General features: G+C 52.9%; 86 protein-coding genes (2 of these 86 only partly in view). 37 read left to right on the forward strand and 49 right to left on the reverse strand.

The genetic code is table 11. From position 1 onward, the window contains the following. Together SH302x_RS24515 and SH302x_RS24520 are read right to left on the reverse strand one after the other, a co-directional pair. Nucleotides 1-44, reverse strand: partial view of a cysteine desulfurase family protein gene (locus tag SH302x_RS24515; protein ID WP_479365549.1) — the beginning only. 1132 nt of this gene lie to the left of the window's left edge; the window shows 44 of its 1176 coding nt (coding positions 1-44); the start codon lies at nucleotides 42-44; the stop codon falls past the left edge of the window. Between the two features lie 73 nt (nucleotides 45-117). After that, nucleotides 118-387, reverse strand: a complete 270-nt coding sequence (locus SH302x_RS24520; protein WP_479365550.1) for a hypothetical protein — start codon at nucleotides 385-387, stop codon at nucleotides 118-120. A gap of 150 nt (nucleotides 388-537) precedes the next feature. Here SH302x_RS24520 and SH302x_RS24525 point away from each other — a divergent pair, with 150 nt between their 5' ends. Beyond that, entirely contained in the window at nucleotides 538-1554 is a 1017-nt protein-coding gene (locus SH302x_RS24525) for an endonuclease/exonuclease/phosphatase family protein (RefSeq protein ID WP_479365551.1), read from the forward strand. Between the two features lie 34 nt (nucleotides 1555-1588). Here the strand turns inward: SH302x_RS24525 and SH302x_RS24530 are convergent, their stop codons facing one another. From SH302x_RS24530 to SH302x_RS24540, 3 genes are all read right to left on the reverse strand, one after another. Beyond that, nucleotides 1589-3475 carry a glycoside hydrolase family 183 protein gene (locus tag SH302x_RS24530; protein WP_479365552.1) on the reverse strand — a complete coding sequence of 629 codons (1887 nt, stop codon included), beginning with the start codon at nucleotides 3473-3475 and terminating at the stop codon, nucleotides 1589-1591. 62 nt (nucleotides 3476-3537) lie between these two features. Beyond that, nucleotides 3538-4194, reverse strand: coding sequence for a class II aldolase/adducin family protein (locus SH302x_RS24535; RefSeq protein WP_479365553.1), 657 nt, complete (start codon nucleotides 4192-4194; stop codon nucleotides 3538-3540). 69 nt (nucleotides 4195-4263) lie between these two features. Then, the gene (locus tag SH302x_RS24540) at nucleotides 4264-4800 is read right to left on the reverse strand and encodes a DinB family protein (RefSeq protein ID WP_479365555.1); all 537 of its coding nucleotides are present in this window, start codon (nucleotides 4798-4800) and stop codon (nucleotides 4264-4266) included. A gap of 586 nt (nucleotides 4801-5386) precedes the next feature. Between SH302x_RS24540 and SH302x_RS24545 the strand changes: the two genes are divergently transcribed. Then, nucleotides 5387-6127 carry a response regulator transcription factor gene (locus SH302x_RS24545; protein WP_479365556.1) on the forward strand — a complete coding sequence of 247 codons (741 nt, stop codon included), beginning with the start codon at nucleotides 5387-5389 and terminating at the stop codon, nucleotides 6125-6127. Here SH302x_RS24545 and ribH read toward each other — a convergent pair. Together ribH and rho are read right to left on the reverse strand one after the other, a co-directional pair. Then, the gene (ribH, locus tag SH302x_RS24550) at nucleotides 6104-6598 is read right to left on the reverse strand and encodes a 6,7-dimethyl-8-ribityllumazine synthase (RefSeq protein ID WP_479365557.1); all 495 of its coding nucleotides are present in this window, start codon (nucleotides 6596-6598) and stop codon (nucleotides 6104-6106) included. The genes SH302x_RS24545 and ribH overlap by 24 nt on opposite strands. Before the next feature lie 3 nt (nucleotides 6599-6601). Continuing rightward, nucleotides 6602-8017, reverse strand: a complete 1416-nt coding sequence (rho, locus tag SH302x_RS24555) for a transcription termination factor Rho (RefSeq protein WP_479369313.1) — start codon at nucleotides 8015-8017, stop codon at nucleotides 6602-6604. A gap of 415 nt (nucleotides 8018-8432) precedes the next feature. On the opposite strand from rho, the gene SH302x_RS24560 reads away from it, so the two are divergent. The 3 genes from SH302x_RS24560 (at nucleotide 8433) to SH302x_RS24570 (ending at nucleotide 11392) form a co-directional block, all read left to right on the forward strand. Continuing rightward, entirely contained in the window at nucleotides 8433-9686 is a 1254-nt protein-coding gene (locus SH302x_RS24560; RefSeq protein WP_479365559.1) for a protoporphyrinogen/coproporphyrinogen oxidase, read from the forward strand. A 111-nt stretch (nucleotides 9687-9797) separates the two neighbouring features. Next, nucleotides 9798-10835, forward strand: coding sequence for a flotillin-like protein FloA (floA, locus tag SH302x_RS24565; protein ID WP_479365560.1), 1038 nt, complete (start codon nucleotides 9798-9800; stop codon nucleotides 10833-10835). Between the two features lie 62 nt (nucleotides 10836-10897). After that, nucleotides 10898-11392, forward strand: coding sequence for a hypothetical protein (locus SH302x_RS24570; protein WP_479365562.1), 495 nt, complete (start codon nucleotides 10898-10900; stop codon nucleotides 11390-11392). Between the two features lie 20 nt (nucleotides 11393-11412). Here SH302x_RS24570 and SH302x_RS24575 read toward each other — a convergent pair whose 3' ends face one another. From SH302x_RS24575 to SH302x_RS24590, 4 genes are all read right to left on the reverse strand, one after another. Beyond that, nucleotides 11413-11685, reverse strand: a complete 273-nt coding sequence (locus SH302x_RS24575) for a DUF1569 domain-containing protein (protein WP_479365563.1) — start codon at nucleotides 11683-11685, stop codon at nucleotides 11413-11415. Nucleotides 11686-11750: 65 nt separating this feature from the next. Next, nucleotides 11751-12590, reverse strand: coding sequence for a hypothetical protein (locus SH302x_RS24580; protein WP_479365564.1), 840 nt, complete (start codon nucleotides 12588-12590; stop codon nucleotides 11751-11753). Between the two features lie 334 nt (nucleotides 12591-12924). Then, on the reverse strand, nucleotides 12925-13863 hold the full coding sequence (locus SH302x_RS24585) for a ThuA domain-containing protein (RefSeq protein WP_479365565.1): 939 nt from the start codon (nucleotides 13861-13863) through the stop codon (nucleotides 12925-12927). A 112-nt stretch (nucleotides 13864-13975) separates the two neighbouring features. Beyond that, entirely contained in the window at nucleotides 13976-14791 is an 816-nt protein-coding gene (locus SH302x_RS24590) for an MBL fold metallo-hydrolase (RefSeq protein ID WP_479365567.1), read from the reverse strand. A gap of 255 nt (nucleotides 14792-15046) precedes the next feature. Between SH302x_RS24590 and SH302x_RS24595 the strand changes: the two genes are divergently transcribed. The 9 genes from SH302x_RS24595 (at nucleotide 15047) to SH302x_RS24635 (ending at nucleotide 30369) form a co-directional block, all read left to right on the forward strand. Continuing rightward, nucleotides 15047-16069 (forward strand): AAA family ATPase, encoded by a 1023-nt coding sequence (locus SH302x_RS24595; protein WP_479365568.1) that lies wholly within the window; start codon nucleotides 15047-15049, stop codon nucleotides 16067-16069. Next, nucleotides 16066-16977: a DUF58 domain-containing protein gene (locus SH302x_RS24600; RefSeq protein WP_479365570.1), complete on the forward strand. Its 912-nt coding sequence runs from the start codon at nucleotides 16066-16068 to the stop codon at nucleotides 16975-16977. Before SH302x_RS24595 ends, SH302x_RS24600 begins: the two co-directional genes overlap by 4 nt. Then, the gene (locus SH302x_RS24605; protein WP_479365572.1) at nucleotides 16974-18998 is read left to right on the forward strand and encodes a BatA domain-containing protein; all 2025 of its coding nucleotides are present in this window, start codon (nucleotides 16974-16976) and stop codon (nucleotides 18996-18998) included. The genes SH302x_RS24600 and SH302x_RS24605 overlap by 4 nt, the downstream gene beginning before the upstream one ends. After that, nucleotides 18995-21190, forward strand: coding sequence for a hypothetical protein (locus SH302x_RS24610; protein ID WP_479365573.1), 2196 nt, complete (start codon nucleotides 18995-18997; stop codon nucleotides 21188-21190). Before SH302x_RS24605 ends, SH302x_RS24610 begins: the two co-directional genes overlap by 4 nt. Before the next feature lie 76 nt (nucleotides 21191-21266). Continuing rightward, nucleotides 21267-24533, forward strand: a complete 3267-nt coding sequence (locus SH302x_RS24615; RefSeq protein WP_479365575.1) for a hypothetical protein — start codon at nucleotides 21267-21269, stop codon at nucleotides 24531-24533. A gap of 245 nt (nucleotides 24534-24778) precedes the next feature. Further along, on the forward strand, nucleotides 24779-25624 hold the full coding sequence (locus tag SH302x_RS24620; RefSeq protein WP_479365576.1) for a hypothetical protein: 846 nt from the start codon (nucleotides 24779-24781) through the stop codon (nucleotides 25622-25624). Next, nucleotides 25621-26430 (forward strand): hypothetical protein, encoded by an 810-nt coding sequence (locus tag SH302x_RS24625; RefSeq protein WP_479365577.1) that lies wholly within the window; start codon nucleotides 25621-25623, stop codon nucleotides 26428-26430. Before SH302x_RS24620 ends, SH302x_RS24625 begins: the two co-directional genes overlap by 4 nt. Next, on the forward strand, nucleotides 26424-27509 hold the full coding sequence (locus SH302x_RS24630) for a DUF6288 domain-containing protein (RefSeq protein ID WP_479365579.1): 1086 nt from the start codon (nucleotides 26424-26426) through the stop codon (nucleotides 27507-27509). Before SH302x_RS24625 ends, SH302x_RS24630 begins: the two co-directional genes overlap by 7 nt. Nucleotides 27510-27591: 82 nt before the next feature. Next, nucleotides 27592-30369, forward strand: a complete 2778-nt coding sequence (locus SH302x_RS24635) for a TlpA family protein disulfide reductase (RefSeq protein WP_479365580.1) — start codon at nucleotides 27592-27594, stop codon at nucleotides 30367-30369. Between the two features lie 664 nt (nucleotides 30370-31033). Here the strand turns inward: SH302x_RS24635 and mutL are convergent. From mutL to SH302x_RS24665, 6 genes are all read right to left on the reverse strand, one after another. Next, nucleotides 31034-33019: a DNA mismatch repair endonuclease MutL gene (gene mutL / locus SH302x_RS24640; protein ID WP_479365581.1), complete on the reverse strand. Its 1986-nt coding sequence runs from the start codon at nucleotides 33017-33019 to the stop codon at nucleotides 31034-31036. A 76-nt stretch (nucleotides 33020-33095) separates the two neighbouring features. After that, nucleotides 33096-33968: a phosphoribosylaminoimidazolesuccinocarboxamide synthase gene (locus tag SH302x_RS24645; protein ID WP_479365583.1), complete on the reverse strand. Its 873-nt coding sequence runs from the start codon at nucleotides 33966-33968 to the stop codon at nucleotides 33096-33098. Between the two features lie 10 nt (nucleotides 33969-33978). Beyond that, on the reverse strand, nucleotides 33979-34812 hold the full coding sequence (locus SH302x_RS24650; RefSeq protein ID WP_479365584.1) for an SDR family oxidoreductase: 834 nt from the start codon (nucleotides 34810-34812) through the stop codon (nucleotides 33979-33981). A 138-nt stretch (nucleotides 34813-34950) separates the two neighbouring features. Further along, on the reverse strand, nucleotides 34951-35511 hold the full coding sequence (frr, locus tag SH302x_RS24655) for a ribosome recycling factor (protein WP_479365586.1): 561 nt from the start codon (nucleotides 35509-35511) through the stop codon (nucleotides 34951-34953). A 101-nt stretch (nucleotides 35512-35612) separates the two neighbouring features. Beyond that, nucleotides 35613-36380 carry a UMP kinase gene (gene pyrH / locus SH302x_RS24660; RefSeq protein ID WP_479365588.1) on the reverse strand — a complete coding sequence of 256 codons (768 nt, stop codon included), beginning with the start codon at nucleotides 36378-36380 and terminating at the stop codon, nucleotides 35613-35615. A 60-nt stretch (nucleotides 36381-36440) separates the two neighbouring features. Beyond that, nucleotides 36441-36800, reverse strand: coding sequence for a 2Fe-2S iron-sulfur cluster-binding protein (locus SH302x_RS24665; protein ID WP_479365589.1), 360 nt, complete (start codon nucleotides 36798-36800; stop codon nucleotides 36441-36443). A gap of 128 nt (nucleotides 36801-36928) precedes the next feature. Between SH302x_RS24665 and SH302x_RS24670 the strand changes: the two genes are divergently transcribed. Then, nucleotides 36929-37345 (forward strand): DUF5362 family protein, encoded by a 417-nt coding sequence (locus SH302x_RS24670; protein ID WP_479365591.1) that lies wholly within the window; start codon nucleotides 36929-36931, stop codon nucleotides 37343-37345. 792 nt (nucleotides 37346-38137) lie between these two features. Here SH302x_RS24670 and SH302x_RS24675 read toward each other — a convergent pair. From SH302x_RS24675 to SH302x_RS24695, 5 genes are all read right to left on the reverse strand, one after another. Continuing rightward, complete coding sequence (locus SH302x_RS24675) at nucleotides 38138-38488, reverse strand: hypothetical protein (protein ID WP_479365592.1); 351 nt, start codon at nucleotides 38486-38488, stop codon at nucleotides 38138-38140. Further along, nucleotides 38488-38790: a hypothetical protein gene (locus SH302x_RS24680; protein WP_479365593.1), complete on the reverse strand. Its 303-nt coding sequence runs from the start codon at nucleotides 38788-38790 to the stop codon at nucleotides 38488-38490. The genes SH302x_RS24675 and SH302x_RS24680 overlap by 1 nt, the downstream gene beginning before the upstream one ends. 881 nt (nucleotides 38791-39671) lie before the next feature. Further along, on the reverse strand, nucleotides 39672-41201 hold the full coding sequence (locus SH302x_RS24685) for a DUF1598 domain-containing protein (RefSeq protein WP_479365595.1): 1530 nt from the start codon (nucleotides 41199-41201) through the stop codon (nucleotides 39672-39674). Further along, nucleotides 41159-42547 (reverse strand): endonuclease/exonuclease/phosphatase family protein, encoded by a 1389-nt coding sequence (locus SH302x_RS24690; RefSeq protein WP_479365597.1) that lies wholly within the window; start codon nucleotides 42545-42547, stop codon nucleotides 41159-41161. The genes SH302x_RS24685 and SH302x_RS24690 overlap by 43 nt, the downstream gene beginning before the upstream one ends. A gap of 76 nt (nucleotides 42548-42623) precedes the next feature. After that, nucleotides 42624-46028, reverse strand: a complete 3405-nt coding sequence (locus SH302x_RS24695) for a PVC-type heme-binding CxxCH protein (RefSeq protein WP_479365599.1) — start codon at nucleotides 46026-46028, stop codon at nucleotides 42624-42626. 337 nt (nucleotides 46029-46365) lie between these two features. On the opposite strand from SH302x_RS24695, the gene SH302x_RS24700 reads away from it, so the two are divergent. Continuing rightward, on the forward strand, nucleotides 46366-48462 hold the full coding sequence (locus tag SH302x_RS24700) for a YgiQ family radical SAM protein (RefSeq protein WP_479365600.1): 2097 nt from the start codon (nucleotides 46366-46368) through the stop codon (nucleotides 48460-48462). Nucleotides 48463-48538: 76 nt separating this feature from the next. Here SH302x_RS24700 and SH302x_RS24705 read toward each other — a convergent pair whose 3' ends face one another. Then, nucleotides 48539-49315 carry a sugar phosphate isomerase/epimerase family protein gene (locus tag SH302x_RS24705; protein ID WP_479365602.1) on the reverse strand — a complete coding sequence of 259 codons (777 nt, stop codon included), beginning with the start codon at nucleotides 49313-49315 and terminating at the stop codon, nucleotides 48539-48541. Between the two features lie 53 nt (nucleotides 49316-49368). Here SH302x_RS24705 and SH302x_RS24710 point away from each other — a divergent pair, with 53 nt between their 5' ends. Beyond that, nucleotides 49369-52242: a hypothetical protein gene (locus tag SH302x_RS24710; protein ID WP_479365604.1), complete on the forward strand. Its 2874-nt coding sequence runs from the start codon at nucleotides 49369-49371 to the stop codon at nucleotides 52240-52242. Nucleotides 52243-52295: 53 nt separating this feature from the next. On the opposite strand, the gene hisS is transcribed toward SH302x_RS24710, so the two are convergent. From hisS to SH302x_RS24725, 3 genes are all read right to left on the reverse strand, one after another. Then, a complete protein-coding gene (hisS, locus tag SH302x_RS24715; protein ID WP_479369314.1) occupies nucleotides 52296-53645 on the reverse strand; it encodes a histidine--tRNA ligase in 1350 nt (449 codons plus the stop codon). 192 nt (nucleotides 53646-53837) lie between these two features. Next, nucleotides 53838-56009: an alpha-amylase/4-alpha-glucanotransferase domain-containing protein gene (locus tag SH302x_RS24720; protein ID WP_479365605.1), complete on the reverse strand. Its 2172-nt coding sequence runs from the start codon at nucleotides 56007-56009 to the stop codon at nucleotides 53838-53840. 462 nt (nucleotides 56010-56471) lie between these two features. Next, a complete protein-coding gene (locus SH302x_RS24725) occupies nucleotides 56472-56966 on the reverse strand; it encodes a TspO/MBR family protein (protein ID WP_479365606.1) in 495 nt (164 codons plus the stop codon). Nucleotides 56967-57041: 75 nt separating this feature from the next. On the opposite strand from SH302x_RS24725, the gene SH302x_RS24730 reads away from it, so the two are divergent. Continuing rightward, a complete protein-coding gene (locus SH302x_RS24730; RefSeq protein ID WP_479365607.1) occupies nucleotides 57042-57899 on the forward strand; it encodes a class I SAM-dependent methyltransferase in 858 nt (285 codons plus the stop codon). On the opposite strand, the gene eboE is transcribed toward SH302x_RS24730, so the two are convergent. Continuing rightward, the gene (eboE, locus tag SH302x_RS24735) at nucleotides 57876-59123 is read right to left on the reverse strand and encodes a metabolite traffic protein EboE (RefSeq protein ID WP_479365608.1); all 1248 of its coding nucleotides are present in this window, start codon (nucleotides 59121-59123) and stop codon (nucleotides 57876-57878) included. The two genes, SH302x_RS24730 and eboE, sit on opposite strands and share 24 nt — an antisense overlap. A 261-nt stretch (nucleotides 59124-59384) precedes the next feature. On the opposite strand from eboE, the gene dnaB reads away from it, so the two are divergent. Beyond that, nucleotides 59385-60866 (forward strand): replicative DNA helicase, encoded by a 1482-nt coding sequence (dnaB, locus tag SH302x_RS24740; protein WP_479365610.1) that lies wholly within the window; start codon nucleotides 59385-59387, stop codon nucleotides 60864-60866. Nucleotides 60867-61010: 144 nt separating this feature from the next. Next, nucleotides 61011-62363, forward strand: a complete 1353-nt coding sequence (locus SH302x_RS24745) for a glycosyltransferase family 4 protein (protein ID WP_479365611.1) — start codon at nucleotides 61011-61013, stop codon at nucleotides 62361-62363. A gap of 98 nt (nucleotides 62364-62461) precedes the next feature. On the opposite strand, the gene SH302x_RS24750 is transcribed toward SH302x_RS24745, so the two are convergent. Then, nucleotides 62462-64546, reverse strand: a complete 2085-nt coding sequence (locus tag SH302x_RS24750) for an SHD1 domain-containing protein (RefSeq protein WP_479365613.1) — start codon at nucleotides 64544-64546, stop codon at nucleotides 62462-62464. Between the two features lie 246 nt (nucleotides 64547-64792). Here SH302x_RS24750 and SH302x_RS24755 point away from each other — a divergent pair, with 246 nt between their 5' ends. Beyond that, nucleotides 64793-65401: a peroxiredoxin family protein gene (locus SH302x_RS24755; RefSeq protein WP_479365614.1), complete on the forward strand. Its 609-nt coding sequence runs from the start codon at nucleotides 64793-64795 to the stop codon at nucleotides 65399-65401. A 93-nt stretch (nucleotides 65402-65494) separates the two neighbouring features. Here SH302x_RS24755 and SH302x_RS24760 read toward each other — a convergent pair whose 3' ends face one another. Then, a complete protein-coding gene (locus SH302x_RS24760) occupies nucleotides 65495-67336 on the reverse strand; it encodes a hypothetical protein (protein ID WP_479365615.1) in 1842 nt (613 codons plus the stop codon). 274 nt (nucleotides 67337-67610) lie between these two features. Between SH302x_RS24760 and SH302x_RS24765 the strand changes: the two genes are divergently transcribed. Next, nucleotides 67611-68435: a YdjY domain-containing protein gene (locus SH302x_RS24765; RefSeq protein WP_479365616.1), complete on the forward strand. Its 825-nt coding sequence runs from the start codon at nucleotides 67611-67613 to the stop codon at nucleotides 68433-68435. Nucleotides 68436-68455: 20 nt separating this feature from the next. Here SH302x_RS24765 and SH302x_RS24770 read toward each other — a convergent pair whose 3' ends face one another. The 5 genes from SH302x_RS24770 to SH302x_RS24790 all read right to left on the reverse strand — a co-directional run bounded on the left by SH302x_RS24770 (nucleotide 68456) and on the right by SH302x_RS24790 (nucleotide 75439). Continuing rightward, on the reverse strand, nucleotides 68456-69121 hold the full coding sequence (locus tag SH302x_RS24770; RefSeq protein WP_479365618.1) for a UbiX family flavin prenyltransferase: 666 nt from the start codon (nucleotides 69119-69121) through the stop codon (nucleotides 68456-68458). Further along, the gene (gene ubiE, locus SH302x_RS24775) at nucleotides 69118-69828 is read right to left on the reverse strand and encodes a bifunctional demethylmenaquinone methyltransferase/2-methoxy-6-polyprenyl-1,4-benzoquinol methylase UbiE (RefSeq protein WP_479365619.1); all 711 of its coding nucleotides are present in this window, start codon (nucleotides 69826-69828) and stop codon (nucleotides 69118-69120) included. Before ubiE ends, SH302x_RS24770 begins: the two co-directional genes overlap by 4 nt. Before the next feature lie 90 nt (nucleotides 69829-69918). Further along, nucleotides 69919-72312 carry a hypothetical protein gene (locus SH302x_RS24780; RefSeq protein WP_479365620.1) on the reverse strand — a complete coding sequence of 798 codons (2394 nt, stop codon included), beginning with the start codon at nucleotides 72310-72312 and terminating at the stop codon, nucleotides 69919-69921. A gap of 140 nt (nucleotides 72313-72452) precedes the next feature. After that, nucleotides 72453-73658: a glycosyltransferase family 4 protein gene (locus SH302x_RS24785; RefSeq protein ID WP_479365621.1), complete on the reverse strand. Its 1206-nt coding sequence runs from the start codon at nucleotides 73656-73658 to the stop codon at nucleotides 72453-72455. 278 nt (nucleotides 73659-73936) lie between these two features. Then, nucleotides 73937-75439 carry a sigma-54-dependent transcriptional regulator gene (locus SH302x_RS24790; RefSeq protein WP_479365622.1) on the reverse strand — a complete coding sequence of 501 codons (1503 nt, stop codon included), beginning with the start codon at nucleotides 75437-75439 and terminating at the stop codon, nucleotides 73937-73939. Between the two features lie 501 nt (nucleotides 75440-75940). Here SH302x_RS24790 and SH302x_RS24795 point away from each other — a divergent pair. Continuing rightward, nucleotides 75941-76750: a class I SAM-dependent methyltransferase gene (locus SH302x_RS24795; RefSeq protein WP_479365623.1), complete on the forward strand. Its 810-nt coding sequence runs from the start codon at nucleotides 75941-75943 to the stop codon at nucleotides 76748-76750. 298 nt (nucleotides 76751-77048) lie between these two features. Here the strand turns inward: SH302x_RS24795 and SH302x_RS24800 are convergent, their stop codons facing one another. After that, nucleotides 77049-77795: a glycosyltransferase family 2 protein gene (locus SH302x_RS24800; protein ID WP_479365625.1), complete on the reverse strand. Its 747-nt coding sequence runs from the start codon at nucleotides 77793-77795 to the stop codon at nucleotides 77049-77051. A gap of 362 nt (nucleotides 77796-78157) precedes the next feature. Between SH302x_RS24800 and SH302x_RS24805 the strand changes: the two genes are divergently transcribed. The 4 genes from SH302x_RS24805 (at nucleotide 78158) to SH302x_RS24820 (ending at nucleotide 81611) form a co-directional block, all read left to right on the forward strand. Further along, nucleotides 78158-78970, forward strand: coding sequence for an ABC transporter ATP-binding protein (locus tag SH302x_RS24805; RefSeq protein ID WP_479365626.1), 813 nt, complete (start codon nucleotides 78158-78160; stop codon nucleotides 78968-78970). Further along, nucleotides 78967-79767 carry an ABC transporter permease gene (locus tag SH302x_RS24810; protein ID WP_479365627.1) on the forward strand — a complete coding sequence of 267 codons (801 nt, stop codon included), beginning with the start codon at nucleotides 78967-78969 and terminating at the stop codon, nucleotides 79765-79767. The genes SH302x_RS24805 and SH302x_RS24810 overlap by 4 nt, the downstream gene beginning before the upstream one ends. 144 nt (nucleotides 79768-79911) lie before the next feature. Further along, complete coding sequence (locus SH302x_RS24815; RefSeq protein WP_479365628.1) at nucleotides 79912-81195, forward strand: beta-ketoacyl-[acyl-carrier-protein] synthase family protein; 1284 nt, start codon at nucleotides 79912-79914, stop codon at nucleotides 81193-81195. Beyond that, on the forward strand, nucleotides 81192-81611 hold the full coding sequence (locus tag SH302x_RS24820; RefSeq protein WP_479365629.1) for an anti-sigma factor family protein: 420 nt from the start codon (nucleotides 81192-81194) through the stop codon (nucleotides 81609-81611). Before SH302x_RS24815 ends, SH302x_RS24820 begins: the two co-directional genes overlap by 4 nt. An 81-nt stretch (nucleotides 81612-81692) precedes the next feature. Here the strand turns inward: SH302x_RS24820 and SH302x_RS24825 are convergent, their stop codons facing one another. After that, a complete protein-coding gene (locus SH302x_RS24825) occupies nucleotides 81693-84995 on the reverse strand; it encodes a secretin GspD/PilQ domain-containing protein (protein WP_479369315.1) in 3303 nt (1100 codons plus the stop codon). A gap of 354 nt (nucleotides 84996-85349) precedes the next feature. Between SH302x_RS24825 and SH302x_RS24830 the strand changes: the two genes are divergently transcribed. The 4 genes from SH302x_RS24830 to acpS all read left to right on the forward strand — a co-directional run bounded on the left by SH302x_RS24830 (nucleotide 85350) and on the right by acpS (nucleotide 88358). Continuing rightward, nucleotides 85350-86357, forward strand: coding sequence for a bile acid:sodium symporter family protein (locus SH302x_RS24830; RefSeq protein WP_479365630.1), 1008 nt, complete (start codon nucleotides 85350-85352; stop codon nucleotides 86355-86357). Between the two features lie 117 nt (nucleotides 86358-86474). Then, entirely contained in the window at nucleotides 86475-86906 is a 432-nt protein-coding gene (nusB, locus tag SH302x_RS24835; protein WP_479365632.1) for a transcription antitermination factor NusB, read from the forward strand. Nucleotides 86907-86975: 69 nt separating this feature from the next. Continuing rightward, nucleotides 86976-87944, forward strand: coding sequence for a tryptophan--tRNA ligase (trpS, locus tag SH302x_RS24840; protein WP_479365634.1), 969 nt, complete (start codon nucleotides 86976-86978; stop codon nucleotides 87942-87944). 6 nt (nucleotides 87945-87950) lie between these two features. Next, nucleotides 87951-88358, forward strand: coding sequence for a holo-ACP synthase (acpS, locus tag SH302x_RS24845; RefSeq protein ID WP_479365636.1), 408 nt, complete (start codon nucleotides 87951-87953; stop codon nucleotides 88356-88358). A 136-nt stretch (nucleotides 88359-88494) separates the two neighbouring features. Here the strand turns inward: acpS and SH302x_RS24850 are convergent, their stop codons facing one another. From SH302x_RS24850 to msrB, 3 genes are all read right to left on the reverse strand, one after another. After that, a complete protein-coding gene (locus SH302x_RS24850) occupies nucleotides 88495-88953 on the reverse strand; it encodes a hypothetical protein (protein ID WP_479365637.1) in 459 nt (152 codons plus the stop codon). Nucleotides 88954-89126: 173 nt separating this feature from the next. After that, a complete protein-coding gene (locus SH302x_RS24855; protein WP_479365639.1) occupies nucleotides 89127-89906 on the reverse strand; it encodes a hypothetical protein in 780 nt (259 codons plus the stop codon). A 208-nt stretch (nucleotides 89907-90114) separates the two neighbouring features. Continuing rightward, on the reverse strand, nucleotides 90115-90783 hold the full coding sequence (msrB, locus tag SH302x_RS24860; protein WP_479365640.1) for a peptide-methionine (R)-S-oxide reductase MsrB: 669 nt from the start codon (nucleotides 90781-90783) through the stop codon (nucleotides 90115-90117). A 27-nt stretch (nucleotides 90784-90810) separates the two neighbouring features. Here msrB and SH302x_RS24865 point away from each other — a divergent pair, with 27 nt between their 5' ends. Next, entirely contained in the window at nucleotides 90811-91932 is a 1122-nt protein-coding gene (locus SH302x_RS24865; protein WP_479365641.1) for an ABC transporter ATP-binding protein, read from the forward strand. Here SH302x_RS24865 and SH302x_RS24870 read toward each other — a convergent pair. After that, nucleotides 91918-93171, reverse strand: coding sequence for an amidohydrolase family protein (locus SH302x_RS24870; RefSeq protein ID WP_479365643.1), 1254 nt, complete (start codon nucleotides 93169-93171; stop codon nucleotides 91918-91920). The two genes, SH302x_RS24865 and SH302x_RS24870, sit on opposite strands and share 15 nt — an antisense overlap. Here SH302x_RS24870 and SH302x_RS24875 point away from each other — a divergent pair. The 3 genes from SH302x_RS24875 (at nucleotide 93155) to SH302x_RS24885 (ending at nucleotide 96787) form a co-directional block, all read left to right on the forward strand. Further along, nucleotides 93155-93826, forward strand: coding sequence for a DNA-3-methyladenine glycosylase (locus SH302x_RS24875; RefSeq protein WP_479365644.1), 672 nt, complete (start codon nucleotides 93155-93157; stop codon nucleotides 93824-93826). The two genes, SH302x_RS24870 and SH302x_RS24875, sit on opposite strands and share 17 nt — an antisense overlap. A 139-nt stretch (nucleotides 93827-93965) precedes the next feature. Continuing rightward, entirely contained in the window at nucleotides 93966-95498 is a 1533-nt protein-coding gene (locus SH302x_RS24880; RefSeq protein WP_479365645.1) for a sialate O-acetylesterase, read from the forward strand. A gap of 173 nt (nucleotides 95499-95671) precedes the next feature. Further along, complete coding sequence (locus tag SH302x_RS24885) at nucleotides 95672-96787, forward strand: NAD(P)-binding domain-containing protein (RefSeq protein WP_479365646.1); 1116 nt, start codon at nucleotides 95672-95674, stop codon at nucleotides 96785-96787. Between the two features lie 65 nt (nucleotides 96788-96852). Here the strand turns inward: SH302x_RS24885 and SH302x_RS24890 are convergent, their stop codons facing one another. From SH302x_RS24890 to SH302x_RS24920, 7 genes are all read right to left on the reverse strand, one after another. Next, on the reverse strand, nucleotides 96853-98859 hold the full coding sequence (locus SH302x_RS24890) for a hypothetical protein (protein ID WP_479365647.1): 2007 nt from the start codon (nucleotides 98857-98859) through the stop codon (nucleotides 96853-96855). 102 nt (nucleotides 98860-98961) lie between these two features. Continuing rightward, nucleotides 98962-100746: a hypothetical protein gene (locus SH302x_RS24895; RefSeq protein ID WP_479365649.1), complete on the reverse strand. Its 1785-nt coding sequence runs from the start codon at nucleotides 100744-100746 to the stop codon at nucleotides 98962-98964. A 77-nt stretch (nucleotides 100747-100823) separates the two neighbouring features. Continuing rightward, complete coding sequence (pilM, locus tag SH302x_RS24900) at nucleotides 100824-103013, reverse strand: type IV pilus assembly protein PilM (RefSeq protein WP_479365650.1); 2190 nt, start codon at nucleotides 103011-103013, stop codon at nucleotides 100824-100826. A gap of 413 nt (nucleotides 103014-103426) precedes the next feature. After that, entirely contained in the window at nucleotides 103427-104311 is an 885-nt protein-coding gene (locus SH302x_RS24905) for a GIY-YIG nuclease family protein (RefSeq protein WP_479365651.1), read from the reverse strand. A gap of 15 nt (nucleotides 104312-104326) precedes the next feature. Continuing rightward, entirely contained in the window at nucleotides 104327-105505 is a 1179-nt protein-coding gene (locus SH302x_RS24910; RefSeq protein ID WP_479365652.1) for a class I SAM-dependent rRNA methyltransferase, read from the reverse strand. A 265-nt stretch (nucleotides 105506-105770) separates the two neighbouring features. Next, complete coding sequence (locus SH302x_RS24915) at nucleotides 105771-106934, reverse strand: DUF1559 family PulG-like putative transporter (protein WP_479365654.1); 1164 nt, start codon at nucleotides 106932-106934, stop codon at nucleotides 105771-105773. A gap of 67 nt (nucleotides 106935-107001) precedes the next feature. Beyond that, nucleotides 107002-108564, reverse strand: coding sequence for a hypothetical protein (locus tag SH302x_RS24920; protein WP_479365655.1), 1563 nt, complete (start codon nucleotides 108562-108564; stop codon nucleotides 107002-107004). Nucleotides 108565-108928: 364 nt separating this feature from the next. Between SH302x_RS24920 and SH302x_RS24925 the strand changes: the two genes are divergently transcribed. Continuing rightward, on the forward strand, nucleotides 108929-110620 hold the full coding sequence (locus tag SH302x_RS24925) for an efflux RND transporter periplasmic adaptor subunit (RefSeq protein WP_479365656.1): 1692 nt from the start codon (nucleotides 108929-108931) through the stop codon (nucleotides 110618-110620). Nucleotides 110621-110726: 106 nt separating this feature from the next. On the opposite strand, the gene SH302x_RS24930 is transcribed toward SH302x_RS24925, so the two are convergent. Together SH302x_RS24930 and asd are read right to left on the reverse strand one after the other, a co-directional pair. Further along, nucleotides 110727-113486 carry a C45 family autoproteolytic acyltransferase/hydrolase gene (locus SH302x_RS24930; RefSeq protein WP_479365657.1) on the reverse strand — a complete coding sequence of 920 codons (2760 nt, stop codon included), beginning with the start codon at nucleotides 113484-113486 and terminating at the stop codon, nucleotides 110727-110729. Nucleotides 113487-113497: 11 nt separating this feature from the next. Beyond that, complete coding sequence (gene asd, locus SH302x_RS24935) at nucleotides 113498-114616, reverse strand: aspartate-semialdehyde dehydrogenase (protein WP_479365659.1); 1119 nt, start codon at nucleotides 114614-114616, stop codon at nucleotides 113498-113500. 112 nt (nucleotides 114617-114728) lie between these two features. Here asd and SH302x_RS24940 point away from each other — a divergent pair, with 112 nt between their 5' ends. Then, nucleotides 114729-115343: the beginning of a leucine-rich repeat domain-containing protein gene (locus SH302x_RS24940; RefSeq protein WP_479365661.1), read on the forward strand. It continues 1623 nt past the right edge of the window; only the first 615 of its 2238 coding nucleotides appear in the window; it begins with the start codon at nucleotides 114729-114731; its stop codon lies off the right edge, out of view.

Consider the following 115343-nt stretch of genomic DNA (forward strand, 5'->3'; position numbering starts at 1 on the left):
AAGGTAGTAGCGTTGTTGTCCAAATAGATGGGTGCGTGATTCATGAAAACGGTCTTGAGAAACGTTATCTACAGTTTGGTTTGCCGTTTGCTTTAATGAACTGTTGGCATTTTTTGATCACAGTTTCAGGTAGGCTGCTACAACGCAGGCAAAATAGGAGGTTTGCGTCGTGAAAACAAACACACGGATGGTCAATTCTTCAAAATCAATTGTAAAAGATTCAAGCCGAAGGCGGTCCAGGACTCGCAAGACAAAAACGTACTGGGCTGAGATCGGATTCATCTTGCTGGCAATCTTATTTCTAAAACCGCATCTTGCCCAGAATGTTATCGCGTCAATTTTGACGCCTTCTTCCCAAACGGCAGTTCCGTAAGATAGCTCAATCACGATGATTTTTCACCGTGAAATCAAGGTTTTGCGATACTATGTTGTCAAGCGTGGAACTATGTTGAAAGTAGCTGTGCTGTGAGCGATGTTGCGTAAATCAATGTGCATTTCGCAGTCGGCTTGATTTTTCGGTCCTGCAGGTGCAACGAAGTGGAATCCAATCGATCAGAGTTCTTGCGCCGCTTGGCGAGCTTCAACGAGCGATTGTTGTTGCACTCTTTTATGGTCGCTGCCTTACCGGCCTGGATCGTTTTGTGTGCTTGGTACTTGGCAATGCAATCCGCTCTCGCGGATATCCTGTCGCATACCATACTGCACGTTTTTGTCGCCACCGTCGGTGTCATTCTCGCGGCACTGATCGCCTACCTCTTCCGTCGCAAAGAGCACACGAGATACGCTTGGCAGAGGCGTCTCATTTTGTTGTGTATTCCCGCCTGCGCGATGCTCCTGATAATTAAGCCCTGGGAATTGATTGCCTGGCTCGCACCCGAAACTTCCGACCAAGCCACCAAAATACTGGTTTGGAATGCGTACTTAATGAATGATGATTATCCAGGCGTTGAGCAACTCATTCGCAAACACGATCCAGATGTTGTTGCGATCATCGAATGCAACGATGAACTCGGAAGATGGCTTACTCCGTTGCGCGGCGAATATGCAACGGAATTGTGGGGCGCACAGTGGCGATCGCAAAGCATGGTGATACTCACCAAATTCCCTGATGCTCAACTGCGGTTTGAAAACGTCCACGGCATGAATACCGCTTCGATCCGCTTTACACCCAAGGGTTCTTCGCAACCACACCAATTGTATGTCGTTCACACCTTTTCACCCGATCTCTCCAGCAATCGAGTGCGCACGCGCAACCAGCAACTTTTACAGATCGCTTCATTGGCCCGTCAGCACCGCGACGAACCAGTGTTGGTGATGGGAGATTTTAATACCAGCCCGTGGTCGCGAGTCTTCCGACGGATGTTATCGGTAGGCGAACTTGAGGACACGCGAGCATACCGTGGTTACTTTTCCACTTGGCCATCCTTCTTCTACAATCTCGGCATTCCAATCGATCATGCACTGGCCAACCAGCATGTGCGTGTGCTGCGTCGCTGCGTATTGGAAGAATCGGTCGGTTCAGATCATCGACCAGTCCTACTGCAAATCCAATAGTTTTTGACCGCTCAGCAAGGCTCAGAGTTTGTACTCAGTTTCGCCACACTCGACAAACCGCCTTCGCGCTGCGGGCATAGCCCGTTTGAGACCAATCTTGACGAGTCGTATAAAACCGTTCGCCTGATGGTCGATGGATGTACTCGTAAAGTGGCGTTGAAGTGAGTGGAACAGTTTGGGCATCTTCAGGTAACGCGTAAAAGAGACACACGCCCGAAGAGGCAGTATCACCTACATCTAGGACACCATCCTTCCAAAATACTGCAACGCAGTCCTCCTTCGGACGTGCCAAAGCAAAGAACACCGCGGGCTGTCCATCGGGCAGGGGTGCGAACGGAGGACCAGATACAAAGTTCGACGTTTCGTAGAAAGGCACGGGCAAATTCAGCTCGGAACGCGACAAATCGAGACGATACATGATCTGATTGTAGTCGTACCTCGGCGTCGCCCGGAGATTCCCCGAAAATGTGTGGGTGTATGTTCCCTCAAAATAAATAGTGCGTCCACCATCCTCGTCAAAGAACGGATGTTGCTTCGGGTTGTAAAAAGTGTACTGGTTATGAGTCACAATCTTGCGAGCATAACGCCAAGGCCCTGCAGGTGCATCCGCTTCCGCAAACCAGACTTCTCCCAGCATTGAAGTCTCTCCATTTAGTTCAACGGCTATTAGGATCCATCGTTTGCGATATTCGTTCCAGTACACTGAGCCGCTGTGTGCATGAATTAACCTTCCGGAATCAACGTCCTGCAAAACGAATAATTCCTCTTCTGGCGTCATAGCTCCCGCCTGAATCAACAATTTTTGATCGGCCTGCGAAAGAGTTGGCGTGTTCGCTTTCCATGCGTACCGGAGTTTTCCTTCTTCATCCCGATCAAGCTGTTGATCTACTGCGCGAGTGCCCTCCTTTAAACAGGTAAATCCTTCATAACGGCTAGGATCCACAAAAGCCTCGGCATTTGCCTCAACTCTGGTAAGTGGCAGGGGGTTGGCAAAGTAAACATAAGTAAGGTCTTCCTCGCGTTGCAAGAATGTATGCGTCTGCGGGTCAAGAAAGACTGGCGGTCTTTCATCAAACGCAACAATTTGGTCAAACTGCCGGGATTCATCGTTCCAGACAACGAAGCCCCATCGGTAAGCCTCCATCTGGTTGCGTATTTTCACATACCCCGCATAAATGCCTTCTCGATTCTCATGATCCGATAGCACGGTAACTGCACTAATCCATGTCGGCCCTTCGCCTGGCATTTCTGCCATCGCACGAACGCTCTTACGATCGTCGACAAAGTAGTCCAGTTGCACGCCTACACTGGGAGCAAGTCCACCGTCGCTAGGTAGCAAAGACGTCGCTCCAGTGATATGCATATTGCCACTTAAAGGATAGTGCGGGCGAGATGTATCCCCCCAAAACCAATGAATCTTGCCTTGGTAAACTGCCGTCATTACGCTGTCGCAACCAAGCACCTGGGCATCTAAGAGCGGAGCTGCGATGGGAACTTCGCGACCCAGCAGAACCGTATCCAAATAAGTACCGCTGCCCGTGACGCGATACAGACGCTCGGCAATGTTCAGCGACTGCAGCTTGAGAACCCCTTTGCCTCCAGGCTCGATTTGAAACGCCTTTCCTTGCAGTCCGAAACCATCTTTCGGAAACTGATAGCCATGACTGCGTACTGAAAAGTAAACTAGCTGGCCCATTAAATCGGGAGCTGCGATAGCCGCGACGCCATGACTATCAGTGACAAAGGTTATATGGTTAATCGTTTCCAATTCAACCAAAGGTATTCCCCGACCAGTTGTTGCATCGATTACTTCAATGGCAAACAAAGATTGCTCCTGCCCAAGAACTGGAGAGCAGACTTTAATCGCCAGAGAAAGAGCAACATAAACGCTTGCGGTAACCGCGAGTAATATTTTTGTCATGGCGAGACTAAAACTGGGGAAAAAGAAGGTGCATGCCTAAGTATACACTTTCAGTTACCCGATTATTTCAGAAACCCCCAAGCTTTACGGGCCGCGAGAATCTCTGCTTGCTTGTCTGCTGGCAGTGGTCGCAACTCGCCAATGGATTTCGCGAGTAACAGCGTTCGACAATAAGCATCCAGCACCTCGGTCCACCAATACGCGTGTTCCAACTCCAGCGCGTAACTAACCGTACCATGGTTTGCCAAGATCAATGCATTTGCGGCGTGCACATATGGCGCGACTGACTCAGCAAAAGCCTGCGTTCCCGGCGTCTCATAGGGAGTGATTACCACCTCGCCAAGAAACATTTCGACCTCAGGCGATATCCAACGCGGCAACGCTTGATGAGTAAATGCAAATGCGGTCGCATGCGGCGGGTGACAGTGGACTACGCTGCGCACTTCCGGACGGTGTCGGTAGATCGATAGATGCAGCAACGCTTCACTGCTGCGTCGCTTTGAACCATGCACGTGATGACCGTCGAGGTCGATGGTGACGATATCTTCTGGACACAACAAACCTTTGGAGTGCATGGTTGGGGTACACAACACGTGCTGGTCGCTAATACGCACGGAAATATTACCGTCGTTGCCCGCCGCGAACCCCTTGGCATATAGCCGCGCGCCGACATCACACATCTGTTGTTTGATTGATTCAACTTGAAGAGTTAGATCCATAAAAGCTCGCCGTTCGCATCGTGGTGGTGTCGTCGATGAAGTAAGTTTCAATCAACGTTTGAGCTGGACCTAGCGGACCGGCTCCAAACCCAAAGCGCGTCGCAGAGCTCCAATCTGCCCAGCATGAATCATTTCATGCATAGGGCAGAAAAGAATCGCACCTAACTTGCGAGCGTATCCAGCGTATGGCATTTCGCTGGGTTCCCATAATGTGCCTGCGTCCAAGTTGGGCACGACCTGCATCGACTCTTGGTAGACGCGGCTCATCGCGTCCAGCAGAGCTTCGCGGCTATAGGACTGCAGAGACACTTCCGCTGGATTGGTCCCTTTGGAAAACCTTTTACGGAAAGGGCCCGGCATAAGCTGTGTGTCAATTTCCGCTCGACCACGCTGCCGAAATAGCAGCAGCCCATACTGGGCAACGGTCAAATGGCCAACTTGCCAAGCGATGTTGGAAACGCAACCAACCGGAATGGTGAACCAGTATTCGGCCGGCGTACTCTCTAACAGCCCCAAAACATACTCTCGAGCAAACTTCACCTGCTCAAGGCAACTGTCCCGCGCTGCCAAGATTTGCTCAGGCGTTAATTCCAATGGACTAGTCAAGTTAAAATCACCTACGTAACAGAAGGAAGCGGCGTTAAACCATCGAAGTTGGGCCTTGCTTGCAGGCCCCGTTACGAATTGTAGGCAAATTCCGCTTTTGCGTCCTTAGGGCTACGGAACGAAACAATCGAGCCATGTATTTGCCGCAAAAAGTAAAAAGTGCAGTTCGTAAAACCGAAAAAAAGCAACACGCACCACCCTTAGCTGCTATGCTAACGCACACCTTATTGCCCTTGGGGCGTCAACAATGTGGCATCAAAGCACTTTCCAAGTTGTCCAAATTAGTTCTCACTACTTTGTAATCATGGACTGGATTTTGATGCTTACAGATTAGTAAATCCCAATAGTAACAAGGTTGGTTGAAGGTTGGAATCAAACGGCGGTTCATTCCAGCAGGTAACCAAGTTTAGGATCGTGCGGTAAAAACGACAGGTCAGGCTGAATCAAGAAGGCATCGGCTAGAACGCTCTGCCAGAATAGTCTTGGCCTCGAATTATCGCTCGGAGTTTAGTCCATCCAATCGCGTGGGCAACGGCTGTGCCAACACAGAACATGCCCCAGACTGATCCACGAACGAAAAGACGCCATGAATTCAGTGACGCCACTCGACAAATCGATTCTTTATTTGGTTAGCGAGAATCCGCAGGCAATCGAACTGATCCGTAGAATCGCAGCCTCGATCAACGCTGATCCACAAGTTGTTCCAGATGTGGATGCTTTGCGAAGACGGATGCGTGACAGCCAACCGGCTTGCATCGTCAGCCCTTATCGCGAAGACGACTTGGAGGCCCAAAAACTAGTCGACAGCCTGTTCGCTCAGCGCATGGAAGTCCCCGTGATTGTTTTGACCCGTGGGCTGAGTGTTGAGTCGGCCGTCAGCATCATGGAGCAGGGGGCCTTTAAAGTGGTAACCAAAGACTTCGAGCCCTATGTGCTTCGCAAGTGGATCCAGCAAGCGATCAGCTACGACCGCATTCGACTTTCCATGCAGCAGGTCTACCAGCAAACCAATGCTGCGCTGGAGCGTCTGAGTGGTCGACAACTTGAAGTACTCAAAGAAATCATCGACGGCAAACCAACCAAAACCATTGCGATGGATTTCAAGTTGTCGCAGCGGATGATCGAGAAAGAACGATCGACCATCCTGGATGCCTTTGGCGTGCACTCCACGGCCGAGGTAACGCTGAAAATTGGCGAATACCGCGTCTTGAAGGAGATGCTAAAGCGATTCGATCCACCTCATGCCCAACCGCCTCGAATGCACCATCACTTGGAACTTAAACCAAAACCGCTCGATCTATTCCTAGAACGATTTGGCGAGCTTTAGCATGGCAAGGATGGCATCTGCGGTCTCTTCACCCTTGTTTCCAACAGCACCACCCGCGCGAGCTTGAGCTTGCTCCAACGTGTTGACCGTCAACAGGCCAAATCCAACGGGCTTGTTAAACCGCAGGCTCAACTCCATCAATGCGGTTGAAACTGTGCGATTGATATGTTCGTCGTGTGAAGTTTCGCCTTTGATCACGCAACCAAATGCCAACACGGCTTGCAGGGAAGTCTGCTTAAGAACCAACTGAACTGCCAGTGGCAATTCCCAAGCGCCTGGCACATGCATGACGTGGATTTGCGATTTGGCAATCCCAGCTTTCGTCAATGTTGCGATTGCGCCATCGACCAGCTTGTGCGTAATGGTCGAATTGTAGTCGGAGACAACGATGCCAATTGAACTATCGGCCAGCGATGCATGCTGACCAGCGAAATCGCGACTGTCAGTCGATTTTGAATGGTTCTTGCCCACGAGTTATTCCAAATCCTTTAAGTTTATGAGGAACTCGGCGTTGTTCGCTGTCTTGCGTAGACGATTGGTCAGGGAAAGCATCGCTTCATCGTCCGACACTTGATTCAACGAACGTCGAAGGATCGACAGTCGCCGCATTTCTTCCTCGCTGAACAACATTTCTTCGCGACGTGTGCCACTGGCAGAGATGTTTATCGACGGCCAAATTCGCTGATCAACTAAACGCCGATCAAGGACAATTTCCATATTGCCCGTCCCTTTGAACTCCTCGAAAATCACTTCGTCCATCCGGCTGCCGGTATCGACCAAGGCGGTTGCCAAAATGGTCAACGAGCCGCCTTCTTCCACCTTGCGTGCATAACCAAAGAATGCTTTCGGGCGCTGCAGTGCGTTAGCGTCGACACCACCGCTTAATAACTTGCCACTGGAAGGACACTCACTGTTGAACGCTCGAGCCAAACGCGTGATCGAATCCAGAAAGACAACGACATCGACGCCATGCTCGACTAGCCGTTTGGCTTTCTCCATCACCATCGTTGCAACTTGAACGTGCCGAGCCGCCGGTTCATCGAACGTACTGGAGATGACTTCGCAATTGGGACCGCGAACTTCGCGTTGCATATCGGTGACTTCTTCGGGACGTTCATCGATCAACAGCATCATGACGTAAGCTTCCGGGTAGTTCTTCAATACTGCCCGCGCCATCTTCTGCATCAAGATCGTCTTGCCGGCTCGCGGCGGCGACACTATCAACCCACGCTGCCCAAAGCCAATCGGACAGATCAAGTCCACCACCCGCGTTTCCACGATCTGCGGTTCGGTTTCTAAACTAATACGACGGTTGGGATGCAGTGGCGTTAGCGATTCAAACGGCTTGCGATTCCGATGGACATTGGGGTCCTCGTGATTGATCGCTTCCACACGCAACAGTGCAAAATATCGCTCGTTTTCTTTGGGTGGTCGAATCTGCCCCGAAACAGTGATCCCTGTCTCCAAGTTGAAGCGACGAATCTGAGACGGCGAGACATAGATATCATCGGGACACGAGAGATACTGTGTCAGCGGACTACGCAGAAATCCGAATCCGTCCGGCAAAATCTCCAGCGTGCCTTCGCCAAACATTAAACCATCTCGGCGAACCTGCTCGCGCATGATGGCAAAGACCAACTGCTGCTTGCTGGCTTCCCCGTTCAACGGCACTTCCAACTCGCCTGCGATGCCCCGCAAATCGTCGATTGGCAACCGCTGCAGATCCAACAATTTGTGCTTGCGATCGCTCTGGCCACCGATCGCTGCGGAAGCTTCCGCATCATCGATCCGTTGCGTTCGCTCACGCTCCGGCGACTTGTCGCGAGCAATTTGCTCAGCCAGCGAGGCCGGGTTGCGGTCACTGTCTAGCTCGCGAATGCGGCGCTGCATCGCCGCTGTCTCTTTGGGCGTGAGGCCCGCCGGATGACGCTTGTCGATTGCGGATGATACTTTTGGGCGCTGTGCACCGTCTTGCCCGGTAGTCACACCAGGACCAGGTTCAGAATTGTTCGAATTCATAGTGGAAGAGTTGCATCGAGGAGGCGATTTTGGGGGGATGAGGGAGAACTATATTCGCCAGCAAGACGGCAGAGTGTGCCTTTTCGTCGGCTTATTGCTATCTTGGTTGTGGGCCAACCAAACAATCAGTTCAATCGTCATTGATTAAGCTGGTCATCGGTTGAGAGGAGGCGGGGTATCAATGTAAGAGCCAATTTAATTTCGGCAAGATCCATCCTGGAGCGTCCTACAGCAACTATCATAGACCGAGCGGGTAGCCCCGAGCAATTCGAATCAAGTTTTCTTCATGAATTATCCAGAAAATCTTACTTTATACGACTGTATTGTGGTCGGCGGCGGGCTCGCTGGATTGACCGCCGCTCGCCACTTACATCAAGCTAGAAAACGCGTTTTGCTTCTGGAATGCCAGCCACAAGTGGGCGGTCGCGTACAAACCGATATGGTTGACGGTTTCTTGCTGGACCACGGCTTTCAGGTCTATCTAACCGCCTACCCGACCGCTAGCAGCCAACTGGATTTGACCAGCCTGCGATTGGGCCTGTTTGATAGCGGTGCCTTAGTGCGCATCAACGGCTCTTTCCACCGACTAAGCGACCCCTGGCGAAACCCGAAGGCCGCACTCGCGACTGCGTTTTCACCGGTTGGAACGCTCAGCGATAAATTGCGAGTCGGCCGCCTACGCCAAAGCGTCCTAGCCTTACCGCCAGAACTGCTCTTGCAACAATTCACAGACCAGTCTGCTTCGGATTATCTCCGACAATCTGGATTCTCCCCACAAATGATCGAACGGTTCTTCCGTCCATTCTTCGGTGGAATTTTTTTGGACCGCGAGCTTCGCATTTCCGCCGCGATGCTACGCTACTTGTTTCGCATGTTTTCGCTAGGCTTTGCCGCGCTGCCCGAGCAGGGCATGAACGCGATTCCGCAACAAATTGCCGCGGGTATTCCTGCCGACCGAATACGCACAGGAACCACCGTGACAGCCGTCACCTCGCGCTCGGTGAGCTTGGCCGATGGCAATGTACTGCAAGCTCGCAACGTTATCTTGGCGGTTGAAGCTCCCGCCGCAGCACGACTGCTGGCCATTGAAAAGCCGAACACCTTTCGTTCCACGGTTTGCCTGTATTTTGCTTGTACCGCCGCGCCCACGGGCCAGCCAATCTTGATGCTCAATGGCGACCAGCCTCACTTGCCAATCAATTCCGTAGCGGTGCTTTCGCATGCCCAGCCCGCTTACGCCCCCGCTGGACAACATCTCGTCAGCGTCAGTTGTATTGACCACTGCGACCAAGACTTGGATCAGTTGCTGCCCATAGTCCTTGACCAGTTAAACTCTTGGTACGGCCAGCAGGTCAGGCGATGGCGATTCCTTCGAGCCTACTACGTTCCAACCGGCTTGCCCGCTCAGACGCCCAACTCTGGCCCTAAAACCGACGTCTGGCAAGGAGTGGTACTGGCGGGCGATTACTGGAAAACGGGCAGCATCGAAGGTGCCATCGAAAGTGGCCTGGCCGCTGCGGGCACGGTTCTGCAGCGATAGTTGGTCCCAACTTGGCGTTTTGTGGTTATAATTCGACACATCGATTTGGAAGTGATCTGCGTGGACGATGTTTGTGCGTCATTGCTTTTCCCCCTGTGAGTAAGATTGAATATGAAAGCTGTAACGCTAGTAATTATCGCAGCCGCTGTGCTGATTCTGGGTACCGTGGTCGTGGTGCTGGGTCTGCTGTGGCAAATGTTCTCGCTATGGATCCGCGCCAAACTCACTCGAGCAAATGTCTCGCTGTGGGATTTGATTGGCATGAAGTTTCGCCGCGTCGACGCCGACACCATTGTCCGCAGCAAGATCACCGCTATCCAAGCCGGGCTGGATGATCCTGAAATGAGTACCCGCGCTTTGGAAGCTCACTATCTGGCTCGCGGTAATGTGCCTCAAGTCATTCGCGCCCTGATTGCCGCCCGCAAGAGCAAAAAGATCGATCTCTCATTCATCGAAGCCGCTGCCATCGACCTTGCTGGTCGCGACGTCTTGGAAGCTGTTAAAACAAGCGTCTATCCCAAGGTCATCGACTGCCCCCCCAAAGGCTCGAACCCACAAACACTGGACGCCATCGCCAAAGACGGCATTCAGTTGAAAGTGAAAGCTCGAGTGACCGTCCGCGCGAACTTGCATCGCTTGATTGGCGGTGCCACAGAAGAAACCATTGTGGCTCGTGTCGGCCAAGGTATCGTGTCGGCCATCGGCTCGGCCGCTCATAGCGAAGTGCTCGAAAATCCAGACATGATCTCCAAGACAGTACTCGCCTCGCGACTGGATGATCAAACCGCTTTCGAAATCGTCTCGATCGATATTGCCGACATCGACGTTGGCGATAACGTCGGTGCTCGAATTCAAGCGGATCGCGCGGAAGCCGATACACGCGTCGCAAGAGCAAACGCTGAACGCAGACGCGCCGAAGCGGTGGCTGCAGAACAAGAAATGATCGCTCGGATCGAACAAAGCCGAGCTGCTGTGGTGGAAGCAGAAGCCGATATCCCACGCGCCTTTGCCGATGCCTTACACAAAAAGAACCTTCGCATCGATGAGTACTACAAATTGAAAAACATCCTCGCCGATACCGAAATGCGTCAATCGATTGCGGGCACCAACCCCAACGTCCGATCCAGTGCCACTAGACCCGTTGCGTGATCGTTACACAACACGCGACTACCCAAGTAGCTTGAATCCGTCAGCAAACGAGTGGTAAAACCATGGCCGAAAATTTAGAAGACTTCCTCCGACGCGCTGCTGAACGCAGGCAACAGCGAAACAAGCAAAAGGAAGCTCCGCAACCTATGCGCCCGGTGGAACCGCCCCCCCCTCTACAGCGTCAACGCGAAAACATCGCTCCACCAGCCCGCCCCGTTGCCAAGCAGTCACCTCCCGCCAACCCTCAGTCACGCTTAAAGTCATCCATCAAACCGCGCCCGTCGCTGGCACAGAACCCAGCCGCAGCCGATGACCAAATGCAGTCGCACTTGCAAGATACGTTTGGCCACAACGTTGGACGACTCGATAGCCAACGCGCTCGCAAACCCGGCCCTGTTACGCGTTCCCCGAAACCAAACTTGGAACCGCCTCAAATCGTTTCCGGCGATGAATCAGACCAAAAACCGTTGGCCGAACAAGTCCTCGAGGCTTTTCGAGACCCCAACGCCACCAAACTCGCTTTTATCGCTTCTGAAATCTTTAAACGCCGCTTCTAAGCTAACCGCCATCGGACCTTTTAATCGGATTCAATGAATCCCAGGTGATGCTGGGAGTGTCGCAAATGGAAACCAATCCATTCCGACCGATTAAGAGGTCCCAAGACTGGATGCGGCGGGAATGGCCCCTCGTGCTTTGCAAAGCGATCGATCGCGAGGAGCAGTCGCTGATACTGCTCAGCACAATCGACCCCATCAGGCGGCGCCAGCTTGGATGCGATAGCAAGTGGGATCGGCAACCAAGGCGGGAATTTGAAGCGTGTTACAAACATGCGGAACGGCCGAATCTGCATCGATTCAACCCTGCAATCTCGCACGCCGCAACGGAAGCTTCTTGAGCCAGCGTGGCAGCAAATGCTTATCGTGTAAAAGCAAGTCCGCTCTTGCCGGTCGATTCGCCCGCTTTGAATTTTGTTACAGCGAGAATCGCTAAGGTGAAGCGTGCCAGCGAAGGCACTCCTTCTGGTGTCACCCACGCGTATCGTCCATTATAGTGACCGACATACGCGGCACACTTGGGAACCTCTTTGCGGCTGCCGATAAGAAACCAGCCGGGCTCCGGAACGTCGCTTAACAACAACTCTATCGGAATGCCATCAGACTGACCACCTTGTTTGGACGGCCCTTTCGAGTCCGATTCGCCGTTAGACTCTGATTCTCGATAAGAGGATATTCGTGCCTTCACGAACTGCTCCGATAGTCCGTCACTTGCGACGGACGGTGAATCGGAATCCGAATCGCTTCCAGACTTTTCGACCGATTCTGGATTGCGACGAATGTATTCAACCACCAGACTATTGGGCAATGGCGGCAGTCCCATCGCCACGCGATACATGTCTTGCAAGGTCTTTAGATCGGCAGGATCCGAGATAGCATCGGTTCCCCATTGTTCGGTAATCTGACGAGATGCCGCCGGACCAAACTGCTCAACGCCAACATCAGCCCCACGCAAGATCGTCAAGCCACCCGCACCGCCCCATCCGACTTCGTCGTTGATCTGGACCACACCGTCTTTCAATCGCACGTGACAAGGTAGGGCATCTGGATAACACGAGAACATCGCAATGTTCATCAGCACCGTGCGATATTCGATCTCCATAACTGACGCGGCCGTCAATGAAGTGCTACGTGCTAACTGACGGTGCGTGCAGCCAACGGCCAGCAGGCTGGCGACGATCAAGCTAACCGAGAATTTCATCACGGACAACGGGTGTTCCTCGCTGCGCACATAGCACCCAAACAAAAGTTCCTACTGCAATTAACTTCGCATTTCCAACCCGCTGACTTTAACGATTATTCCAACTAGCAAGAACATTCCGCGAACGATATCCATCAGGCTCACGAAACTCGGCTTACCACATACTATTGCAATCGCAGCGACACTACCTAAGTCATCTGGTTTTTCCGATAGCGAGAAAGACCTATACGGACAGCTTGCCTCCGCTCGGCTTCAAACTCCGCTACCAATAGCAGCAGACGGCCCATCGCCGAGCTGTCGCAAATCCACCACCTCTCGATGCAAGCTGCGTTGGTCACGCTTTTTTGGGTAGTGTGGACGCTTCTGGTGCGACTTCCTTCAAATTCGCGGGGACTTCGGCCGAGACCGCGCCTGAGGCCCAAGCCAAACCGCCAATCAACAACGATTCAAAGATTGGATTGGTCCACACATCTTCACGGTGCCCCATCGATGTATAAAACACACGGCCTTTCTCATGACGTCTCGCCCAAGTCGCTGGGTATGGCGGGCGTTCATAATCAAAGTCACTCATGCCCATCGTTTCTTGCAACAAGATCACGTGCATATCCGTCGCAAAATTGCGCAACGAATACCATTCCTCATTCAGCGTAAAGGATGTGCCGACGCCATCAGCACCAGGAAAGTTTGGACTAGTCAGCTTCATTAGCGAAGGTTGCTGACGACCGTGCCCCGAAAACTCACCACCGATCATCTGAATGTATGGGTCAGGTTCCGCTTGATTTTCCCAAGGATTGCCGGGGGTATGGAACGTATCCGAAGCACAATGACTGCCCACAAACCCCTTGCCATCCGCAATCGCTTTCAGCAAATTCGCTTTCCCTTGCTTGCTCATCGCAGGCTCACGCTCCAAATTATTGACACGCGTGCTAGTCAAATCTCCGGTGGTATAAAAAAAGTAGCAATCAAAGTTCTGATAGTCGTTGTCAAAGACCGTGCCGTCTTTGGTGATCATCACTTCAAATCCATACTTCTTGGCAAAATTGGACACCAAACGCTCGGCAAAGGCCGGAGCATCATTCTGCCTGCGCACCACATCATGCTCGAAGCCTGCACTCTTGGTGAAGAACAGTATCTTCTTACCATTAAGCGTTTCTAAAGTGATATCGCTGGCAGCTTGCTGCGCTAGCGACAATCGGGACAGAGCCAGCAGCGTGGCTAACGAGACAGAACCGCTGGCCAACAACGTACGACGGTCAAGATGCGAGCGCGACATAATAATGATCTCTTGCGGGGGAGTTAAGGTGAGGCATAAACATTGAAGCTTATTCTAATCCACCGCGCAACAACCTGCGAGCCAATGTGTGGAAAGACCACACCAAGTTTCGCTACAGACGAAAGGAAACACGTAAGCCATCGTAGGCCATGCGAATATGGGGCGGCAACATATCATTGGTCAAATCGTAATCCAATTCATGCGACGTATGAGTTAAATAAGTCATACGTGGCTGCAAACGATCGACCAACTCGGCCGCTTGGCTAATGCACAGATGCGTGGGGTGGGGTCGTTGCCGAAGCGCACCCAAAATCAGCACGTCCAAATCTTGCAAGTACGACAAACTGCTTTCGTAAACTTCCGTCAAATCGGTGCAATACGCCAGAGATCCAACGCGAAACCCAAGTACATCGAATCGGGGACCGTGGCGCAATTGAATCGGTTGAATCCGTTGCCCCAACGCCTCAAAGGCTTGAGGTCCAATCCGCGTGAACTCCAATCGGGGAGTGCTGCCGGGGTGGGTTTCCGCAATGGTGGTAAAAGCGTAATCAAAGACTTTGCGAATTCGATCTTCGACTTTTTGCTCACAATACAATGGAACAGGATGGCCTAATTGAAAAGGGAACAGTCGCAGGTCATCCAAGCCATGCAAGTGGTCCGCATGTTCGTGGGTATAGAGGACAGCGTCAACGCGGTCGAGACCTTGCGCTAGAAGCTGCAGTCGTAGTTCGGGGGAAGTATCCACCAATAGGTTACCACCGGGCAACCGAAAAAGTACAGAAGACCTAGTGCGTTGGTTCCTGACTTTCCCACCGCAGCAGACCTCGCATTTGCATCCCAAAACGGGTACGCCAACACTGGTTCCCGTCCCCAGAAAAACAAGTTCTCCTGAATTGGTGTTGGAAGCAATTTCCCTCAAGCTGTCCAAAAACGCTGCCTCATAAAGGTCCAAGCAAAGAAGTAGACTTCAGATGTGACCACAATAAGCGTCCGTGTGAAGTTGAACAAGCCCAAGCCAACGATCCACCGGCGAGCTGGGTGGGATTGCTAATGCCCCCGGATTGCCCGGGAGATATTTCCGTTTCTCGCTTTAGGTGGTTACTCGCAATGGGTTCGCCAACACGCTCGCGGAAAATGTGAATATAATGCGATGGACTTTTCTAAAACCCTCGCAGAGTAACCTATGAGCCAACTGAACCCCTCCGAAGTACAGCAACTCAGTGGCGATGATGTCCAAGCTATCGATCGACTGCGCCAAGCGTATCGGCAATTGGTCAGCGAAGTCGGTAAGGTCATCGTTGGCCAAAAAGATACCATCGAGCAACTGGCTATCTGCCTGTTCGCTAGACGGCACGCTTTGCTGATGGGAGTCCCCGGACTTGCAAAGACACTGCTGGTCAGCAAATTAGCGGAAACTCTGTCTCTAAAATTCAGCCGCATCCAATTCACTCCCGACTTGATGCCCATGGATATTACGGGCACCGATATCCTGCAAGAAACCGACGCGGGGCGGCGCGAGTTTCAGTTCGTCCATGGCCCAGTGTTTGCCAATATCGTTTTGGCCGATGAGATCAACCGCGCTCCACCTAAAACGCAAGCGGCTATGTTGGAAGCGATGCAAGAGCAACGCGTGACTGTTCTCGGGAAATCTTTTGAGCTCCAATCTCCCTTCATGGTGCTGGCAACTCAAAACCCAGTCGAACAAGAAGGGACTTATCCGCTCCCCGAAGCTCAACTTGATCGCTTCATGTCCTTGATCGAATTAGACTACCCAAGCGAAGAAGAAGAAATCCAGATCGCTCGCACGACTACTGGCGACGATATGGCGACTCTTCAAGCTCTGATGACTGCCGATCAAATCATCGAACATCAACGTTTGGTGCGACGCGTCCCAGTGCCCGATCATATCTATACTTATGCAGCCAGATTGGTTCGCAAGACTCGACCAACGGGAGCGACGTCGCCCGCGTGGCTCAAACCGTTGGTGGCGTGGGGCGGTGGACCACGCGCGGTCCAAAACCTCATCTTAGGCGCTAAAGCCCGCGCGGCACTCTATGGCAGCTATATGGTCCGACTAGAAGATGTCAAAGCGGTCGCCGCTCCGGTGCTGACGCATCGCCTGATCACCACATTCGCGGCGCAAGCTGAACGCGTCTCGGCCAAAGATATTGTGAAACGACTCATCGACGAAACGTTGGATGCATGAGTACGGAACGTAAACAACGCAGTTTTGTCGATCCAGCAGTTCTCGCCCAACTAGGTGCGTTGCCGTTGTTGTCGCGCAAAGCGATGTTGGGGAGCGTGTCCGGGCGACATGCTAGTCCACATCGCGGAGCCAGCGTGGAGTTTGCGGAGTATCGCAAGTACGTTCCGGGCGATGACCTGAGGCGAATGGATTGGCGAGCTTATGCCAGATCCGATCGGTTTTATATCAAAGAATTCGAAGCGGACACCAACCTGCGAGCGGTCTTTGTGATCGATTCCAGCGGATCGATGGACTTCGGCTCCACGGGCACGACCAAGCTGGAATATGCGAAACGCATCACCGCCGCGCTCAGCTATTTGGCGATCCAACAAGGCGATGCGGCTGGGATCGCAGCGGTCGCGAAAGGCATTGTTCAAAACATTCCACCACGTCGAAATCCAGCTCATCTCACCACCATCTATAACGCGTTGGAAGAAGTCAAGCCACAGGGCGAAACGGGACTGATCGAGGTCTTGCACGAACTGGCGGAGACAGTTCGCCAACGAGCGCTAATCATCGTACTGTCGGACCTGTTTGTCGAAACGGATTTGCTGCGAAGTTGTTTTGAGCATCTACGATTTCGTAAGCATGACGTATCGGTATTTCATCTGCTTGATCCCGAGGAGCTTCGCTTTGCGATCGCTCGTCCAACTCGCTTTGTCGATATGGAAGGCGGTACGTCCATCTTTGCTGATCCAGCAGAGATTACGGATCGATACCATCAAGCCTTAGACAACTATCTCGAATCCCTGCGACGCGTCGTACTGGAGACTGCAGTGGACTATCGACGCGTTTCGATCGATACACCGTATGTTCAAGAGTTGACGCAGTTCTTAGTCGACCGAGCTTATGTGAGGAGCACGCGGTGAGCTTCCTGCAACCCTTCATGCTGATCGCCTTGCCGTTGATCGGAATCCCGATCTTGATCCACTTGATCAATCAACGTCGATATCAAACGCGGCGTTGGGGCGCAATGATGTTTCTATTGGCAGCGAATCGCATGAATCGCGGCTTTGCACGCGTTCGCCAGTGGTTGATTTTGGCCATGCGAACTCTTGCCGTGGCAGCTCTCATTTTCACCATCGCGCGACCGTTGGCCAGTGGCATGTTGAGCGTCTCTGCAGGAAAAGCTGATACGACCATCGTCTTGATGGATCGTTCGCCGAGTATGCAGCAAGCGGGCATTGGCGGCGTGACCAAACTGGATACCGGACGACGTCAATTGAACAAAACATTGGCCACGTTGGGATCGGATCATTGGGTGGCGATCGATGCGGCTACTTTGCAACCGCAAGCGTTTGAATCACTGGATGCTTTAATGAGTTCGCCGGCCATGCAACCCGCGACAGCGACAACGTCGCTGCCATCGATGTTGCAGTCGGCACTGGAGTATCTTCAGGAGAACAAGGCAGGTCCTACCGAAATCTGGATCTGTTCGGATCTGAAGGAGTCCGATTGGAATTCCGAAAGTGGAACATGGAGTTTGATTCGCGAAGGCTTTCAGCGGCTTCCGCAATCGATCCAGTTTCATCTGTTGGCGTATCCTGATCCAGTAGCCGAAAATCTAGCCGTCCGCGTCACCGAAGCTCGCTATGAGAAATCATCGGCCAGTGGCATGGCCGAGAACAGCTTGCTGCTATCGATTCAAGTAGCTCGCGAAGGCGATTCCAATCAAACGTCAGAGTCGATCGAGCTACCACTGCAGATCGAGATCGATGGTCAGCGAAGTGTGCTAACAGCGACCATGTCTGGACGGAGCCTTGAAATTCGTGAGCATCGAATTCCGTTGGCTAAAGATCAACTGCGGGGCTGGGGGCGGGTGTCGATTCCGGCAGACGCATCCAGCGAGGATAATGAATTCTATTTTGTGTTTGACCAGCCACCTACTCCGCGGATCGTGTTGGTCACTGAGGACCGCGAAGCGACACGGCCATTGGAGATTGCTGCTGCCATTTCCGCTGATGGAAGTGCAAACGCATTGGTAGAGGTCTTGGCCCCCGATCAACTGGACTCGCTGATTCTTGATGATACATCGTTGCTCCTATGGCAAGCTCATCTCCCCGCCCCTGCTGTCGCACCAGCGGTTGTGGAGTATGTGCAGCGGGGGGGGCAGGTCGTTTTCTTTCCGCCAACAAACTTCACAAACGGGGCGAGTCGTGGCGCAGAAGAGGCCTTTCTGGGAGTCGCGTGGGATCAGTGGCAGGAGGATGATTCCGCGGTACAAGTCAGCACTTGGCGCGGTGATCAAGATCTATTTGCGGCGACCAGCAGTGGTGCTGGTTTGCCTGTCGGCGAACTTGAAATCAGCGGATATGCAAGCCTTGCAAGTGAGGTGGAGCTTTCGACGCTAGCTTCCTTGACCACTGGGGATCCGCTTTTGGTACGCGTGCCGACTTTACAAGGTGGCGTTTACTTCATGATGGCCTCGCCAGCCCCCCAAGCATCGACGTTGGCAAGTAACGGAGTCGTTCTGTTTGTGGCTTTGCAGCGCGCGATCCAGCGAGGCCAAATCGCAATGAGCAGCACGTCGCAGAAGATTGCGGGCGAGATCTACGAGCCAACTTCCAATTGGCGTAAGGTAGCTGGTCGCCAAGGCGCGATGTCTACTGAGTATGGTTATCATGCGGGCGTCTATCAAAATGATGCTCGTTGGATTGCGATCAATCGTTCGCCGCGTGAAGATCTTGCAACGCAGTTAAGCGAAGTTCAACTGCAGCGATTGTTCGATGGTTTGCAGTTCACGCAGGTCAACGATTCGGCAGGTAATTTGTCGGGCATTGTCCGCGAGATCTGGCGTTTGTTCTTGGTTTCCATGATCGTGGCCTTGTTGGCTGAAGCCGTTCTGTGCTTGCCGCGAGTTCCCCGTGAGTCGAAAGTGTCGACCCTATGACGCAAACTAGCCTAACCTTCCAGTGGTCTGCCTTTACGATCCTGCTTTCGATCACAGCTTTGGTTATTGCTTGCTGTTTAGGTTTGCTCGCTTGGCATCGCAGCGGGTATCGTCCGGCGATTGCATGGCTAGAATCCATTCGCGTCGCGATCGTGGTTTGTTGCATCTTGCTGCTGAATCAACCTGAATCCCAAGAGCTCTACAAGCCGACAGACAAACCGGTTGCGGTGGTTTTGGTGGATCACTCGTTGAGCATGGATACGCAAGATGCCGAGCTGGCCAGCGACCGGTCCGGTCCATTGGTTTCGCGTCAAGAGGCTGTGGCTCCACTGCTGGAACCTGAATCGTGGCGGTCGATCTCCGAGCGTGTGCAAGTGATCGTGACACCGTTCGGCACGGAGAATAATCGCTCGAAAACCAATCTGTATCAAGCGCTGCTGGATGCCCGGAATCAGAATCCGAACCTGCGAGCGATCGTGCTTGCCAGCGATGGCGATTGGAATGATGGGCTGCCTCCGGTGCAAGCGGCTTCACGTTTGCGGCAGGACAAACTGCCCGTGTTTGGTGTCGTGGTCGGCAGTCGCACGCGATTGCCCGATTTGGAACTAGTAAGTTTTGATGTTCCGACATTCGGAATCGCGGGCAAGCAAGTGCGGCTGCCTTTCACAATCGAAAGCACGTTGCCCCGCGATCATGTAGTCGAGCTGCAGTTAAAGAGCTCCGAAGGCGAAGTGATCAAGCATCAGCTTCGCATAGCAGCCATGGGCAGAACGTCGGATGCGATTTTGTGGAAGCCCGAGCGAGTGGGTGATTACACGTTGTCGCTGGAGCTTCCGCCGCATCCTGACGAAAGAATGCTGGGCAACAATCGGAGGGAAACGCCAATTGCGATTCGTGAAGAGAAACTGAAGGTCTTGGTGATCGAATCGTATCCCCGCTGGGAGTATCGCTACTTGCGAAACGCCTTGTCGCGAGATCCGGGCGTCGAAGTCCACTGTTTGCTGTTCCATCCTGGGCTGAGCAAAGTGGGTGGCGGCAATCGCGATTACATTCCAGCGTTTCCGGAGGCGTTGGAGGAACTCTCGCAGTACGATGTCGTGTTCCTGGGTGATGTCGGCGTGGAAGAAGGGCAGTTGACGGAAGATCAATGCCGATTGTTAAAAGGCTTGGTTGAACAACAAGCCAGTGGGTTAGTCTTTATGCCTGGATTCAAAGGCCATGCGTTGTCATTAGCTAACTCGTCGTTGGATGCGTTGTTGCCGGTGGTGTTGGACGAAACGCAACCCAATGGTTGGGGGGCAAGTACCGCAAGTCACTTCGCATTGACGGAACTGGGGCGTCGAAGTCTGCTGACAAAGCTTGCAGATACATCCGACGATAACTTGCAGGTGTGGGAGAACTTGCCGGGCTTTCAATGGCATGCACCGGTAATTCGAGCCAAAGCTGGTTGCGATATTCTGGCGGTCCACCAAGAGTCAAGCAACGAGTATGGACGGATTCCACTGCTGGTGACCAAAACGTTTGGGACGGGCAAAGTGCTCTTTATGGGGACCGACGGAGCGTGGCGTTGGCGTCGCGGTGTCGAAGACTTATATCATTATCGGTTTTGGAGCCAAGTCGTTCGCTGGATGGCTTATCAACGCAACATGGCTAAAGGCGAACGCATGCGGTTCTACTACTCTCCTGAACAACCGGAAGTCAAACAGACCGTGGCGATGAATGCTAATGTGATGCAGGCTAATGGGGAACCTTTAAGCCAAGGCGAAGTCACGGCCAAGATCATCGCACCCTCGGGCAGGACGGAAACCGTACGTATGGCGAGCAGCGGAGCGGATTGGGGGGCTTTTGCAGGCACGTTTACCCCGTCGGAACCGGGCTCGCACAAAGTCCTGCTGCGTTGCCAGCAGAATGATAGCGAATTAGAGGCTTCGTTGTTTGTACAAGGTGCCACCAGCGAACAGATCGGTAAACCCGCTCGGCCTGAAGTCCTAGAAGAGTTGGCACGCATTACCGAGGGGAAGGTTCTTAAGGGAGTCTCAAGCGATGAAATCCTAGCTGCGATTTCGCAACTTCCTGAGCCACAATTTGAAATTCGTCGAGTTCAACTGTGGAGTCACCCGCTCGTAGCCGGTATGCTTATTTTGTTGCTGGGAGCTTTCTGGATCGGCAGGAAGGTCGCGGGGCTGGTATAATGAGGCTCGCGGTGGATCACGATTGTGATCAAAGTTTCGATTGAATCAAACTGTGTCATTGATGAGGTCTTACGATATGAGTATGTCGCTTCAAGTTCCTGATTCACTGACGCAGCAGTTAAAGGCCTATCGAGATCGTGTGTGGACAACCAAGGTTGCCGAAGCGATTCTATTTGCATTGGCAGGCTTAGTCATATCGTTCTTAGTGGTCTACGTTTCGGACCGTTTCTTCGATACTTCGCAAAGCGTACGTGTTTCAATCTTCTTGTTGTCCCTTGCGCTGTGGTTGATCGTCCCTTGGGCCGTTCACCGTTGGGTCTGGCGCAACCGTCGTCTTGATCAGCTTGCAAGATTGCTACGAGTCCGCGAGCCGAATGTGGGTGATCAATTGCTGAGCGTGATCGAGTTGTCGCAAGATGTATCTGAGCAAGCTCGGTCGCGAACTTTATGCGCAGCGGCCATCGCCCAAGTAGCTCAAGTCGCCCAATCAAAAGATTTTACTGCTGCCGCCCCGCCCACTTATCTCAAAGGGCTCAGTGTCGTGATGGGCGTGAGCAGTGTCGTCGCTGTGATGTTGATGACGTTGTTCCCTGCTGCTGCGGCGAACGCTTGGTCACGATTCTTGGCTCCATGGAAAGAGACTCCACGATACACGTTCACCGCCATAGAACCACTTGTCGATCGGATGGTCGTGCCACACGGCGAAGCCACCACATTGACGATTCGGTTACAAGACGATTCGCGTTGGCAACCGGCAGCCGCTCAATTGCAGATTAATTCGCTGCCGCCGCTGGAAAGCAAGCTGATTGACCGACAGTACGTGTTTGAATTGCCACCGCAAACAACACCGACCGGGTTGAATGTACAAGTTGGCGATTATACCAAGTCAATCTTGGTTGAACCCAAGCTCAGGCCAGAGCTGGTCGGATCGACCGCGCGTGTCAATCTGCCAGAGTACTTGCAACGTCCCGAGCCGATTGAGGTCGATGTTCGCAGTGGTAAATTGAATGCAGTTCAAGGCAGTCAGGCGACGGTGATCGCGAAAGCTTCACGCGATTTGGCGGCTGCGAAAATCAATGGCTCGCCAGCGGAAATTGAGGAAGCTCAATTTGCATCAAATGTGTTACCACTAGGTGATTCGCGGCAAGCTCTTGAACTGTGGTGGCAGGATCACGACGGACTGGCTGGACGAGAACCTTTTCAATTGTCGATCGATCCATCGGTTGACGAAGCGCCGACTGTATTGTCGCAAGAGCTGCCACGACAAGCAGTCGTGTTGGACACCGAACAACTGAACTTCAAGGCCCTAGCGGCTGATGATTACGGTATCAAGCGACTGGGGATTTCGTGGAAAGGCATTGACGACCAATCACTATCGCCGTTGGCCGAAGGTGAGAAGCTGCTGGCAATAGGCGGTCCCGAACAAATGTCGATGCAAGTTCCAGCGACCTTCTCTGCCTCCTCGCTGGGGATTGATCCGCAACCCATTGAGATGCGTTTGTGGGTGGAAGATTACTTGCCGGACCGACCGCGAGTCTACGGCCCACCGCACATCCTGTATGTTCTTACCGCGAATGAACATGCGATCTGGATAGCGAGCCAGATGAGTAAGTGGCATCGTGCTGCTCTCGATGTGCGCGATAAAGAGTTGCAGTTGCATGAAGAAAACAAACGTCTGCGGTCGTTGGCACCAGAGGAGCTCAGCGATCAGCAAATGCAAGATGAGCTGCGTCGACAGTCGGCTGCCGAGTCCTCGAACGCTCGACGTTTGGCGGCAATCGCCAAGACGGGCGAAAGTTTGTTGCGACAGGCGGCTCGTAACCCTGAAATCGGAGTTGGGCATTTAGATCAATGGGCCGAGATGTTGCAAATTCTCAATGACATTGGAGCCAACCGGATGCCTTCGGTGGCCGAACTGTTGGACAAAGCCGCAACGAAACCGCAAGTAGCTGGCAGTGGACCATCAAAGCCTGCGGCCCCGCAAGCTGGAAAAAGTCGCGATAGCATGGCATCTGCTGGTAGTCAGGGTGACCAAAAACCGAAGCCGCCAGCGGCAGCCATGCCGTCGATATCGGATGTCGAGTCATCGGACCAACCGCAAGAGGGTGAACTCGCATCCGACGCGGCCAAGAAGAAATACAACGGCAGCAAACTGTCGCTACCGAAGACAACTTTAGCTGGACCACCCAAGAAGCCTCAAGAGAAATCACCAGAGGATGCCGAGGAGGAAGCGGAAGATTCTGCAGTGGATCAAGCGATTGACCAACAAGCCGACTTGCTGGCTGAGTTTGAACGCATCGCCGAAGAGCTCAACACGGTGCTTGCGAACCTCGAAGGGTCGACGCTGATGAAGCGTTTGAAGGCGGCCTCGCGTGAACAAAATCAAATCGCGGAGAAGATTTCCTCACGCATTCAATACTTCTTCGGAGCCACCGAAAGAATTCCTATTGAAGACAAGATCATGATCAGCGACCTATCAAAGGTGGAAGAGAAGAGCAGCCAAACGGTGTCTTACATTATGGATGACCTGCAATCCTATTTCGAACGACGCCGTATGAATCAGTTCAAGCTGGTGCTGGAAGAAATGAAGCAAGCGAAAGTTGTGGAAGAGATCCGCAAACTGGGCGACGATATCTTGAATACCCAAGGGCTGTCGATTGCCCAAGCGGAGTACTGGTCCGACACGTTCGATCGATGGGGTGACGACTTGGTCGATCCAGCCTGCAGCGGCCAATGTCCCGGTTGCAAAACTTCGGATGCTTTACCACCGTCGTTGATCTTGGAAGTGCTCAAGGTGCTCGAGAGCGAAGTGAACTTGAGAGAAGAAACACGCGTGGCGGAGCAAGCTCGAGCGGGGCTTGAACAAGAAATGCATCAGCGCGAGTCAGATCGATTGAGCACCACGCAAGGCAATCTTAAGCAGCGGGTTGATGCCGTGGTGGCAAGCATTACGGATCTCCCAAATGGCGAGCAACGTTTTGGCAAAGAGGTGAATCTGCTATCAGCCGTTAGTGCGGTGATGCAAGACGCGACAAGCATTTTGAGTTCGGGAGATACGGGCACCAAGGCGATTGCGGCGGAAACCGAAGCGATCGAGTTGCTGTTGCAGTGTAAACGGATTAACCCCAACGGTGGCGGCGGTGGCGGTGACAGTCCTGGTGGCGGCGGTTCTGGCACGACGCAAGATACCGCGCTAGCACTGCTGGGCAGCGGACTCAATCAGAATGAACGCCGAGAGTCGCGTGACGTCAATCAAGCGACCGGTGAAACCGGCAATAAGCTGCCGGAAGAGTTTCGCGGAGGCTTGGATGAGTACTTCCGTCGTTGGGAGCAAAGCAAGTAATCGTTCGTAGTGCCGCCTTAGTTCGTAGTACCGCCTTCAGGCGGATTAGATAGTTCGTAGTACCGGCTTTAGCCGGACTTGCTCAAGATTTTTAGTGTGCTTGAAAGTGGTACTATGAACAATATTAAACGGTATTGCGGTTAAACGAGGAACGCGTACGCCTGCGGCTAACGGTTAAACGAGATGCTTGTACGCCTACCGAACGTGCTGAGCAAAAAACTAAACTTAACTATGCAAGCGAATAGATGATAAACTCTGAACAAACAAGTTTTCCCAGAGGGCCAGATGCTGGTGCGTTAGCGCTGCTTGGTCCGCGTTGGATATGTGGCCTGGTCATGATCCTGCTTCTGACCGGACAGCCAGCAGTGAATTCTTGCCATGCGCAACTAGCGGCGGAAGAGGTGGATCTGCAGACTCTGTTTCCGCCTCCAATCGACGATTTTGTAAAAGCTCGTGTGGTGGTCGATTGCGCGTTGGCTAGACGGGTCTGCAGTTTGTCCGATCAGCAAGAGCAGCAGTTGCAAACCATCGATGATCAGTGGCTAGTAACCAAGTATCGGCAGTTGGAGCAGGCCGATCAGAGCAGAGTCATAGAGCAAGCGGTGGGTGGTGCTTTGAGAAGGCCCCCTGAATTGCGAGGCAGACTGGAGCAACAGCAATTTGACTATGTCTACAAGCTGTTCGACGCCATTGATGCGGAGGTCGAATCATTTCTCGAGCCGCAGCAAGCCAGCGATTTTCGTGAGGAAGTCGATGCTAGGAATGAGTTTCGTCGAGAAGCGGATGCGGCGGTGATGGTCTCGATTTTTGAACGGCGTGTTCCCTTGACTGACCAGCAACGTGAGGCACTGACAGCGGCCACCGCCAAACGATTGGATCGCCAGCTAGCATGGAGCATGTACTTGGTCAATGAACAGATTGCACCACCGATTGATCCCGTTGATTTGAAAGCGGTGTTGACTACCAATCAATTTTTGCGACTGTCCAATCTCAATGGCACATGGAATTTACGAGGCGCGATCTCCATCTACGACCTTCAGGTGGTTGCGCAAGGTGCCCAGCATGCCCCCGTGGAGTTGATTGAGAAATGACAAGCAAGAGCTTTGAGTTGACGATTAGTTATGAGCATCGCTTAAAACGGGTTTGGTTCAAGTTCTCATGGCTAGCGATCAGTTGGTGCTTCGTTGGTCTCACTATTGGCTCAAACACGGCGTATTCACAGAACGTGATTGCTGGGCGTATTCAACAAGATATCCTGCAGATATATGTTCTCAATGGTAAAGATGAGGCATCGCTCAAAAGAGAATTGATGAAGACAGCGGCAGGAGAGGTAGAAGCCTTAGCAGGCACTTTCGGATTGAATGACCAGCAGCATAAGAAGTTGATGCTCGCAGCTAACGGAGATATTCAGCGGTTGTTGGATGAGATTCAAGCGGCTCGAGAGAAGACCAAAGGCGTGAATTTGCAGAACCAACAAGAGTTGAACGAAGGCTTACGTGAAGTGATGCCGATTCGAGAGCGACTGCAAGGCGGGGTTTTTGATGACAAATCGCTCATGCGAAAAGTGCTTGCAAGCTCGCTGACTGAAGAACAACGAGCGATCTACGAGGCCGATTTGCAAGCTCGGCAACTCGCCGCATACCAAGCGATTGTCAAAGCAACACTTGCTGATTTTGAACGACATGTGCCTTTGACTCGGAGGCAACGGACCGCGATTTTAGAGTTAGTCGACTATCCGAAAAGCGTACCCAAGAGCCAATTATATTATCTAGGTCGATTTCTATTAGAACGGATTTCTGAGGAGGATCTCGCGGAAGTGCTAGATCCGCATCAAGTCAAAGTCTTTCGAGCTTTGGCCGACCAAGCGCGAGTGATGAGGATAAACGTTCAATGGTAACTGGATTTCGATTCCTAAACTTAGCTGGCGTATGCCAGATCATCTTGGCCGCATGTTTCCTGTTTGGAATAGCAAAAAACACGTTGGCGCAAGAGTCGCCGATCTACAATGCGCCTGCGGTCGTTCAAGGCGATGTGGTCCCACGCGATGTGCGCGAGATCTACCAACGTGGGTTAGACTTTCTGGTGAAGACCCAAGACGCAGAAGGTGGCTGGAAAGATGGTCAAGCAGGTCCGGGACCGGATGGGCTAGCCTTGATGGCGCTGCTGGCATCCGGAGAAGATCCGAACTTTGGACTGTATAGCCAGCCGATTCGCAAAGCAACACGAGCGATCATTCGCGCGCAGGACCGCTCAACGGGTTACATCGGCAACAGCATGTACCATCATGGATTCGCAATGTTAGCACTCGCGGAATGTTATGGCGCTGTCGATGAAGCCGACTTATGGCCTAAAGAGGGAACAGCGTCAAAGCAGCGCAGTATCGGCGAAGCATTGGAGTTGGCTGTACGATGCGCCGTGACTTCGCAAGAGAAGAATCCCTTGAACGCTTGGCGGTACTCTCCCACTTCGCGAGATGCAGACACTTCGGTGACTGGCGCGGTGCTCATGGGATTACTAGCGGCTCGCAACGCGGGCATCGAAGTTCCCGACAAAGCGATCGACGGCGCGGTTCGCTATATGGCGTCACTCACCAGTGACGGCGGTATCGTCGGTTATTCCGGTGGCCTTGGCGGCATGGGAGAATCGCTGGCGCGCAGTTCGATTGCATGTTTGATTCTGAGTATCGCCCAACGTAAAGACCTCAAGCAGTTTGAAGGGACGAAGAACTACATTTCTTCGCGAATGAATGAACAGTCCTCTTATCTTGAATACGCAAGGTACTACCAAGCCCAAGCTTTGTTTCAAGCGGACCTGGATGCGTGGGAGAAGTGGAATCGAACATTGGTGCGTCAATTGAAGACGACTCAAAATAGCGACGGGAGTTTCCAAGGTAGCTTCGGAGCAACTATCAGCACATCGATGAACTTGCTGGCTATCGCTTTAAACTTTCGCTTTCTTCCTATCTACGAACGCTAACGATATGCTGCTAGCACACTCAATTTTGGTGTCATCAAGGTTATTCCGATGTCTCATCGGTGTCGCCATTGCTTCCGTGGTTGTGTCGTCGTCAGCTAGCTTTGCTGATGAGTCGAAGGTGCAAGTTCGCTTCAAGAACAACGATGTGGCTGTCGGAGTGGTATCAGTTGCAGAGCGAGCGCAGAAATTCCTGTTGGCATGTGAGGGCTTTCAGGGCGAGTTCCTGTTTGACTGGCGTTCCATTAAGTCGTTAGAGCGGATACTGGATGATCAACACAATACGTCTGAGCAGCGGACCTCAGATACGTTCGAACTGGAACTGACCAGTAGAAGTCTTTTGACGGGGCGCGTGGTCGCGCTCGATGATGAATTTGTCACGGTCGAGTCCGCAGCGCTGGGGACTGTTCGAATTTCACGCAGTGAAGTCGTAGCGTTCTCTTTACCCAGCGACATGGACAAGACGCTAGCCTCAGGCAGGTTCCAAGGGGATGCTTGGCATGCGCTGCAAGCCGATGAGGACTGGCAAATCAACGCCAATTCGCTTACCAGCAAGAAACGTAACACCTCAATTTGTGGACATGTGGACCTGCCCCTGAAAGCTCAGCTTCACATCGTTTTGTCTTGGGATTCGAATCCAGGTTTCAAATTATTATTAGGGACGGCAACGCTCACTAATAAATCAGAACAAGTGATCGCTCCCATCAGCAACAACATCGAACTTTGGGACTCGCAACTCGTGCTTGTCCGCGAAGTCGGCAACTTGGCAGACATCGCGACGCTGATGGAGATTGATCGAAATACCAAGCGGTTAGAGCTGACGGTTTTCCTAGACCAAGAGCAAGGCAAGGTTGCTGTCAAAACCAACCGAAACTCACCACTGGAAGTGATCCAACTGGCCGCAGAACGCCCCAGTGGCACTGCGATAACACTGATGAATCTCGGGCCGTCCTTGACCCTAGAATCGCTTCGAATTCGGCCTTGGGATGGCGTGTTGCCCGAGGTGTTAGCTTCCGATGCTCCGACGATTGCTGATCGCAGTGGGAAATTTTACGACGGTGCGATCGATGGCTTTGACATTGATTCCAACGAGTTTATAGCCAAGACCAGTAGCGGCGAAACATTGCGCATCGCAGCGGCGGAACTCCGTAGTGCTTCGCTACTGCGGCCTGCAGATTATCAACTAAGTGCATCGCACGCCGATGACGAGCTGAATCAGAGTGTTGAGTTGAGCTTGGTCGATGGCAGTTTACTAACCGGCCATTGGCAAGACAGTGCTGATGGCCGCTTTCGTTTTTTGACCAATGGCATTGCGGAACCGCTATTAGTTCCCCCAGCCGCATTGCTTTCGGTGCGAGGTCCGAAGGAGGATTATCTGCCTGAGCAAGAGGCCCAAAAGCTAGGAAGGCTTACCATTGGGGACACTCTGTTAAACGGGTTTCTTTTGCCGGACAGCGAAGCCGTCAGTGGCACAAGTTTGTTGTGGCAGCCGGTGCAGAGCGAATATGCAAGTGAGATCCGCTCGCATGCCAAGGGCCAAATCGAGTATCGAAGTACGCTCAACGCGATTGATAGGATTCGCTTGCGAATGGAAGCAGCCAGGAAGAGGCAGCAGGTTTTGCGGTCGGGGTCAGAGCCAAGCTCGGTAGCTAAGCAAGAGGCTTCGCAGTCCAACGAACAAGGGGACTCCATCCCAGCGTACGAGATTCGATTTCGATCGGGAGATTCGATCAGCGGGAGCTTGCTAAAGATCAACGAACAAGGCATCCGCTTCAGTTCGCCTCAGACGGCCACGAGCTTCGCGACCCATGAGCAAGTGGAGTATGTGACGTTGGCTCGCAGTTCGCCAGCGATCGAGATTCCCGCGGACAAGCGGGCGAGATTGATGACAGTTCCGCGGTCGATGAAAAATGATCCGCCCACGCACTTGTTCGTCTCAAAGTCTGGCGATTACTTGCGAGGTCGCTTGGTCGACATGGTGGGTGGCCATCTGATGATTGAAGTCCGAGCCGAAGTGATGGAACTGCCTGTCGCACAGGTAGCTCAAATCATCTGGTTGGATAAACCCGATTGGCTGGACAATCCAAAAGCGGCGGCGAATAAGGAGTCTGCGGCTGATAGCGATCCGCAAGCCGCTGCGGTTGAGTCGCTGCCTGATGCATCTCCTTTTCAGGTGCATCTGGTTAATGAGAATAGCGGGCGTTTGACGCTGGTGCCCGAAAGTATGCAGGGCGGACAACTGAAAGGACGAAGCGATTTCTTGGGGGAGACTTCGGTCGCAATCGCTGATCTGACTCAGTTGGTTTTCGGACGGAACATCGACCAGCAGTTGCTGTCCTTGCAGACGGACCCTTGGCAGTTGACGTTGGCCCCGTTTCCTCGCGTCTATTTGGATGAAGGTGGCGCAGGAGAGACGAGTCCCGCTGCGGATTCCCCGATGGTGGGCGCGATCGCGCCGGACTTCAAACTCGCTACGCTCGCTGGGGATTCCTTCAAGCTCAGTGAACATCGCGGCAAGATTGTCGTGTTGGATTTCTGGGCCAGTTGGTGTGGTCCATGCATGAGTTCAATGCCACGACTGCATGCTGCCATCGAAGAGATAGGCCACAATCAAGTGAGCATGGTGGCGGTGAATATTCAAGAGCCGCAAGAGCGAGTTCAGATGGGCATCGATCGCATGAAGCTAAATTGCGATACCGTCTTGGATAGCGATGGCCAAGTTGCAGCGGCCTACGGTGCCGTGGCGATCCCTCATACCGTAATCGTTGATCGCACAGGAAAGGTGACGCATGTCTTTGTGGGGACTGGCCCGAAGTTTATCGAAGGGTTTCGCGCGGCGATCGAGAAACTGGTTTCAGAATAAGTGAGAAGGATAAGGGGTCAGGAGAGCTTTCTAGAACTCCAAAGCGGTGTCCGACGGGGCAAGCCCCAATCGGACATGCGCGCACGTCATGCTTTAGCGCACCAATCCAATTGCGAAAGCTGGGCAAGAGAATGGGGGCAGGACAATGGTCATGGAATCTATTCTACTGCCCTGATTCTCCTGCCATAAGAAATTCGGTCGCACTTAGAGCACCAATCCGATTACGAAGCCTGGGCACAAGGCCAAGTTTCGCATCGATGCTTGCACCTCAGCGCGAACCAAATCCCACCGGCTTGCCCGGTGGATCGTTGGGTTTCTCGCTACACACACAAGAGCGTCATAGCCTTCAGAATCCCACCGGCTCGTCCGGTGGATCGTTCGGTTCCTCGCTAGTCAAGATCGCTCTCTAGCAAGAAACGGAAACATTTCCTGGGCAAGCCAGGAGCATTGGAAAGCCAGAAAGCCACGAAAGGCACATCGTTCTGAGATCGCGAGTTCTGAGCGACCGTTGGGCTTGCCCCAACGTGTCGCAATAGGATTGGTGTGCTAAGTTCGCTGGGCACGCTGTATAGAACTCCAAAGCGGTGTCCGACGGGGCAAGCCCCAATCGGACATGCGCGCACGTCATGCTTTAGCGCACCAAACTTATTGGGAAGACTGGGCTTTAAGTCCGCTTGAACATCTTGTCTAACTCTTGACGGCTAAAATGCAACGCTGTTGGACGACCATGTGGGCAATGATGTGTGTCTTGATAAGCGTAACGTTGTTCGAGCAATGAGGTAATCTCGTCGGGCGACAAGCGATCTCCTGCTTTAATAGCGGCTTTGCAAGCGATCAAGTGCAACAGCGAATCGACCAAATCGCGAGCTTCCGGTGTGGCACCGTCGGATTGTAATTTCTCGATCACTTGTCTTAAGATGTCCGATGGATTGATATTCGCGAGCATGGCCGGATAAGATGTGATCAGGATGCAATCACCACCAAAGGGTTCAACACCGATGCCTAATTGCTCCAGCGTATCTTTGTGTTCCAGTGTCAGTGCAGCTTCGGCGGCCGTTAACGTGACCGGCTCGGGAATCAATAGCCGCTGAGTCTCGAGATCTTTGGCCAGGACTTTCTCGCGAATCTGTTCGTATAAGATGCGTTCGTGTAGGGCATGCTGATCGATGACAACCATACCATGGTCGTCTTGCGTGATTAAATAACGATTGTGGATTTGGAAGCCCAAGTACGAGATGCTGGGCGGATGGCCATTGTCGATGCGTGTGCTGTCGCTAGAGCTTGATGGCTCGCTGCGCCAAGGATCGCTGGCGTTTTCGGTAGGCATTTGAGTGGCAGGCTGACGCAGGCTATCGGGCCGATCGAGCGTGGCAGGACCGCCGGGGAAAGGCCGGAAGCTGGGCGTTGCGCCAAATGGGTCGCGATAACCCAGAGAAGAAGGGGGGGCTGAGATAGCAGATGGTCCAGGCATGGTACTGGAAGCGGCATCCCCACGAGCCCACTGCAACAGTTCTCTTTCGTGGTTCTGAAACGCATGCGCGGCAGGGGCATGCATAGCTGGGATCGCTGCGGTCGAAACGCTCGGCTCCGTTGAAAGGCTGCCGGCCATTGACGCTTCCGCGTAAGCCGGATTACCGGCAGGTTGCACGCGGGCGGTGAGGTCAGTGCTTAAAAACTTGGTACGAACCGTCTGCAACAAGCTGCGATAAATAGCGCCACCGTCCAAGAAGCGAACTTCCGATTTAGTCGGATGCACGTTAACGTCGACTTGGTCTGGTGGAATATCGATGTTCAAGAAGCAGATCGGGAAACGACCTACCATCAGCAGACCGCGATACGCTTCACCCAACGCGTGTTGCAGCGAACGATCGCGAATGTAGCGGCCGTTCAAGAACAGGTATTGCATGCGGTTGTTGCTTCGGGAGACATTGGGACCTGCGACATAACCATGCAAGGCCACGCCTTCGTGTTCGCAGTGGACGGCGATCAACGAATCGCTGATTTCGGCTCCAAAGAAGTTGTGAATCCGTTCGCTCCAATTGGTTGTCACGGGCAGGTCTTGGAGCACGCGATTGCCGCTGTGCAGCGACATCTTTGTTTGCGGATTCGCTAAGGCGATGCGAGTAAAGGCCTCTAACGTATGTCCCATTTCGGTTTGAGCCGTCTTGAGAAACTTCCGGCGAACGGGCGTATTGAAGAACAGGTTGCGGACTTCCATGATAGTACCGACAGGGCAACCGCATGGAGCAGGCCCTTCGCGATCGCCGCCGCGTACGACCAGTTCCGCTCCTTCATCATTGGCGGAAGTCCGTGAACGAATCGTGAGATGGGAGACTTCAGCGATCGATGCTAATGCTTCACCACGAAAGCCTAACGTCTGGACGGAAAACAGAGCGTCTTCGGTGGGCAGTTTACTGGTGGCATGAGGGCTCACAGCTAACAACAGTTGGTCTGCCGCGATGCCTTTGCCGTTGTCGGCGATGCGTATCAATTCGATGCCGCCGCCATCGATGGTAACGTCTACTTGTGTGGCACCGGCATCGATACTGTTCTCCAGTAGTTCTTTCACGACGCTGGCAGGACGCTCGATGACCTCACCGGCGGCGATTTTGTTGATCAAGCTGTCAGGGAGCTGGCGGATCACGCTCATCGAGCAAACCATCCTTGTTAAAACTAAGTAGGAAATTCATTCTCTATCTTAGCGTGATTGCCAGGGATCAGCGAGTCTAAACAAAGCGAGTATCGGTCAGCCGTTCAAAAGCTTCGATGTAACGACTGCGAGTTGCCGCCACGATCGCCGGCGGCAATTGCGGTGGAGGGCTGTTGCGGTCCCAGTCGGAGCTCATCAAAAATTCTCGGACAAACTGCTTGTCCAACGAGGCCTGCGAATGCCCTGGTTGATAGCCATCAGCCAGCCAAAAACGCGAAGAATCGGGCGTCAGGACTTCATCGATCAGGATTATCTCGCCGTTGCACCAGCCAAATTCGAATTTGGTATCCGCGATCAAGATGCCTTTGGATTCAGCATACTCAGTCGCTTGGCAATAGACATCTAAAGTCAAATCCCTCAGCCGCTTGGCCACATCGCGGCCTAGATCATTTTCCATCCTTGCAAACGAAACGTTCTCGTCATGGCCGTCAGCGACTTTCGTGGCTGGCGTGAAAATGGGTTCGGACAGCTTGCTGCACTGTTGCAGGCCAGCCGGCAGATTGACACCGCAGACCGCTTGCGATTCCTGATACTCTCGCCAACCGGAACCCTCCAGGTAACCACGGACAACGCATTCAAATGGAATCACCTGCGCTTTGCGTACCAGCATGCTACGGCCGACAAGGGTTTGGGCGTCGGGTAAAGCAGCAACGGCTGCGGGTAGCTCCATCGTCAAAAAATGATGCGGTACCTTCAGCAAGTCAAACCAGAACTTGCTTAACTGCGTGAGCACGCGTCCTTTGTCCGGCACGCCGGGGCTGAGCACATAATCGAACGCACTGATGCGGTCGGTACTGACCACCAGCAGTTGTTCGCCCAAGTCGTAGCAGTCGCGGACTTTGCCGCTGTGTTTGGGGAAAGGTAACTGTGTTTGTGAAACGACCGACATGGCAGCGGCTTTAAATCGTCATGGAAGAGAAACCGCCATCGACCACAAAGTTTTGGCCAGTGACGAATGAACTGGCTGCGTGAGCCGCTAAGAACACGACGGCCCCGCTCAACTCTTCGGCTTGCCCAAATCTGGCCATCGGCGTGTGCGAGATGATCTGCGAGCCGCGTTGCGAAAGCGAACCGTCATCGTTGTATAACAGCTTGCGATTCTGGTCAGCGGGAAAGAACCCCGGCGAGATCGCGTTGACACGCACGCCTTTGGTTGCCCACTCGCGAGCCAAGAACTGGGTCAGATTGATCACGGCCGCTTTGGCTGCGGAATAAGCGACCACGCGTGAGAGTGGAATCATGCCCGACATCGATGCGATGTTGATAATGCTGCCGCGTTGACGTTGAACCATTCCTGCACCGAAAACTTGCGAGGGCAGCAATGCACCGCCGACTAGGTTCAGATCAAAGACATCTTGCCAAGCGCTGATGGGCAATTTACAAAAGTCAGAACCGGGTGGCAAAGTAGCTTCAGGTTTATTGCCCCCGGCGGCGTTGACCAGCACATCGACTGGCCCAAGCTTGCCTTCGATCGATCGACAAGCGGTCTCCAGTGAAGTCGCTTCCAAGGCATCAGCACTGGCAAACATGGCGGTGCCACCGATCGCTTCAATCGCTGCGACCCGTTTGCTGCCACGTTCTTCACTGCGTCCTACCACAGCCACGGCCGCCCCGGCGACCGCCAGCGCTTGAGCCATCGCTCCGCCAAGCTCCCCTGTGCCACCGATGACGACGGCAACAGAACCTCGAAGTGAGAAAGGTGAATCGCCGGTGGGGTTGGTTGAATCGCTCATAAATAATAGTAGATCCAGGGGACGCGTACGCCTGCGGCTGACGGTTAAACGAAGAAGGCTAGCAACTCACGGTGGCTGAAGGTTAAACGAGGAACGCGTACGCCTGCGGCTGACGGCTGATCTAGGAAGTCTAGCAACCTACTCTTCCATGACGTCCGCTTCACGAGCCTTCGCCAATTCGCTGACTTCTTCTTCGTACTTCTTGGTCAGCTCTTGGATTTCCTCTTTCGTGGCATCGCGATCGTCTTCACTGATCGTCTTTGCCTTTTCTTCTGTTTCAACCGCTTTGTTGGCATCACGGCGAATGGAGCGAATGCTAATCCGTGCTTCTTCGGCTAGTTCTTTGATTCGCGTGACCAGCTTCTTGCGGACATCGGTTGAAAGAGCTGGAATATTGATGCGGATGATACGACCGTCATTTTGTGGATTGAGTCCCAATTCACTAGCGACAATCGCTTTTTCAATTTCTTTGATCGTGCTGGGATCAAACGGGCGAATCACCAATTGGTTGGGCTCGGGGGCACCGACGGAGGCGAGTTGTTTAATTGGGCTTTGCGAGCCGTAGACGGTGACCTTGACAGAGTCCACCAAGCCTGGTGTGGCTCGCCCGGTGCGAATGCCCGACAAATTGTGCTTGAGGTGGCTTACAGCCTTCTCCATGCGTTCCTCAGCATCGACCAAAATTTCTTCGACTGTCATCGTGTGATTTCCTTCCTTATGATTTCGTTAGCTGGATGATTGCGGATTCTATGTTGGGTGCATCAAAGCTTAACCAACGTTAGTATAGCACTTACTTTTCACTATGAGGTGACGGGGTCGCCGGTCACTTTCGAACTGATTCGCGTTCCTACCATTTGACCGGTAACCGCTTTGACGATGTTGCCTTCCTTTTTGAAGTTGAACACGAGGATTGGCAAATCGTGAGTGCGGCATTGAGCGATGGCGGTGGAGTCCATCACTTTGAGATTCTTTTCGATCACGGTTTCGTACGACAATTCGCGATAAAGAACGGCATGAGGATTTTTTTCTGGGTCATCGCTGTAAACACCATCGACGCGAGTCGCCTTCAGTACGATGTCAGCATCTAATTCCAAGCCGCGATTGGCGGCAGCGGTATCGGTGGTGACGAAGGGGGCACCGGTTCCAGCCGCTAAGATAACGATGCGTCCTTTTTCAAGGTGGCTGATGGCACGACGGCGAATAAAAGGTTCCGAGACACCGTCCATCCGGATCGCGCTCATGACGCGCGTGGTGCAACCGATGGATTCAAGCGCATCTTGCATGGCCAACGCATTGATCACGGTCGCTAACATGCCCATGTAGTGAGCGGTCGCTTCTTGAATCGACTGACCGCCGCTGCCTTTGAACTGAGCACCTCGAAGAATGTTGCCGCCTCCGACGACGACCGCGATTTGGCAACCTAGCTCATGAGCCGATTTGATTTGACGAGCGATCGCCACGACCTCGTCCATATTGATTCCGCGTTGACCACTATGAGCGAGACTTTCGCCCGACAGCTTCAGGATAACGCGTTGAAATTGCGGAGATAACGCACCGGCTTCATTCATGTGTTGATACTACTTGTAAGGTCGACTGATTTCGATGACCAGAAAAAACGGCTAAACTCACTATCGATCTAGCCATTCTACTGGTTGAGGTTCCATTTCGTCAGCGACCGGAGATCCAGAATCCTTACGACCGCTACCTTCAAAACGGCTGATGACACGCACGCTCATGTCATGATCGCACTGGATCTGGCAACTTAAACGTACGCCACTAACGCCTCGTGCGGCGAGAATTTCTTGTTCAGCTTTGGTGATTTTCGACGGTTCGCCGTCCAGGAATTCGACGCGGCAGGTCGTGCAACGGGCTTTTCCGCCGCACGCATGCAGTTGATCGGTCCCGGCGTCTTCCCTCAGCGCCTTAACCAGTCGTTTTCCGGGGGATACTTCGAATTCTCCAACGTTTTCGACGATTAGCTTTGGCATATTTGATCCTAAAAATTGCTGACGGTGGTCCCACAAAGCGTTCCAATTGCAGTAAACTGCTGCCTTGGTTTTAACGACTTATTGCAGATCGCCAAGTCCATGGCGAGAAACAATTGGAGACTCCCTGGATGTCCAACAACCCCTACGATTCTTACGGCAACAGCTCGCCTGCGGCAATCCCGCCGACTTCTGGCCTGGGTGTTTTTCAACCCCTGCTAGAAGCCAGCGGATGGATCAAGTTAACTGGCTGGATTTTCATCGTAATTGGAGTGATCTATTGCCTGACCATCGTGGGGCTTATCTTTGGCTGGCTGCCCATCTGGATCGGAATCGTGCTGAAGCGAGCTGGGGAAAATCTGACGCAGGCCAAACAAAACAGTGACCCCAACTTGCTGTACGCGATCAACAAAGACCTAGGGCTCTATTTCACCATCATGGGCGTACTGCTATTGATTGGCATCATCTTGAATGTGGTGTTTTTCTTGATCATGCTAATGATCTCGGTGGTCGGGGCCGTCGGAGCAGCCGCTGCAGCCGGAGCATAACTTTGATGGCGAGCCGTCTACGCGTCCACTTGCCATTGACCTTGCGGCGTCTGTCTCTTCAAGCTGAAGGCTTATCACAATTGCTGCCGTGGCCGAATCGGCCGCGGTTTGCATCTGCAGTGATTCCCTTCAGGCCGTTGCCCAAAATTCTTCTGCCAATGCTCCCGGGGCTTCTCGCAGGGCAAGTCAGATATTCACATTGCGCATTAGCCGATAGCGTCGGTTCTCTCGGAAACCGTGAGCTATTGCTCAACGGCTAATTTGCCTAAATTTAAAAAATGATTTGCCCTGAGTGACGCAAGAGTTGTCTTGAAAATAGTTGATCATAGATCCTCTTTCGGTTCTCTGATCTCTAGCGGTGTGAATATGTTGAGGGAGAGGCCGCATGGAGCAAAGTGCGGGAGATTATGTGGCGGGCTCTGAATGTTTCTCCAGCGCGCCATAATGGATGAATGTCAGTACCGACAATCTCAGTCCCATCACTGAAGATCGCCTTGACGACGTTCATCGCCCCAAGAGCCTTGAAGCGACCGGTGACTAAATTGCGAAGCTCAACATCGCTAGCGTCAATATCGTCATGCCGATCCAGCTTGATAATCACCGCCAAGCCATCGACATTCAGTTCCGCCAGATGCAGCCACAGCTCATCACCCAGCTCAATCGCCTCCTCCCGAGCCCACGACTCCGGCCGCAGCAGTTCGACTTCAACGCGATTGCCAGTCCTCTGAAACAGGCTGTGTCCCCTGAAGCTTCTATTCGATGCGACTGGTCGAATTGAGGCGACAAACTTAGTCAGATCGGACAGTTAATCCCAAAATCAGTCGTGATGATCTCTCCCGCTAGTGTGTACCACACTGTCGAGAAGGCAAATCTTGACCGTTGAATTCCACTCGCGGTTGTTTCCATTCCTCCAATAGCAACGACCACTCGAAAACAAGGTCCAAAACCGATGTCACGCGACTGACTAATCAATGCTTTTGAAATGACTTCGTAGTCGGTATTTGGCGGAACGGATATGTTGCCAGAATCGAGTTCGAGAAGCCCTTTCGCATCCGTTTCAACCACTCTCCGAATGTCTTCACGGATTTTCGTATTTGGCATCCAAGCGTCAATCTCGGAAAGGTAGTCTGTCGTCGTACTCATTAATGAAGTCCTCCTCGGACAAATTTATCAAAAATCAGGACACCGTTTTCGTCTATATATCCTAGCAGGCGTTGTGCACTGCCACCAATTTTCAATTCGTGGGTGTACTTACCGACGGGAATAGCGAAAATCTTGATCCCGGATTCACCTGTTGGACCAACGACGCCCTTCTGAAGAGCAGCCACGAACTTGTTGAAGTCTGCTTTGCCGACCAACCCCTGCAATTCGTTGAAGAGGTCGTGTTTGATCCATGCGTGATTGAAAATTTGCCCCCTCGCTGCAGAACCGATTCCAGGATTCAAGTATCCACCCTTTGGGGCGTTGACTCGAGGAGGATTCTTCCCGGCGGACAACCCATCCTCAATAATACCTAGCGGCTTGGGTTTTGTCGCTCCCTGCTTGGCAAGATTACCTAGAGCGTTGCCTACCTTGGGACCGGGGATGAACAGGCCGGCTATGAATCCAAACCAACCGCCCCAGAAAGAACCAGCACCATTCGGATTGTTGGACGCCGTTGTAGCCCGTAAGGCTTCCCATCAAATCCCGTGTGGTCGATCCCGTGGGCGCCACTTTGTCATCGACCTCTGCCGCGAATTCGAGCCCATCATCTACCAAGTCACCTGAATGCCCATCGGCGAACTTCGCGACTCCCAGCACCGCATCGTTAAGAGTGGGAGGATCGGGAAAATCATGCTTGTGGAATCCAACTTGGAATTCCCCCGCCTACAAATGGTACCACCTCAAAATGGCTGGGGCACAGCGCGAAGCGACACGCGAAACTCGGTTGATAGGTTTACACCGCCAGAGATGGGAGTGACGCAAGAGTTGTCTTGAAAACAGTTGATCACAGATTCTCTTGCGGTTCTCTGATCTCTAGCGGTGTGAATATGTTAATGGAGAGGGCCGCATAGGGACACAGTACGGGAGATTATGTGGGGGGCTCTGAATGTTTCTCCAGCGCTCCAGAATGGGTGAATTTCGGTACCAACAATCTCGGTCCCATCACTGAAGATCGCCGTGACGACATTCATCGCCCCAAGCGTCTTGAAGCGACCCGTGACTAGATTGCCAAGCCATATGCGGGAACCTGGAGTGAGCGCCGATCAGAGCGAAAGACGGACGCAATTTGCGCGTTCCGATAATGAGTATGCTTGCGTGAGCGGGCACCAATAATCAAACGCTTTCAGCGTAGTGGGTAAACTCGATCGCTCGTAAAGAGCTCTGACCGTACTGCGGCAGATTTCTCCTGGCGGGATTCCACTTGACGAGCGTCCACCAGCACGCCTCCACTGACGACTGCCGAAACAGACCGACGTTGGAACTTTTTCGTAGCCACAATCGAATCAATGGTGCCCAGCGGCTGTCTTGCGGACTCCGTGTTGTCCCAAGTCGCTAGTGTCATGAACGCTTTTTCCGGGTCAGACTGGGCATTGCGGCGAATCATTTCCAGGACCACGGACAAATCCAAGATATGCCGCAACCGTCCATAGAACGCATATCGCTGCTGTAGGTCACCGAAGTTGTCAGTAAAGCTTTTCGCAAACTCGTCGGCCGCAGGATCGCGATCCGCTTGCGCAAATCGCTGGCCGTTGGCCTGCATCCATTCGGCTTGAGATTGGACACAAACCGTGGATCGATCCAAAGCGTAATCCAAACATCCCAGCGCGGAGGCATCGAGCTGTGCAATAGGCTGCTGTGCTAATGCAAACCACCAACGGACCATCGTACTGTTCTTGTTCGCGGATAACTTCGACATGGCTTGCCAATAGGTTGTCACGCCATGGTCTTCTCCGGCCAACTCTAATCCGACTCGCTTCATGTGCTCGTCGGCTACCAGCAATGCAACGCCGGTGGAACAGCCGTCAGGCAGATTGATCAAGCTTAACTTTTGAGGGCCGACCGCTGCTCCCAGTTGCTGCGCGAACACGTCTGGCTTGGTTTGCAGCAGCTTCATCGATTCTGGCTTCGAAATCAATTCGCTAGCTCGAGCTAAGCCCTCTTGCGCTGGATCGATGGTGCAGCCGAAAGGTCGTCCTGTGCTGAAAATAGTGGGTGCAATCGTCAGCAAGTCTTCTAATAAAATCGGCGGTAGATGCGTCGCATGGCTGACCAGTTCGCCTTGCTCGTTTAGCTCGAATCCACCCGCTGGACCGCCGAGGTACCATTGTCGCTGCGCGGCATCCCAATGTAGATAGTCGATGCGCGATAGCCCACCCAGAAGAAGTCCGGCAGGCTGCTTGAGTTGAGCTTGCAAGCGAGCATTACCAAGCATGCGGTCGATCTCGTTGAGTGAAATCCAACGCAGCTCCACGGGTTCTTGCAGTTCTCCCAGCGTTTGCGCAAGTTTGGCAGCCGTCGTTGCGTGCGGTGAGAAACGTTTGGCCGCCTCCGCATCCGCCGAACGTCGATGCATCATGCCTTGGGCGTCGACCCACACACCACTTGGGAATTGATTGATCGTGTCATCGGTGTCCCAATCGCCGGGGATGGTATTTTGAATCAAGTCCATCAACGTCTGGAAGTCGGCCATCGCGCCACCACCTGCGGCTTGTGCACCAGGATTCGAATTGGTGGAGCTTGTGAGCGTGTTTTGCAAATCTGCTGCAACGTTGGCCGATGATTGGCCGAAAACCCTAGGCGGGGCAAGCAAACTGCAAAGAGTGAGAAGTGCTACTGCCAGCCGAATCGAACATTGCGAAAGAAAATCGGACATGATCTACGCCTGATAAGAGTTCTCGAATCGTTGGTCGCTTCGCCAAGCTTTGTCATCTGCAACTTAGTATCGCAAACGCAAGCCGAGGTTTCGGAAGCAACTTCCAAGTCCTCGATTATAGCGAATTGACTTGGCGAGAAATCGCTCGGGGGCGTTTTTGGTGAAATTGTATCGGCAGATTGAGGCAGGCTTGGTTGGCTGGCAGCAGGAATTTGCAGATCAACCCAGACCAAATGATGGTCGCTGAAGTCCAGTAATTCTTGGAAATCCTTCGGTAAATCCGATGCCTTTGGCCAGAATACGCCGCTGTCACTTGCCTCCAGAGTGCGACTTGCAATGACGTAATCGATGCGCAAGTTACCCACGGAGCGATCATTGAAGTCTCCTGTGTCGTACTTTGGGTTGCCAGTGTGCGATGGGTTCTTTCCTCCTTGCAATTCCGCCGCTTCGACAGCCCCAAGACTTTCCGGCGCGTACGTTGAATTCACCGACGGTGATTCCAGCAACAAGCGAATGCCTTCATGTATGCCATCACCGTCGTTGGGATCGGCATTCAAATCTCCGGCAATCACGAAATGGCTTCCCGCTGGCAGCCCCCCCCGCACTCCAAGGTCGTCGACAATGTAATTGCTGTCGAATTCCGGACAGGCGTAATCGCGAAACAAGCGAATCTCGTCATGGTTACGCTTACCATTGCGATCTTCGGGGCCATCGAACACCGGCGGCGTGGGGTGCAGAACCAGAAAATGCACCGAAGTGCCCCCGATTAGAATTGGCACATCGAAATGGCTTTTTGAACTGAGCCGCAATTGCTCCCAGATCCCTGCTGGATAAAACGGTTCTCCGTCGGGCTTGATCGGCACCAGCGCTCCCGGCATTTGGCTCCAACGAAACATCTGAAACGTGCGTATGTTCGCGACGTCGATAGGATACCGACTGATGACCAACATCCCATATTGGCCTGGATGAGTTCCAAAGCCCCACGCATCGTTGGGCGTACCGATTTGGCCGTTGCCATCCAAGTCTAACCCAGAGTCAACGCCTGTGTTGACCGAAGAAGAGTAGTGGTATGTCCAGGGTTGCAGTTTGCTGTCCTGCGAGAGATGATGATTGAGATAGTTATTCAGAAAAAGTTCGGCTGATTTACCACCGTCGTAATCAAACTCGTTAAGCAAAATCACATCGGGATTCACCGTGTGAATGATCGTCGCTATCGCAGTTGCATGCTGGCTGCCCGCTTCGAGTTCCGCAGCCAATTCGCCAGTGGCGTTTCTGAAAAGAGAAGCGTTGAAGGTCGCGAAGCGAATTGCATCACGACCAGTTTGTGGAACTTGCCAAGATTCCATTGCAGTCGTCTCCGCCCTACTGGCTGAGGCCAAGAATAAAGTGGAAACAACGACCATGATTCGCAGCATGTGAAGCCTACTCCGCTGAGTGTCCTTGGGCATATTCGCTTACGTCGACGTTTCCATCCAAGCTGGCGAGAAATGCAACCAGGTCGCGCAATTCACGAGGAGTCATCGACTTCATAAGATCGCTGGGCATCGAAGACAAGCCTTCTTTTTGACCGACGACTTCATCTTGGTCGACTTTGATGATCATCCCATTGGCGTCCATCAACTCCAAGTAGTCGTCGTTTTCTGATCGAAGGATGCCAGAGTAAATCTTCCCTTCTTCAGTTTGCACGATGATGGTCTTAAAATTTTCCGCAATTTTGGCATTGGGAGCGACGACGGATTCAAGTAGATATCGCGTGTCTTTCTCTTTACCAATTTTGCTTAAGATGGGTCCGACTTCTCCGCCCACATCGTTGATCTTGTGGCAGCGCAAGCAGGACAAGCTGGTCTTTTCAAAGAACACTTTCTTACCGGCTTTGGCATCGCCGCCCAGTTCGCTGTCGGCATAGAAGGCGACAGGGTCGGATTCTTGTAAAGCGGCAACATTGTCCGTCAGTTGGCGGACCTTGTCGCGAAGGGGGCCGCGGCGAATGCTGGCTGCGGCTTCCAAGACGTTAAGTCGCACTTCGCGGGGCAGTTTGTCGGCGGCGTAGTCCTCCAAGCCTTTTTCGATCAGTCCGCGGGCTTCGTCGAGTCGGATTTTGGCGAGTGTGTCCCAGGCGTTTTGTCGCTCAAACATCACTTCGCTGTTGATCGCTTTGGCGAGCAGTGGCACAGAGCGGGCTGGTTCCGCGGTCGCCAGTTGCCGGACCGCTTCAATCCGCAGATTCGGGTCTTCGGTAGAGACCAGCTTGTCAATAAGTTCAGCCGCATCGCTAACGTTCGATTTGAGCAAACCTCGCAAGGCGATGACTCGCATTTCCGTTGAAGCGGTCGCATCGTCGAGAATGGAGCGGAAGCGAGCTTCTACCGATTTGAAGCCGTATCCGGAAGCGACCGTCAAGATAGCTTCGCTGACTTTGGGAGATGCGGTTGCTAGCTGATCAAACTTCGATTCGGTAGCTTGTATTGCTGGGTCAGCCGAACGATCGGGCAGTGGATCAAATCGATTCATGACCCAATCGGTGACACCCGGTGTTGACCATTTGCCCAGCATATTGATGGCTTCAACAAGGGCTACTTCAGGCAAATCCGTTCGAGCGGCAATCGATACGATGCGATCGGCAGCTTCTTGACTGCCCAAGCGATAGTTCGCATTCAAGACTCGTCGTACCAACGCTGCATCGGCATTGGCAGCAAGCTCCAGTGTCGCCAAGCGAGGCATGTGACGTCGCAACATCTCATGGTCGTGGATGGCGCGGGCCGCTTCCAGTACCACGCGTGGCGATGCATCGTTCAAGAAGTTCAACACCCGAGCATCATGGCGTTTGCGCAGTGCAACGACTGCCGCCAGCCGGACGTATTCCGAGTCATGCTGAGTCAAGTTCGCGACACGCAACAAATCGGATTGTCCAGCGAGAGCCATAATGCCTGCGTGACGGACGATTGGGTCGTTATCCGCATTTGCATTAAGCAACATGCACACGACGTCGACACAATCTGTCAAGCCAAGTCGACCGGCAGCCAAGGCGGCTGCCACCGCGACGCGTGGAGCTTGGCTGGCGATCGCCGCGTTGATCGTTGGTCCAATGGTGCGGTCCCTTGACTCGGCCAGCGAGTTCAAAGCAGCAACGGCAACTTCCGCATCGCTGTCAGCGGTTAGCTTCAGCAAAATATCCTTGATTGTTTCTGGGTAAGCTTCCTTGCGAGCGATCTGCCATAGTCCCCAAACCGCGTGCAGACGTGCAAGCTGACTCGCATCTTGGGCTTGAGCAATATTAATAAGCTCCTTTTCTGCATAACGCGTCGCAAGTTCGAATTGAGCTTCCATACGCAGACGACGATCGGCATGAGATAGTAAGTCGACGAGTGCATCAGAGCCAAGTTGCGTGAAGTCCGTAGCCAGCAGTCGCCGAACTTCGGACGCTTGTTCGCTGGCTGCATACTCCGCATTATAGAACCGATAGATGCGCCCTTTGCCTTCACCGTTCCAGCCGTTGACCCAGTCGGACACATACAACGAACCGTCGGGGCCATAGTCGACGTCGGTGGCCAGCATCGTCCAGATCGGTTGGCTGTCCTCTTTGATCTTAAAGAACGCTCCATCGGCTTCGTTGCGAATCAGGCGGATACCGCTATTGGAAGGCTGCCCACGGAAGTCGACCAGCAAGAATGCATCGCGGAATTCATCGGTCATACCTGTGCCGGGGTCAAAGGTCAGTCCGCTGGGGCCATCGGCAAAATTGGCAATAGGCGGAACAATGTACGCAGGAGTTACGTCTTTGTTATATGGATACCATATCTGTTCGCGATTGAAGGGGCCGCGGTCGGTGAGATACTGATAAATCATGCGCCAGCCGGAATCGCCACCGGGAACGACATACACCCAGCGTGCCTTATCGCCGCTGTCGCTGTTGTTATCGCCAGTGAACAAGTTACCGTAGTTGTCGAACGCAAGTTCTTGTGGATTACGAAGGCCTGTCGCAACGACTTCGAGATTGCTGCCATCCAGTTCGCAACGGAAGACCGCTCCGCTTTCTGGGTCAGCCAATGTTCCGTTGGGTGTCTCAATGTGGTAGCCACGATCGCCGATCGAAAAGTAAAGCCTTCCATCGGGGCCAAGGATCAATCCATGCATGTCGTGTCCACGGAAGGCAACGCGGACGCCGTAACCATAGGACATTGATTCGCGTCGATCAGAGACTCCGTCACCATCTTCGTCGGTTAACTGCCACAGATTCGGAATGTTGGTGTAGTACGCTGTGTTGCCTCGCACCAAAACGCCAGCCCCCGTGCCCTCTTCCAATTGATTGAATCGGGAAGCAAACACCACCGACTCATCGGCCTTGCCATCTTGGTCTTTGTCGATCAACACGCGAATGCGATCATCGTACTTCATAAAGTTGTTCGCACCGTTGCCCAACAATCGCTTGTGGTATTCGATGCGGTCCGAAACGGTTCGAGCCGCCAGATCTGCATGCAGCCAAGTTTCGTCGTGTCCTCGATTGTCGGTGACACCATTGTTCTGTCGAAAAGTTTCGCAAACGAAAACGCGACCGCGGTTATCGATATAAAACGATACAGGATTCGCGACGTCGGGTTCCGCCGCGAAGACATCACATTGGATGTCCGCAGGCTTTTTGAAAGTGCTGATTTGATCTACAGCATCGCGCGAGGCCGGGGAGACCACTGGTTCCTGAGGCAATGGGTGCTGAGCGACAGGTTCAACGGCCGGCAGATTCGACGACCATGCGATCGTTAACGCCAACCCTGTTGCGGTGGCACGGCGACCAAACAGCCAGTTGCGGGCAGAATTCAAACAGAATCTCATTGAAATATTGGGAGTGAGGGAATGCGGAGGGTATGAAGGCCTGCTGTATTTGCCTTGGTTTTCACAGTTCAGTGTAGTTTGTAACCGAGTAAACGCCAATCGCTTTCACCGCTCACCGCCACCTCTACCAGATTGAGGCTTTCTGACGCATTGGACGGGCGAGCCATGCCAGTTTGCAAGGACTTTTGGGATTTCCGTAGTGACTTTCCTGGCTTTTTGGCTAAAACGGTAAGCATTCCTGGTCCGCTGGAGCATATGCATTGATCGTTTGCACGCAGACCCTTCATCCACCTCCGACGCCCGAGTAGGTCACAACGGCTTCATTGAGGAAACCAATATGCAACTGCCGGTTCTTTCTACCACAGATCCATCAACCCAAGGCGTTACCGACAAAGGTAACATCGTTTCTCGTTATCTGGATAACTTGGGATGTTCCACCAACAAGCAACCTCGCAACGAAATGCTGCGAGATGGACGCTTGCCCACCGGGCCGGTAACCAATCAATGGTTGCCGATGAGCATGAAGGAAGCGAAGCAAAGAGGTTGGGACGAAGTCGACATTGTGCTGGTCACTGGCGATGCCTACATCGATCATCCCAGTTTTGCGATGGCGATCTTGGGACGTGTGCTAGAGGCTGCGGGTTATCGCGTCGGAATTGTGTCGCAGCCGAACTGGCATAATTGCGACGCTTGGAAAACCTTTGGTCGGCCACGTTTGTTCTTTGCCATCAGCGCCGGCAATATGGACTCGATGATCAATCACTATACTGCCAATCGCAAGGTGCGTAACGACGACGCATACTCACCTGGTGGCAAGATTGGACTGCGGCCAGACCGCGCGACGTTAGCTTATTGCCAACGCGCACGCGAAGCGTTCAAAGGCGTACCGGTAATCGCTGGCGGCGTGGAAGCTTCGCTGCGACGATTAGCACATTACGACTACTGGTCCGACAAAGTGCGCAAAAGCATTCTGCTGGACAGTAAAGCGGACCTAGTCGGCTTCGGAATGGGTGAAAATGCAATCGTTGAGATTGCGCGTCGCTTGGAAGCTGGCGAGACCGTGAAGGACTTGCGCGATATGCGAGGCGTGGCGTATGCACTGGGGGCGTCCGAGACGCCGCCGGAGGATGTCATTGAGTTGCCCAGCTATGAAGATGTTGTCGCCGACAAGCTTGCTTTTGCAGAAGCCACTCGGGTCATCCATCACGAGACCAACCCGCTGAACGCTCGACGGCTGATGCAACGTCACGGAACGCAAGTCATCGTCTGCAATGCGCCTCAGCTACCTATCAGCGAAGAGGCGATGGATCGGATCTACGCATTGCCGTACACACGACGGCCGCATCCGAGTTATACCGAACCCATTCCAGCGTATAACATGATTCGTAACTCTGTGACGATTATGCGAGGTTGTTTTGGTGGTTGTACATTCTGTTCGATTACAGCTCACCAAGGCCGCATCATACAATCGCGCAGCAAGCAATCAGTGCTCAATGAGCTGAACAATATGACCAAGGACCCGGACTTCAAGGGTACCGTCAGCGATATTGGTGGGCCGACCGCCAACATGTATCAAATGCGTTGCACCAAGCCTGAAGTCGAAGCGGTCTGTCGTCGTCAATCTTGTGTGCATCCAAAGATCTGCAAGTTGCTGGGCACCGACCACGGCCCAGTTATCGAACTGATGAAGCAGTCGCGAGAACAACCTGGAATTAAAAAGGTGTTGGTCGCCAGCGGCATTCGGATGGACCTCGCTCGACGAAGCCCTGAATACATCGCGGAACTCACGGCGCACCATGTCGGCGGCCATTTGAAAGTGGCTCCAGAGCATGTTGATCCAGATGTCTTGATGAAGATGCGAAAACCGTCCAATGATGACTTTGAATTCTTCACCGAGCAATTCAAGTCGGAAAGCAAGAAAGCTGGTAAGAAACAGTTCTTGATCCCTTACTACATCGCGTCGCATCCAGGTAGCGACGTCGATTCGATGATTGAGCTGGCGTTGTTCTTGAAGCGAAATGGATACAAGCCAGATCAAGTCCAAGACTTTATTCCGGCTCCGCTAGACGTCGCGACTTGCATGTACTACACCGGTATCGACCCTTTTACCAAGAAGCCGGTCTTTATTGCTAAGAACATGCGAGATCGCAAGATGCAGCGAGCTTTGATGCAGTTTTTCAAACCGGAGAATTACTTCGAGGTTCGCGAAGCGTTGCTATCGGTCGGACGTGGCGATTTGATCGGCGATGGCTGCGATAGCTTGATCCCTTCCAAGCCGCCGAAAGAAGCGTTGCAACGCCGACGCCAGGATGCCAACGATCGATTCAAAGGCAATTACGTGCATCAAATTCCTAAGCCAGATGCACAGCCTAAATCCCGAGCTCAACGGGACAACGCGCCCGGAGTGGGCTATCGCCCGCGTCGTCGCAAGTGATTGAGGATCGCAAATCTTTTGTAACTAGCCGCTTACTCCGCATACTCGTTTAACCGTTAGCCGTAGGCGTACGAGTCTACATGCGTCTTAGGAACTCGATCGCTTGTTTACATGCGAACGTAGGATCAGCGTGGCCTTGACCATCGACGGTATAAGGAATCCGCTCGCGGGAGTCCTCCAGTGTGCCCACGATTTGAGGCAGATCGACGATACCCTGGCCCAATGGAACGCGTGTGCCTTGCCCGACGCGAGATCGATCGGGCACGGTGTCGTTGGCATAAACCAACCGCACTTGGTTCACGCACTGCGCTAGGTCTTCGGTCGTGAATCCAGCGGCGATCAAGTTTGCGGGATTGAGTGCGATGAAGACCGAGTCCTCGGGCAACGTCTTGAGGAAATTGCTGAGCGTCAAGAGCGATTGAGCGCCTGTTTCGCAGGCCAGGAAGCAACCATAATGGTACGAGTGTTTGCCGATGTCCGTCAGCACCTCACGCAAAACTGCATTATCTTCCTCATCTGGCTTAATCGTTCCAACCGAGTTAACCAGCACATTGCAGCCCAGCTCGACGGCCATCTTCATCGCGTCCTTGGTGGCTGATACGCGACGGTCTAGTTCTTCTACGCTGTCGTAGCCGCGACGAGTTGCAAAACGCACCGATTTAATCGTCAAATCTAGATCACTCAACATTTTCCGCAATTGACGCACGGCGCTGGTCGACATATCCGAAGGCCGGATGTCGTTTCTGGCGTCGATTTCAATTCCGTCGACGTGCATCGAAGCGGCCGTTTGTAATGCTTGTTTGAAAGTTTGCTTGAGCCCCGCAATTGCGATCGATATCGATGTACCACTCACTGAAGTTCTCTTTGTTCGTATAATTCCAGCCAAGCGATAACTTAAGGGCAACTATGATTCGATGCTGCCAAATTGCTGATTGCAACGTTCATCGCTTTCTTCGAAGCGTCATTCTAACGTGCCTTGGCCTAGCGTCCATTGTCATTAACCATTTGGCATTCGCGGAAGATTCGCCGATAGCAGCGCAGCCCGCGGCGGTCCCAGCGGTGGAATCGCTTGCTGCCACGTCGCCGGTAGTCGGTGATGTTTCGCAGGTTGCGATTGTTCATTCCAGTAACTTTGGCCCCGACGAAGACGCCAACGGCGATGGTTGGCCGGATGCTTGGCGCCGCATCTTTGATCGTGAGCATCCGAAATATATCGCGATTCGTACAGAGAATCGCAATCAATTGGAGCTAGAGGAGCTTCAACAGACGCGGCGTTCGCTGGCGCAATGGATGCTAGCCTTCGACCAGGGACGTCGTCCTGGCGATGTAGTGCCAGAGCAGATTCCAGCGCGACTGGATAAGCTGCTTGAAATGACCATCATGGACCGCTGTTTGCAAGTTCGGATGAATGGCGGCGCAGCCGCAATTGAAAGCGCTGAATTCCCAATTGACCGCCGTTTTCGCTATCGAGTGACAGCAGAAATGAAGTGTGTCGAGCTCAATGATTTTCAGGCCCAGTTGAGCCTAGTTGGCTTGGACGCCAAAAAGAACGAGGCAGTGTTGAGTAGTTCGGTCAAGCTGACGGGGACACGCGATTGGACGACCGTCCATCTGCCGAATATCGCAATTCCCGACGAGCGTATGCAGACTGCTAAACTTCGATTGGAAATCAATCCTTCCAGTTTCAAAGCATTGAACGGCACGTTGATGTTTGACTCGGTTCGTGTCGAGCGTCGACCAAAGCTTTCCGTGGTCATCGATCCGCCGACTCAGATTGTGCGAGCTGGCAGCAGCGTTTTTGCGCAGTGCGAAGTGACCGGTCTGGATAGCCCTGACTCCAAAGTACAATTCGTCATACGCGACGTTGACCGCCAGGTAACTTATAAAACCGAAAGCGCGGTTTTAACTAAGAAACATGCTAACGAACTTGAGTCTGCTTCGTCAGGCGGTGCGGCGCGTTTTATCGGTACCTGTAGGCAAGAGTTGCTGTTCCAAGAGCCCGGATTTTTTGAACTGGTAGTCAGTCTAGATGAGTCTCGCAAACAGGACTTCCAGCAGACACTTTCCATCGCGGTGTTGCCAAAAGATGAGCTGGTGGTCGCTGGCCATAATCCACGCTTTGGCATCAGTGTTGAAAATGCAGGCCGCGATCTAAAATGGCGTGACGCGATCCGTATTGCCAATGAACTGTCGGTCGGTAACCTTAAGGTTCCAGTCTGGCTGGACACCAGCACAAGCGAAGAATTGACGCAACTGGCCTGGGCCTTGGATATGATGAACAGCCAGCAGATCCATCCGATTGCTGTGTTAGATAAACCACCAGCAACGCAAATGGGGAGATTTCCTGGCGACAGCGGTTCGTCGCTAGTCAATGCCTTGGATATGCCCGCTGTGTGGCAGCCGATGCTGGACCCTATCCTGCAACGAATCACTTTGCACGTGCAAGATTTCCAATTGGGCTGGGACACCGACATCAGTCCGTTGCATGACAGCAAACTGCCCTCGATCTTGCAGAGCTTTCGTACGAAACTTAACTCGTACGAACCGGAAGCCAAAGTCATATTGGCTTGCAATATTACTGCCAAAGATGTGAGCAAAGAGTCCAAGTTTATCAACCGCTATCAACTGTTCGCTCAGCCTGGTCTAACGGGTGCCGAAATCGAGAACTACAGTCTCGCTTTGGAAAAGGTAGTTGCCACACGCTGGCTTTCTTTGGCGGCCTTGGACGATTCGAAGTACAGTCGTGAGTCGGTGCTGCTGGACCTGACGCAGCAAATGCTTGCCGTAACCAAGTCGAAGTTTCCGATTGGTTTCTTTACTCGCACTCGTTCAAAAGCCATCTTTGATGAGCAAGGCCGACCAGGCTCGCTGTACTTACCCATTCGAAATTTGTCTAACTGGCTACGCGAGACAACCGCTCATGAGAACATCCAGATCTCTCCGAGTCAGACGGCCGTTTTGTTAGACCAAGGAACACGAAGCGATCTTCTATTGCTGCCGGGCGAGGGTCCTTATAAACCGACTCGTTTTTGGCTAGGAAGAGACTTGCAGGCTGTGGATATTTGGGGGCGACGTTTTGAGTTGGCTGTGGACCCGAACGTGACAGGCAAGCCAATCATTCTCCCAGATAATGCGTGGCCGATCCTGATCCGAGATGTGAGTGAAAGTCTGATTCGCTGGCAGTCTGCAGTCGAGCTGGCCTTCGAGGATCTTGTCATGACAACGACCTCTACCGTCAAACTGGAAGTGGAAGTCAATAACCCTGGAAGCGTGAGAGCTATGGGCAGTGTGCGCTTGCTGGCCCCTCAGCTATTGCGAGAACAAGAGGTGGATCTACGCGTGGATGTCGGTCCGCTAGAAAAGAAAACCTTTGGTGCTGATATTCTTATGCGATCGGATGTCGCGGAAGGGGAAACACCGGTTCGTTTGTTTGTGCAAATGGACTCCGATGCGGATCTTGTATTCGAACTGGAGCGGTCCGTTCACGTGGGCTTGCCTGGCATTCGAATTTCATCCAAGTCCATGTTTACGGCATTGGACGATCTGATTATCGATGTGACATTAGAAAATCAAACCGGCAAGCCAACGTCATTTGACATGATGCTGTTCCTGCCCGGACGCCCTCGCGAAAGAGCTCAGATGATCCGTGTGAAGGATACTCAAGTTCGCCGTATCGTCGTTCCGAAGGCGGCCGATCTGCGCGGGCAGACACTGCGACTGGGGTGCGAAGAAGTTGGCACCGGTCGAACAATTAATCATCTGATCCGAATCGAATTCTAGTTTGTGACCAATGAAGTAATCGCTTCATGCATCGATACCACTTCCTGGGTCGATCATTGTGCCAAAAGCGGGCCGGGCGGCATGTTCAAAAAGAAGCGAACGGACTCGACTAAAGCGTTGGTGTTCTCTTTCCAAAGCACTTCCGTCGTCGTTTTGTGACGCAGGTCTTTGATTTGACAAGCGCCGCGTGCAAGTTCATCCGAGCCCGCAATCAACGCGATGGGAAACGCTCGCGAGTCTGCATACTTCAGTTGCTGGCCAAGCTTCTTGGGTTCAGGATAAAGTTCGACGTTAAAACCTGCCGCTCGCAAGATTGTGGCCAGTGTCAGATAGTCGGCTAGTCTATCAGGATCAAAGTAAGCAATAAATACCGTCTGGTTTTGCATCTGATCGCTCAAGACGCCCAATTGCTCGATGGCTGCAAGCAATCGATCCAGACCTAAGGAACCACCTATCCCAGGCAGATGCTGTTTGGTGTACATACCCGCTAAATTATCGTAGCGTCCGCCACTGCAGACACTGCCGATGGATGGCAAATCGCTGAGAACTGTTTCAAAGACAATGCCGGTGTAGTAGTCCAAACCGCGAGCGATGCGAGTATCGATCACAATACTTGCCGCGCTGTCTTGATCGGCCGTCACCGCGCCTACGATCGCTCGCAAACGTTCAATGCCTGCAGCGGCTTCCGCTTGTGAACCCAGTTCGCGTTGCAAGCGATCCAGTATCTCTTCGTTGCTGCCTTTTGCTTTGGCCAACGTCAGTACCGAATCAATCTGAGTCGGTTGCAAGTTTGCTTGTTGACTGAGTTCTTCAACGACTACTGCTTCTCCTAGCTTCTCATACTTATCGAGCGCCCTTAAGACCGCAGTCGACTTGTCCACCGCCCCAATGCTTTGCAGCAAGCCCGCTAGCACTTGACGACTGTTGATTCGGATTTGAAACGCGGGTAAGCCCAACGCCAGCAGCAGGTCGCGTGCAACACAGATCGTTTCGATATCGGACACGACACTTTGAGTGCCAATGGTATCGAAGTCACACTGCGTGAACTCGCGATAACGTCCCGCTTGTGTGTTTTCACCGCGCCAAACAGGAGCAATTTGATAACGCTTGAACGGAAAGCCGATGGTGGCCGCATGCTGGGCAACAAATCTTGCCAAAGGTACCGTCAAATCAAAGCGCAGCCCGACATGGCGATCACCATGTTCAAAGTGATACATCTGGCGATCGGTTTCGTCGGACCCCTTGCCGGTAAGGATCTCAAAGTATTCTAGGGCTGGCGTATCGATCGGTACAAAACCGTAACTGCGATAAACCCGGCGAGCCGTCTCCATCATCCACTCGCGACGAGTCATTACCGGTGGAAGATAATCGCGGAAGCCTTTAAGAGTGCGGGGTTGGATCAATGCGTTGGACATGTATCAATTGCAAAGCGGGACAAGCAAAATAAGAGGGCTGCCCTAAAGCGAGCCAACGGAGGTTATTTGAAGCCACATCCCCCCGATGGAAAAGGGGGCAACTGGAAAAGTAACCCGTCGGTTTTTGAGTTAAGCAGCCGCAATTGGACCTTGCTGTACCGCTAGATCACCGCTGTACCGCTAGATCACCAGTGCTCGCATCGATGGATGCACCCGCGGCTTCACTTCATGCTCGGCAGCAATGCTAATTTCCATGGTTACCGACCACTTACCGTCGCAATCTCCGCGAACCCACCAATGCGGCATGACGCACACAGACTGATGGACCGTTTCAAATCCTGACTCGCTCTGGCTGACGGTTCCGATCGGAAAAGCCCACAACGATGTTGGGCGGTTGATTGCGATCTGCACCGATACGCCCAGCCACTGGTCGATCAAACCAAGATGCTGCGTGTCATGCAGGTCCAAGCGGTTACCGAAATGGCCTAAATTCGCTCCGATATAGTCGAAGAAAAATCGATCACCTGCTCCGGCAGGCAAGCCAGCCCAGTTCCATTCCGATGCAAAATGCAAGTCCTCGTTTTGCGGCAGGCCTTCCAATTGATACGTGACCTGCATCGTGTCACTGCCGGCGGCCATCATCAGCGATTTGGTAATGGTCAGCGGAATGCCCCACGCATTTCCATCGCGTTTCATGACCAATTGGATATGCCGCGGCGCGCGTCGAATCTTCGCTTCATAAGGGCTGCTGGCGAAGTCACCACGTTCTACAGCCCGACATTCAGCCACGGCGTCCAAGGTGATTTCATTGTCCCAGAAATGATCGATCAAGCTCTTTCTAGGTGAGGTGTCATACTGCAAGAGTTTGTTCAAGCCATCTTGTTTAAAGACCACTCGATCGTGAATACTAGCGGCATCTTGATGGTGATTGGTCGCACCAGCCAAGATCTTCTTGTGATAACTCTCTGGGCGTCGCTGCATGGTGGCCAGCAAGTTGTGCTGAACTTGGCGAACATCTAGCTCATATAACATCCCACCGCGGAACGGTGCGACATAAGCAACTTGATGTTCGTTCGCTATGCGAACCTCTGGGTATAGATCCTTATCGTAATCCTCGGTGGTGGCATAAACGTAGTGCCCCGTGTTTCCTTGGACTTGCTCGAGCAAATTGTCAGCGGCAATGAACTCTCGATACGTTGCGTTGCGCAAATGCGGCAAGTAGATTCCACCAAAAGCGCCATGCCAGTAGGGACAGTTGCATTGGCCGCGGTAGAGATGGTCTTCGATTTGACGCAGCAACGCGGAATCGCTACCGGTCTTGATTACTCGATCCAGAGCGCGACTGACCTCCATCATACGACAATACATCTCGTTGGCTTCGCTATACTTCACTCGGAAGTTCCGCCAAATTCCGGCCCGTACGAATCGCGATAATACAGGCCAACGCGAATCATGTTCTAGCTCATGCGTAATTTCGTCGTACGCGATGTGCTGATCGACAGGCAATGCCCACTCCGTCATCTCGCGGTAAGAACAATCAGGCAAGAAGGCACGGCCAACAGGCGGCGACTGCCGGATAATTTCACTTGGGCCGCAAGTGATCAGCCAATCGCTGTTCTCCGTCAATTGATCAAAGAAACGCCGCAGCCAACCTTGCTCATAAACGTGAGCTTTCGTGTTAGGCCAAGTCCCGAACTTCTCTCCGTCGTCGCCGAAAACCAAGCTGCCACCGGGATGCTGCCTGGCAAACTCGCGACAGAACTCAATGGTGTCTTGAGGAGCCGCAAAGGGGATCAGATATCGCAGTTGTTCACTGCCCGGAAATACACGCAGCACATGACCATCATCTTCCGTAAAGTAATAATTGGTCAACTGCTCAGGTCGAAAACCAGCACAACGAAAATGGTAGTCGTCTACAATCGTGTAATGCATGCCCGCGGGCACGATATCGCGAATCAATTGGCTTTCCCAAACCCGCTCCGGCATCCACATGCCCAGCACTTTTGTATCCAGACGATCTCGCAGCCAGTTCGTATATTTTTGTATCTGACCAATGCGATCGCGACTGGGCAACATCGTCAGTATCGGTTCATAGAACGGGCCGCCCAGGATTTCGATTCGATTGGCCGCGACCAACGCGCGCAAGCGGTCGAGGTAATCGGGATGCCTGTCCGCCAACCAGAGCATCAACGGCCCGCTGGTATGCAAGCCAATTTTGATCCGTTCGTAGGGCTCAAAGACCTCTAAGAACGGCAAGTAGCTATCTTGGTAAGCTTGTTCGATAACAGAATCGAAATTGCCGATAGGTTGGTGGTTGTGAAGCACCAAAGAAAGTCGAACAATCGAGCTCATAGCCCCGGGATCCATCTAGAAGGCGAGTGAAGTTTGCGATTGCTCGCAGTTGAGACATTTTGCTGTCTCAATGCAAGCTCGATGTTCCAATTCCTTAGCATTTCTGCCGGAACTTTTGGTATTGCTTGCAATACTTTGCTTCTTAGGTGTCACTTCTTTTAGATGCCACGCAACTGAGTGACTCTCCTGCGTCAGTCGTCAGCTCGTTTGGCGAACAGCCTATCCCAAAACCCGAGAAGCAGAATGGGCTTCCAGCACGTTGAGGGTTTTTGGATAGACTCTAAATGAAACTGCAAGGATTTTGTTGAACCGCGCGGACATCGCCCGGCGTTTGTTATACCTGCGGCAGCAACGCAGCCCGCTAGGCACGCGGTTAAACGACGTTTATCCCAGTTCGTCTCCGAATTAAGCGCAAAGCTGTGTAAATGCCAAGTGCACAGAAGCAGGTTAACTCCGGTGACCTTACTGGTTTAACTTCCAAATTGCAAAGTTCAACGCGGTGGCGTACGTTACCCACAGCAAATAGGGGCTAAGTAACCACGCGGCTGGCTTGGAAAGTCGCCAAAAGCAAACCATCGTTAATGCAATCGCGATCCATAACGCGATGATCTCGACCAACGCCCAGCCGATTTGATGCCAGCCAAAAAAGATAATCGACCAAAGTGTGTTCAAAATTAGCTGAATTGCAAACATAGCGACCGCCAACCCGAATCCTCGCTTGGATCGGTCTTGTCGGATCACTAGCCATAAGGAAACACCCATCAAGACATACAATATGGTCCAGACGGGGCCGAATAACCAATTGGGTGGCGTCCACGTGGGCTTGTCAAGCGTTGGGTACCAACTGCGCACACTGGGTATTGTAAAGTAGCTGCCGATGAACCCAGCGGCGAGACAAACAACCACGCAAAGAATGAGTTGCAGTACGCTTTTTGTGATCGGAGTGCTGTGGTTCATGGTCACGCTATGTCTGGTAAGTTGCGGCCGTTCGAGTAAGTTGCTGATCTAGGGATCAAATCTCAGTACATTCGGATGCACGTCGAACAAGTTTTTATTGAGTATACAGCAGTGGTGCAGAAAATTGCAGATTGGCAATTGCCTCCAGGTGTTTCGCGGGCAACTTGGGACTATGTCAACGACCATAAGATCGCATCGGAATATGACCAGTTTCATGCAACCCATGGCTTGTTGGACTATGATCGGCAAGTGGTTAACGCAGAAGTCGATCGCTTAAGTGATCGCAAGCCAGCAACGGTGCTTGACTTGGGTTGTGGCACTGGGCGGTCGCTGACTTATGCCCATGCACAAGGCCATCGTACTATTGGCGTAGACTTGAGTGCCGAGATGCTGCGGTGTGCGAACGAAAAACTGTTGGCCCAATGCCGCAACGAAATCGATCAACAACGGATCGTATGGCTGCAAGCGAACATGGTGGAACTCGACGCGCTCGAAACAGCCTCGGTTGATTTGGCGCTATGCCTGTACAGTTCTCTGGGCATGGTACGTGGTCAGGTTCATCGCATTCAATGCTTGCAGCACGTTCGGCGTGTTTTGCGTCCTGGCGGTAGGTTGGTAGTGCATGTCCATAATCGTCAGAATTGGTGGCTGACAGCGATGGGGCGACGTTTGGTCTGGAATGATCTTTGGCAATCGATAGTAAACGCAAGGACCCATGAACGCGGGGATCGCTTTTACAGTTACCGCAATTTGCCGTCGATGTTCTTGCATATCTTTACTCACAACGAGCTTCGGAAGCTACTCGTGCAGTGTGATTTTCAGGTTGAGCATTGGATCTATCTAGACCAAAGCTCGACCCAACCGCTTTCCAAAGCATGGTTCTTGCCGCGGTTTCGCAGCGCAGGATTTTTAGTAACTGCGGTCGCTGGTTAGCTGGTGGAAGTATCGAAATTCATTGGCAATATCATCGACCAAGCTAGCCTGTCGGAACTGGCTGGGTAATACCGACCAAGCATAAGTTTCGATCTCAAAGTGGCCAGTAAAATGGTCCTCTAGATCAGCGGCTGTGCACAGCTTTTTATACTCCACAGGTTCTGCCGCAATCCCGTTGGAGATCGGCGTGGAGGGGACGGTTCGCAGGCCTTCCCACATGTCTGCAATGTCCTTTTGCGTGGTGGTCAGCCAACCAAACTTTTCGACATGAATGGGGACATGAAAGTGAATCGTCCAGTTACCGACTAAACGTTTGGGGTCTTTCACTTCCGAGACCAGTTGGCTAAGGTCTTCGACAAATCGTACTGATCCAACGGGACCAGTGCGCATCGTTGTCTGATGCAGATAGCGATCTTCTGCAAATGAGCTGACTTGTTGAAATGCTTGGACTCGCTGTTCTGGCTGCATCGTATCCCAATCCACTTTAATGGCAGAGGAGACTTGTACCTTTCCGATTCGAATGCCACATTCGCGGTACGCTTGGATTTGCAACCGTTGGTCTTCTCGCATAACCGCAGCGTGGCAGACATCGTGGCATACGGTCAGATACTGTCGATGCAATTCCTGATGATGGTCGTCTAGCAGGTACTTCATGAAGAACGCCCGTGTGCTGGAACTATCGCCCAGGATACAGCCGGGTTCCGGTTCAACCGCGAGGATGATACGACGACCTGTTTGTTGATAGATCTGATCCAGTCGCATGGCCAGTTGATGCAGTTGCTGGGCTGCTGCGGCTAGTTGCTGGCTCATGTTGCCGGACGTTGGCCAGCCAATAGGCAGCGTCGAGATGGAACCGACCGCGCCTTCGGGCAAAAGGCAAGCCATCGTCTCTGCTAATCGAGTCGTGTAGTCTAATCGAGAATTGTCAAGCCAAGTGGGGAGGTAGACAGCGTGCTTGACTACGGCTTGATGGAAGTTGTGTTGCGGAAAGCCATTGAAGGTAAATGGCTGCAATTGCAATTGGTTTAACATGTTCGACAAGTCATTCAGCTTTTGAGAATCCTGAAGTTCTTGCACGACAGGTTCCGAGAGCCACAATCCTAGCCCAAGCGGCGATTGCGACGCTAGCGTGCCGTCGGAAACCAAATTGGCGCGGACGGCCGCAGCATATTGTTGAAGATTTGCGAGCACCGAGTCGAGTGTTGTGGCCGGATGCACGTTCATGCAATAACCGAGCTGGTGGGATTCTGGAAGCATCGTGGGGTCGCCGGGAATCAAATTTTTTTTGAGGAGAAACAAAGGGAAATTGGGGGTTAGCCGCAGCAGTGTCGGTCGTCAAGTCTCGCGTCGGAAATTGCCTGTGCTAAGATACCACGCTCGTTCTAAATCACCATCCGGGTGTCGAGTTGTACAAGGCACCTGGAGTCGTTGCAGTGTGGTGGCCGAAGTTTCGTTTTTCTATTTACTTCCCCCATGGAGGGCAGGATGGAGTCAAAAAGTAATCCAAAGTTCCGTCGTCGACGTGATGATGCGAAAAATGAAGCAGCCCCAATTCTGGATCGAGCGCCCCCGGTAGATATTACGGCCGAGATGGCGGTTTTGGGTAGTGCTTTGCTTAATCCTGATGTGATTAACGAATTGACACTGGTGCTCAAGACGGAGGATTTTTTTGATGACGCGCATCGAAAATTGTACGATCACATGCAGGAGATGTACAACCAGGGGAAAAAGATCGACGTCACACTGCTGGTGTCGCGTTTGAGGGACGCTGGCGAGTTTGAGCTGATCGGGGGGGCGGCTTATCTTGGTAAATTAGCGAGTTCTGTTTCCAATTCAGCGCATGCGGTCTACTACGGTGAGATCGTTCGCGACAAAGCCACCGTTCGTAGGCTGATTGAGGCCTCTTCGACGATTCTGCGCGACGCTTACGAGGATGGTGTCGATCCGCGTGAATTGATGTCCCAAGCGGAACAACGTATTTTTCAGATCCAAGATGACCGTAGTGCAAACTCCGCAGCGATCATCAGCGATGTTCTGAAAGCGGCTATGGCGCGGCTTAACGCACGTATTCGCGGCGAGCAACTTGCCGATGGTGTACTGACGCACTTCGTGGATTTCGATAACATGACCGGTGGCTTGCACGCCGGTGAACTGGTAATTCTGGCCGCGCGACCTAGTATGGGAAAAACGGCCTTCGCGATGAACATCGCAGAACAAGTTGCAATGCAAGAACGCGCTCCAGTGCTTTTTGTATCGCTGGAAATGTCGTCGATCGAATTAGCAGACCGTCTGCTCTGCTCCGTTGCACGCGTGAACGGTTCGCGATTGAAGAATGGCACCATCGGTTCTGACGAACGTCAACGCTTGCTACAAAGTGCTTCCCTGCTCAGCCAAAGCCCGTTGTATGTCGATGACGCTCCCACAAGAACCGTCAGCGAGGTGGCAGCGGTCGCTCGACGAATCACGCAAAACGAAACCAAGAAACCCAATGGCCGCAAGCTGGGACTGATCGTCATCGATTATTTACAGTTGCTGGACCCAGATAATCCAAAAGACCCGCGTCAGGAACAGGTCGCCAAAATTGCACGACGGCTAAAGATGCTAGCCAGAGAGCTTCAAGTCCCTGTGTTGTGTCTAGCGCAGTTAAATCGACAAGCAGAAGAAGGGAAAGACCATCGGCCAAAGCTCAGCCACCTGCGTGAATCGGGAGCGATTGAACAGGATGCCGACGTGGTCATGTTCGTGCACCGCGAAGATTACTACGCACGTGGCGAGGAAGCAGACGCATTGCGGGGAAATGCGGAAATCATTATTGCAAAGCAACGAAATGGACCCGTGGGTGACGTGCAATTACTTTGGGAACGCGACTTTACTCGGTTCTCCAACAAAGCGTCGGACCAATACAACGATTTTGCCGACAATGCTTTTGTGCAAAGTGACTTCTCCACCCCCGGCGGTATCAAGTAACTTGCCCTGTGGAACTTAGGCTTTGGGGGATGAAGTTACTGACCAGCAATGGTATCATGTGAAAGTTACTGTCGAGTACGGTCACCTTATTTTTTGCTGGGATGGTAAGTGACCAGCGGTCTTCAGTCGGCCTCGTTACCTTTAATGTCAGATCTCATAACCAGCGACAAGCCGCGAACACAAGTCTGGATCGATTGTTCGCTGACCGTCAACGGCAGGTTCCACACCGGGGTACAACGCGTCGTTCGTCTGATTTGTAAGGAATCTCAAAAGCCAGGTTCCAGCTCAGCGTTCCAGTTCCAACCGGTGGTCGCGACAGGCGACTCGTTTTGGAACGCCGTCGTCGATCCATCAACGGCCGTGTGTTTGCGATTGTCGAATCGACCGGTGTATTGGTCCGATGATGTTTCCTCCAGACTGCCGGTGATTTATCGCAGAGTCGCCTCGGCGGTTTGCGATCGATTACGAATTCCGACCTTGCGACGTTGGCTGTTGCCTATGCCTGGGCATTTAGGCATGTTTCGCATCCCTGCCAAGATTGCTGCCAAGTTTCGCGATTGCCCACCCCCAGACCGGGCTGAGTTACAAGCAGGCGATGTTCTGCTTCTGCCCGATTCGTACTGGTCGAGATTCACCGATTGGACGGCTATTGAAAAAGCCAAAGCGATGCGGCTTAAGCTGGTCTTCGTGCTATACGATCTCATCCCGTACACTCATGCTGAACTTTACGATCATGCAGAAGTCAAAGCTTTTCGTGTCTATCTGGAGCGGTTGGTCGCCATGGCCGATGGCGTGCTTGCGATATCTCATACCGTTGCCGAAGAGTTTCGCGATTACTTGAGTCAGTACCATCCCGAACGCAAATCAAATCTCCGCGTCTCGTCCTTTCCTTTGGGGGCAGAGATCGAGCATCGCGATGGCTTTATTCGGCAGAAACTTAAATCACTGTTTGGCGCTCATCGCGCGCGAACTCCCTATATCATGGTCGGTTCAATTGAAGTGCGTAAGAATCACCATTACGCACTGGATGCCTTAGAGTTGGTTTGGCAGCAGCATCCTGAAGCCGAGCTGGTCATCGTCGGTCGTATCGGGTGGCAAGGCAAACCTGTAGTAGAGCGAATTCGCAACCACCCGCAGTTCAACAAGCGACTTTTTCTGATGCAAGATGTGACCGATGCGGAATTGAACTATTGTTACGCAAACAGCCGCGGAATCCTTTTCCCTTCGCTAACGGAAGGTTTTGGGCTGCCAATCGTCGAATCACTTTGGCATGGAACTCAGCCATTTGTCAGCGATATTCCCAGTCACCGCGAAGTTGGACAAGAGCTCTGCTTGTACTGCGACGTTACATCGCCAGCGACGCTTGCGCAGTTGATTTTGCGATGGGAGGACCAGTGGGGTAACGCACGTCCCAGCGTCACACCACATCGTGATGTGCGACGATGGAGCGAATCGTTTCGCATCTTGTGCGAGAGATTAGGCGAAGTCTTGCAATGATTGCGATCGTCTCCGCGCAGTGCCTTTGAGCTGACCTTTTCTGCGACGGCAACCGCAGGCGGACGCTTGCATCAAACGCGAACGATTACAACGCGGACTCACTTGCTGGATGCCTGCAAGCCGGTCGCCTCGATTTTCGATTTACCAAATCCGTTTTGCAATTCAGGCTTCCATAGGTACGGCGGGAGGCTTAACGTTTGAAAGTAGTCAATTCGTGGCTGGACCAATCGTGTAATGGTCGCTTGCGTCGATTCGCCATCTTTTGATTGGAAGGATTGAGGCGACCCGACGTATCGTACGTTGGTGAATAATACCTCGGAGCCACGTTTGATCTCGACTTTGTGTGTCCAGGGGGTAAATGTGACCACGTCGACAGGCCCAGACGCATTGTGCATAAACATCGGCGGCGGCATTCCAAATCGGCCTTCACGAGTCACGTACTCTTCTTTGGTGACTTCCCCTTGTTCCAGTGAAGCAAAAATGACAACGTCGGCACCGGGAGCAATCTTCCAACCAGTCCGCGTAATGTTCTCACGCATCGCATCTTCGATCTGCTGCTTCTGGCCAAAGTTGCCTTTCACGGTAACTTCCAGGTGTACGGGAGTGCCAGGAATCACGGCATATAAATCACTTTTTTCAAAGCTCTTGGCTGCGCTGACGGCCTGCGCATGCGGCAGTTGAACCGAAGTCAAGCTGGTGCCCTTGTCGCCCCCAAACCCTCGGATCAGAAGGTCGGCCAACATGAATCCGTTTGAGGCCCCTTCATACGTCCAAACAGGTATGCCTTGTTCAGCATCCAACATCAAGTCGTCGACCAACACGTATCGACCATGGCTGTGCAGCTTTGCTTTGCCTGGATTCGAAATTGGAATCGACCGCATGAGATTACCGTCGGCGGTTGAGTAGACGGAAAGTTCATAGGCCATCTGTACTGCGATGTTGGTGCCATCATGAGAAAACGTTGCGGCCAAGATTGGTTTATCGCAAACGATGCATCCGGTCTGCTTAAGCTCAGAGGAGTCCACTACGGCGATTGCTTGTTTGCTGATGATGGCGACTTGATCATTGCCAATGCTGGTAGTGATGGGAAGTGCGGCTCCCAAATTCCCGCGAGAATACAACACCACCCCTTTAGGATTAGAGAGTTCCCAGATAGAGACCGTGTGCTTCTGGGAAAGGGTCATCAAACGATTGTTGGGCAGAAATGTTGCCCACTGCAATTCGTCCCAGTCCCCGCCACCAGCGACAAACTCAAATTCAGGTTTGACGCCAGTAGCATCGATCGTCAGCATGACCAAGGCGCTGTTCTTGTCGGGACCATCTAGACGCAACCCCAACGCCCGGCGACCATCAGGACTAACTGCCATTAGTTTCATCGGAATTTCGAACTGAGAAGTGGTCGAAGATTCGCCATCAACCATCGATACTGCCAAGAAGCGGCTGTAGTTCCCTCGGCGTCCACTCTCGAAAACATTCAAAAGAGCGACAGGAGATTTCCCAGCCGCCCGTACTTCCAAGCCCGCGAAGAATGGTTTCGCGACATCGGTTGCCACCGTTAGGTCCGATGCCTTAGACAGTTGCAATCCAGCCGGCGATTTGCCTCGCCAGAACGACTGGTCGAACGAAAGCGGAATAGGGCGCGACGTTTTCGTCAGCACTTGCTTTCGCGGAATCTCGCCGGCCCCATTTCCACCAGAAGGAGCGCTACTGGCGGCACTCTTACTGGATTTTGCATTCTCCGAACCAGCGGGTGCCGCTTCAGTGAAAGTGTCATCAACTCTGGGTACGCTACTTGCCGGGCTACCTCCACTTTCCACCATTTGGAAAGGATTGTCGGAAGCTCCCGCACGGTTGCCTGAACTCGTTGTTACAATTGCTCGTTCGGCATCCAAGAAAGCGCGAACATAGCTTCGATCTGCTTCGCTGAGTTTCTCGATTGGAATACGCATCAGTTTGCCATCGGTCGATTTTAATTCGGCCGCTGCTGCGTCTGCGAAAACCAGTTCGCCTTCGATCTTAAATCGACCGGTGGTGTCGCTCCACAATCGCTTGCTCGCGAACGACTTCAATACACCCTCAGGTTTTCCGCCAAAGCACAAACAAGGCTGGAGCGTGGTCGCGAAACACAGGCAAAGTATTGAGATCCAAGGTCGGAGTCGGCTGGCAAACAATCTTGAGAACATGTGAGCAGTCTTCATGAATCGGAAACGGATTTATTAAGTCATGCTGCCGCTGGAATAGCATGCACAATGTTATATAAACAAGTGTCGATGGATTCTGACACAGAAATCATCATCATTCTACTCGGTTTTGCGAGACCTGCGCCATGCGACTGGTACAATGTGCCGATGGCCTACCCTTCTCGGAATGGCTGGTGACTGCGGTTTTGTTCAGCCGCGATTCAAAACACTTTTTCTCCAGGTGGTACGATGTCATTGAAGTCGCTTTTTCAGAATCTTTGCTCACTACTCATCGCCATTTGCGTTTGCCCACAAACGTTATGGGTCTTGCCAGCCAATGGCCAGGAACCTACGGAGGTGCAAGCATCGGCTAATGAACCACCCGCTGTCGGCCAAATCGCAGCAGACTTTGAGCTGAACAATCTGGATGGCAAGCCTGTGTCGCTGCACAAGCTCACAAATCAGACTCCTGTCGTGTTGGTTGTGCTGCGTGGCTGGCCCGGCTATCAATGCCCTGCCTGCTTTCGCCAAGTCGCGGACTTGATGGTGAACGCATCAAAGTTACCTGCCGACAAAGTCCAAGTGGTATTGGTTTATCCAGGTCCTGCCGAATCGCTGGTGGATCATGCAAAGGATTTCTTGAAGGATCGCAAGTTGCCTGAGAACTTCCATATGGTAGTTGATCCAGGGTACAAGTTCACCAACGCGTATCATCTGCGTTGGGACGAACCTAATGAAACCGCCTACCCGGCTGCCTTTATCATTGGCACCGATAACAAAGTCCAATTTGCACAGATCAGTCGGACACATGGCGGACGCGTACCAGCCGAAACAATCGTAAAAGAACTAAGCCGGTAAAAGGGCTTAACAGATGTCCTGCTTGAACGGTCGATGTTTGGAAGCGGATCTCCAGGCGAAGAGTCCGCTGCGAATTCCTCTGAAGAGCGAATCCTACTCCTCTGCCGACACTTCGACTAAAGATTCGATTTCGCCGTCGCGAGGATCGAACCGACCTGCATAAAATTCGCTGTGCAGGTGCAAGCTCATCATGGTGCGGCGGCGTAATGCCCCCAGCGATCGGTAGAACAGCACTTGATCGCTTCCAATCTGCACACGATAACCGCGAGCTTGTTCCGGCGGTTGAATCTTCATGTCATCGCCAATGGTCAAGTGTCGCCACGTGTATGGCTCCTTCGCCGATTTAGGGCCAATGCCCAGGACCATTGGGCTCATCAACCGCGTACCAACGCCGTAGTGACGCAGAGCCAACACGGAATCGACGCATGACAGTTCGCCTTGCGGTTTAGAAGCTCGCCATTCAGGAAATCCAATCGGCAAAACGATCGCAGCCGGACGGGCAATCGTCTTCGCTTTCTTGGCACTGCAGGTTACCAACCGAACTTCGGTATTGTCAGGGAAGGTTTCTACCTGTGTGTCTTCGCCCAATTGCCAGGACGAAATCAGTTGCCAATGACCGGTTCGCTCCGCGAGCAAGGTATCGCACAGAAACACCATGCCTTCATTGCGAATGTACATAATCTGTCGTTGGATTTTGCAGAGGCCTTCGGCCTCGCATTGCAATTCCAGATAGTCTGCATCATCATCGCCCAACCAGCAGATCTGTTGCCAAGGCGAATCAATTGCGATTTCTACGCCATCTTGTTCCACCCTTAGCTCCCAGGCGCCATCAATCAGCTTGCGCTGGTGCGGGCCGAAGATCTGCAGCCACATTGGATCGCTGGAAAAATCGACGGCTAGCATGCCCGCGTTGGAGGTCCACGATTGCCTTAGCACTGCCGCTTCGGAATCTTCGAAAACTTGTCCCAGAGGAGGCAACGAGGTGAAGTGCGCTGGTCGCTTGGCTGTCGTTGCCACGTCGGCGCTGGCCGTCATCGTCTTGACCAACGCTTCAAACTTTTTGTCACTGGGCCATTGATTGGCCAAGGTGTGCCACAAATCGTTGTCGTGCGAACTTGCACCGTCTTGCAGCAGCGGTTGCCCGCCTACTTCTGAAAGTGACAATCCGGCTCGAGCATACGTCAGCAGGTGTTTAAAGTCCTTTTTGCTTAGTGCCTTGCCACCCAGTCGTTCTAGCAGCCAAGTGCAGCGCAAGACTCCTGCCAGCAGCGAGCGGACCTCGCAACCACCATGCTTAAGCCACATAGCCTCCGCGTTATCCACTCGACTGATCAAGAACTTTAAGCGTTCTCTTGTTTCTTGCACCAGTTTGGTTTGGCCGTCGATCTGATCGATTTGAGTTGCCAGCACCAAAGGAATCTCACAGCCCCAAACCAAAGTCGGCAACAACGATTCGTCACTGCAATCATTCCAAGCGCGGTCGACCTGAGTCAAAATGTTTTGAAGCGTCTCCAGCCACAGCGAACTCGATAACGATGCGGATGCGTACCGCAGCGCATAGATCCACCCGGAAGCAACCAAGGTGACGAACGGGTCATTGCTGTTGACCGGTAGATGATGATTAATCCAATTCGCGGTCGAAAGCGTCGCTTCCTTGATGCGAGCATCGCGCTTTTGACTGACTTTGCCACTATGGATCCTGGTCAACAAATCGGTACTGGCGATCAGTTGGTCAAACGCGTCCGAAATACTGCTGCTCAGGCAACCGGTGCCCCACAGCAAGGCCTGTGCTAATTGCGGTGCTTGAAACGAACTGGACGAATCCTTGGAGGACAATCCTTTCAGTTTCGATGAGCGTTGCTCTTTGTTCTCATGACTTAACGCGTTATTACGTTGTGTCGTCCAGTACTGCAATAAACTGCTGGCCAATTGCATGTGGCTTGCCTCCGTGATGTGCTCGACTGTGTCGTGTACTTATATCGCAACTCAACATGAACTCTGCCTGAAACTCTTTCAGCGACTTTGACCGCGCCATTCAGAATTGCATTACAATAGGTCTTGCCGCGGAATGATCATTCCCATCGGCACAACCCAAGCGAAAACGAATTTCGCCACCGCAGACTGTTCGGGCACAATTGTTGTTCGAGAAAGTTTATATGCAAGCGGCTGGGTTCCGTTTTTTGGTAACCAATTTCCCACGACGCCAAAGATGTCCAAACTGCCAGATTCTACATGCCTCAAGATTTGCGAACGCAAGGGACTGTTTTCGAACCTTCCGGATTGGTCGGACTTTCGATGCGACTGTTGGTCGCGTTGGTTGACCTACGGCCTGCGCTTGTTCATCATCGTTTTTGCTTTGAACACGAGCTATTCTTTGGGTTGGGCTCAGATACGGCCTTTACCCGAAGAAGCGGTCGCTCGCGTCAATTCAACGTTTGGCCCACCGCCAGGATTCAAAGAACTCAGCCCCAAAGGACGAATCTGGATCAATCCCGATCGCGGAATGGTCGTCTGCGATGGCTACGTCGCCCTCCGCGCCGGCCAATTGGAAATGTTCGCTTGCCCGATTGGAACCAAGGAACACGAAAGCGTGATTGCCGTTTTTGGATTAGCCAGTTGGATCCATGCGGGCTTGCTGGCTGTTGGGGCCGAAGCTGGCCATCCCGTTCGCTTTCAACCCTTTGAGCCTGCTTCCGGTTCCACGATCAAAATTTATGTTTTATGGTACGACCAAGATGGCAACAAACAGACTTCTGCGGCGCAGGACTGGATCATGGATGCCAGCACAAAGAAACCAATGGAGTTGGACTGGGTGTTCGCCGGCAGCCAAACCGATTCCGAAGGCCGTTACATGGGTGATAGCGGAGACTTTGTGACGGTCGCGAATTTTTCAACCGCGACGCTGGACATCGCTGTTCGTAGCGACGCCTCGAATGCCAATCTGATGTTCGTGCCTAACACCGAAGCTATTCCACCGCTCTTTACTCCCGTCCGTGTGGTCTTGGTGGTTAGCGATGAAGAACCGAGAACGTAAAGTCCCATTCGCAGCTACGCTTACTCGCTAGCCCAGCGCTTCATCAAGCGATTTTCGACTTGCAGGTGGTCCAAGATCCTAGCGACAATAAAGTCAACTAAATCAAGAAGATCTCGCACGCCATGATACCAACCGGGCATCGCTGGCAGCACCGTGGCACCAGCCTGCGACACTCGCAGCATATTTTCTAGTTGCAACGTCGATAGCGGTGTTTCACGCGGGACCAACAACAGCGGGCGTCGCTCCTTCAAATGCACATCCGCAGCTCGCTGAATTAAATTGTTGCCAAGAGCATGAGCAACGCCAGCCAACGTGGCACCTGAGCAAGGACAAATCACCATGCCCTTGGTCTTGGCCGATCCACTGGCGATCTTCGAAAAGTAGTTCTCATAGCCGTTAACGTGGACTTGTTCGAATCGATCTTCTGGAACCGGTGATCCCCATCGCTCGCTGCTCAAGCCTGCGAACCGATCAACCATACGATAGGTCAAAAGCGATTGCCGAACCTTGACCGTCTGCGACATTGAACCCAAAAAATCCCCACCTAGCTCTTGCCCCAACACAGTCCATCCCGAAGGGCTAATGACCAGTTCTACATGTTCGCCGGCCAGCACCAACTGCTGCAGCAAACGCACGGCGTAGATCGCTCCACTGGCACCGGTAATTGCAACAACGGTTGGAATCATGATTTCTCGCCCACGTATAGACTTGCCACACCAAACGTCAACGGATACTGCTTGGCTCTTGCGTAACCATTGTCCTTCATCAACTGGAGGAAATCGGAACCGGACGGGAACTCGCGAACGCTTTCAGGCAAATACTCGTAGGCCGCGGTATTGTTTCGCGCCAGGAATTGTCCGATTCGTGGCAGGACATAGCGGAAGTATAAAGCATAGCTTTGCTTGAGCACTGGAAACGTTGGCTTGGAGAATTCAAGAATACCGACCCTGCCTTGCGGATGGCAGACTCGCAACAACTCTTGCAAGCCGCGATGTGTATCTGCAACATTCCGTAGTCCAAATGCAACTGTCACCACCGAGAACTCATCGTCCGCGAACGGCAAGTCTTGAGCGTCCGCTTCTATGAAACTTAGGCGTTCCGAACCATGTTGGGCAGTTACCTGTTTGGTTCTCGCAATGTCCAGCATCGGGGCGCAAAAATCAGAGCCCACGATGCGAGGACAAGCGGTCTTCCTCGCAAACTCCAACGCCAGATCACCGGTCCCAGTGCAGACATCCAATACAGCTCGATCGGCAAATGGACCCAAGAGGCGAACCGTTTTGGCTCGCCAATGCTTGTCTATGTTCAATGACAGTAAGTGGTTCATGCGATCATAATGCGGCGCTATCTGCGCGAACATCTGCTGGACACGATCACCCGATTTATCAACCACTTTGCACAACTATTCGTCAATAATGAAATTAGCGAACGAAGCCTACTTGGCATCGCTCGCTAATGAAGTCACAAATCAAAAAACTACCGCCTATTTGCGGAAGTATCGCCCGTGGGCAATTGAGCCGTCGGCTGACCCGCTTTCTACCGAAACAAATTCACCGCACTTCTCGAAAGCGTCGAAAAGTTCCAGCAATTCTGCTTGAGTCACTTCCGGAAAACCTTCCTGCGCCGGTATGGCGACGTCTTGCTTGTTCTGGCTGGCACCATAGATCACCCATGGTTTCAACTGCCCAAACAATCGTCCGACATCTAAGTATAGTACAGCGGAAACTGCCTCGTGCTGCTTGAGGAAATCCGGGGTGACTGCCAGTGGCGTAGGCTTGGTCAGCAAATCCATCTGAGGATCGCTGTAATTGAAGAAAGCGAACTGCTTGCCAAAAACCGCTTGCAGGGCCATCGTTTCTGGGACCGGGCATTCTTCAGGGATCGCGTAAAAGAACTTCGGTCCAGCCGCGTGTTGCTTGCTCTCAGGACGCGGGATTTTGTAGTCTTCCGGCACCTGGCCAGGTTCCAGTTCGCGGACCGTATCGACAACCTTGTCCAACAAATCGTAAAGCTTCTCGAAGCCTCCGAAAAACTGCTCCGAATCGCTCACCCCCACCACTTCAGCAAACTCCAGCAGCGGCAAAGCCACATCGCTGGGCGGCATGCCCTCCAGCCATTGTTTAGCCGTAATCGTCGAAGGGCTCAGTACGATCGCGAACTGACCATCCTTGATGGAAGGAATAAAGTCTTGCTCGATGATGTCCGCTAGCTCAACCAGCAGCGGCCATACGTCTTCCAGCACGATATCCAGCCGGTCGGCGTCGCTCAGGCGTTCTCGTTGGTCGGCCTCATCACCTTCATCATCATCACCATCATCATCGTCTGCTTCTTCGTCGTCTGCCTCGTCATCGCCTTGGTCTTCATCAGCTTCATCATCGAAATCATCTTCTTGATCGCTGCCGTCCAACAGTTCTTCGTCGGCAATGCGTTCCAGATAGCTGTGAACCTTCTGAACGATCAATCGAGCCGATTGGAAGTACTCGGGATGATGTGCGCGTCGACCTGCAATGAAGCCAATCGGATCGCCACCAAGTTGGCTCAGGACAGGCAGCTTCGCTTGCGAGTCGAACAGTACATTCTTCGTTCGAGACTGTGTCCAGGATTCCAGACCATCGGGCTGAGCGACGGCTACACTTGTCTGGCCTTTGAATTCGGGAATGTGCTGGCCGATCTCTGCATCCAACCACACAAGGTCTTCTGGAACGAGATCCAGGATGTCCAGCATGCTTTCCAGTTTGGCAAGTTCATCTTCGTCGTCCGTGTAAGAAATCTGACTAGAGATCTGATTTTGGCCCGCCACTACAATGCGTCCAAGGTTCTTGCTGAAGTAGTCCTTCAGGTTCACTTGAAAGTTGACGTCAGCCATGGCATCCGATGCATAACCAATTCCAATAATAGGCAACTGGGATTTGGAACGCACCAAGTCCATTGCAGTGTGGCTTAGCAGTGGCGAGCTGTTTTTGTCTAGCAGATCGATAGCATCCGTAGTCTCGCTGATAGCGAAAATCAGATACTCATGGAACATCCCGAAACTAATCGCGATCTGACGTCGCTCAAGCAGGCTTTCTAGCTTGGTAACCAGTTCGGCAATGTCCGGATTGCCTGCGAACAAGTCCCACGGCACCATGGATGAATCGAGCGTTAAAGTGATCCGAGTTCCGGATACCGAATCAACGCGTTTCAGTCCATCTTTCAGGAACTGTACCTGTGGAACATTGCCTAATCCGAACGTCATTAGTGCTTCCAGGATATCGATTTGCTGCAAGACATTCTCAGTATTGGAAACCTTGCCCCCCACAACCAGGGTTGGCACGAGAATCCGGTCGAGGTCTTCTTTGCGCAACGAAAGGATATACTCTTCGATCTGCTCGGGCGCGCTGGCGATGACGGCCTGCAACTCTTGCGACATCTGATTGATGGCAGTCAAGCTCCCCGGCAGTTCAGGGCCACCGAGAATAAAGACCTCGTCGCTAGCAACGTCTTGCAAAACATCCAGGATCGATCGAATATTGGGGTTATCTAGGTTGCGTCGCAATTCACCCACGTTACCGTCGCGGTCGTTCCACTGCTTTTGAAAGGCCGCCATATACTTTTGCCCCACCTGGGAGTTCAGCAAATGCTGAGCAAAAGGCCCTTGTAGGAACGCCTGCCACTGCGACGAAAGCTGGTAAGTGGCGGAATAGAACGCTGCGTCCTGGCTGGCAAAACGCAAGCTGGTTTGGCTCAAATCTATTACTTCGAACGTTGGCGCAGTACCTGCCCCCAAAGCGGAAATTGGATTTCGGTCTTGTCCAAGCAACTTGGAAACCGGACCTACCATGCCGACCACAGCCACGACGGCCGTGGCCAATACAAATCGAGCAAAAAAATTCTTCATAAGACACCCTGTAAATCCGTCGACATCGGCCAAAAGTTTAAGTTAATAGGAAAGCGAAGCGCATTTTGATGGAACGGCCGCTAGCGGTTTGCCAATATATCAGATGTCAAAGAATTCGTTGATCCCCGATTATTCTTGGGCTATTTTTTTCGTAGGCCCGCCACGATCGCCTCGGCCACCAGTCGGCCTCCCCAAGCTGGCGTTCGTTCCGCAATCGCTGCTCGAGCTGCAGCCGCCATCGCGTTTAACTGCTGAACACTTGTTGAAAACATGCGGCTAATACCCGCGTATGCCGACTCCCCATTATCGGATTGGTAATGCCATCCATGCTCACCATCCTTGACCACGACCAATGTTGACTGAGCATACACGCTGGCCAGAATCGGTAACCCCGAGTGCATCGCTTCGTTGGTCACTAGCCCCCATTCATCCGCAAGCGTCGGAAAAATCATAATGCCATGCTCGCGATATAACTCGGGCAGTTGGCTAGGGTCCACGGATCCCAAGAAGGTACACTTGAGATTGTTGGGAAAAGGCAGTGCTCGCACATCCGCATCCAACGGCCCGCGGCCAGCCAGCGACATTTCTACTGTCTGCTGTGGATGGTCTTCGCACCATCGTATCAACGTCTTCATAAAGGGCAAAATATTCTTTCGCTCGGTCATCTGCCCAACATAAATCAATTTGTGCCGGACCGCAGGCAACCGATCGGTCGGGCCAGCATAAACCATGTCCGGATGAGCGACATAAGTAATCAATCGCAATTTATCTTCGGGAACGTTCATCTGCTCAGCAAGATAGCGACGGCCCGAGTCGCCGTTGTACGTGACCACGTCCGCCGATCGTAAGATGAATCTGCGAACCATCTTCCGCACGCCCCCCCATGCTGCTACCGTTTGCTCAGACTCTTTGACGGCGATAACCAAACCACAGTTTCGATGTAGCTTGCGATACACACAACTGGCAAGCGAACGGAACCCAAGCTCATAAGACAAAATCACGTCCGGCTTACGTCGACGCAGTTGCGATAACGTGTCATAAGGTATGTGAAGATAGAGGTCGTCAGTAAAGCCCGCGCCGTGTTTCCACTTGCGTCGCAAGGTCAGTGTCTTTTGAATCGTGACATCGATCGCAGAGAAATCGGGACGGTAGTCACGCTGAGGTTCTTTGTCGGTCGAAACAAGCACTTGTAGATTGGGAATCAGCCGCGTGGCTTCTGCGAACTGCGGTTGTTGTTGCCGCAGAATTGCATTGATCAGCAAGACGGCTTTGGCATCGCTTAAGATTTGCGGCGCGGTGGGATCAGCAAGATTGGCTGGCTGGTTGTCTACAAGCAAATGGGACATGAATCAAGGTCGTCGAAATGAGATCAGGGCAAAGGGGGCAACAGCGAAATACAGCCCAACTCTTTCCATTGGACCTCTCGCTTACGTTTGACAATTCTTGCAACTGCCACCCGAGGGTGAACACAGCCCCATTTTAGCTGCCCGCCCGTCAAGTCAAATCAATAGTCGCCAGAACAATCAACGTCCACGCCAGTGACTCAGAGCCGTTCATAAATTTGGCGTCATTATCGTTACAAGCGTCATGGTCGGCGCTTGCTCGGGCGTAACTTCCCTGTATCTCACGACTCTGGGTTTTGGTCCGCATCATCCTGTTTGTACTTGTCCAGTTTGCGATACAAGGTTCGAGCGCCGATTTCAAGCACCTTCGCGGCTTCTTCGCGGTTGCCAGCGGTAAGCTTCAGCGTTTCGGTAATCGCCCAGCGTTCGATTTCATCCATGCTTTTGCCAATGAGATCAGGCATGCCACCGATCTGCGGATGGCCGACGCTTTCCGCAGGCATGTCCAGGGAAGCGTTCGGAGCATCCGCGGCCGAGGGGGGGCTGAATCCGGCGACTTGGACAGGCCCAGCTAACTCGGGCGGCAAATCATCGACGTCTAATTTCCCATCGGTGTCGAGAACCACCATGGTTTCGACGAAGTTGCGTAACTGGCGGATGTTGCCCGGCCAATCATAACCATAGAATTCCCGAGTTGCATTGGTCGAGAAAGTCGCCGCGGGACGATTGTGTCGACGCAAGAACATCTTTCGAAAGTGATCCATCAAAGGAATAATGTCTTCGCGCCGTGCTCGCAAGGGAGGCAGTTCGACGGTGACAACCTTCAAACGGTAGTAGAGATCCAGCCGAAAGGTTCCATCTTCGATCATTTGTTCGAGCGGACGGTTGGTGGCCGACAGCAGACGCACATTGACTTTGATGGGTTTGTTATCGCCAACGCGAGTGATTGAGCTTTCTTCCAAGACGCGCAGCAATTTGATCTGCGTGCTCATTGGCATATCGCCAACTTCATCCAAGAACAGAGTGCCACCGTCAGCATATTGGAAAGCTCCTTCGCGATCGGAGACAGCATCGGTGAACGAACCGCGTACGTGTCCAAACAGTTCGCTTTCGACCAACGTTTCACTGACAGCTCGAACATTGAGCGCCACCATGCGTTTGGCTTTGCGAGGACTGTTTTGGTGAATCGCACGCGCGACTACTTCTTTACCCGCGCCGCTTTCCCCGGTAATCAGGACCGTTGCATCTGTTGGAGCGATGCGTCGCAGGCGATCAACCAGATGTGCCATCGCGGGGCTAGAATAGATGATGCCTTCAAAGCCAAATTTTTCATCAAGCCGTTGCCGCAATTCGACATTGGTTAGTTTTAACGCGATCGACTCGGCAGCTTTCTCGGTGATTGCTCGCAAGCGATTGGGGGTGATCGGTTTTTCGAGAAAGTTAAAAGCTCCCGTCTGCATCGCTTCGACAGCCTTGGTGACCGTCGCATGCCCGGTTACCATAACGACCTCGCACTCGGGCAGCATTTGTTTGGCTTGAGCCAAGATCTGCATTCCATCGACATCGTTCATCACCATGTCGGTGATCACAATGTCGAAGGTGTTTTGTTCGATTTGTTTGCTACCTTCTGGTCCGCTGAGTGCGAGGGTGCAGCGATAGCCAACCTTTTCAAGTGCTTCGAACATGGCCCGAGCGTGAGCAGCATCGTTATCTACGATCAGCACGGCGAACCGAGAGGCATCTAGGGTGTTTTTCTTGTCGAGAATACTGGGTAAATCGTCCATGGAGTCATTTGAATGCGACAGAGACCGATACGTTGACAGACGATACTCTAACTCAGTTTGCCGGAACCCAAAATAGCTAACACCGTCCCTCCGCGAGCGCCGCCTCCGCCACAACATTGGTATCTACACATCTTTACGTTTGATTCGCAGGCGAAACGGGGCAAACGTCGTTTAACCGCGTGCCCAGCGGGCCGCGCGATACTGCTAAGGGCACAACAAACGCGGGGCGATGCCCAACGCGGTTAAACGAAACCCTGCAAAGGCTGCTAGCGCACCAATCCTACTGCGAAGACTGGGCACAAGGCCCAGCTTCGCGGCGCAACTTCATCCAAAGGTTGATTTGGCAATGGCGAAAAATCCTTCCAAGGTCTTTAGGCTGTCCCTGCATGCCAGTAGACTGTGAATCCGCTCCCAGCATTGAACCCCCAGTAGCGAGCCAAGCCGAAGAGCATGCTCTGGGCAACGAACATAGTTACGCTGCGATGATAATGGAATCCCCTCATGATGAATGACCCCGCTTTGGACTTGAACGACTTCGATTCGCCACGGATGCGGCAGGCACGTGCTGAATCGCTGAAGTTTCAGGTTCGGGATTTTTCTAACAAGTCGACGCTGGTTGACATCGAGACCCGTTTCGATGCGGACGTAGAAAGGTTCAGCAATCTGGAAACAGGACAGGCTGCCACTATTGACGCGCCGCTGTCAATGCAATTGATCACCGAAGCGGCCGTCCGACTGACACCTCACATCAATCGCGTACTGGATATCGGCTGTGGCGCTGGGAACAACACTTTAAAGCTAAAAGAGGTCTATGGGAAATCGTTCGCCAGCGACCTGCTAGACCTTAGCCAACCGATGCTTGAGCGAGCAAAGGAACGCGTCTTGCAAGCGGGCATCGCTAATGTCCAATTGTGGCAGCAAGACTTTCGCGATGCGCCGCTGCCAGTTGAAAGTTACGATGTGATCTTGGCCGCCGCAGTACTTCATCATTTGAGAGATGACCAAGATTGGCAGGCCGCGTTTGAAAAGATCTTTGTGTCGCTCAAGCCCGGCGGATCGGTGTGGATCACTGACTTAGTTGTCCAAGAAACCTCGCCCGTCCATGATCTCATGTGGTCCCGATATGGCGACTATCTTGAACAAACTGGCGGTGCTGATTACCGGAAAAAAGTCTTTGAGTACATAGATCGCGAGGATTCTCCGCGTCCAGTGACTTATCAATTGGAATTACTTCGTCGCGTCGGCTTTACGCATGTGGAACTGTTGCACAAAAACAGTTGCTTCGCCGCCTTCGGTGCTTGGAAACAATAGACGCTAGAACTCAGTGACTTTCCGCTCATCCTTTAGCTCAACTCGCAACTGGCTCCACTGCTGTGATTCACGTTGCGTTTGGGGTTCAAGTTCTTGAGCCGGACACGTTGTAGATAGAAGAACAAGCAATAGGGCAGAAATCAAATTTCTCGGAAGCTTGTGCATAGCAAGTCTACCTGGCTGAAATGAACCGATGCGCATCGACCTAGTTCAGAGTATAACGCGTACGCCATGCCAAGTGAATCTGACAGAGTAGGCTTGTTTTTTGCCCAGTGGCCGTAACGGGAGCAGTGCTGGTTCAAAACGACGAACGAAAAAAGCGATAGCGCACGATGCAATAGAGCGTGTTGACTAAATCTTTCCAGCCGATCTTCTTGCCTTCCTTCCAGGAGCGAGGTTGGTAGGAAATAGGAACCTCGCCAATACTGATTTTCCGCGCCGATAGTTTAGCGGTGATTTCGGGTTCGAAGCCGAAACGCGGTTGCTCGATGGAGATCGATTGAATCAACTCACGACGAAATGCTTTGTAAGCAGTTTCCATATCGGTTAGTTTTTGCCCAGTGAACAGATTGCTTAAGCCCGTCAGCAGGGCGTTGCCAGCGCGATGGATGCGACTGGAGTCCTGATGCAGTCGAGCATCCAAGTATCGTGAGCCGTAGACGGCATCGTAGACACCTGACTGGATGGGAGCAATCACACGAGGGATGTCTGCTGGATTGTACTCCAGGTCGGCGTCTTGGATGATCACGATGTCGCCTTTGCAGCGAGCAAAGCCTGCCAGCAAGGCCGCTCCTTTGCCTTGATTGTGCGATTGCAAGTGGACAACCAAAGACTTACAACGCTTGGCAACCTCAAGCAAAACCTCGCGAGTGCCATCGGTGCTGCCATCGTCAACAACGATGATCTCTTTGCTGATTTCCAGTTGGTTCAACGCGTCAATGACCAGCACCACGGTGCGCAATTCGTTAAAGACCGGCACCACGATGGATAAAACGGGTGCGGCTACGGCCGATTCGTCATGGCCGGGATGTAAGCTTTCAAGCATGCAGGCGACTCTCTCCAGATCCGCTACGAGGTTGCCGTTGGTTGGTGGTCCGTGCTGCTGTCCAGGATGCTGCAGCGTAGTGGGCTGCGAATTAAGGGAAACAGCATTCGCGGCGGTAGTGTTGGCGGAGGGGCGATGAGTCATAAATGGTACGGTTGGCGATGAGAACGTGTATGGAGGCAACTTCCTGGCGTCGTAGCTCCTCTTACACTCGACATCGACGCTAGAGTTCGACTGCCTGAAACATTAGGTCTGGCAGGCAGGTCCGTTTAAAGAAACTAGTCATGCCGGTAAGATAAAGCGGACTGATTGCTTCAACCAAACCGCTTGTGCATGTACTTCGCCTGATGATTCCAGCCCCGATGACTGTTAAAACCGCCGCAATCGCTCCAAATCTCATCCAATGCAGGGATGTCAGCGTCTCGTTTCCAGCCGCGTCGGGCTCGTCACAAAGTGTGTTGAGTCAACTGAATTTGGACGTCCGGCAAGGCGAAATTCTGACGCTGCTGGGGCCCAGCGGGTGCGGAAAGAGCACTTTGCTGCGAGCGATTGCTGGCTTGCAATCGATTGAGCGGGGAGAAATCCAACTGGGGACGTCTGATCAAGAAGCCGATGCACAACGTATCGGTTTTGTTTTTCAAGAAGCAACACTGCTGGACTGGAGAACCGCTTGGCAGAACGTCGCGCTGCCGCTGGAGTTGGCCCAACGATTGGATAAACGTGAAGCGAACGCACAAATAGAGAAGATGCTTCAAGCCGTTTCGCTTAAGCCAAGCGATTATCACAAGTATCCCGATCAGCTATCCGGTGGCATGAAGATGCGAGTGGCACTGGCACGTTCTTTAGTCACTGCGCCGACAGTGATCTTACTGGATGAGCCGTTTGCCGCGCTGGATGACGTACTGCGCAATCAACTGAATGATCTCTTGCTGAAACTATGGTCCACGCAAGCCATCACCATTCTGTTTGTTACGCACAACATTGCGGAAGCCCTTTATCTTTCGCATCGCATCGGTGTCATGAATCGAGGCCAGATCCAACACTTAGTCGATATTGATTTTGAGTACCCGCGAAGACGGGAGCTGCGAGCTTCGGAAGCTTTTGCGCGGCGTTATGGCGAAGTAAGCACCTTGCTGGAGACAGGAAGCATGCTGGAAGCAGGAAGCAATCCATGATGAAGCACCCGCTGGTTAAAAACCTGTTGTTTAGATCAAAAGAGTTGATTGCACCTGCGGTGGTCTTTGCCGCGTTGTTGGTGTTGTGGCATTACGCGGTGGTACTTCTGGCCATTCCAAAGATCTTATTGCCATCCCCGTTGGCGGTGATCGAATCTGCCAAAGTTGAATGGAATGCCTTGGTCAAAGCGACATATATCAGCGGCCTGGCGGCGCTGTGCGCTTTTGTGGCGTGTGGGGTCGTTGGATTGCTGATCGCGATCATTTTCAGTCTGTCGACTTGGATACGACGAGCCTTCTTTCCGTATGTGATTTTTTTGCAGACCGTGCCCATAGTCGCGATCGCCCCGCTCTTGATCATTTGGTCGGGCAATAATTTCCGGACCATTGTCTTGGTCGCGACGATCATTGGGCTGTTTCCAGTGGTATCCAATACCACCAACAGCTTGTTGTTTGTACCCAAGTTGCAGCAAGATTTGTTTCGAGTTTATGCGGCTAGTCGATGGCAGACTTTATGGAAACTGCGCTTACCCAGTTCGATTGCCAGTTGGGCGTTAGGTATGAAAATCAGTAGTGGACTGGTGGTCATCGGGGCGATTGTCGGCGAGTTTTTCGTGGGAAACAGTGGGCAATACGATGGTCTGGGGACGCTGATCACGCACTGGCAGGCGCGGCAGTACACTTCGGGTTTGATCGCGGCGGTGGCGGCGACCACGGTACTGGGGTTGGGCTTTTTCGGTTTCGCTCAACTGCTTAGCCGCACGGTTTTATCGAAATGGACGCGTGGAAAGCTGTAAATAGAACGGGCGCGACGAAACCTTACGCTTTTGGCGAAGACTGCTAGAATAGCCAAAGCTGTCTGAAGAAGCGCCGGCTAGAATATCTGGCATTACGCGATCGTCGCCAGCGAATTTGGCATTTCCCCCTTAGGAGTTTAGTTAATGAATCGGCGAGTCGTCGTCACCGGAATTGGAATGACGAATCCTCTTGGTCATGATCCAGAAACCGTTTGGAAGTCCGTGTTGGCTGGCCGCAGTGGAGTCGGTCCCATCACGATTTTTGACGCTGCAGGATATCCGACCACGATAGCTTCCGAAGTCAAAGACTATGCGTTGACCAATTATGGCCTGGACGAAGCCGAATGGTCGCGCCGCGGTCGTCACTCTCGATTTGCCATTGGAGCGGCTATTCAGGCGGTAAAAGCGTCCGGTTTTTTGGATAGTGCGCTAGACCCGCGGCGCATCGGGGTCTACATGGGAGCCGGCGAAGGCAACCAAGATTTCTACAATTTTACTTCGATGATGGCGGTCGCCACCCAGAATGGCGATTTCGACTTGGCGGCCTTCCTAAAACGCGGGACGGAACTGCTGGATGCCGATGCAGAACTGGAACAAGAGCCCAACATGCCTGCGGCTCATATCGCCGCTCATTTCGATGCTCAGGGCCCCAACGCAAACTGCCTGACCGCTTGTGCAGCAAGCTCACAAGCCGTTGGCGAAGCGACCGAGTTGATTCGCAATAATTACGCCGACATCATGATTGCTGGCGGTGCTCACAGCATGATCCATCCGTTTGGTTTGACGGGCTTCTCCCTGCTGACCACATTATCGACCCGAAACGGTGACCCAACGCGAGCCTCGCGCCCCTTTGACCGTGATCGTGATGGATTTGTCTTGGGAGAAGGCGCTGCCATCGTCATCTTGGAAGAGTACGAACAAGCCAAGAAGCGAGGGGCGACTATCTACGGCGAAGTCTTGGGCTATGGTTCCACTGCGGATGCTTATCGTATTACCGACATCCACCCGGAAGGTCGCGGAGCCATCGGCTGCATGACTCAAGCCATTCGCGATGCCAAACTGAATATCGAAGACATCGGCTATGTCAACGCACACGGAACAAGCACCACGGTCAACGATAAAACGGAGACGTTCGCTTGCAAGTCGGTCTTTGGCGATTTCGCCAGTCAAGTGCCTGTCTCCAGCACCAAGAGCATGATGGGACATTTGATTGCTGCAGCGGGTGTGACAGAAATGATCATGTGCTTGCTTGCAATTCGAGACTCAGTTCTACCGCCTACGATCAATCTCGAGAATCCGGACCCGGCGTGCGACTTGGATTACGTTCCCAACGTGGCTCGCGAATCGAAACTGAAGTATGCATTGAACAACAGCTTTGGGTTTGGTGGCCAGAACGTGACGCTTGCAGTGGGAGCGCTTCGCTCATGAGTGGAAGTGTCACGGATGCAATGCTGCTAGCGTTCTTAGATGAGCAGTTGCCTCCGGACCAACTTTCGGAGATTGAAGCCTCACTGCGGACTGACCCTGAGTTGCAGGCTCGGATGCAAACGATTCTTAATCGCGAGAATCATGGCGTCCACTCCATGGCCGCAATTTGGCGTCGAAATAGAATCAGTTGCCCTGACCGAGAACGATTAGGGAGCTTCATGTTGGGCGTTTTGGATGAAGCAGAGTTTGAGTACATCCAATTCCATATCCAAGAGATCGGATGCCAGTATTGCCAAAGTTCCCTGAACGATTTGGCCAATGAGCAGGTTCCTGAGCAACAGTCGGCTTCGAAAAAACGCAGAAGCCGCTACTTTGAAAGCAGCGTAGGACGCCGACGTCCGGCCGACCAAGAGTAATTGGCTGTCTATAATGCGAAACAGGCTTGCATGATAATCACGCAAGCCTGTTTTAGTTCTTTAGCAGAGATTCAACTCAGCTTAAGGCAACGAGGACGATCCCAGTACCCGTTCTTCTTCTTCTTCCGGAATAATGATTCGCGGAGTCACCGTCATCATGAAGGTATTGGCTGTGCGGCCCACACCCACGTTGCTGAACAAGCGGTTGATATAAGGAATCTTGCTGAGCATCGGCACACCTTGCTCGGTACGACCTTCCGACAGGCGTTTGATACCGCCCAACAGAATCGTTCCACCGTCAGGTACAACCACGGTCGTGTTGATCGACGTGTTGCTCAAGGTTGGCAACTGAACGGTCGAACCAACAAAGTTACGTTGCTCGTTATCGTTACCAGGCAGTGGCTGTCCGTTAGGTCCAGTCACCTGAGTACCCGAGTTGGACGATGTCGAACCGGTGAAGGTAAACTGGCGGTCGCGGTCGGTAATCGTGGTGAACGAAGGAGCCAAAGTCATTCGGACGAAGCGTCGGTCTTGGGTAACAACTGATTGCACCGTTAACTGCGTCCCATCGTGAAGAATCGCGATGATCGGTTGCTGTGCGACGGCGAAATCTCCGACGACTGGCGTCAACCCCGTCACGAACGGTACGTTAGCACCGTCGGTAACTGTCGCAGACTGACCATCGAACATCGTAACCTTCGGAGCTTGCATCACGTTGGTTCGTGTATCACCCTGAGCAGCGTTCAAGAAGAAGAACATCTCGATGTCGCTGAGGATGGCAAAGCCCAAGGAAGCACCCGCGGTTGGATCGAAGTTAGCAAACCCTGGCGGGATCGCATTGGCAAAGTTGTTTTGCCGGAACTGCAAATCCAGATCGGAAGTAATTTGTGGTGCCGTATTGAAGCCGTTGATTCCACCGGACAAACCGAAGGAAGTCGATGGCCCGCGGTCATCTCGCGACAATCCAACACCCGACAAACCTGGCCGTGTGCTGTTGTTGTCATCGATGTTGAAGTCGAAGTCGACACCCATACGCTCGAAGAACGTATCGCTCAACGTGATGAAGCGGATTTCAATCGTGACCTGCAGGTTCTGCAAAGCACGCAGTTGCTTGAGCAAGGCTTGAATCTGCTCGTGCGTTTCCAATGGAGCGTTGATGATCAACGACAAGTTCGATGGGAACTGGTTGATGGTATCATCGGTATCCCATTCGCCCGGGATTGTATTGGTGATCAAGTCGATCAGCGTACCGAAGTCAGCCATCGCTCCACCACCCATCGCTCCGCCGTTGCCGCCGAAGCCACCGCCGCCCATGCCGCTACCCATGCCACCCATCAGGTTGCCAGGCAGTGGACTGCCCATTCCACCTCCGAATCCACCAGGCATCGCTTGACCTAACGCACCTGCGTTTGGATTGATGCCCTGTGAACCCATCGCTAGTTTCGCAGCGGTCGTGGCGTTTTGGTTTTGCACCAACGCAAAACCGGTTTGTGTCTGATAAGCAGACTCCAATGCACTGGCAAAAGGAGACGAATTCCCGGCACTAAAGTTTGGAATCGGAATCACCAAGTCACCCACGTTGTAAGCGACCGTTTCGCGTCGCTTCTTGATCGTACGGCGACTGGTAATCTGCAGCACTTCGTCTTTGACTAGGTAAGTCAAGTTCAGCGGTTCGAGCAACAGATTCAAGGCGCTACGCAGCGAGATTGAGTTTCCGTTTAGCTCCAGCGAAACAGGTTGCTCGTTGGTCAAACCTTCGGCCGACATCCCCACAGGATCGATGATGATTGGAATACCAGTCATCTGTCCGATGGTTTCTACCGCATAGGACAATGGTCGTCCTTGGAAGCTAACCGAAACCGATTCCATAAGTTTCTCACGAATCACGCGTTCGGCAGGCGAAACTTGGATGCCTTCGCCAGTCGATCGACGCATCGCTTTTTCCAGATCGCTTAAGCTTGGCATTACCAACGGCTGATCAGGGTTCGGTGCCACGGCCGCCAATTCGGTCGCGTGCATAATGTCCAGGAAGCCTTCCGACTTCATATCCTTCACGGTCTTGTTGTCAAAATTGCGTCGTGCAATTTTAGCCTTAGTGACCATGACGGTGGACAGTTCCGAATCTGGCATCAACTCGCCGACCTTCTTGGCGACGATTTCCGCTTCGGCAAATCGCAGCTCTTCGTTCAATTGATTGTATTGATCAACCAAGCGTTGGACTTCCGCACTGACGCGTGCTTCTTTCGCGGCTTTATCGACGATACCTTTTTCAATTTGCGAATTGCGTTGCTGCTGATTGATCGCAGCTTCGTTCTGCTTGACGTACGCTTCGACGTTGTTGATCACGCGATCAACCATCGCGAGGTATTCTTTACGAGCTCCACCATCAACCGATGATTGGCTGACGCGTTGACGCAGCGACTTCAGTCGATCGAGAGCTTGCAGCGGTTGGTCGTTGACCATTCGCTCGGCTTCGGCGATTTCCGTCGTAACTTCGCGGAACATTTTTTGTCTCAGCAAAGCTTGCTCTTGTGAAGCAGCTTGAATGGCTGGTGGCATTTCGCGAGGAGCGATTTGCTCGGGTCCCGCGTTTTGTGTCAACAGCGTAAGTTTATCTTTGAGTTGTCCTCGGGTGAGCGGATCCATTTCCGCTTCCTTTTTCCATGCTGCCGAGAACAGTTGCAAAGCTCGCTGACGGTTTTGAGCCGTGAGTGCTTCGACACCTTGTCGGTACAGTTCTTCTCCGCTCAGCGAAGTATCGACGGCGGTATCTGTGGCGGTATCTGCGAACTGCAGATTGCTGGCAGGTCGAACCTGCGTCGCATCGTTACCCGCTTGGTAGGCACCGGTGTGCATAGGCGAACCGGCGACCGGCGCTACAGGCATTTGGCCTGCGGCGGGCTGCACTTGGTTCTGCTGGAGAGCAGGGTTGCGTTGCATTTCGACCCGAGCAATATCCATCGCGACTTGCCATGGACGAACTTGGTTGGGTGCATACGCCGTTTCAGGCACATGGAGAGCGTTCGCTTGATCGATTAAGTTGCGAGCAGCTTGAACATCGCCGCGGCTGAGTGCTAACCTTGCTTCTGCCGCAAGTGCCACTGCTCGGTCTCGGACCGGGTTTGGCTGCGCAGCAGGCGCATTTGGTGTCGCAAGTAGTTGCGGTGAGGTGTTCGATTGGCCAGCCGAATTACTTGGCGGCGTTGTTGCAGCGGTGGCCCCGTTGACGGGGGCGGCTGTTAAAGTAGGCGGCACTTGAATCTGTGCCTGCAATTTTTGGCAGTCTGTCGCGACCACAGTCACAGCAGCAACGCTAAAAAGGATTGGCGAAGCGCCCGCGGCAATTGCCGACAGGAGTCGCAAGCTGCCCAACGGTATTTTCACTTTCAACGCGACACTCCTTTTTCGCGACGGTGTGAAGTTAGCTACCCTTTGGATAGGTAGCTAGTAAAAACGATGCTAGTCACATCTATCTATCGGATGTTAAAATCGCCGGATTGAATAAACTTTGACAATCTTAACGCCTTGTTCGTCTTGTCAGAGAAATTTCAACCATGCTGGCAAAATAGATTGAAGCGGCACTTACCTGGCTTACCAAATGCGCAACCGCTGCAACTCAACATCACGACGTTGCTAGCAGTGAGAGGAATAGCTAGAGAAATCGATGAAAGTCAATATCATCGCGATGATACGATCCACATTTTTTGCGAATACTGCGAACCCTTACGAAAGCCCCTCGTGAATTTGCCCCCCTCTGCGCCCTTAACCGATCGGTCTGCTTGGTCCAATCGACTGCAACAAAACTGGTTCTTACTTTCGCTAGCATTGGTACTCGCTGTCGGCAGCCTAGCCAATAGGTGCCTGGCACCTATTGTGGAGCAGAAATGGCTGCAAAACACGATTGTGTTCGCGGTCATGTTTTTGATGGCTTTGCCCATCCCCTGGCAGTCGATCCACGCGTCGTTGATGCGGCCCTGGCCAGCCATCCTGGGATCAACCGTTAACCTAGCCGCCTTGCCTATCATGGCCGCCGTGATTGCCAGGGTGCTGCCGCTGGAACTGGCCAATGGAGTGATCGTCGCTGCGGTTGTGCCATCCACCGTTGCCTCGTCGGCGGTTTGGACGCGCCGAGCCGGCGGAGACGAGACCGTCGCGATCTTAATTACGTTGATTACCAGTGGCCTGTGCGTGCTGGTCACACCTTTTTGGATGTCTGCATTGATTCAGACCGAAATCCATCTCGACACCTGGGCACTGGTCGCCAGCTTGCTTTATTTGATCCTGATCCCGATCCTGATCGCTCAGGGTTTGCGTCGCTCGCGGGTGGTCCAATCTGTGGCGGAACATTCGAAGACGAAGCTCAGCGTGCTGTGCCAAATCGGGATCCTGTGCATGGTGTTCATCGGCGCGATCCAAATGGGGCAACGCATCGCTGACCAAAAGTCGGCGGCGTTGTCTTTTGTTTTTTGGATCGTGCTGGCTTGCGTGATTGTCCTGTCGCTGCATTTAGCGGCGATGGCGTTGGCGTGGCACACTGCGCAGTGGACCGGTGTACGCCGTGAGCAACGAATTGCAGTCGCGATCGGCGGTAGCCAAAAAACACTGATGGTTGGGTTAAAACTCGCCATCGACGCCGGGGCAAGTATTTTGCCGCTGGTGGCCTACCATGTGCTCCAGTTGTTAGTAGATGCCGTCATTGCTGGGAAATGGAAGCGAGCTTCCGAAAAACACCTTCAAGAGCAGTGAGCGTTCCCACCGCTTTTCAGCTAATCGAATCAGAAATTCGCTTAGCAGTTGCAACTTTGCCTCCGTCAGTGCATCATTGACGTCCTGAAACAGTTCACTCCATCAAAACAGTAGCCAATGACGACTCGACGAAGAGCACGAGAAATAGTTCTGCAGGTTCTTTACCAAGACGACCTCAACCCGACCCGCAATTTTTCCACCGACGATGGATTCTTTGCCAAACGATTGCTGGGTAACAAACCGCTAATTGCGTTTGCCAAAGAGATCCTGGAAGGAGTGCGTCGTCATCGAGATAAGATTGACAAAACGATCGGGGAATACGCGGTGAATTGGTCGGTCAAACGGATGTCGACCATCGATCGAAATATCTTGCGACTGGCAACTTATGAGATGCTGTACGCGGATGTGCCCGATCGTGTTGTTATCAACGAAGCCATCGAGCTGGCCAAACGTTACGGCCACCATAATTCGGGTAGTTTCGTCAATGGAATCTTGGATCGTGCAATCCGCATGAAGTCCGAAGCCGTGGCGTCCGAATCGGCGAATTAAGCTAGAGCGGCAAGGCCAAATTGGCTGTGTCCCCTCTGTCATTCCAAAGCAACTTCAAAGAAACGAGCTATGCGCATCCTATCGGGCATTCAGCCCACCGGCCGATTTCACTGGGGCAACTATTTTGGCGCGATCCGCCAATACATTGACCTGCAACATGAACACCAAGGCTTTTACTTTATTGCAGACCTACATGCCTTGACGACCGTGCGAGATCCAAAAGTCTTAGCGGCCAATGTGCGTGATGCTGCATTGGATTTATTGGCTTTGGGACTAGACCCTGCGAAAGCCACGCTGTTTGTTCAATCGGATGTGCCTGAAGTGAGCGAGCTGTGTTGGATTCTGATGACGGGAACACCGCTAGGCTTGCTGGAACGATGCCATGCGTACAAGGACAAAAAGGCTCGTGGCATCACAGCCGACGCCGGTCTGTTCACTTATCCTGTCTTAATGGCTGCTGACATTTTGGCCTACGATGCCAACTGGGTCCCTGTCGGTGAAGACCAAGTGCAGCATATCGAAGTATGCCGCGATCTGGCTCGCAGCTTCAACGCTCACTATGGCGAAGCCTTCGTCATGCCCGAAGCCAGAGTGATGCGAGAAACCGCGAAGGTGCCTGGCACCGACGGCGAAAAAATGAGCAAGAGCTATGACAACACAATCGCCATTTTCGAAGACGTGAAGGCCGCTCGCAAAAAGATCATGCGAATTGCCACCGACTCGCGTCCCATGGAAGCCGCGAAAGATCCTGAGACCGATAACTTGTTCGCGCTTCTCAAATTAGTCGGTTCACCAGCCGAAATTGAGGAAGTAGCCGCCATCTACCAACGCGGCGGTTTCGGATATGGCGACATCAAAAAGCGAGTGGCCGATGCCGCAGAAAGCTTCTTCGCGGACGCTCGAGCGCGACGCAGCGAGTTGGAACAAGCTCCCGAGCAAGTAGACCAGATCTTGAAAGACGGTGCCTCAAGAGCTCGTAAAGCGGCTGGCGAAGTTCTAGCACGAGTCAAAAACGCGTGCGGCCTTGCCCATGGATAGTTCCCTATGAGTTGGAAAGCGCAACCTGGCACCGGGGCTGTCCTGAGTATTGGGACAGACATCATCGAGTGCGTTCGTATCGCCCAAATGATCGAGCGGCATGGTGAACTGTTTTTGCACCGTGTCTATACGCTACATGAAATCGCTTATTGTTCAGCCAGACGTTCCTGCAACCAGCATTACGCGGGTAGATGGGCGGCGAAAGAGGCTGTGCTGAAAGTCTTGGGCACAGGCTGGTCCAAAGGGATTCGCTGGACAGACATCGAAACGACCAACGCCGCCTCGGGCTCTCCATCCATTTTGCTATACAATCGCGCTGCAGAAATCGCTAACAATTTGAACATCGCGAATATTTTGATTTCGATTTCTCACTGTCGCTCGCATGCCGTGGCCTACGCCACCGCGATCGGCTGAGCTAGCCGATTTTTGTACAGACGATTTCGTGCGGTTCGACTATCCAAGAAACCCCACAAGTGTTTGCGGAATAACGCCACAAAATCGAGGCTCGATTTGAGAGAGAGTCTCGGGGGGAAAAATGCTGATCGCAAATCTATTTTGCAATCAAATACGACACCAAAGTGGTCATCCACAGCAACGAAACCACAAGGACCGACAAACAAGTCGTACGTACCCAAAACTGAGTGGACTGGTTCGACCAAGGGCTGGCAGGTTGCTCACGTAACTCGCGTCGCAAAAATTGCTGACGCTGTTCAATGTCCTGAAAGAGAGCCGTTTGGCTGGCTTCCAACAGTCCATACTGAATAGAAAGTTCGAGTGCACCGTAAAGCAAATGGCGACGACCTTGTGCGTCGATACCGATTGCTTCGAAAAACCAAACCTGCTGGCCGTACTGTGTATCGGTCTCTTCATTCAAGTGAACGCACCGCAGGTTCTCGATGCGTGAATGGTCAGGACAAAAATCCTTCCGCATCAAGCAGCGACGTGCCTGGTCGGAGACCGCTTGCCATATTTGGCGAGGAAACTGAACTGGATCAATACTGGGCGTCATTTCAAATACCCTTCCATACAGCGGCGAGCAGAATGCCGTTAAGATAGCCTGCCGTGAACTCGTGATTCATTATACGAACGAAACGTGTCTTGGGTCACCCGCAAAAGGGCTTCGCTTTGAACATTCTTTGAAAAAAATTTCACAAAGCGTTAAGCTGTAGGATTGTCGCCCTTTTAAGGGATTGCAACCGCCGCTGCCGCCGATGCACCAATCTGGTTCCGAATCGCCGTCTCGTCATAAGGAAGCCTTTGACGCAAAATCGGTGCCGGACTTCCGGGTCGGTAAGACCCCAGCGTATGTCGGTCTTCCAACGGCCTCTGCAAAGTCCACTTGTATGGGGCGAGCGGAATGCTGCCGAAAAATCGTGCCCCTGAAATGAATGGCTGCAGATAAGGAAAACGTTGGTGACCATGGCGCTCCAACATCGCATCCTCGAAGTACAACGGTTGATGGTAGAAACCACCGGGTACCCAAGGTTTCGTTTGATAATAGATCAATCCGCGTTCAGCACCCATCGGCAGCGGCACCGAATCAGGCAGCCGATCGGTCGTGACATCGTCGGGATACTCGCCGGTCCCCACGTCGACCAAGGATAGGTCCGCAATTTTGATGTCATCCAAGGCTATGGGTGGCCGCGCCACTTTGGGTTCCGGGATACCGGTCACGTCGTTGGAATCCTTGGAACGCTTGGGAAGTAGATTCAAGCGATCGGCGGGCACGCGTTCCGGTGAAGTGGGAGTCGCAGAGCCTGGTGATTCGACGCTCGGAGCAGTGGCGGCCGGATCCGTTTCCTGAATAAAGCTCACCACTCCCCGGTTTGAAGAAGCTGGCACGAACTGGACGTCGGAGCTGCTTTCCACTGGCAATCGGAACACGTTCTCCTGAGCTTCTCCATTGGAAGACAGGCAGAATGTAACTGACAGTGCAAGTGACGCTAGCTTAACTCGGGACATCCGTGTCACCTTCGGAAGTAACAGTGTTTCAAAAAGTCGATCCAAGGGGTGACCGACAAAATTGTCGGGGATCGACTTACTCCTGGTTATTCGGAAGCTTTCGACAGTCAGCTTGACCCGAACCATCGACAAGCGTGCAAGGATTGCACGATTGAGAAGGCCCAATTGCCTAGACGGCACAGCTTAGCATGGAATATCCACGCGCGATCTATTCCGCAATCGCTGAGTCGGCAGCTGCTTTGGCGGCCTTCGGATCCTGCTGCGATTGATCAAGTTTGACCTTATCGCGATCCAAAAAATTGAGCGATGCCGAATTCATACAGAACCTCAGCCCCGTCGGTGTCTGCGGTGCATCGTTGAATACGTGGCCAAGATGAGCATCACAGCGACTGCAATGAATCTCGACCCTAGAATAACCTAGCTTGTTGTCGATCGCCTTGCCCACATTCTTGGCCTCGATCGGTTGATAGAAGCTTGGCCATCCGGTCCCTGAGTCAAATTTCGCTTGAGAATCAAACAATGGTTGGCTGCAACACACGCAGACATAGACTCCATCTTTCTTGTAGTCATGATACTTGCCTGTATATGCCTTCTCGGTATCGTGCTTGCGAGTAACCGAAAATTGAATTCGAGTTAGCCTCTTTCGCCACTCGGAATCGGGAATCGATTTGTAGTCCACTTTGTCATCCGGCTTCAACTCCGCGTCCTCTTCGGTAATTGATTTAGGACTATTGCGAATCGGATCGTCCGCCCAACTAACCGCACTTTCAATCGCCAGACTTCCCAGTCCCAAAGGAATGGCCCAAAGGAAAATCTTCAGCCAGCGCGTGCGATGCATGCCACTGGGTTGGCCCGCGTTTGCTACAGTATCAGTCATTTGCTTCCCCCTCGATTAAACAATGCAATGCTGCGTATCGAAAAACTCTCTGTGCGTCCAGCTCTTGGGTCACCCCTTATTCTACGCAATCTTTCCCTAGCTGCCTACAAAAATGAGATTTTGGTGATCCTGGGACCAAGCGGATCAGGAAAGACGACCTTATTACGCTCAATTACCGGTCTATGTCCGATCGATTCGGGCACCATTTCTATTTTAGGTCAAGATTTTCAGTCACTGCCCCCGGCCAAACGCGACATCTCACTATTATTCCAAAGCGGCAACTACTACGACCATTGGACCGTACGGCGGCATTTACAAACGGAGCTAGCAGCCAAAACGCAATCGCGCAGCAACCAGACGCAAGCTCTTCAAACCATCCTTGACCGAACAGGTCTCGCAAATTTCGGTGATCAATACCCTCATCAGCTCTCTGGCGGACAACTCCAACGGCTTTCGCTCGCTCGCGCCATTGCCGCTGATCGCTCAATCACTCTAATGGACGAACCTTTTGTCCACCTGGATGATTCGAGCAAGCAGGAGCTTTTTCCACTACTTGATTTACTCCAATCGGAGTCGAAATCCATCGTTTATGTCACCCACCGCAGCGATGACGCCATGCGGATAGCCGATCGCATCGCCGTCTTGCTCGATGGCGAGATCGCTCAAATTGGTATCCCTACAGATATCTACCACAAGCCAAAGACGATAGCCATCGCTCGCTTGCTAGGTACCGCGCCGATGCAATTCTTTTCCGCCCGAGCCATGAACTCGCGGCTTACCGTACCTATCGGCGAACAAATCGTCATGTTGCCTGCTCCCAATTCGATAGTAGCCATTTGCCCCGACCAATTGATTTTGGGCGTGCGGCCTGAACACGTGGAAATCCATCCCAACCATCATGAGGCGACCGCAACCGCAGCGTTCCCGGCAAACACACTTTCATTCGCAGCTCGCGTACACAAAATTCGCAGCCTGGGCGCTTGGGAACTGGTCTCGTTAAAGTGTGACCACGAGTTTTCAATCCTTGCTTTAAGACCAACGGCTAGCGTCCAGCTAACGCCGCAACAAAACGTGATCTGTTCCATTGCTTCCGCCAACATCTTATTCTTTGATGCGGCATCCCAAGCTGCGATTTCAGCTCCCAACTAATCGACGGTCTTCTGCAAGCGCAAAGCGTTTGGGACCGATGTGATGGCGTAACAGATAGTCAATTAGCTCCTCGGCCCCCACAGTCTCATCTTCGGTCAGCAAGAAGTTGGCAAAACGAGCCGGACTTCCAACAGCCAGCCCCTGATCCTGGGAATCTATGAACGCTCGTGGTTCCGAAGTGATCATGGACCAGATCGATTTGGCACACAGTGTTGGATACGCGTCGCGAACAAACTTGGCTTCGTTCCAAATGTTCAAATCAGGATTACTAGCCAAAGAGTCGGTTCCTAAAAACACAGGCACATGCGATTGGAGCAGTTCTACCAACGGATAGCTTGCATGCTCAAATGCAGCATGTGTCCGAGGACAATAGACGACGGCCATGTTCTGCCGATGCTTCGATAGCAACTCGATCTGCGATGCATCCAAGTAGTTGCCATGAACGACCAACGCTCGATACGCTTGCCCCAAAAGATGCAGCACTTCATCCACGCTTTGAAAACTGGCCGTTTGAAATGCTGCGTCACGATGGCCAGCTAAGAACGATTCAAATGGATCTGTTCGATGCCGTAACCAATTGAGTTCCTCTCGCGTTTCAGCGACATGCATTGCGATCGGAATCTGTTCTGTGCGCGAAAGCTCGACGGCTTGCTTCAACAATCGCCGATCGGTGGTGTAAGGAGCGTGAGGGCTGATGCCCGACCAAGCGGCCTTTCCCTCGACCGCTTCCGCGAAAGCTTGCCTTGCATCTTGCATCATCTGCCAAGTGCTGGCCGCTCGGTTTGCATTGATCGAAATCAATTCGGGAAATGGCACAACAGCCAAGCTACTGGCCACATCATATTGACCGGGAACGTAATTGCTTACGATATCGAAGATAATGCCGGTCGCTTGCTCAGCCATCGACTGCAGCATTTGAGTTACCGTTTGACGTTGCGCTGCGAGACGTTCCACTTCGGGTAGCTGCATCGATTGACGCCGAAATTGAATGACTGCGGTAATCCAATCTACGAAGTTTCCGTTCCATGCAATAGGTTGTTTAAGATCGCTCAAGTCCAAGTGACAATGGGCATTCACCAACGTCGAGCTCAAGCAGCTATTGCCTAGATCGATGACGGCTCCATTAGCTTGATTTCCGATTGCTTGAATTATACCGTTGGATACAACGACATACCCATCGCGGATCGGCATCCCATCGGCTGGAATAATCCATTTTGCTCGAATGCTACACAAAGACACAATACGACTCGATTATGATTTCTATCAACGCAGCGCAACCATTGTTGCGCGGCAGCTACTGGGCTGCGTGCTTATTGTACAGAGCCCACCCCATCTGCTAGCAGGCTGGATTGTAGAAACCGAAGCTTATCTGGATCGCGGCGATCCATCTTGCCATGCAGTTCGCGGTGTGACCAAATCCAATGCGACCATGTTTGGCAGAGCAGGGCGGCTGTATGTCTACCCCATCCATGCAAAGTACTGCATGAACGTCGTCACCGGCCGCGAAGGGCAAGGCCAAGCCGTTTTGCTGCGAGCAATGCAGCCCTTGCTCGGAGTAGAAGCGATGCAGCAGTCGACCGGCCGGCAAGATTTACGAATGCTGATGCGTGGTCCTGGCCGCTTATGCCAAGCATTGCAAATCAGCCGCCAGTGGGACGGTGTCGACCTGTGCTCCAGCTCGCAGGTCTGTATCGTTCAACTTGCTAAACCACAGCGGCCAAAGTTCACGATCGGGATCTCGCCGCGGATCGGGATCTCCACCGCTCGCGAACTGCCGCTTCGATTCTTCGTCGATGGCAACCGTTTCGTCAGCGGGGGCCAGCGTGTGCATTCCCAAAAACCCATCCGCGAAATCAGCAGCGTGTTTCCTGGCGTTTCCGGCTTTGCCTGGTAAGCAACCTATGCTTTACGTTGCTCAGCGGAATTCTCGAAATTGATCGCCCTGTCCAGCCACAACCAATCAGGGCTGTTTATAATCTTCGAGTGATCACCACCGCGTGACTTCCTTCCCACCCCCCCTTTGAGGTCTTTCTATGAGCCTTTTGCGAGTTTCCGTGCGAGAATCTTTGCTGATTGTCGCTGGCACAACAAGCCTGATGTTCCCCACGTTAAATCAATGCTTGGCTGAACTTACTTTACCGAATGTTTTTGGTGACCACATGGTCGTCCAACGGGCCCAAGAGAACCCGATTTGGGGCAAGGCCGATGCGAACGCGGATGTCACCATCCTGGTTGGCGACCGAAAGACAACCAGCAAAGCTGACGACCAAGGAAATTGGAAAGGAACGCTGCCGGAACTGCCCACCGGCGGGCCATATCAAGTCAAGATCACCAGCGGCAGCGACTCGATCGCCATCAATGATGTCTTGTCCGGTGAAGTCTGGATCTGCTCCGGCCAGTCGAACATGCAATGGACCGTGAGCAACAGCGAGGATTTTGAGCTAGAAAAACTCTCCGCGAATTACCCTAAAATCCGCATGATCAATTTTCCTCAAGTGGGTTCGCAGACCACGGTCTGGAGCCATGACCGAAACTGGATGGTCTGCAACAGTCAAAACGTGGGGAGCTTCTCGGCTGTCGGTTACTTCTTTGGTCGACAACTGCATCAAACGTTAGACGTCCCCATTGGATTGGTGAATAACGCGTGGGGTGGTTCTGCCGCAGAAGCTTGGGTGGATCAAAAAACGCTCAGTGAAGATTCACGCTTTGCAGGCATCATGGCTCGCTGGGAGAAAGACACTCAAGAATTTGATGCGTTGAAGTCAAGAACCGATTTGTCCGAGGACGAACAAAAGCGACTTGCCGCTCTGCAAAAGAATATGTCGGGCAATCATCGTCCAGGCAATATCTATCATGGAGTCTTGGAATCCCATCTCGGATATGGAGTTCGAGGAGCGATCTGGTACCAAGGCGAATCGAATGCAGGTCGAGCGTACCAATACCGCGAACTCTTTCCGCTGATGATCTCGCATTGGCGCCAGCGCTGGGGACAGGACTTCCCATTCTACTGGGTGCAACTGGCCGATTTCAAACAGGAAGCCACAGAGCCCGGAGAAAGCGAATGGGCCGAACTGCGCGAGGCCCAAACCATGACTCTCGATAAGCTGTCGAAAGTTGGGCAAGCCGTCATCATCGACATCGGCGAAGGTAAAGACATTCACCCTCGCAACAAAGTCCAAGTCGGACGGCGCCTGGCGCGTTTAGCTCTCAAGAACGAGTATGGTTATGACATCGCCGCCGAATCGCCTCGGTACGCGTCTATGGAAGCTGACGGTTCCAGTATCATCTTAACCTTTGATCATGTCGGAGCGGGCTGGCGCCCGTTCGATGTCGCGGAACCCGTCGGGTTCACCATCGCAGGCGAGGATGGCAATTTCGTCAAAGCAGTGGCCGAAATCCTGAGCGACAAACGCATTCGTGTTTCCGCCGCAGCGGTAACCATGCCAACAGCAGTTCGCTATGGTTGGGCGGACAATCCAGTGGTCAACATGTTCAATACCAGCGATCTTCCGCTCACTCCATTCCGCACCGACGATCGCCCCGGCGTAACCATGAACCGTCAGTAGAGCGAGGGAAAGTTACAACCAAACCGACGTACGACGGACTTCCAGTCCGTCGCAGTGGATCGTACGACGGACTTCCAGGCCGTCGTACAAACCGCCGCAGGTAGTAATTCATCTACCACTTTCCTACAATAGTGCTTTTGCCAGGAACTGCATCATCCTTAATCAAAAGCCCTGTGAACAAGTTCATCCCTTCTGAACCATTGGATATCGCAGTCATCGGTGCTGGTCCGATTGGACTAGCCACTGCAATTGCCGGCAAAAAAGCGGGTCTGAGCTGCGCTGTTTTCGAAGCGGGTCAAGTCGGAAACACCATCGCATGGTGGGCCCCTCAAACGCGTTGGTTCAGCAGCAACGACCGGATCGCGATTGCCGGCGTTCCTCTAGAAACACCCGACCAAAGCAAAGCGACTCGCGAACAGTATTTGGCTTATCTGCGTTCGCTGGTGCGCCAGTTCGAAATTGCCGTACATTCTCACCGGCCTGCACACTCGGTGCTCCGTAACTCAGTAAGCGGTTTGCTGCACGTCGAATTTGAACCACCGGGACAGCACCCGGCTGTTTCCTGCCGAAATTGCGTCCTCGCCATCGGAGGCACCGACGTCCCAAACCGGTTGCACATTCCCGGCGAAGACTTGCCCCATGTTGATAGTTACTTTCGCGAGCCCCACAAGTACTTTGGCCGCAAGGTTGTCATCATTGGCGGACGCAACAGTGCTGTGGAAGCCGCGTTGCGGGCGTCACACTGCGGAGCCGATGTGACGTTGTGCTATCGTGGCCCCGATCTGCCACGGCAAAGTATCAAGTATTGGCTGCTCCCCGAGATCGACGGTTTGATACGCTCTGGAAAAATCAAAGCGCATTTCAACATGGTCGCCACCAAGATCACGCCGCAACACGTCCACTTCCAACCCGTCGACCCAAGCGATTGCACGGCATCGCCAAATCAAGAGCCACTGGTTGTGATGGCGGATGAAGTCCTGTCTCTGATCGGCTATCGCCAAGACAAACGACTTTTTGAAGCCTGCGGAGTTTCATTGATGGGAGACTCGCAGCGGCCGGAATTTGATCCGGCCACCATGATGACCAATGTGCCTGGCCTGTTCGTAGCTGGCACCGCCGTGGCCGGCACGCAAAGCAGTCGCTATCAAATCTTTCTCGAAAACTGCCACGCTCACATCGAACTGATACTCAATGCCATCCTTGGTAAAGTAGCCTCTAGCCAAAATTGGCTAGCCAGTGCCAGTGCGGCGGAATTTCAAGCTCGTATCGAAGCGATGCCCGAAAGCTAACGAAAAACGGCCATGTGCAGAACATGGCCGTTTGGATCATTGGAGCGAACTGCGTCGAACGCGGCTTACTTCTTCTCAGCGTCCGCTTTGTCTTTAGCTTCCCGTTCGTCAGCAAACGAGAAGAGCCGATACTGAGCGTAGTCTTCAAACTCATTGGAAATAATGAGTTCGCCGCTTGAGCTATCGAAGGCAACGATACGACCGCCGGATCGCAGTTCATTCTTCGGTGGTGAATCCACCAAAACATCGCCGCCACTGATATCCGTAACCACTACGGTGTTTGCGAAACGATAACCGGGAACGGCCTTCACCTTTTTGGATATCGGTGCGATAACCTCCAGTTCCAAATCTTTGCCCAAGGCACCGCCGAAGACGCTTCCTACCGCTGGCGATTTATCGGTTCGATAAGGTACAAAGGTTGCCAGTTTTGGATCCCACTCACCGTAAACTAAACTGGTATCCAGCATGCTCACCAGCTCCACCGGTTGGTCCTTCACACTGTAACGCGTCACATTCTTCTTCACAGCACTAGCAAACAAACGGCTGCGAGAAGGTACCGTTACGGCTGGACTTGGATCACTCCACTTGGTAACCAGCTTGCTGGAACGCAGAGCCTTCTTGTCAGCAGCCAACCGCTTCTCATCCGCCATCATCAAATCCTGAACACGTTGTACCGCTTCGGGCTTCATGGTAGAGGTCTTGGGCTGCAGCGATTTGCTGCGGGGATAGTTGGGGTCTTCTAGCAACAAGCGAGTGCGATAGACATAGACATGGCCAGGTTGGACATTGAAGTCAAAAAATCGCAGAAGCTTGTACTCGGTCAGCGTTTCTGCTTGAGAACGTTCTGCTGTGTCGACTTCTTGAGCCGTCGATGATGCACCGTAATCGCTTTGGCCAGCTCCACCATAGCCGCTGCCATAGGATACGCCGCCATATCCGGCACCATAATCGGAATCACCGCCGCCGCCATATCCATCTCCGTAGCCAGCGCCGCCGTACCCACCCGAGGCTGCAGGCTTCTTGCTGATTTGTGGAATCTTGGGATGGTCGACCAAGTGGCTATAACGGCTCATTAGGATCGGCGGAATCTTCATCGTAAGCTTTGAAGAAACATAGTTTTCCTTGGCGGTTTCATCTGCCGTCCCGGGCCATTTGTCGACTAGCTTGCCGTAAACTTCTGGCGTTACATCACTCAATGTCTGCCAGTCGGCATCGGTCAAAGTCGAAAGGTCCGTAATCGCTGTCACGTCCACTCGCTGAACTTCAAAGCCCAAATAGTTGGGCGAGTCTCGATTGGGATTGAAGTCCGCTGCGTCCTCAAACTCTTTAAGATAATTCTTGACCATCGCCTCATGAGGCACGGCAGCCGTTACGGCCGCGAACGTCACGTATTGCGAGACAACGGTTTCGGCATCGCTGCGAACTCGACCAGTGCTGTCGCGTTCCAGCTTCGTTTCTTTCGCTTGGTAGCCATAATCGTAGCCGCTAGCCATCAGGCGGTCCGCTGGTTCGGGGTCATCGGGGCGGCGACGTTTCTTCTCGCCGACAGGAAGTGCACCTTTGAGATTCTCAATTTCCGCAGGCCGAGGACTCTTGACTGCGATCACTCCCATAAACGCTTCTGCATGTAGGTTGGCCGGTGGCAACACTTCGGGATCACCACGTTTGCCACCGCGGCTGCGGGGTACAAATTCCCAAACATCATTGCGATATGGCGTCGCATCAGTTTGATTGCGAGACTGCTCGGATTGATTCCTAAAGTTCACATCGTACTTGCGAGTCGATTTAATTTGATCCCAATGATTCTCGTTCAGAATCACGTTTCGCGTGGTGCTGGCCTTCTGAATCAAGTCATCTTTGTGCTTTGTGGCTTCGATAGTTTCTGTATTCCAGCCACTCCATAAGAAGAAGGCTGCGGCGGCACCGACGGCACCCACAACGAACTTCTCTCCGTGATTTAGGAGAAACTGAACGAAGTCAAACTTACTTTCCGACGATCGACTTGCCTTAGGAGCTTTCGGCTCAGCCGCAGGCCCATCACCTTTAGCACCCTTTTTTCCTAAACCAAACATAGCTGACCTCGATAACTGATTAACGTTGCGATCGAAAATGCGATATAAAAACCAGGGGTTGCGGACCAACGGTACCCCCCGTAAGTCCATTCCAGCAAATCGTTACTGGATCGATCTAGGTTGCGGAATCCCAGCAGCAGCCGACTCGGTTGCCGCCGGTGCCGCCGGAGGTGGTGGCACTGGAACTGCGCCCGGTGCCGTTTCTGCAGGTGCTCCATCCGCCGGTGCCGCGTCTGCCGGTGCCGCGTCTGCCGGTGCCCCGTCTGCCGGTGCCCCGTTCACAGGTGCCCCGTTCACAGGTGCCCCGTTGGCTGGTGTTCCGTTGGCTGGTGGAGTTGCTTCCGGGGCCGCAGGTTCCGCACGAGCTGTTGTTTCCAACTCAGTCGATTGCTCAACTTTCTCAATGCCCAACTTGTCGATGTCGACGGGATTGTACAGCAAGACGATACCGTACAGTTCGACGTCTAATTCGTACGACTTGTCGCTCCAAGTCACATCGGAACCGGTCGCGCTGTCGCCATATCCACCGCCTGCGCCACCGCCATATCCGCCGCCTGAGCCGCCGTAACCAGCGTTCCCACCCGAGTCACCGTAACCAGAGCCGTACGCGCTTCCGCCGCCAGAGTAGCCGCCACCCGCACCACCGCCGCCACCACCGCCCGTCGCTAGGGTTGGCTCCTTAGACTCATCCGTTGCGATGCGGACTTGTTTGACTTCCACCATAAGATCATTGTTACCGCATGCGGCGATCAAATCTGCGATACGGCGCTGATCCATATTGAGCCGCAACTGAACCGGAATCCGTTTAGCGACTGCAAAAAATGCATCTTGCGGTTGAGCCGACTTCATTTTTGCGATCAAGTCCGCTGAGCCCACAGGCTTATAATTCGAGTCAACATAGCGTCTGTCTGCCGGATCCACAGGTCCAGCGGACGCGCCGCCGTAACCGGCACCGTACGCGCTGCCGCCGGGAGCGGCCGAAGCCGCTGGAGCACCACCCGCAGCCGCACCATAGGGACTAGAGCCGCCGTAATCATCCCCGCCTCCGCCATAAGCACCACCACCACCGCCAGCGGGCTTGGAGCCCGCAATCGTCTCCACTTCACCAGCAGAACCATTGGCCGCTTTGCCCAACCGAATCCACTTGATTTCTTTTATCGGAGCTTGGAAGTTCTCACGTGCGTCGCCATTGACGGTCTTTACGATGTTCATCAAGCCGCTGAGAATCCAGAGATCCTCTTGCGTGTAAAGAATGTCCAGCGTGCTCGGTGGCTGCGCCGGGTTGTACCAAGGAGCAATCTGGTCAACCAGTTTTTTCTGAGAGCTAGTTTCCCATTTCACCAGTGGGTTAACTGCTTGGGCAGGAGGTGCCGCCGAGCCGGTTAACGAAGCGGTCCAAGTCGCGCCGATAATGTTGGCGATGTCGGGGAATACACGATTGATATAATCGCGATATTGCTCGCGAGCACTGCGGTCCAGCGGATCTTCGCCCTCCTTGAGAGGATTGGCGATCGTCAATTCAATTGGACGCCGCTTATCAAGTTCAGCAATCGCTCGCTCGGTGGTTACACCTTTGGGCCACTTCAAATATCGCTTTTGACGTTCGTACTGAAACTCCCAAGCCTTTTGCACATCCAGTTTGTGGAGATCGATGATCGCTTCCATCTCCTTATGCGATTGCTCGTTGGGGTGCGTGGCAATCTTGGAAGACACCTCATTAATCGTGCTGTAACTGCTGTTAATCGCACTGATTCGCGTGGAGATTTCCTCATGCAACTGGCTGTTAGACATAAAGAAGATGGTCACCGAAGTGGCCAACACAATCACCATCAGAATCCAGAAATAGTATTTCTTGACAATGGTAATAACGGGCTTTAGTTGATCCATGATTCAGTCGTCCTAAAACAGTGACGTTCTTATTGTAGCCATAAATGTATCGGAACAGTTTTTAAAAGCATCGGCTGCTACGGGGCAACTGGGTTGGTCGCCGGAGCAATGATATCTTTCGGTGGAATGATATCTGGTTTAAATCGCGGATCGGCTTTCCAAGCCATTCGCTGAGCAAGCGTTCGTTCTTTCCAGACGAATTGCACCTTGAACGATGCTTTCGTGGCTGTAAAAAACGGTGGCACGGGTCTGCCTTCATCATCAACAAACTCTTTAGGCTTCGCAGCAGCCGCCGGAGCATCACCGCCGTATGCGCTGCCTGCTCCCCCATATCCACTTGCAGCACCGCCGATATTTCGACCGCCACTCAAACGCTCGTACTCTGGATTCCCAATCCTTTCTTCGGTGGTAGTCGCTTCTGCCACCAGAATTGGATACGAGATCCCCATCTCTTTGGTGGAGAACGGAACCATCTTCCCATCAGGGCCAGGCAAGTTGATGCCACCAGTCTCCAAAAAGTGGATCAAATTCTTTCGCACAAAGTCAGACTTTTCATCTCCGCGGACGCCATTGTGGTAATGGTACCCTTCCAGTTTGACGACCCAACCTGGCCCGGACAATCCCTCGCCCTCGGGTGCTTGTTCTGTCGTTTGAGCCGCACTCTCGCCAAACAATTGTGAAATACGCGCTCGCGATTCGCTGCGATACTTCTCTTTAAAGTTATCGTCCACGTACTTTGTGATATCGTCGCGGTACTGCGAATCAATCAAGGTGATATGGAAGTCGCGACGTTCGTTATAAGGCAATTCGACCGGCGATTTACTGACCAAATCTGGATTTCGATTCAAACCTGCATTGATCACGCTGAGCAACTCGAGCCAGATCTTGCGGCGTTCGCTGTTTGCACTGACCTCTTCACCAATCGCTCGCATCAACTCGACTTTATTCTTTTGAGTCTCATCCATGTCGATATTGGTTTGACTCTCATTTCGCAGACTGACAACTTGCGATTGAGCCGCTTGCCACAAATCGGGCTCGACTTTTGAATAGGCGTTGTAGACCAACCCATAATTGACTGCCATGCCCACCAACAGTGTGGCTGCCGCGGCGGCCATCCAAGGCTTCTTGGAATCCACCAAGCGATCCACCACGATCTCTTTGGGCAACAAATTGGTTCGGATCGGCCCATGATGCAACGCTTGCAGGCAAAGCCCATACACCACGCCGAAGCTTGGCTGGTTTTCCTTAAAGCTTGGAGCACCGATCACTTCCATGCCTGAAAGCCGCGAGAACTTTTCGATGATCTCGACATCCATACCCAAGCTCTTATTCAGATAAGCTTGAAGACCGGGCAGTTTGGCCGTGTTCCCCAGCAACTGAATCGACTCAATCTCCGCCTTCTTGTTGATCTGACGGAAGAATCCAATCGAACGTTGGATTTCGGTATGCATGTCATTGAAGATTGGACGCATCGCTTGGAAGACCAATTTTGGATCATCCGCCTGCATCGCATTTCGCTTCAAATGCTCCGCCTTTGCGAAGGTCAACTTCAGCTCTTTACTCAATTGGCGAGTAAAGTGATTACCGCCAATAGGCATACTGCGTTGCCAGATGCGGAAACCATTGGTCACGATCAAGTCGGTCGCATCGGTACCAATCGACAAGATCAACACCGATTTCGGTGGCTTCTCAGGATCGAAATCGCCTTCGGCCAATCGTTCGGAGAAACGATCGTACGCAATCATGTTGTAGATTGCCACGGGCGATAACTGAATAATGTCTGGCTCGATTTCAGCAGCCTGGAAAGGCTTGAGCGAGCGATATACGGCCTCGCGCTTCATCGCGAACAAACCCACTTCGCTTTCCAGCGCATAGCCATCCTCGATGTTCGCGCCAGCCATTTGCTGGAAATCCCAAATCACGTCATTCAAATCAAACGGGATCTGTTGCTTTGCTTCATAACGAACGATGTCGGGAATCTTTTTAACTTCGACTGGCGGCGGCTTGAAGAACTTGGCCAAACCTTGCTGGCCAGGAACGCTGATCGCCACTTTCGCCCCGCGAAGGTCGTTGCGCGAGGTAAATTGCTCCAGCGCATCGGCCAACAGAACTTCCGGTTCCGAGTCTGGCTGGGAGAGAATTTTAGGATACTCAACGAAATCGAATGAGTCCGCAACAACTTGGTCGCCTTCTAAATGGCAACGCAGAGCCTTGATTGCACTTTGGCCAATCTCAACGCCCCACACGTGATTGACTTTTCTTGCCATAACATTCCTCAAAATCTAGCGCGAAACCTTCGATAAGTCTTTTGGTTTATGCTCATCCAGCGTTGCCCGTCGAAACTTGTCCGCCTGATCGAGCAACCCTGAAAAAACGCCTGGTTTGTCCAGGTCAGTGCGGGCCAGCGATTTGGTGACGAGGTGGAAATAGCGGACACGCACAAGCAATACAGTAAACCACCGTCCCGGCGGCTCAAGTAGGATAAGCAATAAAGCCGCAAAAACTTCCGTCTTGCTGCCCTTAATATCCTATCGTTTGTCACTAGCTGCTGTCAAATTTTTTCTGGAAGTCTTCGCCAAGGGGGCGAAACTTCCCAACTCGCACTCCTCCTAAGCCGCAAACTTACCGCCCCAACACCATCGCCACCACCAACTGACACGCAACGCCAAATCGGCGGACACTACGGTGCCAAGTTGAGTCGTGGCTTACGAGTGCGAATCAATTCACTTTCATAGGCTTCCCGCACAACTGTCGCTTCTGCAGGCGAACCTTCTTGAAAAATATGCAACTCCAACACCGTCTCGCTGGCCTTACCGTCGGCTCGCTGCCCAGTTAAGTAACTGGCAAGAGCCAACCGGTCGCTTTCCTTCAAATGCTTGGTCAAGCGGTCGCGCAGGTCTTTCGATTGGCCGATATAGAGATAGCCTGTGGAATCACGAAAGATGTAGACACCTGGGCGACGAGGCACTTTCGACAGGTCGCTTGCGAACTCTTGTACCGGCGCGGAGACCACCTCCACTTTCCAATCAGTCACTCGCACCAGCAGCTCTGGACGCAGTTGCCGCGTCTTCCTTAACCTCAACGCGGCCCTACGAACCAAATAGGGGTCGAAGCCCGGAGCCACTTCGGCGGCCAGACGATCGAACTTCGCCAACAAAACTGGATCGATAAAAACACGGTCCAACGATTCGCCACTTTCCTCAAGTACGCGTCGAGCCGCGATTTCCGCCACGGGTGTCTCGCCCTCCAACTCGGGCCGCAGCGTCTTGGTCGACTTCACCGTGAACTTGCCGCTTTTACGCAACTGGATCAATTGCTCAAACAGTTCGACTTCGCCGATGTCACTGCCCGCCGCTCGAACCGCCGCCACCATGCTGGCTCGCAAGTCATCTCGAATAATGACTTCATCTAAGCTCCAACCGTCATGTACCTGGGCATAAATCTCCAGCAGATCGAGAGTGGATTTCGAAGCGGCCTCCTGGCCGACCGCTGTCCCAAACGACCCTTCGCAGACCAGCATCAGTCCCACGGCAACCCAACTTAAAAGTGTACGTTTCCAATTCATGGCACTACCTTTTAATCAATCGATAATCATCCAAGTGCTCTTAAAATACTCCGTTTCCGGACAGTTTACACCAATCGGATGGTCGCCACTGGCACCCACACGACGAATAATCTTGGCCGTTCGCATCGATTGCTGACTGCTGCCATCCAGCGGTATGAACGCGCGGGCCGCCGAATGGAGCATGGAATCAAACGCTTCTTGTGTCAACAATCCCGCACAGGTACAAGTCAAAAACAAGCCGCCCGGTTTCACTAATTGCATCGCGAGCTTATTCAAGTCGTGGTGCTTCCGTGTGCCTTCTTCCAACTCATTGCGTGAGCGAATGAGCTTCGGTGGATCTAGCACAACGATATCGTACTGACGACCAATCGCCAGCATGTCACGCATGAAAGCGAACGCATCCGACTGGCAATATCGCACTTTCGCATGGTTGATGTTGGCGTTCTTCTTGGCGACTTGCAAGGGCTCTTCATCGATATCAACCCCCGTCACTTCCGAGGCATGGCCCTCACTCGCAGCCCTCACACTAAAGCCACCGGTGTAACAACAAACATCTAGTACCGTTTTACCAGCCGACCAGCCAGCGAGCAAACTGCGATTGTCCCGTTGATCGCAGAAAAATCCTGTCTTATGGCTGCCGTCAAACTGGATCCGATACTTGGTCGCCCCCTCTTGAACTGTCACATAAGCAGGACAATTTGCCGAGCGATACTCTTCCACTGGAAAACCTTCTTGAGCCACAAAACCAGGGCAGGGCCGCACAAGGTAATGCTCCAACCCAAGCCGCTTGCAAAGCGACTGCACCAACTCTTCGCTCCGCTGCATCATGCCCAACGAGAACACCTCGGCACTTAAACAATCGCCATAGCGATCCACGACTATCCCCGGATACCCGTCCGCTTCGCCATGAATCAAGCGATAAGCGTTGGTCGTTTCGGGCAACTTCAAGAAGGAATGCCGCAGCGAAATCGCCTGAGTCATTTTCGTGTCCCAAAACGATGCGTCAGGTATCTGGTCACCCCAACGCATCAACCTGACCGCCACACTGGATTTCGGATTGTACAAGCCGTAGCCAAACAAGCGTGCATCGGGCTGCGTCTCATTCGGATTGGCATAAACAGCCACCCAATCACCCGGTTGCGGATTCCCTTCGATCTGCGTGATACGTTTTCGAAAGATATTCGGGTGCCGCATCGCGCGCGAAACATAAACGCAGGGCATGCTCGAACGAGGCTCAACGCGCAAAGATTGTTTTGTCAATGAATTATTGCCAAGTAGTACAAGTAGAAAGAACGCTTCATTCCATCATCAAGCTCCCTCTCGAAGATCAGGTTGTCGCCAGTATATTTCCCAGCCGTGCGGGCACTAGAGCCACTGGGCAGTTTGCCGGGAGTATCTCGTTAGCAGCCCTAGCTAGCGAGCCTGACGTTCAAAACTCCCAACCGAAGATTTCTGAGGTTCAGTCGCCCGCATTGCGACTCCCCATCGCGCCCCACACACCGTACACGCTTTTGGCAAACCAATTCTCACTGTACAACGTGGAACCATCTTCATAAAAGACCCCGGGAGATTCGGCTTGCATGTCTCCGGTATCGACCGCATCACTGACAAAGTGGATGGAGCTATCGAGCATCATGACGTGCACGCCACCCAAATGGTAGCTTGCTGCGGTATGCAAACCAGGACCTTCATTGCGTGAAGCCACACAGCTTGGACCGTTGGGTGCAACTATCGTGTTGAATCCAACAAAGTCAGGATTGCCATCCCCCCAATGCGTCCCTCGCTTGGCGACAACGTCCTGCTCCCGCACATAGCGACCGCCATGAGCGACCGCTAGGCAATCTGCAGGGACCACACCATGCCCCGCAATTCGCTCGGCAATCGACGTCGCTTGATATCCCCGCGTGGGCGCGTCCTTGGTTCGCTGATTGTTCTGATGCGATTGTGGTGTAGCGATCTCTCCGAAAGCAATCGTGTTGCTGACTCCATCGGAACAGTCTGTATATCGCAACTCATACCTCTGCTGGAACATGCCACGCACCGCTCGCTCCGGAGCTTCCCAATAAGTGAACTCAATCCCCATTTGCGAATCACCCAGAGAAAACGCAAAATTCGTTCTCCCCATGCTGGCCCAATCGGCCGGCAGCATGCGGCCGGGGTCCGAGGGACAACGCAGAACCGCAAGCTCGGTTCGCCACGGAGTGTAATTGCCGCCACGCCACCAGGGCTCGCCCCCCCGCGCAAATCGAACTCTGGGCGCAACGGACGCTTCAAAACCACCTTGGATTTGGCTGTATAAGTCCATGCGCTCCAGAAAGGGACACAACGCGACAAAACCACTCATGCGACTACCCAACCACAATCCGTCGGCATTAGTCAGCGGACCGCCTCGCATCGGAACTAAATGCCGATGAGCTGCCTCGTAGGCCGCCAGTGCCAAACCAACCTGACGAAGATTGGACGAACACGAGATCTTGCGAGCAGACTCTCGACCACCCATCACCGCAGGCAAGATAAGTGTTGCCAAGACGGCGATGATGCTCAGAACCACCAACAATTCGACTAACGAAAAACCATCTCGGCGACGGCCGTCTGTCATCACATCCACCCGTGGAAAAAACATATCCGCAAATGCAGCGAGCCGTCACCACCGACGGCCCGCCCCTTGACTACTTCAAAGCTATCGCAATTTACTTCGCCGCTGGCACATCGCCTTCGGGAGCCTCTTCAAGCTCAATACCAACCGTCTCATTCCTGCCTGACGCCCCTTGCATTTCAGGAGCCTCCTCAATGATCAGCTCATTTTCTAGGTCGACAGCCCCTGGGTACTGCTCGGCAATCGCTATCAGTTTATCGACCAACTTCCTGGCATCGGTGGCTAGATCTGCCTTCGTTTTGATCGTCTCGCTATTGAGTGCAACTTGTAATTCCTGCATCAATTCAACCGCGTACTCCACCAGTTCGCGCTCATCGCCCGCAGGCAATTTAGCCAACAAGCCTTTTTGATACTCAGTCGGCACACTACCGTTCATCTTGCCCGATAAACCATAACGCATCGTCTGCAGCAACTCATGCATGTAGCGACGCAAGACTATCGTTTGTTCGTCCTGCTTATCGAAAGGGTTCTGGGGCTTTTCTTTCTTCTTTTCTTCACCACCCCCATAGGCCCCTAAACCGCCACCGCCGTAGCCTTCGTTGCCGCCCGTATCGCCGTATCCGGCTCCCATACTTCCTGCGCCGCCATAGCCACCGCCACCGCCGCCACCGGCCGACGCCGAGGTGCTCATGTCATAAAGGTCGTTCCAATCCTCCAGCTTGCGTTTCATATATCGCATGCTGTAACGTCCGGCTGCCACCAATTTCCCTTCTGGGATGTCTGTCGGTGCAGTGGCCCCCATTACGATCAAAGCTTGCTCCCGCAACATGGGATGCGTGAACTCATTGGCCAAGATATCGGTCGCCAGAGCTAACATCTCTGGTCCTTTGGTGTGCGGAAACAATCCCGCCAACTGAAGATATCGCGCCGTCAGATAGGCGTGAGCGTCGGTTGACTGCGATGCCGGTCGGGGAGCTTTCGCCCAATTCAAAAACCGATCCGCTAACGAGTCACGTACGTTTTCTGGCCAAGTCGGACCAAGGATGCGAATATGCCGCTCCAGACCAACCAACGCCGCAGCCTTCACACCATCGCTTGAACCACGCTCAGCAGCGCTCAACAAAAATTTCGTGGCATTGCCATACGGTTTGCTGGGCGTATTACTGGTCGGCCGCGTTTCATTGAGCTCTCCAATCAGCAGCGTCGCATTGATCACTGCGGTTGGACGATAATTATTGGTCGCAACGAGAGCCAACATTTTGTAGATCTCGTCGTTGTAAGTTTTGAGACTCGTCGGATCAAGCTTTACCGCATTCTGCATATCGGCGCGAAACTCCGCCACCGCCATGTTGGCCGACAACGGATCTTCCAGCGAAGTCAACATGGGGATCAAGTAGTTGCGGTAGTAAGCTTGAATCGGCCTGATATCAAAACTGCCCCGAAAAGCTTCCTTTTTGGCGTCGCCCAGATCTTTCAAAGCTTTGGGAGACTTGAGTTCCTCCGGAAGTGGTACCGTTTTGAACGCTGTTGCGTTTGCCGCGGGAGCCGGATTTCCCGGTTGCGCGAATGCCGGTATCACCAGTTGGCTTGAGATCGACAGCCCCAACAGAGCCGACAAGAATAGACCACGCCTTGAGTTCGAATTTGCCGTCCGCATGATTTTTTCCCGCGTAGCGATTGATGAGAAATCCCGAATTTTTGAGCTGCATAGCGACACAACTCCATGGGCGCTCAATTTTACGGTCAAGATGTTCCCCATGTCAACGAATTTTGGAAAGATCTCCGCAACCAGCCTAGATTTTTGTCCAAAGCTAGCGATTCGCGAAGTTTTGATTCAGCCAATTCGCCTGTCGGAAACTACCCCGGAATGTTAATTAGAGTACTATTTGTAGTTCAAAGTTCAATATTTGACTAAGCTTTGTTGCTAAAGCGTTCTGCCCCTGGCCCATGGGGCAAATCCCTGTAGAAACAATGAATTAGCTTTTCGCTTGCTGCAAAACCTGCGTCCCCTCAATTCTCCTATGCGTAAACTGCAATCTCGAGACATCTGGCTCGGTATCGTCATCCCGGTCATCGTCATCGCCGGTAGCTTTGTTCTGTTTGCCGCGATGGGGCAATCCAAGCCTCGCCAAATCTCGGGCGTCGCAGACACTTACTCGGCGGTGCTTCGCAAGTTGCCTATCGTCGAAGTGGACCGGGTGAAAACCTTCGATTCCACCAGCACCCTGGACATCGAGGTCAACGGTGTGGTTGTCCCGTTTCGGGAAATCACGATCGCAGCGGAAGTCGCCGGCCGCGTGACTTTCAAAAGCGAGAAATGCCGCAACGGGACTTGGATCGATGCAGGCGACGTCCTTTTTCGACTGGATTACCGCGACTACCAACTGGAGGTCGAGCGTCTTTCGGCCCTGCGGCAAAGCGAATATGCACAACAAGCCGAACTCGAACAAGAACTCGCCAACAGCGAGCGTTTGCTGAAAGTCTCCGAGGAAGAAGTCGAATTGCAAGATCGCGAAATCCAGCGCATGCTGAATCTGCCTAGCGGCTACGCCAGCGCCACCGAACTGGATGCCGCGCGTCGCAGCCGACTGCAAAGCGTCAACATGATGACGACACAGCAAAACCAAATCGCGACGCTGCGAACTCGCCGCACTCGCGTTGAACTCGCCGAAAAACTAGTCGCCTCGCAACTGGAGCAGGCCAAAGTCAATCTGGCTCGTACCGAAGTCCGCGCTCCCATCTCGGGAATTATCGTGAGCGAAGCGGTCCAAGTCGACTCTTTCGTCCAACGCGGTGCTACCCTCTGCGTGCTGGAAGACACCAGCCGATCGGAAGTCGTCTGCAGCTTGCGAACAGACCAACTGGCCACAATCCTGGAACAACAACGTGCCGAATCACAGGCCCCGGAAGTCACCAAGCTCGATCCTGCTACGCTCACACCATCTGCCATCGCAAGCTCATACGCTCTGCCCAAAACGCCGGTCCGCATCCTCTACCAAGTCGCTGGGCGCAACGATGTGTTCTACCAGTGGAACGGCGTGCTGGATCGCTACGAAGGCGTTGGCGTAGACTTGCAAAGCCGTACGATCTCCGTTCGCGTCGCCGTCGACCAGCCTCAAGAATTCCAAATCGTAAGTTCTGTTTCAACTGCCATCGCTTCCCGCGACGCAGGTCTTGGCTCCCCCCCCAGTAGCACTCCGCCTCGCAAATTGGTGCCCGCGCTTTTCCGCGGTATGTTTGTCAAAGCTGTCTTTCAAACCAAACCTAGCCGCCCTCTGATTTTGCTGCCCAAACTGGCCGTTCGTCCAGGCGGAGAGATCTGGAGGTTTGTTCCCGACCCTACGGCCATCGAAGGCATGCTCCAACAAGCTGCCGAACAAGCCAAATTGGACAACCCAGTCGCCAATGATAAAGCGATAACCGCCCCCTCGGTCGAGACATCCGCCGAAGAAGAGAAGAACAATTCCAAAAACAACGAAGCTTGGCTGGTAGGTCGCATCGAAGTCATCCGCGATGTTCGCGTCACCCGAACCGTAGAATCCAACCCAGATAGCGATGAACCCACCGCCACCGAATATTGGGTTGCTGAAGCCAACCCTCTCTTGGCCGAAGGCACTGCCGTCATCACCACGCCGCTGGCCGCTATCGCCGGCGACGGTTCCGATGTCGTACGGGTCGAAGACAAAAGCCGAGCTCTCAAAACGACCAAATAAGTCTTCGTCTGCTCAGCCAACGATACGACAACTGCCGCTCCCTTCGACCGATAGAAGGTCGACTATCATCTACGTCCGCGGTCTAAATGCGAAACTCGACTGCGAGCTACTGCTTGACAATGTTGCTGATCTGCATCGCAACGGTCGGTAGAAAGATGATCCCGGAATAATGGTTGGCCAGCATCTCCACATGATGCGACTTGTCCAGCCTTGCGGCATCGACCAACGCTTTAGAACTGCGTGGCGTAACGACATTATCAAATACGCCAGAAAACAACCACGTGCGACTAGCGTTCATGCGATGAGCCAATCGCAACGGTTCGATCGCGAGTAAACCTTCTCGAATCTGCGTCTCATCCAGTCCGCTGCGAATCAATTCTTCGCGAACCTTTGCTGCGTCTTTCTCACCTTCCATCAAGGTCCCGAACAAATCACCGCCAGCGAGCAGAATGAAGACATTGCTGTAAGCTTGATCTAGCCCCGCCACGGTGGCAGTTACAAAGCCCCCCAAGCTGGTGCCTTGCAGGCTGACTTGCTCCGGTGCAACACCTGGTAAGGCCGCCACGGCATCGCGAGCCCGACGGACATCGGCCACCGATTGCTGAATAGCTTGAATCAGTTCGCCTCCTTTGGCACGACCTTCAGGCGGTCGTCTCACGCCATAGTAGGGCAACTGGGTCATGAATGTATGAATCCCGTGAGCTCGCAATGCGCGGGCCACCATGCGTCCCACAGTCATACCTTTTCCGGATTCGTGGACAACGACAATCGCGGGCGCATTCAGAACTGCACCGGTCTTATCTTTAGCTTGATACCACTCCATCGCCACCAGATCGTTGCGAGCGTCCCCGCTGGGTCGCGGTGACGGAAATCGCACCAGCCAATCACCTTGGCCGGCCTCGTTTGCTTCCAATTGAACAGGAAAGCTGCTAGGCTGCCATCGCAGTCCGGCCAAACAGGCCTGAGCATCGGCGTCCGAATCCTCCTCCAACGACAGCGTATCAACCGCTGCAAATGTATCGCCGACTTTCAGGCGCGCCGATGTCAGTGGCACTTGGCCTGGGACCTCTGCCAACAATGCCATCAGATCCAGTTTTGCGTAAGGGCGATCAGCCGCTGGCAATTGATGGCTCGCATTAGCAACATAAAAGATTCCGTCTTCGGGCACAAACAGCACGTTATGCAAGTTCGATTTCATAGCCACCGGCCGACACATCAGTTGCATCGCGGCGTCCGCATCGACCTTGCCAAAGTTATCTTTGACACGACGACGCAATTCTTCCAGACGCGAACCGGCCGACAGGACAACCGCATCCTTAATCCCGTCGCCTAGTCTTTCATGCGCGGCACCCGGTTCAACAAACTCAATCGACTCCGGCGTTGCGGCCACACCCACTGCCGAACGATCTTTGCCATCAGCAAAAACATAGAAATATTCGCAAGTCCGTGGATTGTCAGACCACAAACGTTTGACTTCATCCAGCGTGCTGCATTCCTCAAGCGCGCGACGCATTAAGGTAGCCATCGGCACTCCATCCCACTGGCCTTCGCCGCGGCCCCCCATTTCCCCCAACGATATCTTCCTAGCATTCATACCGCTCACGCTGCCAATGAAACCCGCATAGCCAATATTGGCAAACGGTATCATGCCCGTGGGAGCCATAATGAACGTCGTGGCAGCATCTTGTAACCCGATGGTGGTCATGTAATCCAATACTCGACCGTGATATAATTTGCCGCCTACCGTCGCATCTCCAAACAGCGCAAAACCCGAACAGTGAAACAGCTCGGGAAAAACATTCAGCACTTCCATCAACTCCGGTTGCATGTTTAAGCTAGCCGCCAACGCTCGTGTCTCGAGCTTATGGCGTTCTGGAATATGCGGGGATAAGCGCGCATAGGCAGCTTCCAAATCGGTGCGAAACCAACGCCCCGTCGCGATCGTTTGAGCGGTCCCAAACGCATATAAAACCGAATCGACACAGCGCTCGGTCTCTTTCTTCAGCAACATCCCATGCGCTTGACCAATCTCTTCGGGTGTCCCGTACAGCAAGCAGATCCGCTGGCCATCGACCCATCGCAACTCACCATGCTCGACCTTCTTTGACTTCATCGTCGGAGAGGTTAACAGCGCCGAGGGCGCCAGCACCTCAGCCGCGCGACGCACTCCACGCGAAAGCTGACGCTCCAGCTCGCGACGCTCCAACTTTACGACTTCATAGCCAGGCCAATCTCGAACATCGATGTTAGAACGTTCGGCAGTTGCAAGCGTCAATTGACCTGCTACGCCATCTACTTGCACATCGATCGTCAAACCATCGGGTGAAAAATGCAACTCGTCCTTGCCATCAATCAGCCATTTCCCTGAATCAGGTTGGTAGCGAATATCAGTAAATGTTTGCACCATTCCTACCAGTTCACCAGCCGTTAGCGAACCGAGTGTTTGGACTCCAACGTGCAAGACGGAGCCCGGGTTAATCAAACGCTCGAGAATGCCTTGCGTCTGCAAATGATCTTCGGCATCCACTTTGCCTTGGCCGATATAGACGACTTGATGCTTAGGCAAGGCCATCGCGGTGATGTCACCGCGACGACGCAGTTTGACCGCATATTTTTCATGCGTCGCAGTGAGATCAAACGCTTGATCGTCGTAACGCACGAGCTCAAATTCAATTCGCTGTGGCTGGCCATCGATTTCGGGTTCGACCCAGCCCCCAATGGTGAACGCCGAGCTTTGTCCTTGAAAGACATCCAACCACGGTTGCAGCAGGGGCGCTAGCGAAACGGGCTGCTCGGCTCGGAGCGTCGCTACTATCGCGAAAACAAAAAGGCATGCTAAGGCGAAACAGCGGCGACTTCGAGTCATCTTTTTAAACCCTATTCAATCAAGATTCTGACCATGCGTCGCAGCGGCTCAGCAGCCCCCCACAACAATTGGTCTCCTACGGTAAAGGCAGTCAAATAACGTCCGCTCCCATCCAGATCTGCTTTGCGCAGCCGGCCGACAGGGACTTCTAGTGTGCCGCTTACCGCCGTTGGGGTCAACTGAGCTATCGAGGCTTCTTTCTTATTCTCGATCACTTTTGCCCACGCGTTGGCTTGTGCCAGCATATCGCTGATCTCGCCGACTGGGACATCTTGTTTCAACCGAATGGTCAAGGCTTGTGAGTGACAACGCATGGCCCCGATCCGGACGCAGATGCCTTCCACAGGGATCGTGTTAGCAGCCAAACCCAGGATCTTGTTGGTCTCAACTCGCCCCTTCCACTCTTCGCGACTTTGACCGTCCCCTAGATCGGAATCGATCCACGGAATCAACGATCCGGCCAAGGGGACCAGGAAGTTCGCTTTCGCGATCGCATCACCACGTAGATGCTCGGTCACTTTGCGATCCACTTCTAAAATCGCCGCGGCTGGGTCGACGACTTGGTCTGCTACGGTGGCATGAATGCTGCCCATTTGAGCGAGCAGCTCTTTCATGTTCTTGGCACCGGCCCCGGACGCCGCTTGATAAGTCATGCTGGAAATCCATTCCACCAAGTCCGCTTTAAACAAGCCATGCAGGGCCATCAACATCAGCGATACGGTACAGTTCCCGCCGACGAAGGTGCGAACACCTCGAGTCAGCCCATCTCGAATGACTTTGTCATTGACGGGGTCTAAGATAATGATCGCATCGTCGGCCATCCGCAGCGTCGACGCGGCATCGATCCAAAAGCCCTTCCACCCCGCCTTCTGCAGTTGAGGATAAATCGATTTGGTATAATCGCCGCCCTGGCAAGAGACGATCACATCCAGTAAACGCAAGCTTTCGACATCATTGGCGTCAGCCAGCTTGCCACTGGCTCGCCCGTCGATCGTGGGGCCCTCGCCGCCAACATCCGATGTGGAAAAAAAGACGGGCTCGATGGCAGCAAAATCCTGTTCCGCTTGCATGCGCTGCATGAGGACTGAACCAACCATTCCACGCCAACCAACGAATCCAACGCGTTTCACAATCGACTTCTTTGAAAAAAAATTAAATATTGCCCTAAAAACTGGCTCACCAGCTTAACTTGTCTTTCCATTTCGTCCAGCAAAGTTTCATAACCACCGCCGAGTACTTCTAATGAGTCATGTCGAAGACCCATTCGCAGAGGATAGCGATTTGATACCCGCGGCCTTTGCGGCCGACGAGCTAAACGCCGTCGCTCCTGCTGCGAGAATCAACCGCAAATCAATGTGGGCATTCATCGTTTTGGGTTTTGTTCTGTCGTGCAGCAACGTGCTTTTATTGTTAGCGTACGACACACTGACTTCTTGGAATAGTTATCGCAATCTCAACTTTTTATCAAATCTCATCGCAGTCTTTCTGTATGGTGAAGCTGGCATTCTCTGCGTCTGGTCCGCTCTGCTGGGACGCGTGTGGTTGGTGGGATTGGCCGCCGCCAGTGTCCTAACTTGGCTTACGCTTGTCTCAATTTTCGTTGGTCAGGAACTACTGCAACGTCAATCGTTCATCATCGTGGATTCAGGCAAAGGGCTTGTTTGGGTCGCATTTTGCTTGCCAGCGGTAATGATGATTTCGGGTGCATCCCTGCTTCTGCTACGGTGGCTCAGGGGCTGGCGACTGGATGCAAGTGACAGCCTGACGCCGCGAGGTTCACATGGAACGGAAGATTTGTTTTCAACCACCGCTGCCATCGCTGCTGTAATCGCGCTGGTACAAGTGTTCGCTGCTGGA

The sequence above is a fragment of the Njordella calcicola genome (assembly GCF_056494125.1).

Bases quoted from the DNA above. Each gene is read 5' to 3' on its own strand.
- SH302x_RS24690 (WP_479365597.1), bottom strand. From the start codon at position 42,547: ATGGAATCTTGGCAAGTTCCACAAACTGGTCGTGATGCAATTCGCTTC.
- SH302x_RS24755 (WP_479365614.1), top strand. From the start codon at position 64,793: ATGTCATTGAAGTCGCTTTTTCAGAATCTTTGCTCACTACTCATCGCC.
- pilM (WP_479365650.1), bottom strand. From the start codon at position 103,013: ATGGCAAGAAAAGTCAATCACGTGTGGGGCGTTGAGATTGGCCAAAGT.
- SH302x_RS24615 (WP_479365575.1), top strand. From the start codon at position 21,267: ATGAGTATGTCGCTTCAAGTTCCTGATTCACTGACGCAGCAGTTAAAG.
- SH302x_RS24730 (WP_479365607.1), top strand. From the start codon at position 57,042: ATGCACGTCGAACAAGTTTTTATTGAGTATACAGCAGTGGTGCAGAAA.
- SH302x_RS24630 (WP_479365579.1), top strand. From the start codon at position 26,424: ATGGTAACTGGATTTCGATTCCTAAACTTAGCTGGCGTATGCCAGATC.
- nusB (WP_479365632.1), top strand. From the start codon at position 86,475: ATGACGACTCGACGAAGAGCACGAGAAATAGTTCTGCAGGTTCTTTAC.
- SH302x_RS24545 (WP_479365556.1), top strand. From the start codon at position 5,387: ATGAATTCAGTGACGCCACTCGACAAATCGATTCTTTATTTGGTTAGC.
- frr (WP_479365586.1), bottom strand. From the start codon at position 35,511: ATGACAGTCGAAGAAATTTTGGTCGATGCTGAGGAACGCATGGAGAAG.
- SH302x_RS24795 (WP_479365623.1), top strand. From the start codon at position 75,941: ATGATGAATGACCCCGCTTTGGACTTGAACGACTTCGATTCGCCACGG.
- SH302x_RS24805 (WP_479365626.1), top strand. From the start codon at position 78,158: ATGACTGTTAAAACCGCCGCAATCGCTCCAAATCTCATCCAATGCAGG.
- SH302x_RS24920 (WP_479365655.1), bottom strand. From the start codon at position 108,564: ATGCGGACGGCAAATTCGAACTCAAGGCGTGGTCTATTCTTGTCGGCT.
- SH302x_RS24725 (WP_479365606.1), bottom strand. From the start codon at position 56,966: ATGAACCACAGCACTCCGATCACAAAAAGCGTACTGCAACTCATTCTT.
- SH302x_RS24760 (WP_479365615.1), bottom strand. From the start codon at position 67,336: ATGCAATTGGCCAGCAGTTTATTGCAGTACTGGACGACACAACGTAAT.
- SH302x_RS24800 (WP_479365625.1), bottom strand. From the start codon at position 77,795: ATGCTTGAAAGCTTACATCCCGGCCATGACGAATCGGCCGTAGCCGCA.
- SH302x_RS24925 (WP_479365656.1), top strand. From the start codon at position 108,929: ATGCGTAAACTGCAATCTCGAGACATCTGGCTCGGTATCGTCATCCCG.
- SH302x_RS24670 (WP_479365591.1), top strand. From the start codon at position 36,929: ATGTCCAACAACCCCTACGATTCTTACGGCAACAGCTCGCCTGCGGCA.
- SH302x_RS24780 (WP_479365620.1), bottom strand. From the start codon at position 72,312: ATGAAGAATTTTTTTGCTCGATTTGTATTGGCCACGGCCGTCGTGGCT.
- SH302x_RS24650 (WP_479365584.1), bottom strand. From the start codon at position 34,812: ATGAGCGATTCAACCAACCCCACCGGCGATTCACCTTTCTCACTTCGA.
- SH302x_RS24595 (WP_479365568.1), top strand. From the start codon at position 15,047: ATGAGCCAACTGAACCCCTCCGAAGTACAGCAACTCAGTGGCGATGAT.
- SH302x_RS24665 (WP_479365589.1), bottom strand. From the start codon at position 36,800: ATGCCAAAGCTAATCGTCGAAAACGTTGGAGAATTCGAAGTATCCCCC.
- SH302x_RS24695 (WP_479365599.1), bottom strand. From the start codon at position 46,028: ATGAGATTCTGTTTGAATTCTGCCCGCAACTGGCTGTTTGGTCGCCGT.
- SH302x_RS24880 (WP_479365645.1), top strand. From the start codon at position 93,966: ATGAGCCTTTTGCGAGTTTCCGTGCGAGAATCTTTGCTGATTGTCGCT.
- SH302x_RS24910 (WP_479365652.1), bottom strand. From the start codon at position 105,505: ATGCGGCACCCGAATATCTTTCGAAAACGTATCACGCAGATCGAAGGG.
- SH302x_RS24915 (WP_479365654.1), bottom strand. From the start codon at position 106,934: ATGTTTTTTCCACGGGTGGATGTGATGACAGACGGCCGTCGCCGAGAT.
- SH302x_RS24820 (WP_479365629.1), top strand. From the start codon at position 81,192: ATGAGTGGAAGTGTCACGGATGCAATGCTGCTAGCGTTCTTAGATGAG.
- SH302x_RS24600 (WP_479365570.1), top strand. From the start codon at position 16,066: ATGAGTACGGAACGTAAACAACGCAGTTTTGTCGATCCAGCAGTTCTC.
- acpS (WP_479365636.1), top strand. From the start codon at position 87,951: ATGAGTTGGAAAGCGCAACCTGGCACCGGGGCTGTCCTGAGTATTGGG.
- SH302x_RS24930 (WP_479365657.1), bottom strand. From the start codon at position 113,486: ATGACTCGAAGTCGCCGCTGTTTCGCCTTAGCATGCCTTTTTGTTTTC.
- SH302x_RS24620 (WP_479365576.1), top strand. From the start codon at position 24,779: ATGATAAACTCTGAACAAACAAGTTTTCCCAGAGGGCCAGATGCTGGT.
- SH302x_RS24535 (WP_479365553.1), bottom strand. From the start codon at position 4,194: ATGGATCTAACTCTTCAAGTTGAATCAATCAAACAACAGATGTGTGAT.
- mutL (WP_479365581.1), bottom strand. From the start codon at position 33,019: ATGAGCGTGATCCGCCAGCTCCCTGACAGCTTGATCAACAAAATCGCC.
- SH302x_RS24875 (WP_479365644.1), top strand. From the start codon at position 93,155: ATGCTACACAAAGACACAATACGACTCGATTATGATTTCTATCAACGC.
- rho (WP_479369313.1), bottom strand. From the start codon at position 8,017: ATGCAGCGCCGCATTCGCGAGCTAGACAGTGACCGCAACCCGGCCTCG.
- pyrH (WP_479365588.1), bottom strand. From the start codon at position 36,380: ATGAATGAAGCCGGTGCGTTATCTCCGCAATTTCAACGCGTTATCCTG.
- SH302x_RS24560 (WP_479365559.1), top strand. From the start codon at position 8,433: ATGAATTATCCAGAAAATCTTACTTTATACGACTGTATTGTGGTCGGC.
- SH302x_RS24815 (WP_479365628.1), top strand. From the start codon at position 79,912: ATGAATCGGCGAGTCGTCGTCACCGGAATTGGAATGACGAATCCTCTT.
- SH302x_RS24585 (WP_479365565.1), bottom strand. From the start codon at position 13,863: ATGTCGCGCTCGCATCTTGACCGTCGTACGTTGTTGGCCAGCGGTTCT.
- SH302x_RS24855 (WP_479365639.1), bottom strand. From the start codon at position 89,906: ATGTCCCGAGTTAAGCTAGCGTCACTTGCACTGTCAGTTACATTCTGC.
- SH302x_RS24765 (WP_479365616.1), top strand. From the start codon at position 67,611: ATGTCCAAACTGCCAGATTCTACATGCCTCAAGATTTGCGAACGCAAG.
- eboE (WP_479365608.1), bottom strand. From the start codon at position 59,123: ATGAACGTGCATCCGGCCACAACACTCGACTCGGTGCTCGCAAATCTT.
- SH302x_RS24575 (WP_479365563.1), bottom strand. From the start codon at position 11,685: ATGCAGATTCGGCCGTTCCGCATGTTTGTAACACGCTTCAAATTCCCG.
- SH302x_RS24700 (WP_479365600.1), top strand. From the start codon at position 46,366: ATGCAACTGCCGGTTCTTTCTACCACAGATCCATCAACCCAAGGCGTT.
- SH302x_RS24865 (WP_479365641.1), top strand. From the start codon at position 90,811: ATGCTGCGTATCGAAAAACTCTCTGTGCGTCCAGCTCTTGGGTCACCC.
- SH302x_RS24790 (WP_479365622.1), bottom strand. From the start codon at position 75,439: ATGGACGATTTACCCAGTATTCTCGACAAGAAAAACACCCTAGATGCC.
- SH302x_RS24785 (WP_479365621.1), bottom strand. From the start codon at position 73,658: ATGTCCCATTTGCTTGTAGACAACCAGCCAGCCAATCTTGCTGATCCC.
- SH302x_RS24750 (WP_479365613.1), bottom strand. From the start codon at position 64,546: ATGTTCTCAAGATTGTTTGCCAGCCGACTCCGACCTTGGATCTCAATA.
- SH302x_RS24570 (WP_479365562.1), top strand. From the start codon at position 10,898: ATGGCCGAAAATTTAGAAGACTTCCTCCGACGCGCTGCTGAACGCAGG.
- SH302x_RS24850 (WP_479365637.1), bottom strand. From the start codon at position 88,953: ATGACGCCCAGTATTGATCCAGTTCAGTTTCCTCGCCAAATATGGCAA.
- SH302x_RS24890 (WP_479365647.1), bottom strand. From the start codon at position 98,859: ATGTTTGGTTTAGGAAAAAAGGGTGCTAAAGGTGATGGGCCTGCGGCT.
- SH302x_RS24625 (WP_479365577.1), top strand. From the start codon at position 25,621: ATGACAAGCAAGAGCTTTGAGTTGACGATTAGTTATGAGCATCGCTTA.
- trpS (WP_479365634.1), top strand. From the start codon at position 86,976: ATGCGCATCCTATCGGGCATTCAGCCCACCGGCCGATTTCACTGGGGC.
- SH302x_RS24895 (WP_479365649.1), bottom strand. From the start codon at position 100,746: ATGGATCAACTAAAGCCCGTTATTACCATTGTCAAGAAATACTATTTC.
- msrB (WP_479365640.1), bottom strand. From the start codon at position 90,783: ATGACTGATACTGTAGCAAACGCGGGCCAACCCAGTGGCATGCATCGC.
- dnaB (WP_479365610.1), top strand. From the start codon at position 59,385: ATGGAGTCAAAAAGTAATCCAAAGTTCCGTCGTCGACGTGATGATGCG.
- SH302x_RS24645 (WP_479365583.1), bottom strand. From the start codon at position 33,968: ATGTCGGTCGTTTCACAAACACAGTTACCTTTCCCCAAACACAGCGGC.
- SH302x_RS24770 (WP_479365618.1), bottom strand. From the start codon at position 69,121: ATGATTCCAACCGTTGTTGCAATTACCGGTGCCAGTGGAGCGATCTAC.
- SH302x_RS24720 (WP_479365605.1), bottom strand. From the start codon at position 56,009: ATGAGCTCGATTGTTCGACTTTCTTTGGTGCTTCACAACCACCAACCT.
- SH302x_RS24610 (WP_479365573.1), top strand. From the start codon at position 18,995: ATGACGCAAACTAGCCTAACCTTCCAGTGGTCTGCCTTTACGATCCTG.
- SH302x_RS24905 (WP_479365651.1), bottom strand. From the start codon at position 104,311: ATGAATTGGAAACGTACACTTTTAAGTTGGGTTGCCGTGGGACTGATG.
- SH302x_RS24685 (WP_479365595.1), bottom strand. From the start codon at position 41,201: ATGTCCGATTTTCTTTCGCAATGTTCGATTCGGCTGGCAGTAGCACTT.
- SH302x_RS24580 (WP_479365564.1), bottom strand. From the start codon at position 12,590: ATGAAATTCTCGGTTAGCTTGATCGTCGCCAGCCTGCTGGCCGTTGGC.
- SH302x_RS24710 (WP_479365604.1), top strand. From the start codon at position 49,369: ATGATTCGATGCTGCCAAATTGCTGATTGCAACGTTCATCGCTTTCTT.
- floA (WP_479365560.1), top strand. From the start codon at position 9,798: ATGAAAGCTGTAACGCTAGTAATTATCGCAGCCGCTGTGCTGATTCTG.
- SH302x_RS24810 (WP_479365627.1), top strand. From the start codon at position 78,967: ATGATGAAGCACCCGCTGGTTAAAAACCTGTTGTTTAGATCAAAAGAG.
- SH302x_RS24530 (WP_479365552.1), bottom strand. From the start codon at position 3,475: ATGACAAAAATATTACTCGCGGTTACCGCAAGCGTTTATGTTGCTCTT.
- SH302x_RS24745 (WP_479365611.1), top strand. From the start codon at position 61,011: ATGTCAGATCTCATAACCAGCGACAAGCCGCGAACACAAGTCTGGATC.
- SH302x_RS24675 (WP_479365592.1), bottom strand. From the start codon at position 38,488: ATGAGTACGACGACAGACTACCTTTCCGAGATTGACGCTTGGATGCCA.